Origin of the sequence: Plantibacter lichenum (genome assembly GCF_050587525.1) — a bacterium.
Taxonomy (GTDB): domain Bacteria; phylum Actinomycetota; class Actinomycetes; order Actinomycetales; family Microbacteriaceae; genus Plantibacter.
In genome coordinates, this window is the sequence record NZ_JBOBFT010000006.1 from 1 (window position 1) to 114,923 (window position 114,923).

Annotated in this window: 101 protein-coding genes, 2 tRNA genes and 1 pseudogene; 40 read left to right on the top strand and 64 right to left on the bottom strand. The window is 67.7% G+C overall.

What is annotated here, in order from left to right; genetic code table 11:
* Together ACQ3HB_RS09530 and ACQ3HB_RS09535 are read right to left on the bottom strand one after the other, a co-directional pair.
* On the bottom strand, positions 1 to 260 hold a 260-nt coding region (locus tag ACQ3HB_RS09530), incomplete at its 3' end, for a putative immunity protein (protein WP_430919781.1).
* A 58-nt stretch (positions 261 to 318) separates the two neighbouring features.
* Entirely contained in the window at positions 319 to 936 is a 618-nt protein-coding gene (locus ACQ3HB_RS09535; RefSeq protein ID WP_430919782.1) for a TetR/AcrR family transcriptional regulator C-terminal domain-containing protein, read from the bottom strand.
* A 458-nt stretch (positions 937 to 1,394) separates the two neighbouring features.
* On the opposite strand from ACQ3HB_RS09535, the gene ACQ3HB_RS09540 reads away from it, so the two are divergent.
* Positions 1,395 to 3,200 carry a beta-propeller fold lactonase family protein gene (locus tag ACQ3HB_RS09540; RefSeq protein ID WP_430919783.1) on the top strand — a complete coding sequence of 602 codons (1,806 nt, stop codon included), beginning with the start codon at positions 1,395 to 1,397 and terminating at the stop codon, positions 3,198 to 3,200.
* Between the two features lie 204 nt (positions 3,201 to 3,404).
* Positions 3,405 to 4,298 carry a DUF808 domain-containing protein gene (locus tag ACQ3HB_RS09545; RefSeq protein WP_430919784.1) on the top strand — a complete coding sequence of 298 codons (894 nt, stop codon included), beginning with the start codon at positions 3,405 to 3,407 and terminating at the stop codon, positions 4,296 to 4,298.
* Between the two features lie 66 nt (positions 4,299 to 4,364).
* On the opposite strand, the gene ACQ3HB_RS09550 is transcribed toward ACQ3HB_RS09545, so the two are convergent.
* Positions 4,365 to 4,997: a hypothetical protein gene (locus tag ACQ3HB_RS09550; protein WP_430919785.1), complete on the bottom strand. Its 633-nt coding sequence runs from the start codon at positions 4,995 to 4,997 to the stop codon at positions 4,365 to 4,367.
* Positions 4,998 to 5,135: 138 nt separating this feature from the next.
* Between ACQ3HB_RS09550 and ACQ3HB_RS09555 the strand changes: the two genes are divergently transcribed.
* Both ACQ3HB_RS09555 and ppnP read left to right on the top strand, forming a co-directional pair.
* Positions 5,136 to 5,741, top strand: a complete 606-nt coding sequence (locus tag ACQ3HB_RS09555; RefSeq protein WP_430919786.1) for a dihydrofolate reductase family protein — start codon at positions 5,136 to 5,138, stop codon at positions 5,739 to 5,741.
* 105 nt (positions 5,742 to 5,846) lie between these two features.
* On the top strand, positions 5,847 to 6,143 hold the full coding sequence (gene ppnP / locus ACQ3HB_RS09560; protein ID WP_430919787.1) for a pyrimidine/purine nucleoside phosphorylase: 297 nt from the start codon (positions 5,847 to 5,849) through the stop codon (positions 6,141 to 6,143).
* 34 nt (positions 6,144 to 6,177) lie between these two features.
* Here the strand turns inward: ppnP and ACQ3HB_RS09565 are convergent, their stop codons facing one another.
* A complete protein-coding gene (locus tag ACQ3HB_RS09565; protein ID WP_430919788.1) occupies positions 6,178 to 6,843 on the bottom strand; it encodes a TetR/AcrR family transcriptional regulator in 666 nt (221 codons plus the stop codon).
* 167 nt (positions 6,844 to 7,010) lie between these two features.
* Here ACQ3HB_RS09565 and ACQ3HB_RS09570 point away from each other — a divergent pair, with 167 nt between their 5' ends.
* Both ACQ3HB_RS09570 and ACQ3HB_RS09575 read left to right on the top strand, forming a co-directional pair.
* Positions 7,011 to 8,408 (top strand): DHA2 family efflux MFS transporter permease subunit, encoded by a 1,398-nt coding sequence (locus ACQ3HB_RS09570; protein WP_430919789.1) that lies wholly within the window; start codon positions 7,011 to 7,013, stop codon positions 8,406 to 8,408.
* Between the two features lie 109 nt (positions 8,409 to 8,517).
* Positions 8,518 to 9,831 (top strand): MFS transporter, encoded by a 1,314-nt coding sequence (locus ACQ3HB_RS09575; RefSeq protein WP_430919790.1) that lies wholly within the window; start codon positions 8,518 to 8,520, stop codon positions 9,829 to 9,831.
* Positions 9,832 to 9,896: 65 nt separating this feature from the next.
* Here the strand turns inward: ACQ3HB_RS09575 and ACQ3HB_RS09580 are convergent, their stop codons facing one another.
* The 5 genes from ACQ3HB_RS09580 to ACQ3HB_RS09600 form a co-directional block, all read right to left on the bottom strand.
* On the bottom strand, positions 9,897 to 10,889 hold the full coding sequence (locus ACQ3HB_RS09580; protein WP_430919791.1) for an NADP-dependent oxidoreductase: 993 nt from the start codon (positions 10,887 to 10,889) through the stop codon (positions 9,897 to 9,899).
* Positions 10,890 to 11,028: 139 nt separating this feature from the next.
* Positions 11,029 to 13,974, bottom strand: coding sequence for an MMPL family transporter (locus ACQ3HB_RS09585; protein ID WP_430919792.1), 2,946 nt, complete (start codon positions 13,972 to 13,974; stop codon positions 11,029 to 11,031).
* 110 nt (positions 13,975 to 14,084) lie between these two features.
* Entirely contained in the window at positions 14,085 to 14,732 is a 648-nt protein-coding gene (locus ACQ3HB_RS09590; RefSeq protein ID WP_430919793.1) for a TetR/AcrR family transcriptional regulator, read from the bottom strand.
* A 141-nt stretch (positions 14,733 to 14,873) separates the two neighbouring features.
* Positions 14,874 to 15,614, bottom strand: coding sequence for a hypothetical protein (locus tag ACQ3HB_RS09595; RefSeq protein ID WP_430919794.1), 741 nt, complete (start codon positions 15,612 to 15,614; stop codon positions 14,874 to 14,876).
* 57 nt (positions 15,615 to 15,671) lie between these two features.
* Positions 15,672 to 16,043 (bottom strand): winged helix-turn-helix transcriptional regulator, encoded by a 372-nt coding sequence (locus ACQ3HB_RS09600; protein WP_430919795.1) that lies wholly within the window; start codon positions 16,041 to 16,043, stop codon positions 15,672 to 15,674.
* 112 nt (positions 16,044 to 16,155) lie between these two features.
* Between ACQ3HB_RS09600 and ACQ3HB_RS09605 the strand changes: the two genes are divergently transcribed.
* Positions 16,156 to 17,031: an SDR family oxidoreductase gene (locus ACQ3HB_RS09605; RefSeq protein ID WP_430919796.1), complete on the top strand. Its 876-nt coding sequence runs from the start codon at positions 16,156 to 16,158 to the stop codon at positions 17,029 to 17,031.
* Positions 17,032 to 17,183: 152 nt separating this feature from the next.
* On the opposite strand, the gene ACQ3HB_RS09610 is transcribed toward ACQ3HB_RS09605, so the two are convergent.
* The 3 genes from ACQ3HB_RS09610 to ACQ3HB_RS09620 all read right to left on the bottom strand — a co-directional run bounded on the left by ACQ3HB_RS09610 (position 17,184) and on the right by ACQ3HB_RS09620 (position 18,669).
* Entirely contained in the window at positions 17,184 to 17,804 is a 621-nt protein-coding gene (locus tag ACQ3HB_RS09610) for an MBL fold metallo-hydrolase (protein ID WP_430919797.1), read from the bottom strand.
* A gap of 91 nt (positions 17,805 to 17,895) precedes the next feature.
* On the bottom strand, positions 17,896 to 18,096 hold the full coding sequence (locus ACQ3HB_RS09615) for a hypothetical protein (RefSeq protein WP_430919798.1): 201 nt from the start codon (positions 18,094 to 18,096) through the stop codon (positions 17,896 to 17,898).
* 24 nt (positions 18,097 to 18,120) lie between these two features.
* Complete coding sequence (locus ACQ3HB_RS09620; protein ID WP_430919799.1) at positions 18,121 to 18,669, bottom strand: DUF6790 family protein; 549 nt, start codon at positions 18,667 to 18,669, stop codon at positions 18,121 to 18,123.
* 56 nt (positions 18,670 to 18,725) lie between these two features.
* On the opposite strand from ACQ3HB_RS09620, the gene ACQ3HB_RS09625 reads away from it, so the two are divergent.
* The 3 genes from ACQ3HB_RS09625 (at position 18,726) to ACQ3HB_RS09635 (ending at position 20,391) form a co-directional block, all read left to right on the top strand.
* Positions 18,726 to 19,253: a MarR family winged helix-turn-helix transcriptional regulator gene (locus ACQ3HB_RS09625; RefSeq protein ID WP_430919800.1), complete on the top strand. Its 528-nt coding sequence runs from the start codon at positions 18,726 to 18,728 to the stop codon at positions 19,251 to 19,253.
* Between the two features lie 150 nt (positions 19,254 to 19,403).
* Entirely contained in the window at positions 19,404 to 19,850 is a 447-nt protein-coding gene (locus ACQ3HB_RS09630) for an Hsp20/alpha crystallin family protein (protein WP_430919801.1), read from the top strand.
* Positions 19,851 to 20,076: 226 nt separating this feature from the next.
* The gene (locus tag ACQ3HB_RS09635) at positions 20,077 to 20,391 is read left to right on the top strand and encodes a DUF7882 family protein (protein ID WP_430919802.1); all 315 of its coding nucleotides are present in this window, start codon (positions 20,077 to 20,079) and stop codon (positions 20,389 to 20,391) included.
* 28 nt (positions 20,392 to 20,419) lie between these two features.
* Here ACQ3HB_RS09635 and ACQ3HB_RS09640 read toward each other — a convergent pair whose 3' ends face one another.
* The 4 genes from ACQ3HB_RS09640 to ACQ3HB_RS09655 all read right to left on the bottom strand — a co-directional run bounded on the left by ACQ3HB_RS09640 (position 20,420) and on the right by ACQ3HB_RS09655 (position 23,802).
* The gene (locus ACQ3HB_RS09640) at positions 20,420 to 20,761 is read right to left on the bottom strand and encodes a hypothetical protein (RefSeq protein WP_430919803.1); all 342 of its coding nucleotides are present in this window, start codon (positions 20,759 to 20,761) and stop codon (positions 20,420 to 20,422) included.
* A 284-nt stretch (positions 20,762 to 21,045) separates the two neighbouring features.
* Complete coding sequence (locus ACQ3HB_RS09645) at positions 21,046 to 21,498, bottom strand: hypothetical protein (protein ID WP_430919804.1); 453 nt, start codon at positions 21,496 to 21,498, stop codon at positions 21,046 to 21,048.
* 9 nt (positions 21,499 to 21,507) lie between these two features.
* Positions 21,508 to 22,545 (bottom strand): LacI family DNA-binding transcriptional regulator, encoded by a 1,038-nt coding sequence (locus ACQ3HB_RS09650; protein WP_430919805.1) that lies wholly within the window; start codon positions 22,543 to 22,545, stop codon positions 21,508 to 21,510.
* 60 nt (positions 22,546 to 22,605) lie between these two features.
* Entirely contained in the window at positions 22,606 to 23,802 is a 1,197-nt protein-coding gene (locus ACQ3HB_RS09655; protein ID WP_430919806.1) for a Gfo/Idh/MocA family protein, read from the bottom strand.
* Positions 23,803 to 24,124: 322 nt separating this feature from the next.
* On the opposite strand from ACQ3HB_RS09655, the gene ACQ3HB_RS09660 reads away from it, so the two are divergent.
* The gene (locus ACQ3HB_RS09660) at positions 24,125 to 25,741 is read left to right on the top strand and encodes an MFS transporter (RefSeq protein WP_430919807.1); all 1,617 of its coding nucleotides are present in this window, start codon (positions 24,125 to 24,127) and stop codon (positions 25,739 to 25,741) included.
* Positions 25,742 to 25,838: 97 nt separating this feature from the next.
* Here the strand turns inward: ACQ3HB_RS09660 and ACQ3HB_RS09665 are convergent.
* The 6 genes from ACQ3HB_RS09665 to topA all read right to left on the bottom strand — a co-directional run bounded on the left by ACQ3HB_RS09665 (position 25,839) and on the right by topA (position 33,200).
* Positions 25,839 to 25,914 (bottom strand) — tRNA-Thr (locus tag ACQ3HB_RS09665).
* A gap of 37 nt (positions 25,915 to 25,951) precedes the next feature.
* Positions 25,952 to 26,587, bottom strand: coding sequence for a TetR/AcrR family transcriptional regulator (locus ACQ3HB_RS09670; RefSeq protein ID WP_430919808.1), 636 nt, complete (start codon positions 26,585 to 26,587; stop codon positions 25,952 to 25,954).
* Positions 26,588 to 26,652: 65 nt separating this feature from the next.
* Entirely contained in the window at positions 26,653 to 28,212 is a 1,560-nt protein-coding gene (locus tag ACQ3HB_RS09675; protein WP_430919810.1) for an alpha/beta hydrolase, read from the bottom strand.
* A 9-nt stretch (positions 28,213 to 28,221) separates the two neighbouring features.
* On the bottom strand, positions 28,222 to 29,355 hold the full coding sequence (locus tag ACQ3HB_RS09680; protein ID WP_430919812.1) for a DNA polymerase III subunit delta': 1,134 nt from the start codon (positions 29,353 to 29,355) through the stop codon (positions 28,222 to 28,224).
* A 303-nt stretch (positions 29,356 to 29,658) separates the two neighbouring features.
* The gene (gene tmk, locus ACQ3HB_RS09685) at positions 29,659 to 30,276 is read right to left on the bottom strand and encodes a dTMP kinase (protein WP_430919814.1); all 618 of its coding nucleotides are present in this window, start codon (positions 30,274 to 30,276) and stop codon (positions 29,659 to 29,661) included.
* A complete protein-coding gene (topA, locus tag ACQ3HB_RS09690) occupies positions 30,273 to 33,200 on the bottom strand; it encodes a type I DNA topoisomerase (RefSeq protein ID WP_476742051.1) in 2,928 nt (975 codons plus the stop codon). The genes tmk and topA overlap by 4 nt, the downstream gene beginning before the upstream one ends.
* 118 nt (positions 33,201 to 33,318) lie before the next feature.
* On the opposite strand from topA, the gene ACQ3HB_RS09695 reads away from it, so the two are divergent.
* Positions 33,319 to 33,549, top strand: coding sequence for a hypothetical protein (locus ACQ3HB_RS09695; protein WP_430919816.1), 231 nt, complete (start codon positions 33,319 to 33,321; stop codon positions 33,547 to 33,549).
* Between the two features lie 190 nt (positions 33,550 to 33,739).
* Here the strand turns inward: ACQ3HB_RS09695 and ACQ3HB_RS09700 are convergent, their stop codons facing one another.
* From ACQ3HB_RS09700 to ACQ3HB_RS09720, 5 genes and pseudogenes are all read right to left on the bottom strand, one after another.
* The gene (locus tag ACQ3HB_RS09700; RefSeq protein WP_430919817.1) at positions 33,740 to 34,162 is read right to left on the bottom strand and encodes an Rv3654c family TadE-like protein; all 423 of its coding nucleotides are present in this window, start codon (positions 34,160 to 34,162) and stop codon (positions 33,740 to 33,742) included.
* Entirely contained in the window at positions 34,159 to 34,500 is a 342-nt protein-coding gene (locus ACQ3HB_RS09705) for a TadE family type IV pilus minor pilin (RefSeq protein ID WP_430919818.1), read from the bottom strand. The genes ACQ3HB_RS09700 and ACQ3HB_RS09705 overlap by 4 nt, the downstream gene beginning before the upstream one ends.
* Positions 34,497 to 34,694, bottom strand: a complete 198-nt coding sequence (locus ACQ3HB_RS09710; protein WP_430920028.1) for a DUF4244 domain-containing protein — start codon at positions 34,692 to 34,694, stop codon at positions 34,497 to 34,499. Before ACQ3HB_RS09710 ends, ACQ3HB_RS09705 begins: the two co-directional genes overlap by 4 nt.
* Positions 34,695 to 34,780: 86 nt before the next feature.
* Positions 34,781 to 34,927: pseudogene (locus ACQ3HB_RS09715) on the bottom strand (LEPR-XLL domain-containing protein); the annotation flags it as partial.
* A 17-nt stretch (positions 34,928 to 34,944) separates the two neighbouring features.
* Complete coding sequence (locus ACQ3HB_RS09720) at positions 34,945 to 35,424, bottom strand: MarR family winged helix-turn-helix transcriptional regulator (RefSeq protein WP_430919819.1); 480 nt, start codon at positions 35,422 to 35,424, stop codon at positions 34,945 to 34,947.
* Between the two features lie 62 nt (positions 35,425 to 35,486).
* On the opposite strand from ACQ3HB_RS09720, the gene ACQ3HB_RS09725 reads away from it, so the two are divergent.
* Entirely contained in the window at positions 35,487 to 35,855 is a 369-nt protein-coding gene (locus tag ACQ3HB_RS09725) for a VOC family protein (RefSeq protein WP_430919820.1), read from the top strand.
* A 43-nt stretch (positions 35,856 to 35,898) separates the two neighbouring features.
* Here ACQ3HB_RS09725 and ACQ3HB_RS09730 read toward each other — a convergent pair whose 3' ends face one another.
* The 3 genes from ACQ3HB_RS09730 to ACQ3HB_RS09740 form a co-directional block, all read right to left on the bottom strand.
* Entirely contained in the window at positions 35,899 to 36,879 is a 981-nt protein-coding gene (locus ACQ3HB_RS09730) for a type II secretion system F family protein (protein WP_430919821.1), read from the bottom strand.
* The gene (locus ACQ3HB_RS09735) at positions 36,876 to 37,970 is read right to left on the bottom strand and encodes a TadA family conjugal transfer-associated ATPase (protein ID WP_430919822.1); all 1,095 of its coding nucleotides are present in this window, start codon (positions 37,968 to 37,970) and stop codon (positions 36,876 to 36,878) included. Before ACQ3HB_RS09735 ends, ACQ3HB_RS09730 begins: the two co-directional genes overlap by 4 nt.
* A gap of 130 nt (positions 37,971 to 38,100) precedes the next feature.
* Positions 38,101 to 39,369 carry a CehA/McbA family metallohydrolase gene (locus tag ACQ3HB_RS09740; RefSeq protein ID WP_430919823.1) on the bottom strand — a complete coding sequence of 423 codons (1,269 nt, stop codon included), beginning with the start codon at positions 39,367 to 39,369 and terminating at the stop codon, positions 38,101 to 38,103.
* A gap of 529 nt (positions 39,370 to 39,898) precedes the next feature.
* On the opposite strand from ACQ3HB_RS09740, the gene acs reads away from it, so the two are divergent.
* Entirely contained in the window at positions 39,899 to 41,884 is a 1,986-nt protein-coding gene (gene acs, locus ACQ3HB_RS09745) for an acetate--CoA ligase (RefSeq protein ID WP_430919825.1), read from the top strand.
* A gap of 181 nt (positions 41,885 to 42,065) precedes the next feature.
* Positions 42,066 to 42,899: an endonuclease domain-containing protein gene (locus ACQ3HB_RS09750; protein WP_430919828.1), complete on the top strand. Its 834-nt coding sequence runs from the start codon at positions 42,066 to 42,068 to the stop codon at positions 42,897 to 42,899.
* A 98-nt stretch (positions 42,900 to 42,997) separates the two neighbouring features.
* Here ACQ3HB_RS09750 and ACQ3HB_RS09755 read toward each other — a convergent pair whose 3' ends face one another.
* A complete protein-coding gene (locus ACQ3HB_RS09755; RefSeq protein ID WP_430919829.1) occupies positions 42,998 to 43,468 on the bottom strand; it encodes a RidA family protein in 471 nt (156 codons plus the stop codon).
* A 179-nt stretch (positions 43,469 to 43,647) separates the two neighbouring features.
* Complete coding sequence (locus tag ACQ3HB_RS09760; protein WP_430919830.1) at positions 43,648 to 43,806, bottom strand: Sp36 family protein; 159 nt, start codon at positions 43,804 to 43,806, stop codon at positions 43,648 to 43,650.
* A gap of 162 nt (positions 43,807 to 43,968) precedes the next feature.
* Here ACQ3HB_RS09760 and ACQ3HB_RS09765 point away from each other — a divergent pair, with 162 nt between their 5' ends.
* The 3 genes from ACQ3HB_RS09765 to ACQ3HB_RS09775 all read left to right on the top strand — a co-directional run bounded on the left by ACQ3HB_RS09765 (position 43,969) and on the right by ACQ3HB_RS09775 (position 50,199).
* Positions 43,969 to 46,323 (top strand): transglycosylase domain-containing protein, encoded by a 2,355-nt coding sequence (locus ACQ3HB_RS09765; RefSeq protein WP_430919831.1) that lies wholly within the window; start codon positions 43,969 to 43,971, stop codon positions 46,321 to 46,323.
* 119 nt (positions 46,324 to 46,442) lie between these two features.
* On the top strand, positions 46,443 to 48,998 hold the full coding sequence (locus ACQ3HB_RS09770) for a transglycosylase domain-containing protein (protein ID WP_430919832.1): 2,556 nt from the start codon (positions 46,443 to 46,445) through the stop codon (positions 48,996 to 48,998).
* A gap of 232 nt (positions 48,999 to 49,230) precedes the next feature.
* Entirely contained in the window at positions 49,231 to 50,199 is a 969-nt protein-coding gene (locus tag ACQ3HB_RS09775; RefSeq protein ID WP_430919833.1) for a metallophosphoesterase, read from the top strand.
* A gap of 34 nt (positions 50,200 to 50,233) precedes the next feature.
* Here the strand turns inward: ACQ3HB_RS09775 and ACQ3HB_RS09780 are convergent, their stop codons facing one another.
* The 6 genes from ACQ3HB_RS09780 to ACQ3HB_RS09805 all read right to left on the bottom strand — a co-directional run bounded on the left by ACQ3HB_RS09780 (position 50,234) and on the right by ACQ3HB_RS09805 (position 54,537).
* A complete protein-coding gene (locus ACQ3HB_RS09780) occupies positions 50,234 to 50,491 on the bottom strand; it encodes a hypothetical protein (RefSeq protein ID WP_430919834.1) in 258 nt (85 codons plus the stop codon).
* 13 nt (positions 50,492 to 50,504) lie between these two features.
* On the bottom strand, positions 50,505 to 50,741 hold the full coding sequence (locus ACQ3HB_RS09785; RefSeq protein WP_430919835.1) for a hypothetical protein: 237 nt from the start codon (positions 50,739 to 50,741) through the stop codon (positions 50,505 to 50,507).
* A gap of 272 nt (positions 50,742 to 51,013) precedes the next feature.
* Positions 51,014 to 51,087, bottom strand: a tRNA-Pro gene (locus ACQ3HB_RS09790).
* Between the two features lie 128 nt (positions 51,088 to 51,215).
* Positions 51,216 to 51,770, bottom strand: a complete 555-nt coding sequence (locus tag ACQ3HB_RS09795; protein ID WP_430919836.1) for a hypothetical protein — start codon at positions 51,768 to 51,770, stop codon at positions 51,216 to 51,218.
* Positions 51,771 to 52,017: 247 nt separating this feature from the next.
* The gene (locus ACQ3HB_RS09800; RefSeq protein WP_430919837.1) at positions 52,018 to 52,608 is read right to left on the bottom strand and encodes a hypothetical protein; all 591 of its coding nucleotides are present in this window, start codon (positions 52,606 to 52,608) and stop codon (positions 52,018 to 52,020) included.
* Positions 52,609 to 52,731: 123 nt separating this feature from the next.
* Positions 52,732 to 54,537 carry a DUF4012 domain-containing protein gene (locus ACQ3HB_RS09805; RefSeq protein WP_430919838.1) on the bottom strand — a complete coding sequence of 602 codons (1,806 nt, stop codon included), beginning with the start codon at positions 54,535 to 54,537 and terminating at the stop codon, positions 52,732 to 52,734.
* Between the two features lie 181 nt (positions 54,538 to 54,718).
* Between ACQ3HB_RS09805 and ACQ3HB_RS09810 the strand changes: the two genes are divergently transcribed.
* The gene (locus ACQ3HB_RS09810; RefSeq protein ID WP_430919840.1) at positions 54,719 to 55,150 is read left to right on the top strand and encodes a VanZ family protein; all 432 of its coding nucleotides are present in this window, start codon (positions 54,719 to 54,721) and stop codon (positions 55,148 to 55,150) included.
* Here ACQ3HB_RS09810 and ACQ3HB_RS09815 read toward each other — a convergent pair.
* From ACQ3HB_RS09815 to ACQ3HB_RS09840, 6 genes are all read right to left on the bottom strand, one after another.
* Positions 55,126 to 56,436, bottom strand: a complete 1,311-nt coding sequence (locus ACQ3HB_RS09815) for a UDP-glucose dehydrogenase family protein (RefSeq protein ID WP_430919842.1) — start codon at positions 56,434 to 56,436, stop codon at positions 55,126 to 55,128. The two genes, ACQ3HB_RS09810 and ACQ3HB_RS09815, sit on opposite strands and share 25 nt — an antisense overlap.
* Positions 56,437 to 56,535: 99 nt before the next feature.
* A complete protein-coding gene (locus ACQ3HB_RS09820; RefSeq protein ID WP_430919844.1) occupies positions 56,536 to 57,147 on the bottom strand; it encodes a thymidine kinase in 612 nt (203 codons plus the stop codon).
* A 97-nt stretch (positions 57,148 to 57,244) separates the two neighbouring features.
* The gene (locus ACQ3HB_RS09825; protein ID WP_430920029.1) at positions 57,245 to 58,717 is read right to left on the bottom strand and encodes a malate:quinone oxidoreductase; all 1,473 of its coding nucleotides are present in this window, start codon (positions 58,715 to 58,717) and stop codon (positions 57,245 to 57,247) included.
* 253 nt (positions 58,718 to 58,970) lie between these two features.
* The gene (locus ACQ3HB_RS09830; protein ID WP_430919845.1) at positions 58,971 to 59,633 is read right to left on the bottom strand and encodes an SGNH/GDSL hydrolase family protein; all 663 of its coding nucleotides are present in this window, start codon (positions 59,631 to 59,633) and stop codon (positions 58,971 to 58,973) included.
* Between the two features lie 86 nt (positions 59,634 to 59,719).
* Complete coding sequence (locus ACQ3HB_RS09835; protein ID WP_430919847.1) at positions 59,720 to 60,781, bottom strand: aspartate-semialdehyde dehydrogenase; 1,062 nt, start codon at positions 60,779 to 60,781, stop codon at positions 59,720 to 59,722.
* 279 nt (positions 60,782 to 61,060) lie between these two features.
* Positions 61,061 to 62,332 (bottom strand): aspartate kinase, encoded by a 1,272-nt coding sequence (locus tag ACQ3HB_RS09840; protein WP_430919849.1) that lies wholly within the window; start codon positions 62,330 to 62,332, stop codon positions 61,061 to 61,063.
* Positions 62,333 to 62,530: 198 nt separating this feature from the next.
* Between ACQ3HB_RS09840 and ACQ3HB_RS09845 the strand changes: the two genes are divergently transcribed.
* A complete protein-coding gene (locus ACQ3HB_RS09845) occupies positions 62,531 to 63,277 on the top strand; it encodes a GNAT family N-acetyltransferase (protein ID WP_430919851.1) in 747 nt (248 codons plus the stop codon).
* Between the two features lie 268 nt (positions 63,278 to 63,545).
* On the opposite strand, the gene ACQ3HB_RS09850 is transcribed toward ACQ3HB_RS09845, so the two are convergent.
* The 10 genes from ACQ3HB_RS09850 to ACQ3HB_RS09895 form a co-directional block, all read right to left on the bottom strand.
* Positions 63,546 to 64,598 carry an SMP-30/gluconolactonase/LRE family protein gene (locus tag ACQ3HB_RS09850; RefSeq protein WP_430919852.1) on the bottom strand — a complete coding sequence of 351 codons (1,053 nt, stop codon included), beginning with the start codon at positions 64,596 to 64,598 and terminating at the stop codon, positions 63,546 to 63,548.
* Between the two features lie 4 nt (positions 64,599 to 64,602).
* Positions 64,603 to 66,219, bottom strand: coding sequence for an aldehyde dehydrogenase family protein (locus ACQ3HB_RS09855; protein ID WP_430919853.1), 1,617 nt, complete (start codon positions 66,217 to 66,219; stop codon positions 64,603 to 64,605).
* Positions 66,216 to 67,124 (bottom strand): hypothetical protein, encoded by a 909-nt coding sequence (locus ACQ3HB_RS09860; protein ID WP_430919854.1) that lies wholly within the window; start codon positions 67,122 to 67,124, stop codon positions 66,216 to 66,218. The genes ACQ3HB_RS09855 and ACQ3HB_RS09860 overlap by 4 nt, the downstream gene beginning before the upstream one ends.
* Complete coding sequence (locus ACQ3HB_RS09865) at positions 67,121 to 68,083, bottom strand: SDR family NAD(P)-dependent oxidoreductase (RefSeq protein ID WP_430919855.1); 963 nt, start codon at positions 68,081 to 68,083, stop codon at positions 67,121 to 67,123. Before ACQ3HB_RS09865 ends, ACQ3HB_RS09860 begins: the two co-directional genes overlap by 4 nt.
* Positions 68,080 to 68,925, bottom strand: a complete 846-nt coding sequence (locus ACQ3HB_RS09870; RefSeq protein ID WP_430919856.1) for an IclR family transcriptional regulator — start codon at positions 68,923 to 68,925, stop codon at positions 68,080 to 68,082. The genes ACQ3HB_RS09865 and ACQ3HB_RS09870 overlap by 4 nt, the downstream gene beginning before the upstream one ends.
* A gap of 5 nt (positions 68,926 to 68,930) precedes the next feature.
* Positions 68,931 to 69,905, bottom strand: a complete 975-nt coding sequence (locus ACQ3HB_RS09875; RefSeq protein ID WP_430919857.1) for a carbohydrate ABC transporter permease — start codon at positions 69,903 to 69,905, stop codon at positions 68,931 to 68,933.
* A complete protein-coding gene (locus tag ACQ3HB_RS09880) occupies positions 69,895 to 70,875 on the bottom strand; it encodes a carbohydrate ABC transporter permease (RefSeq protein ID WP_430919858.1) in 981 nt (326 codons plus the stop codon). The genes ACQ3HB_RS09875 and ACQ3HB_RS09880 overlap by 11 nt, the downstream gene beginning before the upstream one ends.
* A 10-nt stretch (positions 70,876 to 70,885) precedes the next feature.
* Positions 70,886 to 72,178: an ABC transporter substrate-binding protein gene (locus ACQ3HB_RS09885; RefSeq protein ID WP_430919859.1), complete on the bottom strand. Its 1,293-nt coding sequence runs from the start codon at positions 72,176 to 72,178 to the stop codon at positions 70,886 to 70,888.
* Between the two features lie 318 nt (positions 72,179 to 72,496).
* Positions 72,497 to 73,636 carry a Gfo/Idh/MocA family protein gene (locus ACQ3HB_RS09890; protein ID WP_430919861.1) on the bottom strand — a complete coding sequence of 380 codons (1,140 nt, stop codon included), beginning with the start codon at positions 73,634 to 73,636 and terminating at the stop codon, positions 72,497 to 72,499.
* A gap of 133 nt (positions 73,637 to 73,769) precedes the next feature.
* Positions 73,770 to 74,294: a GNAT family N-acetyltransferase gene (locus tag ACQ3HB_RS09895; protein WP_430919863.1), complete on the bottom strand. Its 525-nt coding sequence runs from the start codon at positions 74,292 to 74,294 to the stop codon at positions 73,770 to 73,772.
* A gap of 246 nt (positions 74,295 to 74,540) precedes the next feature.
* Here ACQ3HB_RS09895 and ACQ3HB_RS09900 point away from each other — a divergent pair, with 246 nt between their 5' ends.
* On the top strand, positions 74,541 to 75,905 hold the full coding sequence (locus ACQ3HB_RS09900) for a hypothetical protein (protein ID WP_430919865.1): 1,365 nt from the start codon (positions 74,541 to 74,543) through the stop codon (positions 75,903 to 75,905).
* Positions 75,902 to 77,710 carry a dihydroxy-acid dehydratase gene (locus ACQ3HB_RS09905; RefSeq protein ID WP_430919867.1) on the top strand — a complete coding sequence of 603 codons (1,809 nt, stop codon included), beginning with the start codon at positions 75,902 to 75,904 and terminating at the stop codon, positions 77,708 to 77,710. Before ACQ3HB_RS09900 ends, ACQ3HB_RS09905 begins: the two co-directional genes overlap by 4 nt.
* Before the next feature lie 170 nt (positions 77,711 to 77,880).
* On the opposite strand, the gene recR is transcribed toward ACQ3HB_RS09905, so the two are convergent.
* Both recR and ACQ3HB_RS09915 read right to left on the bottom strand, forming a co-directional pair.
* On the bottom strand, positions 77,881 to 78,480 hold the full coding sequence (gene recR, locus ACQ3HB_RS09910) for a recombination mediator RecR (protein WP_430919868.1): 600 nt from the start codon (positions 78,478 to 78,480) through the stop codon (positions 77,881 to 77,883).
* Between the two features lie 6 nt (positions 78,481 to 78,486).
* Positions 78,487 to 81,078: a DNA polymerase III subunit gamma and tau gene (locus ACQ3HB_RS09915; RefSeq protein ID WP_430919869.1), complete on the bottom strand. Its 2,592-nt coding sequence runs from the start codon at positions 81,076 to 81,078 to the stop codon at positions 78,487 to 78,489.
* 249 nt (positions 81,079 to 81,327) lie between these two features.
* Between ACQ3HB_RS09915 and ACQ3HB_RS09920 the strand changes: the two genes are divergently transcribed.
* The 4 genes from ACQ3HB_RS09920 to ACQ3HB_RS09935 are packed head-to-tail and all read left to right on the top strand — an operon-like array spanning position 81,328 to position 84,252.
* Positions 81,328 to 81,633 (top strand): hypothetical protein, encoded by a 306-nt coding sequence (locus ACQ3HB_RS09920; RefSeq protein WP_430919870.1) that lies wholly within the window; start codon positions 81,328 to 81,330, stop codon positions 81,631 to 81,633.
* Positions 81,630 to 82,994 (top strand): hypothetical protein, encoded by a 1,365-nt coding sequence (locus ACQ3HB_RS09925; RefSeq protein WP_430919871.1) that lies wholly within the window; start codon positions 81,630 to 81,632, stop codon positions 82,992 to 82,994. Before ACQ3HB_RS09920 ends, ACQ3HB_RS09925 begins: the two co-directional genes overlap by 4 nt.
* Complete coding sequence (locus tag ACQ3HB_RS09930) at positions 82,991 to 83,620, top strand: hypothetical protein (protein ID WP_430919872.1); 630 nt, start codon at positions 82,991 to 82,993, stop codon at positions 83,618 to 83,620. The genes ACQ3HB_RS09925 and ACQ3HB_RS09930 overlap by 4 nt, the downstream gene beginning before the upstream one ends.
* Positions 83,617 to 84,252, top strand: coding sequence for a hypothetical protein (locus ACQ3HB_RS09935; protein ID WP_430919874.1), 636 nt, complete (start codon positions 83,617 to 83,619; stop codon positions 84,250 to 84,252). The genes ACQ3HB_RS09930 and ACQ3HB_RS09935 overlap by 4 nt, the downstream gene beginning before the upstream one ends.
* Positions 84,253 to 84,368: 116 nt before the next feature.
* On the opposite strand, the gene ACQ3HB_RS09940 is transcribed toward ACQ3HB_RS09935, so the two are convergent.
* From ACQ3HB_RS09940 to ACQ3HB_RS09955, 4 genes are all read right to left on the bottom strand, one after another.
* Positions 84,369 to 85,808: a phytoene desaturase family protein gene (locus ACQ3HB_RS09940; RefSeq protein ID WP_430919875.1), complete on the bottom strand. Its 1,440-nt coding sequence runs from the start codon at positions 85,806 to 85,808 to the stop codon at positions 84,369 to 84,371.
* Positions 85,809 to 85,970: 162 nt separating this feature from the next.
* Complete coding sequence (locus ACQ3HB_RS09945; protein WP_430919876.1) at positions 85,971 to 86,531, bottom strand: sortase; 561 nt, start codon at positions 86,529 to 86,531, stop codon at positions 85,971 to 85,973.
* An 84-nt stretch (positions 86,532 to 86,615) separates the two neighbouring features.
* Positions 86,616 to 88,487 (bottom strand): DUF4012 domain-containing protein, encoded by a 1,872-nt coding sequence (locus tag ACQ3HB_RS09950; protein ID WP_430919877.1) that lies wholly within the window; start codon positions 88,485 to 88,487, stop codon positions 86,616 to 86,618.
* A 5-nt stretch (positions 88,488 to 88,492) separates the two neighbouring features.
* Positions 88,493 to 89,287: a CPBP family glutamic-type intramembrane protease gene (locus ACQ3HB_RS09955; RefSeq protein ID WP_430919878.1), complete on the bottom strand. Its 795-nt coding sequence runs from the start codon at positions 89,285 to 89,287 to the stop codon at positions 88,493 to 88,495.
* 130 nt (positions 89,288 to 89,417) lie between these two features.
* Between ACQ3HB_RS09955 and ACQ3HB_RS09960 the strand changes: the two genes are divergently transcribed.
* The 13 genes from ACQ3HB_RS09960 to ACQ3HB_RS10020 all read left to right on the top strand — a co-directional run bounded on the left by ACQ3HB_RS09960 (position 89,418) and on the right by ACQ3HB_RS10020 (position 103,265).
* The gene (locus tag ACQ3HB_RS09960; RefSeq protein ID WP_430919880.1) at positions 89,418 to 90,797 is read left to right on the top strand and encodes a tyrosine-protein kinase domain-containing protein; all 1,380 of its coding nucleotides are present in this window, start codon (positions 89,418 to 89,420) and stop codon (positions 90,795 to 90,797) included.
* 137 nt (positions 90,798 to 90,934) lie between these two features.
* Complete coding sequence (locus ACQ3HB_RS09965) at positions 90,935 to 91,531, top strand: arsenate reductase/protein-tyrosine-phosphatase family protein (RefSeq protein ID WP_430919881.1); 597 nt, start codon at positions 90,935 to 90,937, stop codon at positions 91,529 to 91,531.
* Positions 91,528 to 92,559 carry a hypothetical protein gene (locus ACQ3HB_RS09970; RefSeq protein ID WP_430919882.1) on the top strand — a complete coding sequence of 344 codons (1,032 nt, stop codon included), beginning with the start codon at positions 91,528 to 91,530 and terminating at the stop codon, positions 92,557 to 92,559. The genes ACQ3HB_RS09965 and ACQ3HB_RS09970 overlap by 4 nt, the downstream gene beginning before the upstream one ends.
* A gap of 152 nt (positions 92,560 to 92,711) precedes the next feature.
* The gene (locus ACQ3HB_RS09975) at positions 92,712 to 94,220 is read left to right on the top strand and encodes a sugar transferase (protein WP_430919884.1); all 1,509 of its coding nucleotides are present in this window, start codon (positions 92,712 to 92,714) and stop codon (positions 94,218 to 94,220) included.
* A 74-nt stretch (positions 94,221 to 94,294) separates the two neighbouring features.
* A complete protein-coding gene (locus ACQ3HB_RS09980) occupies positions 94,295 to 95,332 on the top strand; it encodes a glycosyltransferase family 4 protein (RefSeq protein WP_430919886.1) in 1,038 nt (345 codons plus the stop codon).
* Entirely contained in the window at positions 95,310 to 96,476 is a 1,167-nt protein-coding gene (locus ACQ3HB_RS09985) for a polysaccharide pyruvyl transferase family protein (protein ID WP_430919887.1), read from the top strand. The genes ACQ3HB_RS09980 and ACQ3HB_RS09985 overlap by 23 nt, the downstream gene beginning before the upstream one ends.
* Complete coding sequence (locus ACQ3HB_RS09990; RefSeq protein ID WP_430919889.1) at positions 96,473 to 97,585, top strand: glycosyltransferase; 1,113 nt, start codon at positions 96,473 to 96,475, stop codon at positions 97,583 to 97,585. Before ACQ3HB_RS09985 ends, ACQ3HB_RS09990 begins: the two co-directional genes overlap by 4 nt.
* Positions 97,582 to 98,379 carry a glycosyltransferase family 2 protein gene (locus ACQ3HB_RS09995; RefSeq protein WP_430919892.1) on the top strand — a complete coding sequence of 266 codons (798 nt, stop codon included), beginning with the start codon at positions 97,582 to 97,584 and terminating at the stop codon, positions 98,377 to 98,379. Before ACQ3HB_RS09990 ends, ACQ3HB_RS09995 begins: the two co-directional genes overlap by 4 nt.
* Entirely contained in the window at positions 98,376 to 99,254 is an 879-nt protein-coding gene (locus tag ACQ3HB_RS10000; protein ID WP_430919894.1) for a glycosyltransferase family 2 protein, read from the top strand. The genes ACQ3HB_RS09995 and ACQ3HB_RS10000 overlap by 4 nt, the downstream gene beginning before the upstream one ends.
* Entirely contained in the window at positions 99,251 to 100,576 is a 1,326-nt protein-coding gene (locus tag ACQ3HB_RS10005) for a lipopolysaccharide biosynthesis protein (protein WP_430919896.1), read from the top strand. Before ACQ3HB_RS10000 ends, ACQ3HB_RS10005 begins: the two co-directional genes overlap by 4 nt.
* 226 nt (positions 100,577 to 100,802) lie before the next feature.
* Positions 100,803 to 101,201 (top strand): acyltransferase, encoded by a 399-nt coding sequence (locus ACQ3HB_RS10010; RefSeq protein WP_430919897.1) that lies wholly within the window; start codon positions 100,803 to 100,805, stop codon positions 101,199 to 101,201.
* Between the two features lie 59 nt (positions 101,202 to 101,260).
* A complete protein-coding gene (gmd, locus tag ACQ3HB_RS10015) occupies positions 101,261 to 102,289 on the top strand; it encodes a GDP-mannose 4,6-dehydratase (RefSeq protein WP_430919899.1) in 1,029 nt (342 codons plus the stop codon).
* A 1-nt stretch (position 102,290) separates the two neighbouring features.
* Positions 102,291 to 103,265 (top strand): GDP-L-fucose synthase family protein, encoded by a 975-nt coding sequence (locus tag ACQ3HB_RS10020; RefSeq protein ID WP_430919901.1) that lies wholly within the window; start codon positions 102,291 to 102,293, stop codon positions 103,263 to 103,265.
* 22 nt (positions 103,266 to 103,287) lie between these two features.
* On the opposite strand, the gene ACQ3HB_RS10025 is transcribed toward ACQ3HB_RS10020, so the two are convergent.
* Positions 103,288 to 103,839, bottom strand: coding sequence for a DUF4916 domain-containing protein (locus ACQ3HB_RS10025; RefSeq protein WP_430919903.1), 552 nt, complete (start codon positions 103,837 to 103,839; stop codon positions 103,288 to 103,290).
* A gap of 55 nt (positions 103,840 to 103,894) precedes the next feature.
* On the opposite strand from ACQ3HB_RS10025, the gene ACQ3HB_RS10030 reads away from it, so the two are divergent.
* Positions 103,895 to 105,235 carry a hypothetical protein gene (locus ACQ3HB_RS10030; RefSeq protein WP_430919905.1) on the top strand — a complete coding sequence of 447 codons (1,341 nt, stop codon included), beginning with the start codon at positions 103,895 to 103,897 and terminating at the stop codon, positions 105,233 to 105,235.
* A 263-nt stretch (positions 105,236 to 105,498) separates the two neighbouring features.
* Here the strand turns inward: ACQ3HB_RS10030 and ACQ3HB_RS10035 are convergent, their stop codons facing one another.
* The 3 genes from ACQ3HB_RS10035 to ACQ3HB_RS10045 all read right to left on the bottom strand — a co-directional run bounded on the left by ACQ3HB_RS10035 (position 105,499) and on the right by ACQ3HB_RS10045 (position 114,400).
* Positions 105,499 to 106,890 (bottom strand): HTTM domain-containing protein, encoded by a 1,392-nt coding sequence (locus ACQ3HB_RS10035; RefSeq protein ID WP_430919907.1) that lies wholly within the window; start codon positions 106,888 to 106,890, stop codon positions 105,499 to 105,501.
* Positions 106,887 to 107,648 (bottom strand): DUF5819 family protein, encoded by a 762-nt coding sequence (locus tag ACQ3HB_RS10040; protein ID WP_430919908.1) that lies wholly within the window; start codon positions 107,646 to 107,648, stop codon positions 106,887 to 106,889. The genes ACQ3HB_RS10035 and ACQ3HB_RS10040 overlap by 4 nt, the downstream gene beginning before the upstream one ends.
* Before the next feature lie 170 nt (positions 107,649 to 107,818).
* The gene (locus ACQ3HB_RS10045; protein ID WP_430919909.1) at positions 107,819 to 114,400 is read right to left on the bottom strand and encodes a choice-of-anchor G family protein; all 6,582 of its coding nucleotides are present in this window, start codon (positions 114,398 to 114,400) and stop codon (positions 107,819 to 107,821) included.
* Between the last annotated feature and the right edge of the window lie 523 nt (positions 114,401 to 114,923).

Consider the following 114,923-nt stretch of genomic DNA (forward strand, 5'->3'; position numbering starts at 1 on the left):
GCCGCCGCCCGTGCCGCGGCCACCGCCGCCGGTGATCTCACCGCGTTCGCCGCTCGCCCAGCGACGAACCGCTGTGCGATCTCGCCGGCGGCGTCGCGTGCACCCGCGGAGAACTCGCGCGCGCGAGCGATCGCATCGCGGGGCCGGTCATCGTCGGGCGCTTCGGCCTCGAACACCGGCAGAACCCGTTCGGCACAGTCCGCGGCCCAGGCGGCGACGATGCGGCGGTCTGCTTCACTCAACGACTGCGGGGAGACCATACCAGCAGTCTCGCACGACCCCTCTGGTGGACCACCGCCGAACAGATCGTCGGCACGCTCAGGCTCGATCGCGTAGAGCCGCGATCCCCGCGACGACGATGTCGAGCCCCAGCTCGAATCGAGTTCCGTAGTCGTGCACACCGATTCTGGCTGCGACGACCGGATGGCTGTCAGGCCGCCCTTCCACCGAGTCTCCGCGTCCGAGCTTCACCGAGACGTGCCCCACCACGAAGTCGTAGACGACGAAGAACGCGTAGGTCGCGGTCGCCGGATCGAGACCAGCCTCTTCCAGCACGGAGACGACACGATACATGAGCGCGTCCCCGCGGTCTGATCGCAGGGGCGAGTGCCTGGTGTGGAATTCGAGGACAAGCGGTTGCGACTGCAACACGTCCGCCGCGGTGTGCGCGAAGGCCCGGACGGTGCTCTCCCAGTCACCGGGACAGGACAGTCGCGCGGACCCCTCGTCGACGGCGTCGACCATGAGGAGGAAGCGCAGCCGGTCGAGGCTTCCGACCGCCCGCTTGACTGTATCGGGGGCGACCGCGAGCACCTGGCCGAGAGCACGGAAGGAGACGCTCTCCATGCCGGTCGCGTTCGCCATCGAGCGCGCCGCATCGAACACGACCACTTCGCTCAGCGCGCGAGGCCGCCCCCGCTTCCGTGGTTCCGTCATCCGTGCACTCCTCTAGCTCTCGCATCACACGCTCATTTTCATCTAAAATTCTAGCATCCAATCCTCTTAAACTCCTGCGGAATACGCGGCACTTCAAACAGACCGACATCCATACCCGGGCAGGCGATCCCGGATTTGTTTGGCACTTCGTCGTGAAATACCAGAGCCGTTATGGTTCAGGTGCGCCGTTGCAGAATTCAGGAACATCCGCACAATTCAGGACGATCTGAGCCGACGCGCCGCCCGATCGTCCTGAATTGCGCACCCGGTCCTGAATCGTGCAAGGACCCGATCCCGGCCACTTCACACCCGATCGCAGCATGCGGCCTCGCGGATGCACCCGTCCGCGAGCCCGCGCGCGAACACCCCTAGGAGCACGTCACATGCAGTTCAGTCCACCGCGGCAGCACCCGCGCCATTCCCGATCACTCCTCCCGTCGCGGCGCCTCATACGCCGAGTGGCGGGATGGTCCGCGACCGCCGCCGTCGCCACCCTGGCGGTCGGCATCGCACCACTTCCCGCCGCTGCCACCGCAGCCCCGCCGACCCCCAGCAGCATGGAGCCCGCCAACCACGCCGCGTCCGCCAGCGCTGCCGCACCCGCACCCGCACCCGCACCCGCACCCGTCGTCGGCTACTCCGGCGCGACCCCCTACGGCATCGCGGCAACACCCGACGGCAACACCTTCTACGTGACCGACTACGCCTCGAACAGCGTGTCGATCATCGATGCAGCATCGAACGCCGTGACGGGAACGGTGGAGGGGCTCACCGTCACCTCCCCGTACGACGTCGCGGTCTCCCCCGACGGGACGACTGCCTACGTGACGGGCGGCAACTCCGTGTCCGTCATCGACACGTCCACCAACTCCGAGGTGGGATCGGTCCAGTCCTACACGGGGTACGGGACGAACCGGCTCGCGTTCTCCCCCGACGGCGCGAAGGCGTACGTGGCCGACGGCTGGAACAGGACGCTGCACGTCATCGACACCACGACGCACACCGTGACGAGCCGGATCAGCGGGTTCGCCGGGTACATCCTGGGCGGAGTCGCCGTCTCACCGGACGGATCGCGCGTCTACGTCGCGAACCTCGGTTCGAACTCGGTCGTGGTCATCGACACCGCCACGAACCGGATGCTCGGCACGGTCTACTCCTACAACGGTCGCGGACCGCACGCGATCGTCTTCGCCCCTGACGGGCGCACCGCATTCGCGACGAACACGGAATCCGGCACCGTCTCCGTGATCGATGTCGAGACGAGCGCCGAGGTCTCGTCGTTCGCCGTCGGGAACCGGCCCACCGGGATCGCACTCTCGAAGGACGGCGCGTTCGCGTACGTGACGAATCTGATCGGAGGGACCGTGTCGATCATCGACACGGCGGCCCGCAGCGAGATCGGTGCGGTGCCGGGCTACGTCGGTTCCGGGCCGATCGGGATCGCGCTCACCTCCGACGACAGCGCAGCACTCGTCATTGAACGCCAGGGCAACGCGGTCACACGGGTATCGGTGTCCTCTCCCTCGGCGTCTGTCGCATCGATGTCCCCGTCGCGCGGGGCGATCAGCGGTGGGACGGCCGTCACCATCCTCGGCGAGCGCCTCATCGGGACCACCGCGGTGACCTTCGGCGACACCGCTGCCACGAACATCGCCGTCTCCGCCGACGGCACGACCCTGACCGCGACGGCTCCCGCCAACACTCAGGGGCCGGTCGATGTCGTCGTCCGACACTCTTCCGGCGACCTGGCGCTCGACGAACCCTTCCGCTACTTCACCGTTCCGGGGGCTCCGACGCGCGTCGCCGGCACCTCCCACGATGGCACGGTGGACATGACGTGGTCCGCCCCGGAGTCGGATGGCGGCGCGACGCTCACCGGGTACTCCGTGTGGCACGCGGCGGTCGGCGACGACGAGTGGACCCTCGCCGCGGAGACCGAGGCCCGGAGCGCCACGATCACCGGCCTGGACCCCGGCGCCGCCCACCGCTTCCGCGCCATCGCGCACAACGAGGCCGGCCCTGGCGAGCATGCTGAGATCCTGCTGCAGCCCGGTGCCGGCGTCGTGCCCCCGGGCCCGACTCCGACGACGGCCCCGGACACGGGAGCGGCCGCACGGTCTTCCTCCGCAGGCCTCGCTTCTACCGGATTCGATGCGCTCACCGCACTGCTCCTCATCGCGGGCACGCTCGTCCTCGGCGGCGCGGGCATCGCGCTCGGCGGAGGCATCCGTCGCAGACGCGGCACCGATCTCCTCAACAGGTAGTCGGATTCAGCCACGGACTGCTCCGCCGAGTCGGCATCGGCTCGGCGGAGCAGCGAGGAGACGTTCGCGTGCGGCGAGCGCATCGCGTCACATCGCGTCGCCGGTTCCTGGTGCACGATGCCGCCCGCACGGCTCCTCGCCCACTACGGTTGAGGTCGTCCCGCTGCGCGGCGGGGCCTCACCCGTACAGCGAAGGAGCACCACATGTCGGTCGGACTGTTGGCCGTCGTCGACGACATCCTCACGGCGGCGCTCAAGGCGAGCGCCAAGACCGCCGGTGTCGTCATCGACGATGCCGCCGTGACCCCGCAGTACGTCCAGGGCCTCACGCCGGCACGCGAACTGCCCGTCGTCTGGCGGATCTCCCTCGGGAGCCTCTTCAACAAGTTCGTCATCATCATCCCGGTCGCCCTGCTGCTCACGGCGTTCGCGCCCTGGGTGCTGCCGTTCCTCTTGATCATCGGCGGAACCTACCTGTGCTTCGAGGGCGCAGAGAAGGTCACCGAATGTTTCGGTGTGCACCACGCGGCCGATGAGACGGGGTCGCGCGACGAGAAGAAGCTCGTCTTCGGCGCGATCCGCACCGACCTCATCCTCAGCACCGAGATCATGCTCATCGCCCTGGCGAGCCTCGACCCCGACTTCGGGATCTGGCTGACGCTCGGCGCCCTCGCGGTGATCGCGCTCGCCATGACGGCGCTCGTCTACGGCGCCGTCGCCATCCTCGTCAAGATCGACGACATCGGGCTCCGCCTCATGAAGCACCCGACGAGACGCGTGCGACGCACGGGCGCGCGCATCGTGGCGTCCATGCCCGCCGTGTTCCGTGTCATCAGCATCGTGGGCACCGTCGCGATGCTGTGGGTCGGCGGACACCTCGTCATCGCCAACCTCGCGGAGACGTTCTGGACCGGCCCGTATGATCTCCTGCACGTCGTGACCCACGCGATCGAAGCGGCCGGTCCCGTCGTCGTCTGGCTCGCGGACACCGCAGTGTCGGCCGTCTTCGGGCTCGTGCTCGGCCTGCTGATCGTCGTGATCGTGACCGGGGTGAAGCGGCTCACCCACCGCGAACCGACGAGCGCCGACGCGCACTGAGCGACGCTGACCAGCTGACAGACGCTGGCTGACTGATCGACTGGCGGTCGGCCTCCTTGTCCGGGCTCAGTCCACGTACTTGTCGGCGCCGGACGTCGCCGCATCGGCCGCGACCGTCGGGTCGAGCACCTCGATCACGAGCGGTTCGGCGGTGGTTGCGGCAGCAGGAACGCTCCACACCCTCGCGGAAGCACCCACCCCGGGCACCTGCGACTGCAGCAACGGGCGCGTCGTCCGCGGGCGCCAGACACCCGCCACCGTGGCCCCGTCCTCGGTTCGCACCGTCAGCGTGAACTGGGACACCGATCCGTCCTCCGTCGTCCCGACACTCCGCGCGGAGACGACCCCCGAGCGTGCACGGACGGCGCCGAGCGTCTCCGTCCACCGCGCCGCAGCCCGCTCACGGTCGGCGCCGGATCGCACAGCTCCGAAGTAGGCGCCCCAGAGCGCGAGGCACAGTCCCCCGAGCATCACGGTGAAGAGCAGCGAGAACCACCAACCCGGCGTCGGATTCGTCCACAACGCGATGATGCTGGCGAGGCAGAGGATTGCGGCCACGCTCAGCACGAGCACGAGTGCGACCCGTGCGGAGGGTCCGAGTTTCCGCTTCACCCGCAACGAGGCAGGTGGGGCGGCCTCTCCCCAGTGCTGCAACAGGTGAACGACATGCCCTTCAGGGGAGGGCGCTGAACCCGACATACCTCGACCATAGACCGCTTCGGCCGCCGCCCGACAGTCGAATCCTCCGCGATCGATCACGCTCTTCAATTCGTCATCGGCCTCGGGTAGATTGCGGTCAGCGCTCGCACCTCGCGAGCATGCGCGAAAGGCTCGCCGATGTCGGACACCACCTGCCACATGTCGATCTCCTTGGACGGCTTCGTCGCCGGCCCGGCCCAGAGTCTGGAACAGGGGCTCGGGAGACGCGGTCAGGAACTGCATCGATGGCACATGGGCGATGCACGCGCCACCGAAGCGGACGACACCGCGGTCGGCTGGCTCATGCGACCTCGCGGAGCCTATGTGATGGGCCGCAACATGTTCGGTCCGATCCGCGGCGATTGGGACGAGGACTGGCGGGGATGGTGGGGGTCTGAGCCGCCGTACCATGCGCCGGTGTTCGTGCTCACGCATCACGCGCACGAGCCGATCGAGTTGGAGGGCGGCACGACCTTCCACTTCGTCACGGACGGGTTCGACGCCGCCTACGCGCTCGCACAGGAGGCCGCGGGCGATCGGGGCATCGACATCGCGGGCGGCGCCTCCACGGTCCGGCAGGCACTCGCGGCAGGCGTCATCGATGAGCTCACCCTCGACGTCGCTCCGGTGCTCCTCGGCTCCGGCGAGCGGATCTTCGGCGGCTCCGAGTCGTTCGAATTCGAGCCCGTCGAGGTCCTGCACTCACCGCTCGCCACGCACATCCGCTACCGCCGACGCAGCTGACCACTGCCGCCTGCCCCCTCCAGCGTCCCAGACCCACCTTCAGGGACCCCTGGCTCAAGGCGTTCGGTATGGTGGAGACTCCGTGAACAGGCCGAGAGGATGCCAGTGCTGACGAGCAACGAGTACTTCGCAGGTGCAGTGAAATCCATCGGTTTCACCATCGACTCCCCCGATGCCGCTTCGGCGAGCGTCGGCGTGATGGAGCCGGGCGAGTACACCTTCGGCACGGGCAAGGCCGAGGAGATGTCGGTCGTGAGCGGCGAGCTGCACGTGCTCCTGCCGTCAACCGACGTCTGGCAGCGCTTCTCCGCCGGCACGCGCTTCCACGTTCCAGGCGAGAGCAGCTTCCAGCTCCGGGTCGAGGTGCCGACGGCGTACCTCTGCCGCTACCTCGACGCCTGACCGGCTCCCTCGTCAGACGCGAGCTTCGGGTCGCTCAGGCTGGAGCCGAGACCGCGCCCGGATCGCAGCCGTACGCCCGGAGGAACGCGCGCACGCCTTCGACGATGAGCCGCTCCGCGTCCGGCTCGTCGCGCACGGCCGCCGCTGTCCCACCGATGCTCGCAGCGAACGGCGAGAGGGTCAGCGCCACGAAGTGATCGGCTGCCAGCCGCGCATCCGGCGCAACGAGCAGGCCCTGTCCGTCGAGTTCCGCGAACCGTTCCGCAACCGCTTCCTCCGGTTCCTGGAGGTCCCAGTGCTTCGCCCTCAGCTCGGGGACGTGCGTCGATTCAGTGGACACGAGTCGCATGAGCGCCGCGTAGTCGGGTGAGCCGATGGCGGACGTCGTGATGTCTCGGGCGAAGCCGATGAGCGACGCCTCGAGATCGTCGATGTCGGTGAGGTTCTCGGTGATCGCCGTCGAGACCGCCGCGCCGAGCGCGGCCACGGCCTGTTCGACGACGGAGATCAGCAGCGTCCGCTTGTCGCCGAAGTAGTCGTACACGGTGCGCTTCGAGACGCCTGCGGTCGCGGCGATGGCGTCGACGCTCGTGCGCTCGAAGCCGTCGGCGAGGAAGTGCTCACGGCCCGCAGTGAGGATCGCCTCGCGTTTCTGCGTGGATCCTTCGCGCAGGGTCTTGCCCGTCGAGGTGCTCGCCATGGGTCTCCTCCAGAGAGTTCCCCACAATCTTACTCACCGGTGTAGACAACTACACTGCACGGTGTAGTGTTGCAGCCATGACCTCGACATCACGCCAAACGCCGCCCCTTGCGCTCCCACCGACACCGGTCAGCTCACGCAGACTCAACCTCATCAGCCTGGTTCTCATGCTGGGCATGATCACGACGATCCTCGACACCACGATCGTGAACATCGCCCTCGATCACCTCCACACGGCGTTCCACGCCTCGGTCGCCCAGACCCAATGGGTGGCGACCGCCTACCTCCTCGCGTACGTCGCCGTCGTTCCCGTCTCCGGCTGGGCGTCGGAACGGTTCGGCGCGCGACGCGTCTGGATGGGGGCGGTCGCCGTCTTCCTCATCGGCTCGGTCCTCTGCGGGCTCGCCTGGGACCTGCCGTCGCTCATCGGCTTCCGCGTGCTCCAGGGCGTCGGCGGCGGGATGGTACTCCCCGTGACCATCACGATCCTGACGCGCGCGGCGGGCAAGGAGCGGATCGGCCGGGCGATCGCGACCATCGGTTTCGTCGCGCAGCTCGGCCCCATCCTCGGCCCGATCATCGGCGGATCACTCATCAGCTCGGTCGGCTGGCACTGGCTGTTCTTCGTCAACGTCCCGATCTGTCTCGCGGCACTCGTGCTCGCCCCGTTCTTCCTCCCGGTCGGTGAACGCAGCCGCACGCACTCGCTCGACGTGCTCGGCCTCGTGCTCCTGACCCCCGGCGTCGTGGCGGTCGCCTTCGGCGTCAGCCGCGCGGCAGGTACGGACGGATTCGCCGCCCTGGACGCGTGGGGTCCCCTCTCGGTCGGAGCCGCGCTCCTCGTGGCATTCGTCCTCTGGTCCGTGCGGGCGAAGCGTGCACCGCTCATCGATGTGCGGGTATTCACGCGCCGCAGTTTCGGCATCGGCGCCATCGTCACGTTCGTGAGCGGCTTCTCCATCTACGCCCTCATGTTCCTGCTGCCGCTCTTCTACCAACAGATCCGCGGCGAGTCCGTCCTCGCGACCGGCTTCCTCCTCATCCCCCAGGGTCTCGGCACCATGACGTTCGTGCTCATCAATCGCTTCCTCGCCGGACGCGTCGACACCCGCTTCGTGATCGCCGGCGGCGTGGTGCTCGCGATGGTCGGGACGCTGCCGTTCGCTCTCGCGGGGGCGTCGGGCGGCGATGTCCTGCTCCTCGCAGGACAGTTCCTGCAGGGCCTCGGGATGGCCGCGATCTCGCTGCCGATCATGACGCTCGCCTTCGCCAGCTTGAGCCACGCCGAGACGCCGCGCGGCAGTGCGGCGTTCAACCTCGTGAAGCAGGTCGGCGCACCCTTCGGCGTCACGGTCATCGCCGTGGTGCTGCAGAGCCACCTCGCCGGCGTGACGACGGCGGCTCAGGCGCTCGGCGCGTTCAACGCGACGTTCTGGTGGGTCCTCGGGCTGAGCGCGGTGCCGCTGCTGCTCGCCTTCCTCCTGCCGGCAACTCCTCGGCGGAAGGCCGTAGCAGGGCCGAACTCGCCGGCCACGACGGACGCGACGGCGGTCGAGGTCGTGTAGCGATCGCGGCGCAGAGGGTGCGGCGAAACGGCCGCGGATTCGAACGCCAGAGTCCCCGCACGCGGACCGCGCCAAACGATGCCGGATCGACGCCACGTACACTGAGCGCATGCGCGAGGGGGCGGCAGGGGCGGACGCGGGTGCTGCGAGCCCGCCGCTTGAGGTCCTCCGCGTCCCGGCCTTCGCGCTCTTCTGGAGCGCCACGACGATCCGCGCCTTCGGAAGCGCGATCGCCGGCGTCGCCTTCCAGGTCCTGATCGTCACCGTCGTGAACGCGACACCGATCGAGATCAGCGTCCTGAGCGCGCTCGGCGTCGTCCCGTACCTCTTCTTCGGCTTGATCATCGGCGCGCTCATGGACCGGTGGCGGCGCCAACGCGCGCTCGTCGTCACCAGCATCGGACGAGTCGTCGTGCTCGCGGCGATCCCCGTGCTCCTCCTCACGGGGACGCTCACCTTCTGGTCGCTCGCGGCGGTCGTCCTGGCGCTCGGCGTGCTCACGCTCTTCGCCGATTCAGCCGCCCAACCGTTCCTTCCCCACATCGTCCCTCGAGGGTCGCTCGTCATGGCCAATGCGCGGCTCGGTCAGAGCGAGACCGTCGCTGGAACCGCCGGACCTGCGCTCGGCGGAGCCTTGCTGAACCTGATCGGCGCCCCACTGCTCTTCGTCTTCGAAGCGGCCGTGAACGCAGTGGCCGCCGTGCTGCAGTCCCGCATCGTGGTGCAGGAGACGAAGCCGGAACCCCGCGATCCGGGTCGCCACATCGGGCATGACATCGTCGAGGGGATGCGCTACACCTACCGGCACCGGACGCTGCGCCCACTCGCGCTCTCCGTCCACATCTGGTTCCTCGGCAACAGCATCGCGTCGACCGTCTTCGCGGTGTTCGTGCTGCGAGAGCTGGCCGTTCCCGCGTGGGCGTTCGGCGTCACACTCGCCTTCGGAGGCGTCGGGGGCTTCCTCGGAGCGGTGCTTGCTCCCCGGATCGGCGTGAGGCTCGGCGCAGGGCGGGCGATCCTCCTCGGCCGCGCACTCGTCATCGTCCCCTGGCTCATGCTCGCCCTCATGCCGCTCGACGCTTCGAGCAGCCTCGTCGTCCTCATCGCCGTGATCGCTGCCGCCCAGTTCCTCTACGGGCTCTCGATGGGCATCGAGGACGCGAACGACACCGGCTACCGTCAGGCCGTCGCGCCCGACGCGATCCAGGGCCGGATGAACTCGACCATCCGAACGATGAACCGGGTCGTGTTCTTCTTCGGCGCACTCCTCACCGGTGTCCTCGCGACCGTCTTCGGCTATCACGTCACACTGGCAGTCGCGGCGGCGGTCTTCACCGTCGCCGCGCTCGTCGTCGCCTGCTCGCCGCTCCGGAACGCCCGACACGAGGGCGCGGCGGACGAACCCGATCCGCGCTCGGAGTGAACGCGGACGCGCGACCCGTCCGAGAGCTCAACCACGCGTGGACGGTCATGGACGGTCAGAGACGGTCAGGGACGGTCCTCGTAGAGATCGCGCTGCTTGACGATCCGCTCCGGGTTCGCCGGGCGCATGCCGACGATGATCTTGCCCCTCGCGTGCAGCTTCTCGAGGTCCGCGAACGCATCGATGATGAGATCGAACGGGTAGAACGCGGACACGACCACGTGCAGCGCGTGATCCGCCGTGAAATCGGTGATCCGCTGCAACTGCTTCGTCGCGTGCACGGCGAACTCCTCCGTGGGAGCGATCGCCGCCAGCTCGATGGCCTTGCGGTCCTCACTCGACCGGTACTGCTGCGGAGCGACACCCAACTCGAACGCGAGCGGCTGCCCGTCCTGTCCGAAGTTGTCGATGAACGCCGTGACGCCGTTCGGTGCGAGCTTCCGGATCCGCTCCGCCATGCCGTCGCCGTAGACGACCGGTTCGACGCCCTGCTCACGGAGGAAGTCGTGATTGCGTTCGCCGCAGGTGCCGATCACGCGCACGCCGGCGAACTTCGCGAGTTGCGCCTCGATGTTGCCGACACCACCCGCCGCAGCTGAGATGACGAGGGTGTCGCCCGCTCCGAGGCGCAGACCGTCGAGGGTCTCCAGGGCCGTGATCCCAGCCAGGTACAGGCCGCCGGCCTCCTCCCAGTTCACACGCTTCGGCTTCCGCACGAGCGAGCCGGCCGGCACGACCACCTGGGTCGCGTGCGCACTGCGGACCGCGTGCCCGATGACCTCGTCGCCGCGCTTCCAACCGGACACTCCGGTCCCGACCTCGCGGATGAGCCCCGCGAAGTCACTTCCCTGCCCCGTCGGCAGGTTCAGCGGCACGGTCTCGGCCAGCCGGCCCTCGCGGATGAACGCCTCGATGTGGTTGATGCCGCTCGCGAGGACGTCCACGACGACCTCGCCCCAGCGTGGACGTGGGATCTCGGACTCGACGAACTCGAGCACCTCTGGGCCGCCGTAGCTCGCGTAGCGGAGTGACTTCATCGTCTTGCTCGAACCGAACATGGCTTCATAGTGCGCTCATCTGTCTAGCTTGTCAAACAATCAGCTGGCTTTCAGATGCACGACGCCGACGATGCACGGAACCGCCCGGACGCAGGCGAGACGGAGGTCTCGGCACGCTCGGGCGGTTCGGCGAGTGCGACTAGCGCGGGGCGCGCACCACGACGACTCCCCCGGCGGGCGGCTCGATGACCGCCCGGCCGTTGTCGGCGTCGACCGCGATGACGTAGTCGCCGACGGCGACGCGTTGCACACCAGAAGCCGCAGGATGGACGATGACGTCGAGCCCGGGCTCGACGCGCGCGAGCTGGTCCTCTCGCACCGGATCCGTCGTCAGGATGTGCGCCGGCTGCGTGCGTTCCGCTGCGGCCGCACGACGGGTCAGTTCGGTCGACGTCGCGGCGTGTGCAGCGGGTCCGGCGGGTCCGGCGGCGAGTGCCGCGGCGGAGACGTGCTCCGGTGCACCGACGACGCCGTGCGTCGCCGTCGACGGCCCATCGACCACGTGCTGCCCGCCGACGTGCTGGCCGTCGCCGCGCCCGTCGCCGCCGTGCCCGTCGCCGCCGTGCCCGTCTCCCGCGGGCGCCGTGTGGTGCGCCGGGTGGCTGCGCTCGAGTGCAGCGCCCTCGACATCCACGTTCGGCAGGATGCGGTCGAGCCACTTCGGGATCCACCAGGCGCTCTTCCCGAGCAGGTGCATGACCGCGGGGATCAGCAGCATGCGCACGATGAAGGCGTCCACGAGCACACCGAACGCGAGCCCGAAGCCGATGGAGCGGATCATCGCCGAGTGGGAGAAGATGAACCCGCCGAAGACGGAGATCATGATGATCGCGGCCGCCACGACGACCGTGCGACCGGCGTGGAGTCCCCGCTGCACCGCCAGACGTGCGGGGGCATCGTGCGCGAACGCCTCACGCATGCCGGACACGAGGAACAGCTGGTAGTCCATCGCGAGCCCGAAGAGGATGCCGATCAGGATCGTCGGCAGGAAGCTGAGGATGGGCCCGGGGTCGTGCACACCGAACACCGGCCCGAGCCAGCCCCACTGGAAGATCGCCGTGATGCCGCCGAAGGTCGCGGCGAGCGACAGCATGAAGCCGAGGGTCGCCGTGATCGGCACGAGGATCGACCGGAACACCAGGATCATGATGATGAGCGAGAGCCCGACGACGAGCGCCAGGTAGAGCGGCAACGCGTCGGAGAGCTGCTGCGAGACGTCGATGTTGCCGCTCGCGCTGCCCGCCACGCCGAGGTCGACGTCGCCGGACAGCGGCGACAGATCGCGGAGGTCGCGGACGAGCTGCTCCGTCGAGACGCTCGTGGGCCCCTCCTTCGGGATCACCTGGAACGCGAGCACGGTGTTGTCGTCGGACGCACCGATGGGTGCGACGGCGCTGACGTCCTTCTGGTCGGAGATCTTCTGGCCGATCCGAACCTGTTCCGCGAGCACCTGGTCGTCGGTTTCCGCGTGGGGCAGGGTCGCGACGACGAGCAGCGGACCGTTCACGCCCGCACCGAACTTGTCCTCGATGAGCGTGTACGACTTGTACTGCGTCGAATCGACGGCCTCCGAGCTGCCGTCCGGCAGACCGAGGCGCATGTCGAGCGCGGGGAGCGCGACGATGCCGAGCACGACGAGCCCGGCGATGAGGGTGCCGACCGCGCGACCCGTGCCCATGGCCTTCGTCGGTGCGGAGTCCGGGCGAGGGGTGCCGATGGCGGCGCGCGCCTTCTTGCTGAGGATGCGGAATCCGAGCAGCGACAGCATCGCCGGGGTGAGCGTCACGGCGAGGAGGATGGCGACGGCCACGCAGATCGCGCCGACCGTTCCCATCATGCCGAGGAAGCCGATACCCGTGACGTTCAGCGCCAGAAGTGCGACGAGCACCGTGGAGCCCGCGAACACGACGGCGTTGCCGGAGGTGCCGTTGGCGAGGCCGATGGAGTCGTGCAGCTCGACACCGTCGAGCAGTTGCTTCCGGTGCCGGTTCAGGATGAACAGCGAGTAGTCGATGCCGACCGCGAGGCCCAGCATCACACCCAGCACGGGCGTGATCGAGAGCATGTCGACGACGCCGGACAGGGCGAGCGAGGCGGTGACGCCCACGCCGACGCCGACGATCGCGGAGACGAGCGGGAGCGATGCGGCGATGACGGTGCCGAGCATCACGAGGAGGGTGATCGCGGCGATGATGAGGCCGATCGCCTCGCCGACGCCGAAGACCTGCGGGATGCTCTGGGCGAGTTCGTTGGAGAACTCGACCTCGACGCCCTTGGGGACGTCCTTCTCCACGTGGTCGATGACCGACTGCTTGACCTCGGGCGTGACCTCCTGCTGCGGGTCGTCGAACACGACGTTCGCGACTGCGGTGGTGTCATCGGTGGAGACGGTGCGGATACCGGAGGACAGGTCGAGCAGCTGCGAGGAGAGCTTCAGCTTCGTGCTCTGCTCGTTCAGCTTCGTGAGGTTGTCCGTGATCGTCTTCTGCTGCGCGTCGATCTCGGTCTTCTGCGCGTCGATCGTCGCCTGCTGGGCGTCGAACTGCGCCTGCACTGCTGCGGGAAGCGTGCCGCCCGCCTGCTGCTTCGCCTGGGCGAGCGCCGCGTTGAGCTGGGTCTGGCCGTCTGCGAGCTGCTGCTTGCCTGCGTCCAACTGCGTCTGGCCGTCGTTCAGCTGCGTGCGGCCGTCGTCGATCTTCTGCTTGCCGTCGGAGACCTGCTGTGCCTGGTCGGCGATCGTCTTCTGCGTCTCGAACGGGTTGACGGTCGTGTCGACGCCCTTGAGGTCCGCCGTGCTGTCGAGCAACTTGCCGATCGCCGTCTTCTGATCGTCGGTGAACGCGTCGCCGTCGGTCGTGTGGAACACCATCGCGCCCGTGCCGCCACTCGCGCTCGGGAACGACTCGGCGAGCTGATCGGTGACCTTCGAGGTCGGCGTCCCGGGGATCGTGACGGCGCTCGACAGGGTGCCGCCGAACGCGAGGAACGCACCGACCGCGATGCCGAGGATCACGATCCAGGAGATGAGGACGGCCCACGCGCGGCGCGCGGAGAAGCGTCCGAGGCGATACAGCAGTTCAGCCAAGGGGGACTCGATTCGTCAGAAGGGGGATCAGTACGGTCGTGCGTGGGGTTCGTGCGGAGGTTTCGGTGCGGACGGTGTTGCGGATCGGAGCGTCGGAAGCGGTGCGTGGGTCAGTGCTCGGGGCCGTAGCCTGCGCGAACGCTCGCGATGAGCCGGTCGAGCAGGGCGGTCCAGAGGGCACGGGCTTCGTCGTCCGTGGCGGCATCGGTCGCTGCGATCCAGTGGTGCGCGATCACTTCGACGCCGTGCATGAGGGAGGAGACGAGGAGCGCTGCTTCGAGCTCGTCGACATCGGTGTTGCGCGCGGCCAGTTCCAAGGCGAGTTCCTGCGTGGTGCGGGAGAAGGTGGCCTGGAACAGCTGCTGCGGTCGTGAGTCCTCCACCGTGAACCCGCCGAGCGCGTTCCAGAGGAAGGAGATGATGCCGGGGACGTCGGTCGCGCGGATCGCCGCCGCAACGTCCTCGAACATCGACAGCCGGGTGCCGGGCCCCGCCGGACGCTTGTTGACGGCGGATCGGAAGCTCTCGATCACGAGGGCGAGTTCCTCGGTGCACGCGGTGGTGACGATGTCGTCGATCGAGGAGAAGTGGTTGAACACGGTGCGCCTGGAGACGTCGGCGCGTTCGGCGAGGAGGTCGACGTTGATGCCCGCGATGCCCTGCTCGGCGATGATCACCCGTGCCGCGTCGAGGATCGCGCGATGGTGCCGGGCGCGCAGGGCGGCGCGGCGGTCTTCGGTGGGGACTGCGGTGGACACGTGGGTACACTACGTGCACCGATGCACTCAGTGCAACTTGATTCGCAGGGTCTCAGGAAGCTCTCGGGCGGGGGTCGCGATGAGACTTCCACAGCACCCCGTCGCACGCTTCAGCGGGCAATGGCGGAGCGCGGAGAGGCATTAGAACGATCGCGTGACCCGGACCGCCCCGTACCCGCACGAGTATGTGAGGTCGCCCACCTGGTGCTCCCCGATGCCGAGCCGATTGCAGGTCTCGACGGCGTCGACGACGAATGGCCCGATGGTCGCCGCAATGACCACGACCAGGAGGACACCCGCGGCACCGATGAGGATCCCAGCGAGCGCGAAACCGCGCGGCGAACCGGACCGTTTCGCCCGCACGAACGCGATGATGCTGAGCACCAGACCGACGACGTTCATGACCGGCAGGAGCGTCAGGATGAAGCCGACGATCGCCATCGTCCCGTGCCCCGCGCTCGGCGCTGCACCAGCCCAGGCGCCAGCGCCGGCTCCGGGGCCGGCTCCGGGGCCAGGGCCGGGGCCGGGGCCGGGGCCTCCGACCACAGCGGGCACCGCTGCCCCGTACTGCGGCGCGGCGAGGACGGCCAACCGCCCACCAGCAGGATCGGTGACATCGATGCCGTACAGCTTCCCGTACTGATCGACGGTCACGGCCACCGCCAACGGCTGGCCGGCAGGTCCGGCGACGGTCGTCCGGTGCGCCGTCCCCGCGTAGCGGCTGTCGCTACTCGCGGGGTCGACCGCGAAGTTGAGGGCGTCGGCTCGAACCGAGGTGCGGAGTCTGAGCGTGCTCAGATCGGCGGTGACGAGGGACGGTTGGCCGGATGCGCCGAGCACTCGCTGGAGGAGGTACAGCTCGTCGATGGAAACAGATCTCACAGCTGAGCAGTCTGCCAGATCCAGGACCCGGTCCTGAACAGACCGACGCCGCCGCCGTCAGCGGTCCGCGTAGCGCTGGCGAGCCTCGAGCACCTCGCCGGCATGGGCGACGGACCACTCTCGGAGGGCCGCGAGCGTTCCCCGTAGCGTCTGCCCGAGCGGCGTCAAGGTGTACTCGACGCGGGGCGGGACCTCCGGGAAGATCTCCCTCGTCACGAGGCCGTCCTGTTCGAGATGACGCAGGGTCTGGGTGAGCATCTTCTCGCTGACGCCTTCGATTCCGTCCCGAATGCGGGCGTATCGTCGCGGAGCTCCGTCCGACAGCTGGCCGAGCACCAGCACACTCCATTTGTCACCGATGCGGTCCAGGAGATCCCGTGAGGGACAGCCAGAGGTGTAGGGGTCCCAGTCGTCATCCGTCGGTGCCATGGCTCCATCGTACTCGCGTGGTGTGCAGCGCACCCCAAGGTAGGTACTTCCCAATGGTATGTGTCCGTGCTTCAGTACCAGAGCAACATCACCCCCGAGAATGGAGCTGTACATGTCTTTCGTCGTCACCGGTGCCACAGGTCAATTCGGACGACTCGTCGTCGTGGAACTCCTAGCGGCGGGCGTCGCACCGGAGCGGATCATCGCGACCGGACGCGACCGGTCGACACTCGAGGCCCTCGGTTCCGGGCTGGGTGTCCGGACTCGCTTCGCGGATCTCTCCGATCGTTCGACACTCGATGCAGCGTTCGCAGGCGCGTCACGGCTCCTCCTCGTCTCCACGACGGACGTCGACAAGCGTTTCGGCAACCATCGGAATGCGATCGACGCCGCCCGCACTGCAGGCGTCGACCTCATCGCGTACACCAGTCAGGTCAACGCAGGAACGTCCCAAATGCTCCTCGCCGAGGCGCACTCGCTCACAGAGGAGTATCTGCGAGCCAGCCGTGCACCATTCGTCATCCTCCGCAACGGCTGGTACCTCGACAACTACACATCGCAGCTCGCGACGATCCTCGAGCGCGGCTCCGTGGTCGGCGCTGCACACGACGGGCTCGTATCCGCCGCTTCACGACACGACCTCGCCACTGCCGCGGCGACCGTGCTGACCCAGGACGGCCATGCGGGAGCGAGCTACGAGCTCGGCGGAGAGGCCTTCACCCTGAAGCAGTTGGCGGCGACGATCTCGGAGCTGTCGGGTCGGCCCGTGAGCTACCAGGACCTCCCCGTCGCCGACTTCGCCGGAGCGCTCGTGAGCGCCGGACTCCCCGCTGCATTCGCGCATGTGCTGTCGGATGCCGATGCGGGCATCGCGCGCGGGGATCTGCAGACGGACAGCGATGACCTGCAGCGACTGATCGGGCGCAAGCCGACCACCGCGAGCGAACTCCTGCGTCTGACTCTGGAGGCTCAGGGCACTTCTCGGTGACGGACGCTTCGACCCGAGTCTTCGAGTCCCACGAACGGGCTTCCGTGTTCACAACTCAGGAGCGCTGCGGCGTGTCGCCCACGACACGCCGTCCCACCGGCCCGACACGCCCGCACGCTCCTGAGTTGTGAACAGTGGCAGGACGGGGACCACTAGCGATCCGGTCGCCAGGGCTCGTGGGCGTGCGCCAGCCAGACCGCTGCAGGTTCGAGGGAGCGGATGAGCCGCTGCCCGTCGGTCGCGGGCTCGTCGAGCTCGCCGTGCCAGACTGCTGTGTCACCGGCGATGACGACGGGGTGCTCGCCCAGCCCGACCACGACGATCTGTGAGCCGCGCGTGTGCCCGGGAGCGGGAAGCAGTCGGACGCCTGGCAGCAGCTCGAACGCGCCGTCGACCGGGACATAGTGCGCCCCGGGCGGATCGACCCACTCCGCGATCGTGTAGTTGGGCTCGGTCCGGGCGTCGTCGAGTTCCTGCCGCTGCACGTAGATCGGTTTTCCGGTGAAGAGGTGGTTGCCGCCGCAATGATCGAAGTGCAGATGGGTGTTGACGACCATGTCGATGCCGTCGATGTCGAAGCCCTGCTCATTCAGCGGACGGATCCGAGGATCGAGGTCGGCGACAGCCGGATGCAGACTCGTCAGACCGGTGTCGACGAGCACCCGTCCGCCCGGATGATCGATGACGTGGACGAAGATCGGCATCCCGTCGCCCGCCGCACGGAGTTCCCCGACATCGATCGGGGTGATCGTGATCGCGCCCGCTGGGTCCATGATGTTCACCTTTCGACGAACCGCGCGAGGAACCGATCCCGGACCAGGGTCGAATCGCGGCACCACACACTAGGCTCGACGGTTTTCCCTGTCAAGACTCGGTGCGGGCATGCCTCGGTGCCGGCTCGGACTCGGCGCAGCAGCCCCACACCCCGGATCCCGGGAAGACGAGCGCCTGGACCAGAGCGATCACCAGCGGGAGCAGGAGCAACGTGATCGCGATGGCGAGGGTCGCGTCGGAGAAGTTCACGAGCCGGTCCGGGCCCCGCCCGGTTCGCAGCATTCTGCTCACGGGCGCGCACCCTCCAGTCGTTCGTCAGGAAACGGTCGTCGGAACAGTCGAGCCCTCCACACTCGCGGATCGCTCACCCGTTCGGGCGGACAGGCTGCGGCTCCGCATCGCGAGGGCGATCATCACGGCGGGGATCAACACGTCGTAGAGCAGCACGCCACCCGTGTTGCCTGGGTTCCAGTTCCCGTGAGCGAACGACTGGTAGAGGTGGCCGATCGTGGCACCCCACAGGAACATGCCCGCGATCAGGCCGATGGTGATGCGTTCGCGGGGACCAGCGTGGACGGCGCGGAATCCGCCGATGGCGAGGCCCAGGTTGGCGAATGCGATCTCGGTCACGAACGGGGTCTGCTGGAATCCGATCGCGGTCGTCATCACCCCGGGGATGAGTAGGAACGACACCGTCATCCAGGCGCTGCCGCACCCGAGTGCAGCCACGGCCCACCAGCGCTGCCAGATCTCCAAGCGCGGCAGCTTGGTGGATCCCGCGGAGTGGATGCTCGCGCCGATGACGGCGATCAGCAGCCAGATGGCGGGCACGGATGTTTCAAAGAGGAACATTTCGGTTGACATAGCGGCAGTCTTGCACGCGCAATATTGCAAGCGCAAGACTGATGTATGCTGCAGGTATGGATGATGGACTCGCCGACCTGCTCCACCGCGTCGTAGCGACATTGGGGGACCTCGCCCGCAAGCGCATCGCGTCCGGGCCGGCCCACCTGACGTACACGCAGATTCGGATCATCGGGACGATCGAAGAGACGCCGGGGATGACGCAGCGCCAATTGGCCGACTCGGTCGGGCTCTCCGAGGCGGCGATGTCGCGTGCGCTGCAAGCACTTCGGGACGCGGGATGCGTTGAGATCGTCATCGACCCGGCGCACGCACGCCGCCGACTGGTGACCGCCACTTCGGATGGACTGAAGCTCTTCCATGACTCCGGCACGGCGACCTCCGCCGAGTTGCGCGACTGGCTCATCCGCGAAGGATTCCCCTACGAACGGTATCTCGCCGACTCGCAGCGCCTTGCCGAGCTCCTAGGCCCCCTCAGCCGGGCGTCGCCTGCAGACTTCGACGGCTCGACGAATCCGACCGACCCCGAAGCCCCGAATCCGACCGACCCCGAAGCCCCGAAACCGGCGACCTCGGAGGCCTGACCCCGGCCTCGGATCGGTTGCCAGCGGTCGCAAGTGTCGCTCGGCGACCGAGTGCCGGCCGGGCTGGCACTCTCCGACCGAGAGTGCTAATATCGATGCCGAGAAATCGAGTTCCACAGGACTCGACCCAGATGGAAAGGAGCACTTGACATGGCAATGACACTCGATCCGATCAGCCAGCTCGACCGATTCGCGGCGACCGTTCTGGACTCCGTTCGGGCACCGCGTGTGATGCCCGTGGATCTGTTTCGCGATGGCGACCGCTACATCCTCAACGCGGATCTGCCGGGTGTGGACCCGGGCACGATCGACATCGACATCGACGGCGCCCAGCTGAGCATCCGGGCTCAGCGGACCGCCGACTCCCGTGAGGGCGTCCGGTGGTTGGCACGCGAGCGCGGAGGAGCTTCGTTCCTCCGACAGTTCACGCTCGGCGACGGAGTCGACGTCGACGGCATCAGCGCCACCTACGACAGCGGCGTGCTCAGCGTGGTCATTCCGGTGAGCGAACGCGCCAAGCCACGCAAGATCACCGTGGACTCCGGCGCGCCGGAGTCGACCCGGACGCCGGGCCACGCTGGCGCACTCGCTTCCTGAACCAGGAGCGACCACCCGCTCGGCTCACCTGAGAGTCGTCCACTCGGTGCGACCAACCGCACCATGACGTCGGACGAAATCGCAGCCACGGGTTGAGGGGGTCGGGCGGATCAGGCCGCCCGACCCTCTCGCGGCGGCTACAACGCGCATGCGATCATCACGCCGTCGCCGTGCTTCACGCATCCAACGCATCACGCCGACGGCGTGCTCCATCGAAAGGTTTCACGTGGGCTCACTGCAGTACGGCAACGAACGGTTCGAGATGGACGACCGTACGCTCGCGCATGTGCAACTCGTGATCGTCGCGAAGCTGCGCAAGCAGGAATCGTTCCTGCTCTCGTGGACGGTCGATCCCGGCCATGGTTCCGGTCGCGTCTCGGCGTGGATCGATTGCGGCCTGCCGATCGCATTCCGCTTCGACGGCTCCCGTCCGATTCGCATCAACCGCGTATGGCTCGACGCGATGATGGGCCGATCCTTCTCCCTGCAAGGGCTCGAGGTGCCCGCCGAGGCCGACCACCCCGAGCCACCTCAGCCCTGAGTTCCACCACCTGAGATTCCGTCAGCCCCTACAGCTCCCACGGATACCCGTCCGAGGGAGGTGAGGCGGGCCCCGGCGCCGCCGACGAACCGGACACGGTCGAGATCAGCCTGCGTTCCCGCTGGAGAAGGTCGGCCACGAATTCGGGGTCCTCATCGACGTCGTCCCCGTCGATGGGCACGGTGAACAACTGGCTCGCGGGCCCGACCAGCATGTCCGCGAAGCCCACCGCCCCATCGGGGGTGCGGACTTGGAAGCGGATGCGATCGGCCTTCCGGGCGATGGCGAGCGCACTGGCGTATCGCAGGATGGCATCGCATGTCTCGTCGGCGGCGGGCACCGACCCGCCTGCATAGTGCAGCAGTTTCATCCCCACAGCCTGCCTCCGTGCGCCGACGCACTCAAGGGGTTGCATCTCCACCGTCCCGCGAGTCACGCGCAAGGCCGGACGGGACGGCGATCGCCTCCTCCAGGAGGAACTCCGGCGGGATCGATGGATGATCAGCGCGAGCGGACGTCGCCGCCTCGCCACCCCGGACTACCCGCTGTCGGATCTGTCGGTGCTCTCCGGATGCAGCTTCTTGGCGAGCATCCGACTGGCCTGCGGTCCTCCAGCTACCGACAGGATTGGAGCCTGGCCTGAGCCGCCATCCCCTACATCCCCCGCAATCCGAGCAGCCGGCTGACGCGTCCCGCCTTCCGATCTCCTCTCCCGGTCAGCCGATCATTGAGCGCAGGGGTGTGGGGAGGGAAGACGTCGCGTACGTCCTCGATGCCGAGCTTCACCGTCTGGCCTTTCTTCGCCGCACGTCTGGCCGGGACCCATCGCGCGACGTGGAGATACCATCCGGCACTCAGATCCGGCGGCACGTCGTCCGGCAAGGGGATGTCGATCTCCAGCTCGCCGTCGATCACCCGTGCGACGCCCTGTTCGACCCGGGCGATGCGCACGACTCTGGCCGAGGCATCGGCATTCCACGTCGTCGCGTTCCGCCAACGGCGCCCCAATTCCGCCTCGCGACGCTCGCGCACTTCCTGGCGCCACCAGAACACGATCAGGCCGGTGACGAGCAGTCCCGTAGCTCCCCAGAGGACGATCTCGAACATGCCATCATCCTAGGTGGCGGCGTCGACGGGCTGCAGCGGCCTCCAGTCGCCGACGGGGCAACCGCAGGAACCGCCGATGAAGAGATCCGTCGCGAAGGTCGTGAGGCCGGGGGTCAGATCTCCGCTGGCGAGTTGGCGGATCGCCTCCTCCGCCATCGCCGCTATCGGTTGCGCGATGGTCGTCAGCGGGGGCCACGCATAGGCCGCCTCGGTCGTGCCGTCGAACGACACGATCGCCAGGTCGTCCGGCACGGTCAACCCGAGTCGATGGACGGCGGCCATGATGCCGATCGCGATCTGATCCGACGCGGCGAAGATCGCGCGTGGTCGCGAGGCCTCGTCCGCGAACCCCTCGCCGACGGCGAATCCGCCTGCGTACGAGAAGGGCGTGTGGAATCGTGCACCGAGCGGGAGGCCCGCCGCACTCAGCGCGTCCGCCCAGCCCTGCTCGCGTTGATCCGCCCCGAACTCTCCGCCGGCGAAGGCGATGTCGGTGTAGCCGTGGCCGATGAGGTGCTCGACCGCGCTGCGTGCGCCGCCCCGCAGGTCCACACCGATCCCGGGAGTCGTCGGCGAGCCGCCGTACTGGTTCATCAGCACAACGGGGATGTCGAGGAGGTCCACGACCGCCTGCTCAGCGGGGGCGAGCAGGTCCGCGATGATCAACCCGCTGATCTGCCGGGCAGCGAGATCCGCGATCTGATCGGCCAGAGAGACCCGCTGACGGTCCGAGTTGACGATCAGGAGCGAACGTTCCCAGCGCAGCGTCGCCCGATCGAGCGAGTGGCAGAGCTGCGCGAAGAACGGGCTCCGAGAATCCACCACGATCATTCCGAACGTGTCGGTCGACCCCTTCGACAAGGCACGCGCCGCCGCGTTCGGTCGATACCCGAGCACGCGGACCGCTTCGAGGACCCGCGCCCGAGTCTTCTCGGAGACCGCCTTCGGACCGTTGTTGAGCACGTAGCTGACCACCGCGGTGCTCACCGAGCTGTAGCGGGCGACGTCGGCGCGAGTCACCTTCTTCGGTCTCGCCTGCTCGCTCATCGTGTTCCGATGGTAGCGCGAGAGCCGGTGCTCGCCCCGCATCCCGTCACCGCAGCAGCCTCACGCGGCGGGCGACCCCATGTCCGGAATCGTCAGGCGTTCGCCACCGCGTCGCGCGGACTCGTGCGCGATCACTCCGGGCAGCGTGAACCGGGCGGCGGTCCAGGCGTTCACGGGCGGCAGGGTGCCGTCGGCGACGGCACGAACGAAGTCGTCCACGAGGAAGTGGTGACTCCCCTCGTGCCCGTTGTGCAGGCCCTGGAGTTCCACGGGGATGCGCGTGCGGTCGTGGATCGGCGCGTAGCCGGACACGAAGGCGTCGCGCAGGGCCGGCGACACGTGCGCGAGCGACGGGTCGTCCGCATCCAGAGACGCGTGGGTGTCGATCAGCTCGGAGACGTCGTCGACGCTCTCGCGCGTCTGCCAGAAGGACGCCGTCGTCATCTGCTCGAACGTGCCGTCGGTGCCGAACCAGCGGAACCGCGATTCGCGGCGGTGCGAGGGGAAGCCGACGCGCCTGAACTCGTTGATGCGCATCGAACCGCCTGCTGCGAGTTCGAAGAGCGCCGTCGAGTTCGAGAAGTCGTTGTCGAACTGGCTCACCGAACGATCGAAGACCCCGTCACCGCGGTCGTCGACGACACCGATGGCGGACACCGCCGTCGCGTGGGTCGGCCAGGCGCCCAGGACACCGCCGATGGAGTGGGTCGGGTAGAGCAGCGGCGGGTAGCTCGCCGTGGACTTCCAGTTGTCGCCGCCGCTGTAGCGGTACGCGTCGTAGAAGCCGAGGTCCATGTCGTGAACGTAGTCGCCCTCGGCGTAGAAGAGCCGGCCGAACTCACCGGCGGCGAGCTTCTGCCTGGCGAACACGGTTGCGGGGTTGTAGTAGCTGGTCTCCCCCATCATGTAGGTGAGGCCGGTCTCGCGCACCGCGTCGATGATCGCCGCGATCTCCTCGACGGAGATGGCCATCGGCACAGCCGAGTACACGTGCTTGCCCGCGCGCAGCGCCTGGACGACGAGCGGCCCGTGCGTCCATCGCTGGGTGAAGATGGCGATCGCGTCGACGGGCGATGCGAGCATGTCCGCGAAGCTCTCCATCGTCCCGGCGAGTCCGGCCGAGGTCGCGAGCTCCGTCGCCCGATCAGCGATCGTATCGGTGACGTACACCGCGGAGACGTCTGGGTGGTGATTGAACAGGGTTGCGAACTGGCCCGAGAACTGGCCGGCGCCGACAATGCCCACTGAGAACGTCATGCTGAATCGTCTTCCTCTCCACGTCGCCGAGGCGCTGACGTGCAGCGACAGTCTGTCAGCGAGAATCTACGCGTGTCAACAGCATGGAATCCTTTCTCACCAGAGGAAGAAGACCGATCTCACTCTGGGTAATCTACGCGAGTAACTCACGAGGACGTTGACGGCCGGTCGAGCGCACGCTCGATCGGAGCAGGCTCGACGGCGCGACCGGATCGACGTCCAGGCAGCGCCCCGCTCTACTCCCGGTCACTCTGGTCACAGCAGGAATCGGGTGCTACTGTCAATTCATAAGCTAGCTGTCTATCTAGCGGTGAGGTGACGCATGACGTCTCGCAGGCGTTGGGCCGGACTGGTCTTCATCAGCATCGCGGTGTCCTTGATCATCGTCGACTCGACGATCGTGAACGTGGCCATCCCCTCGATCGTGGACGAGCTGAAGATCAGTTCCACGCAGGTGCAGTGGGTCCAGGAGTCCTACACCCTCGTCTTCGCCGCACTCCTGCTCGTCTTCGGAACCCTCGCCGACCGATACGGTCGGCGAAGGATCCTCCTGACCGGCGTCGCCGTCTTCGCCCTCGCCTCGGTCGCTGCGGCGCTCGCCCCCACCGGCGACCTCCTCATCGCGTCCAGACTCGTCCAAGGCGTCGGCGGGGCGATGGTGCTGCCGACGACGCTCTCGATCATCAACGCCACATTCCGCGGCAGAGAGCGAGCGATCGCGTTCGCGGTCTGGGGATCCACGATCGGCGGCATGACGGCGCTCGGACCACTTCTCGGCGGGTGGCTCACGACGTCGTATTCCTGGCGGTGGGCGTTCGGCATCAACATCCCGCTCGGCGTCATCATCGTCATCGGTGTCCTGATCACCGTCTCCGAATCGCGTGATGCCGGCGACTCGCGGCGAGTCGACGTCGTCGGGGCGATCCTGTCGGTCATCGCAAGCGCCTCGCTCGTGTTCGGCCTCATCGAAGGGCGTACCTACGGGTGGTGGACGGTCGAGACCCGCCCGACGATCGGGGACTGGACGTGGCCGCTCGACCTCTCGCCCATCCCGTTCGCCTTCACCGTGGCCGTGCTCGCCGGGGTGGCGTTCGTCGTCTGGGGCCGCGCCCGGATGAGGCGTGGGCGCAGCACCATGCTCGCCTTCGACCTGTTCGCGATCCCGTCGTTCCGGAACGGCAACCTCGCGGCGATGATCGTCTCGCTCGGCGAGTTCGGGATCATTCTCTCCCTGCCGATCTGGCTGCAGAACGTCCTCGGGTTCAGCGCCTTGCAGACGGGCTTCATCCTCCTCGCCCTGGCCATCGGGTCGTTCGTCGCGAGCGGCTTCGCGGGCGCGTTCGGCAACCGCATCCCCCCGGTCACGATCGTGCGCGTCGGTCTCGCGGCCGAGATCGCCGGCGTGGCCGGCCTGGGATTCGTCATCGCGCCAGACACCCTCTGGGGCGTCCTCATCCCGTTCCTCTTCGTGTACGGTTTCGGCGTCGGTCTCGCGACGGCCCAGCTCACCGGGGTCGTCCTCAAGGACGTGCCCATCGAGCAGAGCGGGCAGGGCTCCGGCACGCAGAGCACCGCACGCCAGATCGGCTCCGCCCTCGGCATCGCCATCCTCGGGACCGTTCTCTTCACGAGCGCCGGTGCGTCATTGAGCGGGAGCCTGGACGATCGCGGGGTGCCCGCCGCACAACGCGATTCCGTCGTCTCCGCAGTCGTGGACAGCTCGGGGGCGGCGATCGCGGGACTTGCACGCGATCCCAGCACCGCCGACGTCGCAGCCGACGCGAAGACAGCCTTCTCACTGGGAACCAGGCTCGCCGCGTTCTCGGCAGCAGGCTTCCTCACGATCGGCTTCATCGCCACGCTCTCGCTCGGTGACCGCTCGAGGAGACGGCAGCCGCAGCCCGCGCCGAGCGACGAGCCGCCGACGGACACCCACTGACCCGCGCCCGTGTCATCGCGTCCCGTCAACGAGTGGCCCATGCACATGAAAAAAGCCGCTGACCTGGAATTCCAGGACAACGGCCGGGTGGTGCTGATGGAGCCGCCCAAGGGAATCGAACCCTTGACCTTCTCATTACGAGTGAGATGCTCTGCCGACTGAGCTAGGGCGGCGTGTGGCACGAAGTTCTCGTGCGCACGAGAATCTATCTTAGCGGGTCTTTTGGATGCTCGTGTACAGCTCGTCGAAGGAGAGCCGGATCCGGTCGCCCAGAGCCCCCGGCGTGGGTGCATCCGCCCAGCACCGCCACGCGTGACGGAGCCCCGCGAACGCGATCATCGTGAGCATCCACGCCCGATCGAAGCGACGCTCGGCGTCGTCCTCGAGACTGGGGTCGTCGGCGACGACACGACGATCGACGAGCCGATACAGCGCTTCCTCGAAGCTCCGCATGCTCGCGATGCGGACCCCCAGCAGGTGCGGGTGGTCACGCAGCACATTCTTCCGCAGCTGGTGGATCTCGAGGTCGTCCTCGACCGAACCGGCTGACTCAGCGAGGAGCTCCCCCAGCCCCGACAGGATGTCCTCGTCCGGCCCCGCTGCGACGAACGCATCGGCCGCGTCACCATCGGGAACGAACGGGATGTCGCCGATGAGGGCTTCGTCCTTCGTCCCGAAGTAGTTGAAGAACGTGCGCGGCGAGATGCCCGCGATCCGGCTCGCTTCCTCGACCGTGACACTCTCGAGGCCATTCTCAGCGGCAAGGGTCAACACGGCGTGCTGGATGGCCCGCCTGGTGGCGATGCGCTTGCGTTCCCGCAACCCGAGTGCGGCTGGAGCTGTCATACCTCGATTGTCCCAGGGATCAGCTGAACGGACGCGCGGAAGTCGCTCGTCCAGGACACCCGACGTCACGAGCACATCGGGTCGGTCTTCGGTACCGTGCCGTCCACCAGGTACGAGTCCACGGCGTTGTTCACGCACGTGCTGCCCTTGTTGTAGCCGGTGTGACCCTCGCCCTTGTACGTGACGAGCTGACCCTTGTCGAGCTGCTTGGCGAGGTTCTGCGCCCACACGTACGGGGTGGCCGGGTCATTGGTGGTTCCGACGACGAGGATCGGCGCAGCGCCCTTCGCGTGGATCTCCGCGCGCTCGGTACGCGTCTGGTACGGCCAGTTGGCGCAGAACGTGTCGCCGTAGGCCATGTACTTCCCGATGACGGGCGCCGCCGCCTGCAGTTGAGCCGCCTGGTCGCGCATCGTCGTGAGGTCGTCGTCGTAGCTGTAGTCGAGGCAGTTGATGGCGTTGAACGCCTCGGTCTGGTTGTCCGCGTACTTGCCGTTCTGATCGCGACCGTTGTACTGGTCGGCGAACTGGAACGCGATCGACGTCTTGCCCTGCATGACCTCGTCGAACATCTGGCTGAGGTACGGCCACGCATCCGCCTGATACAGCGGGTAGATGATGGCGGTGAGCAGCGTGTTCGCGCCGAGCTCGCGGCCGTCCGCCGCCGGAATCGGGTTCGCGTCGACATCGGCGAGCATCTGACCGATCTGCGTCATCGCATCGTCCACGGACCCGCTGAACGGGCAGTCCTTGCCGGTCATGCAGTCCGTGAGGTACGCGCGCAGCGCGCTCTCGAAGCCCTTCGACTGCGTCTCGACGACGTCGAAGTTGCTCGTGGACGGATCGATCGCACCGTCGAGGACGAGACGACCGACGTTCTTCGGGAACATCTCCGCGTAGACCGAACCGAGGAACGTGCCGTACGAGTACCCGAGGTAGTAGAGCTCGGTGTCGCCGACGGCGGCGCGGAGCATGTCGAGGTCGTGCGCTGCGCTCTGCGTGTCCACGTACTGGAGCAGCGCGCCCGTCTTGTCCTTGCAGGCATCGCCGAAGGTCTTGGCCGAAGCCTCGTTGGCCTGCACCCACGCGTCGGAGCCGCGCTCCCCCGGAGTGATGTCGTAGAGGTAGGAGTCCATCTGCTTCGCGTCGAAGCAGGTCACCGCGGTCGAGCGGCCGACGCCGCGCGGGTCGAAGCCGATGACGTCGAAGTTCTCCTGCAGCTTGTCGTCGACGGCGAAGTCGAGGCTCTTCGCGATCATGTCGTACCCGGAGCCGCCGGGGCCTCCGGGGTTGACGAAGAGCGAGCCGATGGCAGTGCCCTTCGCGCGGTGACGTACGAGCGCCAGCTCGATCGTGCCCTCATCCGGCTTGTCCCAGTTGACGGGCGCCTTGGCCATCGCGCAGTCCATGCCGGATTCGCAGCTCTTCCAGGTGAGCTTCTGCTCGTAGAAGGGCTTGAGTGCCGCATCGACGTCGCTCGTGACCGGGGTCGACGACGACGAGGACTGGGCCTTCGGCGGGAGGAACGCGGTGACGCATCCACTGAGCGCCATGGCAGTGACCACCAGGCCGGCCAGCAGCGCGATCCGACGTCCGGTTCGCGCAGTGGTGTTGGTCGAGGTCACGGGACTCCCTTACCGGATCGCCGACACCAGCATGGCTTCGAGCGCCAGCGCCGGTGCGACGTTCCCTTCGATTCGTTCGCGGGCGACCGAGATCGCCTCCAAGGTTTCGATAGTAACCGCCGCATCCGCCTGACGAGCAGCCTCGTCGAGTTGTGGACGCAATTCACGGTTGATGACCGAGGTGTCGTGGCCGAGTTGGATGAGCACGATGTCCCGGTACAGCGACAAGAGGTCGACGAGGATGCGGTCGAGGCCGTCGCGGAGGCTTCGTGTCGCCCGTCGTTTCTGGTCCTCCTCCATGGCCCGCACCTGCGATCGGAGCGACGGCGGCACGGACTGCCCCGGTTCGACGCCGAGTGACCTGAGGGTGCTCTCGCGCTCCTGTTCGTCACGCAGGGACGTGTACGCCTTGGCGTCGTCGCCGGCGATCTCAAGAAGTTTCGCGGCGGTCACGACCGCCTGGCCGGCACTGCGGATGCCGAGGACCGCTCGGAGCGTCGACTCGCGCCTGGCCCGAGCTTCCGGATCCGTCGCGAGGCGATGCGCCATGCCGACGTGGCTCTGGGCTTCACGGGCGGCGCGTTCGGCGATGACGTGCTCGACGCCGTCGCGGCGTTCGAGCAGTTCGGCGACGTCGGCGATCGTGGGCACGCCGAGTCGGACGGAGCGGACGCGGGAGCGGATGGTGGGCAGCAGGTCGGCCTCGCTCGGCGCGCAGAGGATCCAGATCGTGGTGCTCGGCGGCTCTTCGAGGGACTTGAGCAGCAGGTTCGAGGTGCGCTCGGTCATCCGGTCGGCGTCCTCCACGACCATGACCCGGAAGCGTCCGACCGATGGCGCGCGGTACGCGTTGCGGACGAGGTCGCGGACTTCGTCGATCGTGATGATGACGCGGTCCGTGCTGAGCGCGGAGAGGTCGGGGTGGGTGCGCGCTTCCACCTGTGTGCGCGTGATGTCATCGCCGCCGGACTGCCTGCTGAGGAGCGCTGCGGCGAACGCGTAGGCGAGCGTGGAGCGTCCGGAGCCGGGCGGACCGGTGATGAGCCACGCGTGCGTGAGGCCCTTGGGGTCAACCGGGTCGGACGCGGCCTGCAGCAGCTCGATCGCGTCTCGCTGACCCGTCAGGTCGGTCCAGGAAGCCATGCCTCAACGATACCGGCGACCGCCGACCCTCCGGTGCGATCCGCCGTAGGCCCCCTTCCGCCAGTGCACAACTCCTTCGATCTCGACGCCGCAAAGTCGGCAGCCCGCGGAAATCCGCGAGTCACGTCCCGGCGAGCCGACGGATTGAAGGAGTTATGACAGTTCGAAGGGGGTGCCGGGTTGCGGCCGGTCGATCGGACGGATGCCCGGCGGAGCAGGATGTCGAAGCCCACCGATGCCGAAGCCAACCGATGCCGGAACCGACGGATGCCGAAGCCGACGGATGCCAGAACCGACGGATGGTCAGAGGAGCGGAGCGATGCGGCCGCGGATCTCGGCCGCGAGGGCTTCCGGCGACTGTCCGGCATCGACCACGAGGAAGCGCTCCGGTTCGGCGGCCGCGAGGTCGAGGAACGCCTGACGGACGCGCCCGTGGAAGTCCTGTGCTTCGGCTTCGAGCCGGTCGAAGCGCTTGTTCGCGTTGTCGAGGCGACCGCGCGCCGTCTCGACGTCGAGATCGAGGAGCACAGTGACATCGGGGAGGAGTCCTTCCGCAGCCCAGAGGGAGATGTCGCGGATCTCGATCGCGTCGAGCACTCGCCCGCTCCCCTGGTAGGCGACGGAGGAGTCGAGGTAGCGGTCCTGCAGCACGACCTCGCCGCGGGCGAGCGCAGGGCGGACGACCGTCGCGATGTGGTGGGCCCGGTCGGCCGCGTACAGGAGCGCTTCCGCGCGCGGGCTGATGTCTCCACGGTGGTGGAGGACGATCTCGCGGATCTCCACCCCGAGTTCGCTGCCGCCCGGCTCCCGGGTGCGGGTGACCGTGCGGCCCTCCGACTCGAGCCACTCGGTCAGCAACCGCGCCTGGGTGGACTTCCCGACGCCGTCGCCGCCCTCGAGTGTGATGAAGAGGCCACTCACTGCTCGGCTGCCTCGGCCTTCGCGGCGGCAGCTTTCGCAGCAGCCGTGGTCTTCGCCGCAGCGGGCTTCTTGGCGGCTGGTTTCGCCGGAGCCTTCGTTGCTGTCGTCGACGCCGCAGACGTCTTCGGCGCGGCCTTGGCGGCAGGCTTCTTCGCCGCAGGCTTCTTCGCGGCGGCGGGCTTCTTGGCGGCAGCCTTCTTCGGGGCGGCTTTCGCCTTGGGCTTCGCAGGTCCCTTGGCACGCTTGTCCGCGAGGATCTGCACGGCGCGTTCGAAGTCGACGTCCTCGACCTGCTCGCCGCGCGGGATGGTCGCATTGGTCACGCCGTCGGTCACGTACGGTCCGAAGCGGCCGTCCTTGATCTTGATCGGCTTGCCGCTCTCCGGGTCGGCTTCGAACTCCTTGAGCGCACTCGACGCACGGCGTCCGCCGTACTTCGGCTGCGCGAAGAGCTCGAGCGCCCCGGGGAGTTCGATCTCGAAGATGTCGTCCTCGGTCGTGAGTGACCGGGAGTCGGTGCCCTTCTTGAGGTACGGACCGAACTTGCCGTTCTGCGCCGTGATTTCGGCGCCCGTCTCCGGGTCCTCACCGACGACGCGCGGGAGGGCGAGCAGTCGGAGTGCGGTGTCGAGGTCGATCGTCGCGAGGTCCATCGACTTGAAGATGGACGCGGTGCGCGGCTTCGCGGCTGCGGCTTTCGCGGTCTTCTTCGCGGCGGGCTTCTTGGCAGGCGCTTTCGCGGCGGGTTCGGTGACTTCGCCGGTCTGCTGGTCGACGACCGTCTCCGCGACGACCTCTGCTTCCGGTTCCGGCTCGAGTTCCGTCACGTACGGTCCGAAACGACCGTCCTTCGCGACGATGCGCTTGCCGTTCTCGGGGTTAAGTCCGATGACCCGGTCGACGACCACTGGGGCGTCGATGAGCTCGTGCGCCTTCTCGGGCGTGAGTTCGTCCGGGGCGAGGTCCTCGGGGAGGTTGACGCGACGGGGCGTCGGCGCAGGTGCCTCAGGATCAGTCGAGACGGGTGCTTCGCCATCGGTGACCTCGAGGTAGGGGCCGTACTTGCCGATGCGGAGGGTGATGCCGTCGTCGATCACGATCGAGTTGATGCTGCGCGCGTCGATGTCGCCGAGGTTGTCGATGACCTGGCGCAGGCCGCGGCGCTCGGGAGTCCCGAAGTAGAACCCCTTGAGCCAGTCGACGCGGTCGATCTCGCCACCCGCGATGCGGTCGAGGTAGTCCTCCATCTCGGCCGTGAAGTCGTACTCCACGAGCTCTTCGAAGTACTGCTCGAGCAGCCGGACGACGCTGAACGCGACCCAGCTGGGGATGAGTGCCTGGCCACGCTGCGTCACGTAGCCGCGGTCGATGATCGTGGAGATGATCGAGGCGAACGTGGATGGACGACCGATGCCGAGCTCTTCGAGCCGCTTGACGAGGCTCGCCTCCGTGTACCGCGGGGGCGGCGAGGTCTCGTGCCCCTTGGCTTCCGGCTCGTCGACGCCGAGGCTCTGGCCTTCGGTCAGCGAGGGCAGCTTGGCGTCGGCCTTGTCGTCGGCGTTGCGCTCCTCGTCCTGACCTTCTTCGTAGGCGGCGAGGAAGCCGCGGAACGTGATGACAGTGCCCGATGCCGTGAATTCGGCACGGCCCACATCGGTCGAGGATTCGAGGGTGACCGTGGCGGTCGAACCCTTCGCGTCGGCCATCTGGCTCGCGACGGTGCGCTTCCAGATGAGGTCGTACAGCTTGAAGTCGTTGCCTCGGAGAGTCGATGCCAGCGAGGACGGCGTGCGGAACGTGTCGCCCGAGGGACGGATCGCCTCGTGGGCTTCCTGCGCGTTCTTGCTCTTGCCGCTGTAGAGCCGCGGCTTGTCCGGCACGGTCTCGGCGCCGTAGAGGTCGGCCGCCTGCTTGCGCGCCGCATCGATCGCCTGCTTGCTGAGCGACGGCGAGTCGGTACGCATATAGGTGATGTACCCGTTCTCGTACAGGGACTGGGCGACGCTCATGGTCTGCCTGGCCGAGAAGCGCAGCTTGCGCGCGGCCTCCTGCTGAAGGGTCGACGTCGTGAACGGCGCCGCCGGACGACGCGAGTACGGCTTCGACTCGACCGAGAGGACCTTGGCCTTGGACTGGGTGAGTGCCGCAGCGAGGGCGGTCGCCTTCTGCTCGTCGAGGATCGTGGACGAGTTCTTGAGCGCACCGGAGTCGTCGAAGTCGCGGCCGGTGGCGATGCGTTCACCGTCGAGACGGACGAGGCGCGCGGCGAAGCCGGCCTGGCCGTCCTCGGGCAGGAAGCGGGCGATGACGTCCCAGTACTGGGCGGCACGGAAGGCGAGTCGTTCGCGTTCGCGGTCGACGACGAGACGGGTCGCGGCGGACTGCACACGGCCGGCGCTCAGGCCGGGGCCGACCTTGCGCCACAGGACGGGCGAGATCTCGTAGCCGTAGAGGCGGTCGAGGATGCGGCGGGTCTCCTGGGCGTCGACGAGGTCGGTATCGAGTTCCCGCGTGTTGTCCTTCGCGGCGAGGATGGCTTCTTTGGTGATCTCGTGGAACACCATGCGGCGCACGGGGACCTTGGGCTGCAGGACCTGCAGGAGGTGCCACGCGATGGCCTCGCCTTCGCGGTCCTCATCAGTTGCGAGGAGGAGTTCGTCGGCGTTCTTGAGCGCTCGTTTGAGGTCGGCGACGGTCTTCTTCTTGGCGTCGGAGACGACGTAGTACGGCTCGAATCCGTTGTCGACGTCGACCGAGAACTTGCCGAGCGAACCCTTCTTGAATTCGACGGGAAGGTTCTTGGGCTCGATGAGGTCGCGGATGTGGCCGACCGAGGACAGCACCTCGTATCCTTCGCCGAGATATCCCGCGATCGACTTCATCTTGGTCGGCGACTCGACGATCACCAGTTTCTTGCCTGCCACGAGGCTCCTTCCATCAGCGACACCATACACACCTGTAGGCCACGCTTGTCCAATCGTAGGAGGTGGAGGATCGGGTCCAGCCCTTGCTTCCTCAGCCGTTCCGAGCACAATGAGACTCATGAGTACTCAGGAAAGCACCTACACTGTGAAGCTGACCGACGGTCCTTTGGAGGGCAAGACCATCGCCGCCCCGCTCTCCGCCGGTGAACCGACGGCCACCGTCGACGTCCCGAGCGGCACCGCCGGCAAGATCTACCGGTACGCGCGCACCGCTGGTCAGGAGTACGACGAGTCCGATGTCCCCAGCGCCGTGAACTACCGCTTCCTCGAAGCGGTGTTCTCGTCCTGATGCCACGCGTCGGGATCCGTACCTCTTAATACACTGCGACTTCGCAGACTCCCGCTCGCCACCCAATCAGCACACTGCGACTTCGCAGACTCCCGCTCGCCACCCAATCAGCACACTGCGACTTCGCAGACTCCCGCTCGCCACCCAATCAGCACACTGCGACTTCGCAGAACATGTAGCGGGAGGCGGGTCACGGCGGTGGAGGCCCGGCTCGGGCCGAGACGATGACATCTCCCCAGGGCGACGGCACGGCCACCGACACCGTGGCGATGAGCGAGTCCACCGTGCACTCGGTGACGCGTGCCTGATTGTGCTCAGCAGTGCGACTCGCCGCGTCGCACGAGATGCCTGGGACGCGTCCGGACGCCGTGTCCGCGGCGGCGAGCGCCGCAGCGTCCGCGGCAGCGGAGGCCATCTGATGGGCCACGAGCAGCGACCCGACGGGCACGACCGCGACGGCGAACGCGACGACGGCGCCGAGCACCCCGATCGCGAGCACCGATCCCGAACCACGTTCGTCGCCGGCCGCCGCGCTCAGGCGGCTGGGCCGGATGCCACCCGCCCCCGTACCTGTCCGAGGAGTCTCCAGCGGGGCGCCTCGACGCCCCATCATCGGCCTCCGTCCAGCGCACACGAGCTCGCCTCGACAGGCAGCCACCCCGCGGCATCGGCGACCGTCACCGTCACGCAGGCGTACTCGCCGTCTGTTCCCCCAGCAGTTGATGCACCAGGCAGCACCCGCCCCACCCTGGCAGCGGCCTCGCCCATCCCTTCACCGCGCGCGAGACTCCGAGCACCGTCAGCGGCGGCGTCCACCGCTCGCACCTGCATCGAGGCTGCCCCGACAGCGCCGAGACACAGTGCCAGTACAACGAGCACCGCTGGAACGAGAACGGCGAACTCCGCGGTGACGGAGCCGTCCTCGCTCCGCACCAGCGATGCGGCGCTCATCCGTTGGCCGTCAGCGCTCGGCGCACGAGATCGGTGAGGATGCCCTTGACCTCGTCACCTTTGAGGATCACGACCAACAGCCCGGCGAAGCCGACGGCCGCCATGGTCGCCACCGCGTACTCGGCGGTGGCGGAGCCTCGATCATCGTGCACGAGGCGATCGGCGACACCTCGCCAACCCTGACCATGACGGATCGGATCGAGCGAAGCCGGGCCGTGAGACGGGTGTTGGGGACGTGCGCGGCTCGCGAGGTTCGTTCGGTTCGGCCGGTGTCGTGTGCTCATGTCGAGTCCTTCCGCATCCAGAGGATGCTTGTCGGTCGGCACGAACAGGTCAATCCTCTCGAAGTCGCGAGCTGCTGGACAGCGAAAGCGGCACTTCTGTGGAAAACCGGCACAGGATCCCCGCTGTGGAGGAGGCGTGGTTCAGCGCGAAGAGGGCGAGCTACGCGCTCCTGCCTCCGGTTCCCGAACCGTCGCCGCGGTCTCGCAGCGAATCGACCATGCTCTGCAGGATCCGGAACGCGCCAGCCTGCTCAGCCTCCGTCATGCCGCCCAGCATCCTGACTTCGATCGACCGAACCGCTGCACTGGCCTGCGCGAGGTTCCGTCGCCCGCGAGGTGTGAGCCGTGCCGGGAGCACCTTCCCGACCGGCGCTTCAGCGGGCCTGATGACGGAGCCGTCCCGCTCCAAGGCCTGGAGCAGCACGTTCATCGACTGCCGTGTCACGAATGCGCCCCGCGCGAGCTCGGAGTTCGAGAGGCCCGACCGCTGGGCCAGCAACTCGAGGCAGGAGTAGTGCGTCACGGTCATCCCAAGTGGGCGCAGCACTTCCTCCATGGCGGCGCGCAGTGCGCTCGACGCTTCTTTCAGCAGGTACCCCAGTGACGTCTGCAGATCAACGCCGACTCCGTCTTGACTCATGTCAATATTCTGACATAGATTGATGCATGTCAGAAAGCTGACACGAAGAGAAAGAGCACAGCATGCCCGCAACCGGCCCCGATTTCATCTCGCTCCAAGTGCGCGACCTCGACGCATCGCAGTCGTTCTATGAGCAGTACCTCGGCCTCGTCCGCTCGGAGGCCGGACCGCCGCACGCTGTCGTCTTCGAGACGAAGCCGATCGCATTCGCCCTCCGCGACATCATTCCGGGCACCGATCTCGCGTCTGTTCAGCAGCCCGGCATCGGCGCTGCGATCTGGCTCCACGCCACAGAGGTGCAGGCCATCCACGACGCGCTCGTCGCTGACGGCCGAACCATCGTGAGCGCACCGATCGACGGCCCCTTCGGCCGGACGTTCACGTTCGCCGATCCAGACGGCTACCAGATCACCCTCCACGACCGCGCCTGATCGGCCGGGCGCTCTCACTCGCGAGGCCTCGGCTCCGCTCCGATCACCACCCGACGGAGGTGGCGGCGAGGACACTGAGGAGCAGCGGCGCGACACCGATGACCATGAACGCGGGCAGGACGCAGACGCCGAGCGGGATCATCAGTCGCGTCGCGAGGACCGCAGCGGCGCGTTGCCCGTCGGTCAGGGCCTGCTCGCGGCATTGGTCGGCCTCGCTCCGCAAGAGTTCTCCGGCAGGAACGCCCGCTCTCGTGGAGAGACGGAGCACCCGATCGACTCCCGCATCGTCGAATGCCAGACCGAACCGTTCACACGCCGTCGCCGCGACGGCTCGCGCTCCCGTCGCGGACCCGCCGCCGGCCATCGCAACCGCGACGAGATCCAGCGAGAGGCCCGGCGACGGATCGCGCAGACAGGCCCTCCGCGCCAGGGCCGCACTCCAGCGCCATCCGGCGAACATGCATGCCGAACCTGCGAACAGGCAGATCAGCCCGGGAATCGTGGCGAACAGCGTCCGGATCGTGTCGAACCCGAGGGCTGCCCCCAGCAGCACGGATACGACGGGCAGCCAGAGCACGAGCTTCGCGGTGGCTGCGGGGCCCGCGAGCGCCGTCCCGACGTCGTGATCGATCTGGTCGAGCGCGCGAAAGGACGCCGACAGGTCCCGCAGGCACACGCCGAGTGGAGCGCCGGTCGTCGTGGCCACCTGCCAGGCTGCCGCCAATCCACTCCACAGCTCCGTGCGATCGCCCTGTCGAGCCCGCCCCGCCCCCGTGCGAACCCGATCACCACCGATCACCGCTGAGACGTCGTCGCCGGAACGTGCCGCCTCTGCGATCGATGCGAGGCGACCAGTATCCGCCGACCCGCCGTCCTCGGCCGGCACGGCCAGCTCGGCAACGTACGCCCAGGCGTTCGCGGGGGCCACTCCGGCGCCGAGCAGCACCGCGAGCTGCGTGGTCGTCCGCGCGACATCGGCGACCGCAGTATCCGGAGTCGCTCCGGGTCTGAAGAGCGACCTCATGAGACCTCCTCGACGGCAAGACGATCTCGCGCGTCCAACACGAATCGCCCGACCGCGACGACGCGACGTCCTTCGGCGAGGCGTGCGAGCTGGATCACGAGGCCGATGGCGCTCGTGACCTGGCGGGCGACCGCGTCGGGAGTCATCCCTGCGAGCGCGCCGAGCGCCTCGATCCGCGCGGGGACGTCGGTGAGGGAGTTCGCGTGGAGTGTGCCGGCACCCCCGTCGTGTCCTGTGTTGAGCGCCGACAGGAGTTCTCTGATCTCCGCTCCGCGACACTCGCCGAGGACGAGACGATCCGGCCGCATCCGCAGCGCTTCCCGCAGCAGTCGCTCCAGATCGATGCCGCCGGCGCCCTCGAGGTTGGCCTGACGCGACTGCATGGCGACGACGTGCGGATGACGGATACGCAGTTCGGCGACGTCTTCGATGAGCACGATGCGTTCGGCCGGGTCGGCGAGCCCGAGCAGCGCTCCGAGGAGCGTGGTCTTGCCGCTCCCGCCTGCGCCTGTGATGAGGAGGTTCGTGCGTCTGCCCACCGCTTCCCGCAGGAGCGTTCCGACCGAGGATGAGAACGTTCCGGCGCGTTCGAGACCATCGAACGACAGTGTGTCGGTGCGCGGCACGCGGATCGACAGGAGTGTGCCGCGCGTGGACACGGGCGGGAGGACGACGTGCACCCGGATGCCGTCGTGCAGGCGGACGTCGACGCACGGCGTCGCCTCGTCCACGTGCCGGCCGCCACGGGCGACGAGCGCGACGGCGAGCGCTCTGATCGAGGTCTCATCCGTCCGCCATCCCGCCTCTCGGATGAGTCCGGCCCCGTGGTCGAGCCACAGTCCGGTCTCGCCATTGACGAAGAGGTCCGTGACCCCGGGATCGGCCACGTACGGCGCGAGCGCACCGAAATCCGTGAGCACGGGATGGAGAGGGCCTTGACCACGCCCATCGCCTGACACATCGTGCGCACTGCCACCGACGTCAGCGTCGACTTCAGCGCCGACGGCGGCGGCGGCGGCGGCGACGTCGGGCAGCGGGCCGTCGCGGGTTCGACCGCGGGCCCGGGGTGCTGCGACGAATCGTTCAGTCATCCAGCGAGCGTAGGCATCGACTCCTCATCCCGGGGCCTGCGAGGCCCGACGGTGGACAACTCCGGCCGACGGTTCCCCTGTGGAGGAGTCTCCCCGCCGCCTCAGGTCCTCCGCTTGCAGGAAGACGCCGTCAGTCCGCGGCCGGCACCCGACCGACGAGCGCGAGGATCTCGCGGGCCGGCGTCTCGAGCCGGTAGACGGTGTCCGAAGCGGCGGCGCGGAACACGTCATCGCCGATGATCCACTGCCGCCCGTCGCCGTCGATCAGGACGCAGCCGGCAGCGCCGTACGCGACCAGCTCATCCCCCACCCGCAGCAGCACGGGACTCGCGACGGGGACGCCGTCGATGCCACCTGCCGGGCCGACGGATCGGCTCATGGCGGTCCGCCCCGCCCGGACGCCGTCGAGCAGCGCGTCGACGCTCACGTCCGTCGCGGCCACCCACGTGGTCACGAGACCCGGCCGCAGCCCGGACTCCGGATAGTGGAAGTCACTGCCGCCGAGCGGGATCGCACCGGTTCCCCACGCGTGCCACCACGACCACGCACCGCGATCGGTCGGCGCGGCGAGCCAGCTGGAGTGGAAGACCTCGGCGTGCGTCGGTCGTTCCGCTAGAGCCCACTGCCACGCGCAGTCGCCGGACACGGGATGGTTGATCGACAGGACTCCCCCGTCCTCTGCGACCTGCGCGACCCACGCGTCCGGGTGCGTCCGGAAGTCGACCCAGCGGATGTCGCCGAACGCGTTGGCATGGCCGCGCCCGGTGGTCACCTCCTGACCGGGAATCATCGTGAGGCCGTACTCTGCACCGATGCCGGGCAGAGACGCGTGATGGCTGATCGTGTTGTGGTCGGTGACGGCGACGAAGTCGAGACCTTCCGCCACCGCTCGTTCCGCGACCTGGCGGATCGAGGTGCTGCCGTCGGAGTGCAGCGTGTGGGCGTGGAAATCGCCCGCGAACCAGGTGAGGCCCTCCGGGGCGGCGAACGCGGGACGCCCGGCCGGCGTGGCTCGCGCAACGGGCGGGGCGACATCGGGATCACGGAACACGATGCCGCCGGGCGTCCGGATGACGACGTCGAGTTCCACCCCGTCGGCGGGAATCACGTGCAGTCCGAGGACCACAACCCACCGACCGGTTTCGATCCGTCCCGGGACGTAACCCCACGTGGCTGCGTTTTCGGCGATCACGAATCGACGTCGCGCGCCGCCCGACCACCCCCGCCAGCCCGCAGGCCCCTCGCATCCGAGGTCGATGCGCGCGCCCGTCGAACCGTCGTAGTCGAGGAGGACCTCGAACGATTCCTCGCCGTCCGCGATCTCGAACGGGACCTCCAGGTAGGGCGATTCCGCCCTCGTCTGCGGCGTGACGGCGATCCGATGGCGTTGTTCAGACATACAGACAAACTACCGACTGCGTGGCCGCAAGAACCGAATCAGGGCGGAGTGACGATCCCGGAGCGGACACGGGACTCAGAAAAAAGTGAGGGCGGCACCCATTGGGGGGAATGGATGCCGCCTCTGCGGCGCTGGATTGGGGGAATCACTGACGCCGCACGCCAGAATATGTATTCGGCCGAATGCAAGTCTACGCTGCACAAGACGGATTGCAAGACGATTCTTGACGCCAAATCGGGGGTAGCACGTATGCGGTCGACCACCTTGTCCTGATAATGAGGCGTCAACGGCTGGTACACGCGTACCTGCGCACCATTCCTGACGGATCGAACAGACTCATGGACGCCTCCTCCCACCCGCAGCGATGACTCCCCGGCCGCTTCATGACAGCCCGTTCGATGGCGTGTAACCGCGCGTTGACGAGCACGACCGATCGAAGCGGTACGCTCGTTGTGCACATCTCGACGCCGTGGTTCGCACCACGCGGGAGAGGTCGCCACGAGGTTCGCAAAGGAGCGAGAGAGACACGATGAACACTCAGATCGACAGCCTGCTGCAGGAGGATCGACGGTTCCCACCGTCGGAGGAATTCACGAAGACAGCGGTCGCGAACGCAGAGCTCTACGAGCGGGCGAGCGAGGACCGGGTCGGATTCTGGGCAGACCAGGCACGCGACCTCCTGCACTGGCACGAGCCGTTCACGAAGACCCTCGACTGGTCCAACCCTCCGTTCGCCACCTGGTTCGAGGACGGCAGCCTCAACGTCGCCTACAACTGCCTCGACCGCCACGTCGAAGCCGGCAACGGCGAGCGCGTCGCGATCCATTGGGAAGGCGAGCCAGGCGACTCCCGCACCATCACCTACGCGGAACTGACCGCAGAAGTGAAGCGCGCCGCCAACCTGTTCACGAGCCTCGGCGTCAACGCCGGCGACCGTGTGGCCATCTATCTGCCGATGATCCCCGAGGCGATCGTCTCGATGCTCGCGGTGGCTCGCATCGGCGCCGTGCACTCCGTCGTGTTCGGCGGGTTCAGCGCCGACAGCCTGCGCTCCCGCATCGACGACGCCGAGGCGAAGCTCGTCATCACGGCCGACGGCGGTTGGCGCAAGGGCAAGGTCTCCGCGCTCAAGCCGGCGGTCGACGCCGCGCTCGACGCTCGAGGAGACCTCCCCGAGCAGTCGACCGTCACGAACGTCCTCGTCGTCCGCCGCGGCGAGAACGACGTGGCGTGGAAGGAAGGCCGCGACCTCTGGTGGCACGAAGCGGTCGCCTCTGCGGAGGCGGAGCACGTGGCAGAGGCCTTCCCCGCGGAGAGCCCGCTCTTCATCCTCTACACGTCCGGCACCACGGGGAAGCCGAAGGGCATCCTCCACACGACCGGCGGGTACCTCACGCAGGTCGCGTTCACCCACAAGAACGTCTTCGACCTGCACCCCGAGACCGACGTCTACTGGTGCACTGCCGACATCGGCTGGATCACCGGGCACAGCTACGTGACGTACGGTCCGCTCGCCAACGGCGCCACGCAGGTGCTGTACGAGGGCACGCCGGATGCACCGCACCCCGGCCGGTGGTGGGAGATCATCGAGAAGTACGGCGTGAGCATCTTCTACACCGCTCCCACCGCGATCCGCTCGTTCATGAAGCTCGGCCGCAAGATCCCGAAGCAGTTCGACCTCTCCTCGCTCCGCCTGCTCGGTTCCGTCGGTGAACCGATCAACCCGGAAGCCTGGATGTGGTACCGGAAGATCATCGGCGGCAAGCTCGCCCCCATCGTGGACACGTGGTGGCAGACGGAGACCGGCGCGATCATGATCTCCGCGCTCCCCGGGGTGACGGCGACGAAGCCCGGCAGCGCCCAGGTGCCGATCCCTGGCGTCTCGATCGACGTGGTCGACGACGACGGCCAGCCGGTCGGCGCCGGCGGTGGCGGCCTGCTCGTGGTGACGGAACCGTGGCCGTCGATGCTGCGCGGCATCTGGGGCGACCCCGAACGCTTCGTCGAGACGTACTGGGACAAGTTCAAGGACGTCGAGGGCGGCCCCTTCTACTTCGCGGGTGACGGCGCTCGTCTCGACGGCGATCGGGACGTCTGGCTGCTGGGCCGCGTCGACGACGTCATGAACGTGTCCGGCCACCGCCTGTCCACGGCGGAGATCGAGTCGGCGCTCGTCGCCAACGAGATGGTGGCGGAGTCCGCCGTCGTCGGTGCGGCCGATGAGACGACCGGCCAGGCCGTCGTGGCGTTCGTGATCATCAAGGAGAGCCACCTCGAGCAGGCGAGCGGCATCGCCGACATCGCACAGACCCTTCGCCTGTGGGTCGGCGAACAGATCGGTCCGATCGCAAGGCCCCGTGAGGTCTACATCGTGAACGAGCTGCCGAAGACGCGTTCGGGCAAGATCATGCGGCGCCTGCTGCGCGATGTGGCGGAGGGCCGGGAGATCGGCGACACCACGACGCTCGCGGACACGACCGTCATGCAGATCATCACGGACAAGATGCTGCCGTAGCCACCGCCGCACGGCAGAAGGAGAACCGCGCGAGAGAAGGTCCGGATACCCGGATCACACCTTCTCTCGCGCGGTTCTCCTTCTCTCGTGCACCTCCTGCACAGCTCGCGTCGCAGCGCGTCCTGTCCACAGATCACCGATCGGCCACGTTCAGGACACGGGGTCGGTCCACGCTCGACGTATGAAGATCATCGACTGGTTGGAACAGCGCCGCGGCATCGCACATCGTGCCGACGCGATCGAGGCCGGATTCACTCGAACGGGGATCGAGCGCGCCGCGGAGGGAGCACGGCTGCAGGTGCTTCGTCGCCACTGGCTCGTCGCGCCTCAGCATGATGCGGACCTGTTGATGGCGGCCTCGCTCGGAGGCGCGCTCACCTGCATCAGCGCGGCGCGAACTCTCGGATTGTGGAACATCCCGGACGGTTTGTTGCATGTCAGCGCGCGGCCGAACGCGACGGTGAAAGCACGCAGCGGCGTTCGCTTGCACTGGGGCAGCGGCCCTGCTCCCCGCAGCTCGAGGGAACTCGTCGAACCCGTCGAGAACGTGCTGATGCACCTCGCGAAGTGTCAGCCGTTCGAGCGGGCCCTCGTCATCTTCGAGTCGGCGATTCGTCGCGATCTGGTCTCGCAGGAACACCTCGCTCGACTCCGCGGCGGCCAGGCCGAGTTGACGACCGTCGTCCGTGCATCTGGCCGCACATCGGACTCCGGCATCGAGACCATCCCCTGGGCCAGACTCGCCCGCTTGGGCATCCTCGTTCGACGGCAGGTGATGATCGACGGCCATCCGGTCGACGGCCTGATCGGAGACCGCCTCATCGTGCAGGCGGACGGGCACGAGCCCCACACCACACGTGCTCAGCGCGATCGAGACGTGCGGCAGGATCGACGACTTGTCCTCCTCGGCTACACCGTGCTCCGGTTCACCTACACACAGATCATGTACCACTGGCCGGATGTCGAGCGCACCGTCGTCGCGGCCATCGCCCAAGGTCTGCATCTCGCGGCATGACGCACCGCCGCACGGCAGAAGGAGAACCGCGCGAGAGAAGGTCCGGATACCCGGATCACACCTTCTCTCGCGCGGTTCTCCTTCTCCCAAACAGGCGACTATGCGAAGGAGACGACGAGCTCCACCTCGACGGGCGAGTCGAGCGGCAGCACCGAGACCCCCACGGCCGAGCGCGCGTGCACGCCGACCTCACCGAAGATCTCGCCGAGCACCTCCGAGGCGCCGTTGATGATGGCCGGCTGCCCCGTGAATGCGGGGTCGGACGATACGAAGCCGACGACCTTGACGATGCGCGTGATGCGGTCGAGCGAACCGATGACGCTCTCGACCGCGGCGAGCGCGTTCAGAGCGGAGGTGCGTGCGTAGGCCTTCGCGTCCTCCGGCGAGACGAGCCCTTCACCGACCCCGACCTTGCCCGTCGCGGGGAGCACCCCGGCCACCATGGGCAGCTGGCCCGAGGTGTAGACGTGGTCGCCGGAGACGACGGCGGGCACATAGGCGGCCACCGGCGGATTCACGGGCGGCAGGGTGATGCCGAGTTCGGCGAGTCGGTCGGCGATGCGGGTCATGCGTGGGTCCTCCGGTACGTGTGGGAACTGACGTGGTCGTGCGCGGCGTCGGCGGCGCGATCGGACGTGCCGTGCGGCTGTCGCGAGCGGCCGACCCGTCGGCGGCGTCAGACCTGAACGATCCGATGCGCCGGTTCGACGGAAGCGGACGCGACGGAGGCCGACGCCACGGAAGCGGATCAGGCGTCGGCGACGGGACGCTTCAGGTAGGCGACGAGCCCGCCTTCGGGCCCTGTGACGATCTGGACGAGCTCCCAGCCCTCGCCGCCCCAGTTGTTGAGGATGGCGGACGTGTTGTGCACGATCAGCGGCGTGGTGAGGTACTCCCAGCGAGTCATGGCTCTCCTAGATGTGGGCCGCCGAGCGGCTGACGAAACAGGAAGCGTGCGGCGGAAGGCCTCCCTCATCGGGGATTCCCTGCCAGCTGAGCGGTTCATGGGAACCGCACAGCGGAGTCCAAGTCAAGCTCGCTCCCAGCTTCCATGCCTACGGTCGATCCTATGCCCGAACCCCGTTCCAGAGCGAAGGTCGCCGTCGCAGGCTTCCTCGGCTTCGTCGGCCTCAGTGTCGCAGCCGGAGTCCTCGCCACCGCCGCGGTCACCCCCGCCATCGCCGTGACCGGCCTCGCCACCAGCACGAGCATCTCCGTCTTCGACGGTCTCCCCGACTACCTGCAGCTCGACGCGCTCGCCCAGAAGTCCAACATCTACGCGAAGGATGCCGCCGGGAACCCGGTGCTCCTCGCCTCCTTCTACGACCAGAACCGCATTGAGGACAGCTGGGACCAGATCTCGCAGTTCGCCAAGGACGCGGCCGTGTCGGCAGAGGACCCCCGGTTCTACGAGCACGGCGGCGTCGACCTCATCGGTACGACTCGAGCCGTCCTCAGCAACTTCGGTGGCGGTGGCGGCCTGCAGGGCGGTTCGTCGATCACCCAGCAGTACGTGAAGAACGTCCTCGTCCAGAAGGCGGAGGCCATCCCGGACAAGAAGAAGAGCGAAGCCGCCTACAAGGAGGCGACCGCGACCACTCCGGAACGCAAGCTCAAGGAGATGCGATACGCGATCGGCCTCGAGAAGACCTACGGCAAGCAGGACATCCTGCGCGGCTACCTCAACATCGCCGGATTCGGTGGACGCGTCTATGGCATCGAAGCCGCGGCGAACTACTACTTCAACACGAGCGCAGCGAACCTCACCCTCGAACAGGCCGCCACCCTCATCGCGATCGTGAACAACCCGGAGAACCTCCGTATCGACCGGCCCGATGACAAGGACAACGGTTCGGCCAACGGTTACGCGCTCACGCTGGACCGTCGTGATTACGTGCTCAAGCAGATGCTCACCGAGAAGAACATCACGAAGGAGCAGTACGACGCCGCGAAGGCGGCGCCGATCACGCCGTCGATCAACGTGCCGGTGACCGGCTGCCAGGCGGCCGGCAGCTCCGCGTACTTCTGCGATTACGTGACGAAGGTCCTGCAGAACAATGAGGTCTTCGGATCGACGCAGGACGAGCGCTGGGCGAACTTCACGCGCGGCGGCTACAGCGTCTACACGACGCTCGACGTCGACCTGCAGAACGTCTCGCAAGAAGCGATCGACGAGTATGTCCCGAAGTCCAGCGACCAGCTCGACATCGGCGCCGTGTCCGTCTCCGTCCAGCCTGGCACCGGTCGCATCCTCGCGATGGCCCAGAACAAGGACTACTCGCAGGACCCGGAGATCTTGAACTCGGGCGCGAACTACAGCGCCATCAACTACAACACGGACTCCGACTACGGCGGATCGGGCGGATTCCAGCCCGGGTCGACGTACAAGATCTTCACGTTGACCGACTGGCTGAAGGAAGGCCACGGCGTCAACGAGACGATCAACGCGAACCGTCGCTCCAACTGGGGCACCTTCACCGATTCCTGCGCGACCGGAGGCACCGTTCAGGCCGATGCCGGCTGGAATCCGCAGAACGATGAGGGCGAGTCCGGCAACTGGACCGTTCGCCGTGGAACCGAGCAGTCGGTGAACACGGTGTTCGTCGGCATGGCCAAACAGCTCGACCTGTGCGGCATCCGCAAGACGGCCGAGTCGATGGGCGTGCACCGCGCCGACGGTACGCCGCTCCTGCAGTCCCCTGCGACGGTCCTCGGCACGAACGAGGTCGCACCGCTGAGTATGGCGGGCGCCTTCGCGACGCTGGCCTCCGGCGGCACCACGTGCGACCCGATCGCGATCGACTCGATCACGAAGCCGGACGGCTCCGCGGTGACGGTCCCCCAGGCGAACTGCCGCCAGTCGGTCGATCCCAAGATCGCCGCCGCTGCCGACGACGTGCTCCAGGGCGTGGTCTCCAACGGAACGGCATCGTCCTCCGGCGCCAGGACGAGCGGTCAGGGCGAGCTCATCGGCAAGACCGGCACCACCGACGACGCCGAGGCGACATGGATGAGCGGCGCGAGCACGACGGTCGCAACAGTCGTCGGCACGTTCAATGTCTCGGGACACGTGAACCTGCGGAACACGTACTTCGACGGCAACCAGGTGGCGAACCTCCGCCACTACATCTGGCCGAAGATCATGAGTGAGGCCCTCGCGAAGTATCCGGGCGGCGATTTCCCGTCGGCGGACCGCGCGACGCTCAACGGCTCGAAGAACTCATCGAGCAACCAGAGCAACGACACGCCCTCCAGCACGCCGACACCGACGCCGTCTTCGACGCCGAGCCCCAGCTCGACGCCGAGCGACGACCCCAGCGGCAACGGCGACGACACGGGCCAGGGAAACTCGGGGAACGGCGGGACGGGGAACACCGGGAACGGCGGGACGGGAAACGGCACGGACCCGGGCCGGAGAGAGTAGGAAAAGGGCCGGTCCAGGGCACTTCCACTGGACCGGCTTGCACGTCGAATTGGCAACAATCGGTGCGATAGCCAACACTTGACGAGCGCTTTTCCAGGTTTGTCGCTTACCATCGACCCATGCCTGAACAACATCGCACGGCTACCGGTGTGCTCGGAGGCCTTCTCGGCTTCCTCGGCCTGAGCGTCGCAGCCGGCGTTCTCGTCGCCGCCACCGTCACGCCTGCCCTCGCCGTCACCGGCATTGCGACCAACAGCACGATCAGCGTCTTCGACAGTCTCCCCGACTATCTGGCGCTCGACGAGCTCGCCCAGAAGTCGAACATCTACGCGGTCAACGCCGACGGCGCACCGGTGCTCATGGCTTCGTTCTACCAGCAGAACCGCATCGAAGTCGGCTGGGACCAGATCTCCGCCTTCGTGAAGGATGCGGCTGTCTCCGCGGAGGACCCCCGCTTCTTCGACCACGGCGGCGTCGACCTCATGGGTACGGCACGCGCTGTCCTCAGCAATGCCAGCGGCGGCGCGACCCAGGGTGGTTCGTCGATCACGCAGCAGTACGTGAAGAACGTCCTCGTGCAGAAGGCCGAAGCGATCACCGACGAGGCCAAGATGAAGGCCGCGTACAAGGAGGCCACCGCGACCACTCCGCAGCGCAAGCTGAAGGAGATGCGGATGGCGATCGGCCTCGAGAAGCGCTACGGCAAGCAGGACATCCTGCGCGGCTACCTCAACATCGCCGGATTCGGCGGACGCGTCTACGGCATCGAAGCCGCAGCGAACTACTACTTCAACACGAGCGCAGCGAACCTCACCCTCGAACAGGCCGCCACCCTCATGGCCATGGTGAACAACCCGGAGACCCTCCGCATCGACCGCCCCGAGAGCGAGACCAACGGCGCGGCGAACGGTTACGCGGAGACCCTCGACCGGCGCAACTACGTCCTCGGCAAGATGCTTTCCGAGAAGAAGATCACCACAGAGCAGTACGACGCGGCGATGGCCGTGCCGATCACACCGGCGATCACGCCCTCCAGCACCGGCTGCCAGACCGCCCCGGCCGGCTCGGGCTTCTTCTGCGACTACGTCACGAGAGTCTTCCAGAACGACGCGATCTTCGGCGAGACGGAAGACGCCCGGTGGGCCAATTTCACACGCGGCGGCTACGACGTCTACACGACGCTCGACCTCGACGTGCAGGCAGCTGCACAGGCCGCGCTGGATGAGTACATCCCTCATGACAGCGACTCCTACGGCGTCGACATCGGGGCCGTCGGCGTGACCGTCCAGCCGGGTACCGGGCGCATCCTCGGCATGGCGCAGAACAAGGACTACTCGAACGATCCAGACGTCTTGAACACCGGACGCAACTACAGCGCCCTGAACTACAACGCCGATGAACCGTACGGAGGTTCCCTGGGCTTCCAGCCGGGCTCGACCTACAAGGCGTTCACGCTGGCGGAATGGCTCAAGGAAGGCCACGGTCTGAACGAGGGCGTCGACGGACGGAAGCGTTCCCCGTGGGGCACGTTCAAGGACAGCTGCGCCGACGGCGGCACGGTGTACGCGGGCAGTGATTGGAACCCGGGGAACGACGAGGGCGGCAACGGCGGGTACTACACCGCAATGCAGAGCACGAAGAACTCCATCAACACAGGATTCATCGCCATGGCGAAGCAGCTCGACCTGTGCGGCATCCGCAAGACGGCAGAAGCGATGGGTGTGCACCGCGCCGATGGCACGCCACTCCTGCAGTCTCCCGCAACGGTACTCGGAACGAACGAGGTGGCGCCGCTCAGCATGGCGACCGCATTCGCGACCTTCGCTTCGGGCGGTATCACCTGCGATCCGATCGCAATCGACAAGATCGTGAAGCCAAATGGCGAGGAAGCGCCCGTGCCCGCCGCGAACTGCCGGCAATCGCTCGAAGGAAACGTCGCGTCGACCGCGAACGCCGCTCTGCAGCAGACCTTCAACGGCGGAACGACGGCCGCTTCGCGAGTTGGCGACGGCATCCCGCTCATCGGTAAGACTGGAACCACCGACAACAACGAAGCGACCTGGATGAGCGGCGCGAGCACGAAGGCGGCGACGGTCGTCGGCGTCTTCAACGCCACCGGCCACGTCAACCTTCGACGCACCTGGTTCGATACGAGCAGCACTCGCGTCGCCGACCTCCGTCACAAGATCTGGCCGCAGATCATGGCGGTGGCGAACAGCAAGTACGGCGGCGAAGACTTCGGCGCCGCCGATCCGAGCCTGCTCAACGGTCAGTCCGTCCAGGTCCCGGACGTCAAGGGCAAGTCCATCGAAGAAGCCCAGAAGCTCATCGAGGACGCGGGCTTCGGCTTCGAGAACGGCGGCGCGGTCGATTCCGAACTGCCTGCCGGACAGGCCACGGGATCGGACCCCTCCGGTTCGGCTCCGAAGGGCTCGATCGTCAAGGTGACGACGTCGAACGCGGCTCTGGCCATCGTCCCCGATGTGAGCGCCGCGACGAGCTTCGAGGATGCGAAGGGCCAGCTCTCGCAAGCGGGCTTCACGACCGTCGGACAGGCCTGTAAGGCCGATCCAGGGGCCGGTGCCGCCAAGATCACCGGCGTCGATCCACCGGCCGGCACAGCGGCGCGCAAGGACGGCAAGGTGACGGTCTCCATCACCAAGCCGGCCTGCTAGCCGACGTCCTCCTCGAAGGCGGGTCCGATCATCTCGATCGGGTCCGCCTTCGTCGTTGCGAGCTCACGCGGGGCGCCTGCGGACGACGACGCGCTGGCTGTGCACACACCCGCGTTCGGCGTGTTCGGAGGGTCCCACCGGGTAGGGTCGAAGGGTCGGAATGGATACCGTTTCGACGAGGCCGGCCCCGCAGGGCAGACCCGGGTCCCGCCCGGAAACGAACGGAGTCCACATGACGTCTCGCACTGGAGTGAGCATCGGCGCAGCCGCCGGGGCGATCGCAGCGGCGGGTGCCCTCACGTTCGCGTACGCCTCGCTCATCGAGCGCAACGCCTTCACGCTGCGCAGGGTCACCGCGCCGGTGCTCGCGCCGGGTTCACAGCCCATCACGGTCCTGCACGTCTCCGACCTCCACATGGCGCCGTGGCAGACCCGCAAGCAGGCCTGGCTTCGGTCGCTCGCAGAGCTGAAGCCCGATGTCGTCGTCAACACGGGCGACAACCTCGGGCACGAGCACGGCATCGACGGCATCCGCGCCGGCCTCAGCGTCTTCGAGGGCGTCCCCGGCATGTTCGTCCACGGGTCGAACGACTACTACGGTCCGTCGTTCCGCAACCCGGCACGGTACTTCATGGGGCCGTCCAAGACGCACGCGAAACCTGCGACCCTCGACACAGCAGCCCTGGAACGCTTCTTCACGGAGAAACTCGGCTGGATCGATCTCAACAACGCTGTCGGTTCGCTCACCATCCGGGACACGCGCCTGGACCTCTTCGGCGTCGATGACCCGCACCGTCACTTCGATCGGCTCGACACGCTCACGGCGCTCATCGACGAACGGCTGGACGATGAGACGCTCACGACCTCGGATCCCTCTCTCGCCCACACGGTCACGGTCGGCGTCACCCACGCGCCGTACCAGCGCGTTCTGGACGCGTTCGTGACGCAGGGCGCCGACATCATCTTCGCTGGCCACACGCACGGCGGACAGGTGTGCGTGCCGGGCTTCGGAGCGCTCGTGACCAACTGCGACATCCCGCGCGACAAGGTGAAGGGGCTGAGCGTCTGGCGCCACGCCCTGCGCTCTGCGTACCTGAACGTGTCGGCAGGCCTCGGCACATCGATCTACGCGCCCGTGCGGTTCGCCTGCCGCCCGGAGGCGACCCTCCTCACGCTGCTCCCCCGCCGCTCCGTCGTCTGACACAGGCGGCCGGTCCACCGCCCGATGTCAGTGCTCAGCGTCCTCGGTCGGGGCGACCGAACCGCTTGTGCGCCGCCTGGCGCGTGGTGCCGAGCACAACGCCGATGGCCGCCCATGAGTCCCCCGCGTCGTGTGCGTTGTGAACCGCCTGGTCGAGTCGGGCTTGCGCCGCTTCGAGTTCCGTCAGTGCCTCGCCGATGGCCCGGAGGTGCGCTCCGTCTCGCGCTTGCTCGGTGCGGTGCGCGAGGCTGTCGAGCCACGCGTCGGTCGACGTGCGTTTCGTCGTCTTCATGTTCGCCGTCCGTTCAGGGAATCAGATGGTACAGGTGAGGGCGGAGCTCGTCCGCGTGGATGATCTTCGTCGGACCGGGTGAAGGCTTGGCGACGATCTCAAGGAATCGGCCATCCTGCGCGGGGCCGATGATGAACACCTGCTGTTCTCCTTGGTAGTCCTCTTCGAGGTACACGATCGGGTGCCGGATCGCATGCCTGATGTCGTCGTGAGCGACACCGTGCTTGGATGCGCTGGTCCTGATCTGCATGTCATCTCCCCAGGGTCTCGCACATGCGCACATCTGTCAACCTTACGTTGACGCAGTGGCCCGAGTGCGATGAGTGCGAAAAGCCTCAGCGTATTCGCCTGCGGATCATGCTGCAGATGTTCTCCACAGGGAGCACGCGCGGGAACGCGACAGTCGCCGTTCAGTTCTCGCGTGGGACGAAGGGGAGCCGACGAGCACGCACTGCGGCACGGAACTGGAGCGGCAGAAACAGAGAAGCCCGGCCAGATGAATCATCTGGCCGGGCTTTGCTGTCGGGGTAGCGGGATTTGAACCCACGACCTCTTCGTCCCGAACGAAGCGCGCTACCAAGCTGCGCCACACCCCGATTGGCCCGAGGGCCGTGTCTAGGATACCCGATTTTTCGGCGACCGAAGTACGCCTCTGCTCAGATTCCCCGACGATGTGTCCGCGCCGCCGTGCGAACGCCAGTGTGGGCACGGCGACACGGCGATCCTAAGCTTCCTTGCGGCGACGGACCAACACCACGGCGAGGGCCGCGAGACCGGCGGCGAGCAGGCCGCCCGCGATCCACGGGAGCACGGTGCCCTGGAATCCGGTGTCGGCCAGCGGCGAGCCGCTGTCCGCCGTCGCGGGGCCGGAGTCGGACGTCGCAGCGGCTGCGGCCGCGCCGGCTTCGACGACCGTGAAGTCGGACGAGTCCGTGATGGCGCCCTGCTTCGCCGTGAGCGTGTACGTGCCGAGTGAGGACTTGCCGGTCGTGATGTCGAGGGCGATGCTGCCGGCGGCATCCGCCTTCACCGTGATCGACTTCGTCGACGTGCCGACGGTCAGCGCGTTCGCCGCGTCTCCGGAGATCGTGATTGCCACGTCCTGCCCGGGCTGCCAGAAGTCGTCACAGCTGTAGGACACGGCGGTCCCCTGTGCAACGCTCGTCGGCGTGATCGAGTTGCAGCTGCCCGGCCCGTAGCCCTCGGCGGCGTTGGCCGCGGTGGGGACGGCGAGGACGGCGAGCACACACAGTGCCGCGGCAGAGAGCGTTCGTTTCATGGCTGGGCCCCAATCGAGAGTGGACGGGTGCGCGGGCGAGCAGCATGCTCGATCGCTCCGATGTCGTCATCATGGTAGGCCCGAAAGCGGGTGCGGATCATCACGAAAAGCGCGGAATTCCGCGGATGTGCCCACCACTGGGGCCACCTGGATTGGCGGTAACGCGCGGCGTCAGGGACCGTCGGGACGGCCTCGGGGAGGCCGGCCCGACGTGCTCGGCGTTCACCGCAGCGAGCGGTGCTCCAGCTCAGACCTGCTGACGGCGGCGCGCTGCGACGATCGTGAACACGGCCGCTCCCATCACGAGGAGTCCCCCGCCGATCCAGGCGAGCGTCCCACCGGTGAAGCCGGTCTCGGCGAAGGCGCGTTCAGTGACGGTGAACGATGCGGTCTCCGTAGTGGTGCCGCCTGCAGTGACCTGCTCGGCCGTGACCGTGCACGTGCCGCTCTGCGTCGGTGACGTCTGCACCTGCACGGCGAAGGCACCGTCGGCTGTCGCTGCGAAGGGAGCCGCTGTTCGAGGCGCGACGGCTGCTGCCGCGGGTGCGGCCTGAGCCTTGGGCGCCGTGGTCGGCTCGGCCGTCGGCGTCGCCGCTGCCGGGAGGTGGCATCCGGGACCCTCGACGACGACATCGACGGGCGTGGTCGGAGCGAACGTGCCGTTGCAGGAGAAGGTGACGGTGTCACCCTCCATGACGCTGACGGGCGTGATGGTGGCGCAGCCACGCGGGCCATAGGTGGAGGTCGAGGTCTCGGCCGAGGTCGCAGCGATTGCGGCGGTCGGGACGGCGAAAACGGAAAGCAGGCACAGCGCTGCTAGGGCAAGGGTGCGTTTCATGATGATGTTCCCCAGAACGTCAAATGTTCCCCGGCCGACACCGATTTCGGGTGGGCGTCAGCAGAAGGCCTCGTTGTGCACGAATTCGGGTGTCGTGGCATCCGGAGGTGCCATCACGATACGTCAGGAAGCGCAGGCAGGGAAGGCTTCGAAGCCGATTTTCCCCGTAATTCCGGGGGTTGTGACCAGCTTTGGGGGTACTTCGGAGGCCTTCGGGGCGCGCACCGTGAACTCGAGCCGCTTCGACTCCCCCGGTTCGAGGGTCACATCCGTCTGGGCGTACAGTCGTCCCGTCGGATCGGTCACGGCTTTCACGGCGAGGTCCTTGCCGTCGTTCGCTCGGAGCAGCGATGCGGCCAACGGGCCGTGCAGGACGACGCGTGTGGCGATGTCGCCTGGAGGGGTTCCGAAGATCCCGTCAGCGGTCACGTACGCGGGGAGCGACGTGGCGGCATCGGCGGGGGCGTTCGACGTCATGGTGACCGCGACCGTGTACTCGGCGCCGTCGGGCGTGCAGCGCGGACTGCTCAGGACCACACGGGTGTCGAGGTAGTAGTCCATCTTCCCGCGGGTCAGGTCCTCGAGGTAGACGCCCGTGTAGACGGCATCGGTGTCCTTCGTCGGTGGGATGCCAGCGAGCGATGTCTCGGCGAGTGCAGCCTGCTCCTGCTCGTGCGCGCTCCACACGTGCAGTCGGTTCTCGGCTCCGGAGGCCGCGAGCGCTTCGATGAGCGTCTTGGGGTCAGGAGTGCTCGCGGTCATCGTCGTGAAGACGCTGCCGGCGACCTCGGCGAAGAATGCGTCCTGAACGAGCCGGTCCGGGTAGCGCGCGTACACCTCGCTCAGCAGCAGCTGCACAGCGTTGTCGTGGTTGAGCACGGTGCCGTCGGTGAGGGTGACGGGGCCGGTCGCCGTGAGCAGGTTCGCGAGCACGGAGGGATCGATCGCGATCACGCCGTCGATCGGTGTCCCGAAGACCTGCTCCGCCATCGCGCCCGCGAGTTCGCCGGTCCGGCTGAAGTCGACCGTGAGGTTGGTGTCCTGGATGTACTCGCCGAGGTTGTCCGTGTAGACGTTCTGCTCGAACGGGGTGAGCGGCAGGATCGGGCTCGGCTGCTTGCGGAACTCGTCGCTCGAGGCGGTGCGCACGAGGCTGATGGCGCCGTTCTCGGCGTGCACGAGGGCGGTCGCTCCTGCGATGCCGCCGGAGGAGCGTACTTCCGCGTTGTTCTGGATCATGACGAGATAGTTCCGTGGACCGTCGCCGCCGAGCATGGCGGGGAGCAGCGCTGTCGCGCGGGCTGCCGCATCGAGCATCTCGGTGGTCGTGCCGATGGTGCCCTGCAGTTTCGTGACGGCGGCTTCGACGATCGGGATCGTGCCGCTCGCATCGATCGCCTGGACGTCGTGGTCGATCCTTGACGCAGCTGCGCTCGCCTCGGCGACGGCGGGCGCGGCTGCCGCGAGCGGCGCAGTCTCGATGGAACCGTTGCCCGGCATGAGCGAGGCGAGGTTGACCTGTCCGGTGACGTCGACGATCTTCGGGACGACGTCGACGGCGATGCGGTCGGTCGCATCCGCGGCTTCCCGTACGGCGCTGAAGTTGCCGCCAAGGAACGGCACGAACTCGGCCGCGCGCCAGACGGGGTCACTCGTCAGACCGACCGCTTTCGCCGTGTCCAAGCGCAGCGCCGCCGACTGCGCCTTCGCGGCATCGGCATCCCCCGCGAGGATCGACCGTTGCACCTTCGCGGCGACCGTCTGCGCGCGTTCGAGGCTGTTCTTGGCCATGACCGCGCGAACGCCGAGCCACGCGCCGGCCGCGACGAGGATGAGGAGGACTGCCGCGACGATCCAGAAGACGCGTCGCCGGCGGTTTCCGCGAGGGCCGGAACGCGCCCTCCCGGACGCTGGACTGGCTGCGGTCACGGTGCCTCTTTCGTCGGAGTAGGCACAGCCTAACCGCCGTCGGGGTGCGTGCGGGGGCGTTTGAGACACCCCGTTCTGGGGTGATCTCCGGGGCCGGCCGCCACGGATCGGGGGCTCCCAGCGACCGTGTCGTACGATGACTCAGGCGCCGGATCCGGCCCTGGAGCGGGAGAGGACGCCGATGCGAAGTACGCGATCATGGCGCATTCTGCTCGGTTCGATGCTCGCCGCGTGCCTCATCGTCATGATGTTCATCGCGTTCTGGCCGACGCCCGTCGACGCGCCTGTCCACGGAGGCCTGATGGCCTGGCTCGATGCCCTGCACCGGGCGGGGGTGCCGACGTGGTTCGGCTACGCGTTCGTCGAGTCGGCGGCGAACGTGCTGCTCTTCGTGCCGCTCGGCGCGCTCATCGCCCTCGAGTTGCCACGCCGGTTCTGGTGGGTCGCCGCCGTCGCCGCAGCGGTACTCTCGATCGTCATCGAGACGGTTCAGCAGTTCATCCCGAACCGGTTCGCGAGTGTCGCGGACGTCATCGCGAACACGGCCGGCGGCCTCATCGGAGCGCTGCTCGTCTGGGCCGTGCGGCGCTACGGGCGGCCGAGACCGCGGTAGGTCCAACCGGCGTCGCGCCAGGCGACGGCGTCGAGGCAGTTGCGACCGTCGACGAGCGTCTTGCCGGCGACCAGCGGAGCGAGCTGCTCGGGCGTGAGCGCCCGGAACTCCTTCCACTCCGTCACGACGACGACGAGATCGGCGTCCTGAACCGCTTCGAGCGCGGAGTCCGCGAAGTGCAGCTGCGGGTGCAGACGACGAGCGTTCGAGACGGCCTCCGGGTCGTACGCGAGCACCTTGGCTCCGAGACCGTTGAGCAGCACGGCGACGTCCAGGGCAGGCGAGTCACGGACGTCATCGCTGTCGGGCTTGAAGGCGAGGCCGAGGACAGCGACGCGCTTCTGATACGCGCTGCCGCCGAGCTCCTCGACGACGATGTCGACGACCCGCTGGCGACGGCGCAGGTTGATCGCGTCGACCTCTTTGAGGAATGCGACCGACTCACCACGACCGAGCTCTTCGGCGCGAGCCGTGAACGCACGGATGTCCTTCGGGAGGCAGCCGCCGCCGAAACCGACACCGGCGTTCAGGAAGCGACGGCCGATGCGCGCGTCGTACCCGATGGCGTCGGCGAGTTCCGTGACATCGGCATCGGTCACCTCGGCGATCTCCGCCATCGCGTTGATGAACGAGATCTTCGTCGCGAGGAACGCGTTCGCCGCGACCTTGACGAGCTCGGCCGTCGCGAAACCGGTTGAGACGAGCGGGGTGTCCGCTTCGAGCGCGGTCGCGTAGACCTCGTCGAGCGCGGCGCGTGCGACATCGGCGTCGTCCGCAGCCGGCGGGAGGCCGTACACGAGACGGTCGGGCGAGATCGTGTCCTGAACGGCGAAGCCTTCACGGAGGAACTCGGGGTTCCACGCGAGGACCGCACCCGTCGGGGCGACGATCTCGGCGAGGCGCGCAGCGGTGCCGACGGGGACGGTGGACTTGCCGACCACGACGTCGCCGGCGGACAGGTGCGGGAGGATGCCGTTCACGGCGGCGTCGACGTACCGGAGGTCCGCGGCGGTCGAGCCGGCCTTCTGGGGCGTCCCGACGGCGATGAAGTGCACCGTGGCATCGGCAGCATCCGCCGTGTCCGTGCTGAACCGCAGACGGCCGGACTCGACGCCCGCGAGCAGGAGTTCGGGCAGACCCGGCTCGAAGAACGGCGCGCGACCGGCGGACAGCGCCTCGATCTTCGCGGGGTCGACGTCGATGCCGACGACGTCGTGTCCCAGGGAGGCCATGGCGGCAGCATGCACGGCACCGAGGTAGCCGCAGCCGATCACAGAAAGCTTCATGGTTGTGATCCTAACGAGTCGAGATGAACAGCTGTGACCACTTCGGGGGTGAACTGGCGCACACGGAGCGGATGTTTCGTGGTGTTGCGCAGGAACGGGCTAGCGGTGACCCAGCGCGCCGCCGGACTCCTGCAGGTAACACACTCCGCACAACGACTCGTAGGTCACGACCGTGCCGTCAATCGCGACCTGGTCGCCGTCGAACACGAATTCGTCGCCGAACCGGCGGCCGTTGAAGATCGCCTTGCGACCGCATCGGCAGATCGTCTTCAGCTCCTCCAGGCTGTGAGCTACTTCCAGGAGGCGTCGACTTCCCGGGAACGCGACCGTCTGGAAATCCGTGCGGATGCCGTATGCCAGAACGGGAATACCTTCGAGGAGGGCGATGCGCAACAGATCGTCCACCTGCTGGTCGTCGAGGAACTGGGCTTCGTCGACGAGGAGGCAGCTCACATCGGAACCGGTTTCAGCCACCGTCCGCATGCGATGCTCGGCGAAGACCTCGTATGCGCTGTCCGACGGCCCGAGCAGGAAGTCCGCGTCCCGCGTGACGCCGAGCCGACTCACGATCGCCGCATCACCCTTGGTGTCCACGGACGGCTTCGCGAGGAGCACCTTGTGCCCGCGCTCCTCGTAGTTGAACGCCGCCTGCAGGAGAGCAGTGCTCTTGCCCGAGTTCATCGCGCCGTATCGGAAGTACAGTTTCGCCACGTCAGCAGTCTATTGCCCGCGCGCCGCCGACCCGTTCGGATGCCGCAACTCGCGACAGCACCGCGACAGCACTGGAACGAAGCCGACCGGAGCGGAGCTACAGCGAGATGTCGAGCGTGGACGCCGTGCGCTCGAGCACCGCGACGGCCTTCGACGGCGTCTCGTTGAGCGTGGACCCGTACGTCGGAATCATCTCGCGGAGCTTCGGTTCCCAGCCGGCGATGCGGTCGGGGAAGCAGGTGCGCAGAATGTTCAGCATGATCGGCACGGCCGTCGAGGCACCCGGCGAAGCACCGAGCAGGCCTGCGATCGACCCGTCTGCGGAGCTGATGACCTCCGTGCCGAACTGCAGCACGCCGCCCTTCTCCTTGTCCTTCTTCATGACCTGCGCACGCTGACCGGCCTCGATGAGGTACCAGTCCTCGGCCTTCGCCGTCGGCATGAACTCACGGAGGCTCTCGAGCTTCTTCGCGCGCGACTGCATGAGCTGCCCGACGAGGTAGCTGATGAGACTGGGATTGTCCTTGGCCACCGAGAGCATGGGGATCAGGTTGCCGGGGCGGACCTGCGCCACGATGTCCTTGATCGAGCCCTTCTTCATGAACTTGGGGCTGAACGTCGCGTACGGGCCGAACAGGAGGCTGGCCTTGCCGTCGACGACACGCGTGTCGAGGTGCGGCACCGACATGGGCGGTGCGCCGACGGAGGCCTGGCTGTACACCTTGGCCTGGTGCTTGGCGACGACCTCCGGGTTGTCGGTGCGGAGGAACTGACCGCCGATGGGGAAGACGCCGTACCCCTTGATCTCGGGGATGCCCGACTTCTGCAGGAGCTTGAGCGCCCAGCCGCCGGCGCCGACGAAGACGAACTTGGCGTTGACCTCGAACGGCGTGCGACCGAGCGTGTGACGCCCGCGGAGACGCCAGGTGCCGTCCTTCTGCTGCTTCAGGTGACGGATCTCGCGGTTGAGGTTGAGCGTCGCCGTGGACGCCGCTTCCTTGAAGAGCTTGTGGGTGAGGGCGCCGAAGTCGACGTCGGTGCCGGCCGTGATGCGCGTGGCCGCGAGCTTCTCGCCGACCGCACGACGGTTGATGAGCAGCGGAGCCCACTCGGCGATGACGGCGGGGTCCTCGGTGAACTCGATGCCGGCGAAGAGCGGCTGGTCCTTGAGCGCCTCGTACCGCTTCCGCAGGTACTCGACGTCCTTCTCGCCGCGCACGAACGTCATGTGCGGGGTGGAGTTGATGAATGTGTCCGGCTCCCCCAGGACGCCCTGCTCCACGAGGTAGGACCAGAACTGGCGGCTCAGCTGGAACTGCTCGTTGATGCCGATCGCCTTCGCGGGATCGACCGAACCGTTCTTGTCCTGCGGCATGTAGTTGAGCTCGCACAGGGCAGCGTGGCCGGTTCCCGCGTTGTTCCACGGGTTGGACGACTCGAGCGCGACATCGCTCAAGCGCTCGTACACCTCGACCGTCCAGTCGGGCTGCACCTGCTTGATCAGGGCGGCGAGCGTGGCGCTCATGATGCCGCCACCGATCAGGGCTACGTCGACAGTTTCACTCACCAGACGAGTCTATCCTTCCCGTCGCGTTCGACGTCCCGGTCCCTGAGGCCCCGGTCCCTGAGGCCCCGGTCCCTGAGGCCCCGGTCCCTGAGGCCCCGGTCCCTGAGGCCCCGGTCCCTGAGCCTGTCGAAGGGGAGAAGACCCAGGGCCCGCACTTCGACAGGCTCAGTGACCGGGTCAGGCGGCTCAGCGACCGGGTCAGCGGGCTCAACGACCAGAGCGGTGGACCCGGCAACGGCTCACGATCACCCAGGGGCTAGGGCAGGGCGGGGCTCAGAGCGTCGAGCTCCTCGAGCATGCGGGTCGCGAGGTGCTCGTACCCGCTGTCGTTCGGGTGCAGACCGTCCGCGGAGATCCATCCGGGGTCCTCGTCCAGCCAGTGCGATGCGCCGGAGATGTAGTCGGCGTCGATCCGCTTCGCCGCCTCGTGCACCCAGTCGATGATGTGCCCGACGGATGCCGGCCGATCAAGCTTGAACCACCACGGTTCGACGACCACGATGCGCGCGTCCGGCAGACCGGCCCGGAGCTTCTCGAACTCCGGCAGGATCGCGTCGTGGATGCGGTCCTCGTTGCCGGCCCAGACGAAGTTGTCGTTGATGCCGAGGGCGACGATCACGATGTCGGGATGCTGCGCGATCACATCGGCGGCGACATCACCCACCTGGTCGCGCTTCCGGACGAAGCCGAGACCGGGGACGCCCGCGTTGTACTCGCGCCACCCCTCCGCCTCGGAGACGAGCGTCGACCAACGCGCTGCGGGCGACGATGCGCCCGAGCCCTTCGTGTACGAATCGCCGTAGAAGGCGACGAGCGGACCCGTCGCCACCTCGTCACCGGACGCCGACGTTACCGTCTGCAGGCCGGACGGCAGTGCTGAGAGACCGAGGACCGCGATGACGAACGCGATGATCGCCACATACCGTTTCCGTACCCGCACCCGCACCCGTGCCATGGCACCGGCCCGCCGACTCGCGCCCGCGCCCGCGCCCGAACGTCAGTCGCTCAGACCCGCGCTGCGGCGAGGTCGGCGGCGACCAGTTCCGCGATCTGCACCGCGTTGAGCGCTGCACCCTTGCGGAGGTTGTCGTTCGAGATGAAGAGGGCGAGGCCCTTGCCCGCCGGTGCGCTCTGGTCGGCGCGGATGCGGCCGACGAACGACGGGTCCTTGCCTGCCGCGTACAGCGGGGTGGGGACTTCGGACAGTTCGACGCCGGGAGCGTCGCTGAGGATCTCCTTGGCGCGTTCCGGCGTGATGTCGCGCGAGAACTCGGCGTTGATCGCGAGCGAGTGGCCCGTGAGGACCGGCACACGGACGCAGGTGCCCGAGACGAGGAGTTCAGGCAGCTCGAGGATCTTGCGGCTCTCGTTGCGGAGCTTCTTCTCCTCGTCGGTCTCGCCGAGGCCGTCCTCGACGATCGACCCGGCGAGCGGGATGACGTCGAACGCGATGGGGGCGACGTACTTCACGGGAGCGGGGAACTCGATGGCTGAGCCGTCGTGGACGAGACGCGTCAGATCGCCCTGGGCGACGGCTGCCTCGACCTGGCCGATGAGCTCTTCCGCACCGGCGAGTCCTGAGCCGGAGACGGCCTGGTAGGTGTTGACGATGAGGCGGCTGAGGCCTGCCTCGGCGTCGAGCACCTTGAGGACGGGCATCGCTGCCATGGTCGTGCAGTTCGGGTTCGCGACGATGCCCTTGACGGCGTCCTTGATGGCGTGCGGGTTCACCTCACTGACCACGAGCGGGACCTCGGGGTCCATGCGCCAGGCGCTGGAGTTGTCGATGACGAGGGCGCCGGCCGCAGCGAAACGCGGGGCCTGCGCACGGGAACCGGTCGCGCCGGCGGAGAACAGGGCGATGTCGAGGCCGGACGGATCGGCCGTCTCGACGTCCTCGACGACGATGTCCTGGCCGCGGAACGGCAGCGTCGTGCCTGCGGAACGTGCCGTCGCGAAGAAGCGGATCTCGCTGATCGGGAACTCGCGTTCCTCGAGCAGCGCTCGCATGACCTTGCCGACCTGACCGGTCGCTCCGACGATACCGACGCGTACACCGTTGCTCATTGGGTTCCTCTGTTCCTGGATGCTACGAACCATCTTGCATCATGACGGGGCCGGGTGACCCCTTGATGACGAACGCCAGCGGACTCTGGCGGTTTTCCGGCGTTCTCTGGCCGTGCGGGCCGAGCTCCGGTCCCCGGTGCGTGATCCCCGGTCCCCGGTCCCCGGTCCTGTCGAAGGGCACTTCGACGGGCTCAGCACCTGGAAGGGCACTTCGACAAGCTCAGTGACCGGGTCAAGCTCAGTGACCGGCCCGCACGGGCTCAGCGACTGGGCCGCCTGCTAGCGGCCGGTGCCGCCGTGGACGACCGCTTCGTCATCGCCGTCGAGACCGAACGCCGTGTGCACGACGTTGGCGGCCTTCGTGAGCGTGTCCGCACGCGTGACGACGGAGATGCGGATCTCACTCGTGGAGATCATCTCGATGTTGATGCCCGCCGCGCTCAGCGCTTCGAAGAGCTTGGCGGACACGCCCGTGTTGGTGCGCATGCCGGCGCCGACGAGCGCCAGCTTGCCGATCTGGTCGTCGTGCTGGATCGCCGCGAACCCGACGCGCTGCTGCTCGGCGGCGAGCGCCCGGAGGACCTGCTGCGCCTCCGACTTCGGCAGGGTGAAGGAGATGTCGGTGACGCCGTCGACCGCGGTCGACACGTTCTGGACGATCATGTCGACGTTGCCGCCGGACTTCGCGACGATCGTGAAGATCTCCGCTGCCTTGCCGGGGACGTCCGGGACGCCGACGACGGTGATCTTGGCTTCGCTGAGGTCGGTTGCGACACCGGCGACGATGGGCTGCTCCATGGGTGCGTCACCCTCTCCTGGGTTGTTGAGAACGAGGGTTCCCTCGTTGTTGTTGAACGATGAACGCACGTGCAGGGTGACTCCGTGGCGGCGTGCGTACTCCACGGCACGGATATAGAGGACCTTCGCGCCGGAAGCGGCGAGTTCGAGCATCTCCTCGCTCGAGATGCGGTCGATCTTCTTCGCCTTGGGCACCTGGCGGGGGTCGCTCGTGAAGATGCCGTCGACGTCGGTGAAGATCTCGCAGACGTCTGCGCCGAGCGCTGCGGCGAGCGCGACGGCGGTCGTGTCGGAGCCGCCGCGGCCGAGGGTCGTGATGTCGCGGGTGTCGCGGTTGAAGCCCTGGAAGCCGGCCACGATGACGATCGCGCCGTCGTCGAGCGCTTCGCGGAGGCGGACGGGCGTGACGTCCACGATGCGTGCCGCGCCGTGCTGGGCGTCAGTGATCATGCCGGCCTGGCTTCCCGTGAACGACCGCGCCACGTAGCCCATGCTGCTGATCGCCATCGCGAGGAGCGCCATCGAGATCCGCTCACCGCTCGACAACAGCATGTCCAGCTCGCGTGGGGCCGGGATCGGGGTGACCTCGTGGGCGAGGTCGAGCAGCTCGTCCGTCGTGTCGCCCATCGCGGAAACGGCGACGACAACTTCGTTGCCGGCCTTCCTCGTCTCCACGATGCGTTTGGCGACCCGCTTGATACTTTCGGCGTCTGCGACGGAGGAACCGCCGAACTTCTGCACGATCAAAGCCATCGTCGTACTCCTGGGGGTGTTGTGCGGGCGCGATCGGCCCGGCTTCACATCCTACCCATCCCGGTATACCAACATCGGCATCCATGCGTTTCCCTCACATCTTCCGCCGAGGGGTCGCAACGTGCGGGTGTCGTCGCGTCGGACCCGCACGTTGCGACCCCTCGGCAGAGAGGGAGGGGAGTGTGGGAGAGTTGCCGGATGCAGGATGACGCCCGAGTGCTCGCGACCGTTCGACGGCTGTGGCAGGGGCTCGCATCACCGACGGCGCGGTTCGCGGCCGGTCGGGTCGCGGTCGTCGTGAACGCGGGATCGATGGCGTGCCCTCCTGGCTGGATCGGCGTCGTCGAGATCGACGGCAGCGCACTCGCGATCGTGCCGGACCAGCGCACGGCAGAACGACTCTCGATCGACGCCGAAGCGCCGCGCACCGTCGGCACCGTCGAGTTCCTGCGATCCCGCATCGAGATCGCCGAGGTCCTCGGCCCCGCCACGCTCGACTACCTGCTACCCGGCCGGTTCACACCCGCGGACGAGATCGACGTCGTCGTCAGCAAGGCGAGCGATCCCGCGATCGAGGCGCTTCTGTCGAAGGTGAGCGATGACGAAGCGAGCGAGAGCGGCATCTTCGGCATCACCTCTCCCCTGTTCTCGGTCCGCGAGGGCGGCCGCGTCCTCGGCGTCGCGGGCTACCGGTCGTGGCCGCTGCACGTCGCGCACATGACGGCGCTCACCGCTCCCGATGCGCGTGGCACTGGCCTCGCGACTGCTCTCGCGTCGACCGCGGTGCAGCATGCGCTCGACGCCGGCCTCCTCCCCCAGTGGCGGGCGGGTGACAACAACCCGGGCTCACGGGCTGTGGCTAGGAAGCTCGGGTTCTCGGCGATCGGGCGTCAGCTGAGTGCCCGGCCCTCGGTCGCCGACTGGCCGGCGCCCTCCGCCGACTGAGCCTGCTCCATCCGACTGAGTCTGCTCCATCCGACTGAGCCTGCTCCATCCGACTGAGCCTGCTCCATCCGACTGAGCCTGCTCCATCCGACTGAGCCTGCTCCATCCGACTGAGTCACCGACCGGGCTGCCGTTCTCTGCCTGCGATTCCTGCCTGCGTTCACAACTCAGGAGCGATGCGGCGTGTCGGCGCCGACACGCCGTCAGGCGGGCGCGACACGCCGGAGCCGTCCTGAGTTGTGAACAGACCCGAGCCGGGGAGTGCGAGCTAGGGGGCGGGGCTCGTCGTGGGTGCTGGCGGGGTCCAGGCGGTCGGGAGGACGCCGCGCTGACCCGGGGTGCAGCGGTAGATGCGGCCGGCCGCCGGGTCCGGAGCTGCCGGAACGGATGCAGGCGCGGACGCAGATGCGGACGCGGACGCAGACGCGGACGCAGACGCAGACGGGGACGCAGGCGCGGACGCGGATGCAGGCGCGGACGCGGATGCAGGCGCGGACGCGGATGCAGGAGCCGCGATGTCGGCCTCCGGCTCGGGGCTCGCGGTCGTGATGTAGAGGGTCGCGAGCTCGTCTCCGCCGAACGCGACCGACGTCACGAGCGGGGTCGGGACCTCGATCGTCGTGAGCACCGCACCGTCGAGCGCGAACCGACGAACGGCCGACCCGTTCCAGAACGCGACCCACAACGCACCCTCCGCGTCGAGCGTCATGCCGTCCGGCACGCCGTCGAAACCGGAGACGTCGATGGAACCGGTCTGTTCGAGCAGGGCGCCGCTCTCCGGATCGATCGTCCAGAGGGCGATGCTGCGCGTCATCGAGTCGATGTACGCCAAGAGGTCGCGCCGCGGCCAGGCGAGGCCGTTCGGACAGCCGAGCCCGTCGAGCACCGGAACGGCGGCGCCCGGGCCGTCGACGAGGTAGAGCACGCCGTCGTGCGGCGGCGAGCCCGCGTCGTCCCAGCGCATCGTCCCGGCGTACACCCGGCCAGACGGGTCGACCGCGGCGTCGTTCATCCGGCGGCTCGCGTCCTCCGCCTCGATCGGCGTGACGACCTGGGCAGCCGTCGTCGACGGGTCGAACAGTTCCAGGCCGGCCTCCGTCGCGAGCAGCAGCCGGCCGTCCGCGGCGAGCATGACCGCGCCCGCGGCCCGGTCGAGCTCGCGTGTGGTCGTCGTGCCGTCGGTGGCGAGTTCGTGCAGTGCTCGGCCGGTGATGTCGACCCACCAGAGCGAGCCGCGGGCATCGTCCCACCGCGGCGACTCCCCGAGGAGGGACACGGACGGCGAAGCGACGGCGAGTGCCGCGGATCCGATCAGCTCCACCGGATCACCGCCACGACAGTGCGCGTTCGCGCAACTGCTCCGGGAGGTCCTGGTAGGTCACCGGACGGAGGAATCGATCGATCGCCTTCACGCCGACTGAGGTCGTCCCCGGTGCACTCGTGGCGGGGAACGGGCCGCCGTGCGTGGTCGCCCGGCCGACGCGGACGCCCGTCGGGAAACCGCCGAAGAGGACCCGGCCGGCGCGCAATCGCAGGCGTCGGAGGAGCGTGAGCGAAGCATCCTCGTCGGACGGGGACGAGGAGGACGAGGGCGCGCCTCCGGACGCAGCGTGGATCGTCGCCGTGAGGCCGGCCGGGATCACACCGCTGAGCGCGACGAGGTCTTCGACGCTCTCGCAGTACACGACGACGAGCGCCGGGCCGAAGAGCTCCTCGGTGATCGACGGGTCGGCGCGGAGCGTGCTGCTCGTGACAGTCGCGAGGAACGCCGGCACCGGGTGATGGGCGGCGGAGTCCTCCGCGGGGCCGTCGAGCAGGACGTCGACCCCGGCGATGCCGCGCAGGCGGTCTGCACCGCTCACGAGCGCGTGCAGGATGCCTGGCGTCAGGAGGGGCGGGCTGTCGACGGCCGCGAGCGATTCGGTGAGACCCGCGACCGTCTGCCGTGCAGCATCGCAGTCGACGACGAGGAGGAGGCCCGGCTTCGTGCAGAACTGTCCGCTGCCGCCCGTGAGCGACTGGGTGAGCCCGGCGACGAAACCGGATCCCGCCGCGGTCTCCGCAGCCTCCGCGGTCGCGCCCGGCAGCAGGTAGAGGGCGTTGATGCCGCCGAGTTCGGCGAAGACGGGGATCGGGACGGGCCTGCCGGCCGCGGCCGCGACGAGCGCGAGCCCGCCGCGTGTCGAGCCGGTGAAGGCGACCGCCGCGATGCCATCGGCGACGACGAGCGCTTGACCGATGTCCGCTCCGCGGCCGTGCAGGAGGGAGAACCAGCCGGCGGGCCAGCCGCCGTCCGCGAGCACCTGCGTCAGGATCTCGGCGAGCAGCTGGCTCGTCTCGGGGTGGGCCGGGTGGCCCTTGGCGACGACCGGGCACCCTGCGGCGAGCGCCGCGGCGGTGTCTCCACCGAGCACGCCGAACGCGAAGGGGAAGTTGCTGGCGCCGAACACGGCGACGGGTCCGAGGGGCACCTGGCCGAGGGCGAGGGCCGGTGCGAAGCCCTCCGACCCGGCCTGGTCCTCCTCGAGCGCGACGCCGGAGTGCGCCTCGGCTTCAGCGCCGAGCAGCGCGAGCTGCCCGGTCGTGCGGCTGAGCTCCGAGTTCAGGCGTGCTTCGGGCAGGCCCGTCTCGATACCGGCGATCGCGACGAGGTCGGCTCGTCGCGCTTCGAGTGCCGCGGCCAGCTCGCGAACGAGGGCGCTCGGGTCGAGGACGGGAGCCGTGGCATCGAGCCCGGCGACATCGGTCTGGAGCGCGAGGAACGCTTCGGCCGCGGCGGTCGCGGCCGCATCGGCCTCGCTCGGAGCGGCATCGGCGAACACCGCGGTCCGGTCGGTCCCGAGGAGGACGTCCCTGCTCTGGAACTCCGTTCCGGGCACGGCGAGCGCGGGTCGGCCCGCGACGATGCCCGCCACCGGCCCGCGCGCAGTCGCACCGGTCACGAGATAGCCCGCAGCGCCAGCTCAGCGGCGTCGGCGTCGGCGCGTTCCAGCATCGCGAGGCCGAGGGCGGCACGACGGACACGCTCGCGCGCCGTAGCATCGAGCACACCGGCGAGGTGTCCGCCGCTCGGGTACAGGCCGGGCGAGTTCCGGACAGCGAACTTGAGGTGCACGGGGGCCGCGACGCGGACGATCTCGGGGATCTCGTAGTAGCGCATGATCCCGCCGAAGTCGTCGGAGGACTCGATGTAGAGGTCGAGCGGGATCGAGACGGCCGCGCGAATCGCCGCGAGCGTGGGGAGGCTGAGGTCGACGGCCACGTTGAGGCTCGACGCGCCGAGCTCTTCGAGGAGCTGGGCGCCGGCCGGGTTCGAGACGGGGAGCGACGCGGAGACCTTGAGCACGAGGTCCGCCGGCAGGTCCCCCTTCGCCTTGAGCTTGCCGAGGACGGCGAGCTGGCCGAGGTCGGAGACGAGCACGGAACGCAGTCCGAGGGCGCAGCCGCGGACGACCTCCTGGATGCCGTATGCGAGCTGGTCGCCGCCGCGCAACGACCCGGAGACGACGGCGCCGCCCGGGCTCGACGCCTGGGCGCCCGTGTCCCATCCGGCCCGCGGTCCCACGAAGAGGCAGACCTCGATGTCATGGATGCGGCCGAGGTCGACCATCCGCACGATCTCCTCATCCGTGAGCATCCAGATGCCGCTGCCCTGGCTCACCCGGTGCACGGGAACGTTCCGCTGCGCGGCTTCATCGATGACCGCTTCCATCGCGGCGGGTCCCTCGACGGAGGGGATCTCGACGTGGAAGGCGCTGCCGTCCGCGAACCGGGACGTGCTCGTGGGGAGCGAGTAGTCGTCCCCGCCGGGGAGTCCCAGGGACTCCAGGTAGTGCTGTGCCTTCATCGGGGTGACTCCTCGTTCGTTGTCGTGCGCTGCGGCACGGGAATGTCGGTGGTGGGTGGGGTGGATCCGGACGATGGGGATGCGTTCAGTCGATCCTGGAACGGCTGCATGAACTGCAACCTGGGAACCTGATTCGCGAGGACCCCGCCGTCGACGACGAGCGACTGGCCCGTCACGTAGGAACCGGCGGCGGAGGCGAGGAACACGACGGGACCGACGAGTTCCTCCGGCTGCGCGAACCGGTTCTGCAAGGGGATGTGCTGCCGGTAGTACGGGACGAACGATTCCCAGTCGAGCGGGAAGTCGCCCGCGAGGCCGGTATCGACCATGCCCGGACAGACCGTGTTGACGGTGATGCCGTGAGCGCCGAGCTCCACGGCGAGACTGCGGGCGAGGAGTTCGAGGCCGCCCTTCGCCGCGTTGTAGTGGGCGAGTCCCGGCTCCGCCTGCAGGCCGTTCTTGGAGGAGATCATGATGATCCGCCCCTGCACCCCGTCGTGGATCATCCGTTCGGCGACGCGCTGGCTGAGGAGGAACGGTGCGTCGAGGTCGATCGCCATCGTGGCCCGCCAGGCGGCGTAGTCGAGGCGGTTGAAGTGGTCCATCGTGGCGTAGCCGGCGTTGTTGACGAGGACGTCGACGGGGCCGTCCGCCCAGATCGTGTCGATGAAGTCGCCGAGCGCTTCCGCATCGGACAGTTCTTGGAAGTACCAGCGGACGTCCCGACCGGTCGCGGCGAGCGCGGCGGCGAGTTCCGCGGACGGTTCGACGCCGGGGCGTTCTGCGAGCGCGAGATCCGCTCCGGCGCGGGCCAGGCCGAGTGCGAGTGCACGGCCGATCCCGCCCGCTGCACCCGTGAGGAGCACCCGCCGGCCGGTGAGGTCGAAGAGCGCCGCGGTCGACGCGTCGCCCCCGATGCTGGTCTCGGCGCTCGTCCCGATGCCTGTCTCGTCGCTCATCGTGGTGCTCCCATCCGGTGCGAGATGGCTTCAGCGGAGGCCATCACGAGTTCGCCGATCCGCAGGACGCGTTCGAGCGGCAGGCTCATCTTGAGTCCGGTGACGCTGATGCCGCCCGCGCACGCCCCCGTGTGGTCAATGAGCGGCGCACCGATGCACAGAACGCCCTCCGCATCCTCCTCGTCGTCCACCGAGAAGCCGCGTTCGCGGACCTTGCGGATGTCCTTGAGGAGCAGCTCGGTCGACGTGATCGTGTACGTCGTGCGGCGCGGGAGCCCCGTCTGTTCAGCGAGGTCGATGACCTCCTCGTCCGTGTAGCGGCCGAGGATCGCTTTGCCGATGCCCGTGCAGTGGAGGCGCTCCCGACCACCCATGTTGAGGTCGAAGCGGATGGAGTTGGGGCCGTCCACCTGCCCGAGCACGACCGCGATGCCCTGCGACATCGTTGCGACTCGCGACGAGAGCTTCGTCAGCTTCGTGAGGCGTTCGAGGTGCGGCATCGCGGCGTCGAGCATCGACACCCGGCTCACCGCTCGGTGCCCGAGTCTCGCGAGCCCGAGGCCGAGCGTGTACCGGCGCTGGAAGCCCTCGCCCGCCGAGCTCACGAGGTTGCGTTCCTCGAGCGTCTGGAGGATCGCGAACGCGGTGCTCTTCGACGCCCCGAGCTCGCGGGCGACATCGCTCACGCCCATCGCGCTCTCCGCCGCCGCGAGCACCTCCAGGGCGTCGATCGCCCGGGAGATGCTGCGGAGCGTGTAGCGGCCGGTCGCGGTGTCCGGCACTGCCGCCTCCGTGTCCCCGGCGGCCGCCGCATCGGCTCCGATGGTCTTCGTCGTGGTCATGTCGCCTACTTTCCCGTCCCCGCGGTGAGACCGACTGCGATCTGCCGCTGGAAGATCAGGTACACGATGATGCAGGGGATCGCGCTCAGCAGAGAGCCGGCCATGACCTGGCTCACGTCGAACACGCGGGTGTCCTGCGCACCGGCCATCACGACGCTGAGGGTACGCGCTCCCGGCGTCGGAAGGAACAGCAGCGCGATGAGCAGATCGTTCCACACGCCGATGAACGCAAGCACCCCGACCGTCACCATGGCGGGACGAGCGAGCGGCAGGAAGATGCTCCAGAACGCCCGCGGGTAGGACGCGCCGTCGATGATCGCCGCCTCGACGAGTTCGTCGGGGATCGCCCGGAAGAAGTTCGTGAGGATGAAGGTCGCGAACGGGATCTGCGTCGCCCCGTAGAGGATGCCGACCGCCGGGATGTTCCCGATGAGACCTAGATTGCTGAAGTTGAAGTACTCGGTGATGATGAACGTCTGGCCGGGCACCAGCATGAGGACGATGATCGTCGCCATGATCGGCTGCGATCCCTTGAACCGCAGCTTCGCGAACCCGAAGGCCGCGAGGGTGCCGACGCCGAGGATCACGACGATCGCGATGACGCTCACCTGCAGGGAGATGAGGCCGGCCTGCGGCAGCTTGCCGTTGAGGACCGCGGCCCACGCGTCGAAGGTGAGCGCGTTCGTCCCGTCCTGCTTCGTGAGCGACTTGAAGATCATGAAGCCGAGCGGCGCGATCGTGCTGGCGGCCAGCGCCACGAGGACGATGCGGACGAGCCCGGTCGACAGCAGCGCTTTCAGGCGATCACCGATACGACGGGTCCCCCTCTGACGGGTGCCTGCCGGTGAACCGGAACCGGCGCCGGCTGCGCCTGGCGAACCCAGCCACGATCCGGTCGTCGACGACGATGCCGCCGAGGTCGATGCCGCCGACGGGTCCGTCGGATCGGTTGCGAGGGTGCTCTGGTGATCAGTCATCATCGGCTTTCACTCCGGCGCGAAGGCGCATTACCGCGAATACGAGGGAGACGAGGAACAGCAGGATGCCGAACGCGGCGCCCTGGGAGAAGTGCCCCAGGCTGAAGGACCTCGTGTAGAGGGCGTACTCGAGCGTCGTCGTCGCCACGCCTGGACCGCCCGACGTCATCGTGTAGATGAGGGCGAAGATCTGCGTGATCGCCGCCGCCATCGTCATGATGAGCGCGAGCTCGATGTAGCGGCGCACCTGCGGGATGACGATGTTGGTGAACATCTTGATCCCGTGCGCGCCGTCCAGCCGTGCCGCTTCCGTGACCGACTGATCGGCCGTCGTCATGCCGGTGAAGAGCAGGACGACGTTGATGCCGAAGTACGACCAGTTGAAGACGAGGATGATGCTGAGCAGCGCGGACGTCTCACCGCCCAACCAGTCCTGGCTGAAGAGGCCGAGGCCGACGGCCGAGAGCAGCGCGTTGATCGGTCCGCGACCGGACAGCAGGTAGGCGAAGGTGATGCCGATGACGACCCACGAGAGCGCGATGGGGAGGAAGTAGATGCCTCTGAACCAGGCGCGACCCCACGTGCTGTTCGCCAGCAGGTTCGCGACGATCACGGAGAGCGCGACCCCGAACGGCACCGAGATCACGACGCACAGGCTGTTGAACGCGACGCGTCCGAAGTCCGGTGAGAGGAAGATCCCGTTGATGTAGTTGTCGAGACCGACCCAGCTCGCGCTGCGGCCGTTCCAGTCGGTGAAGCTGTAGTAGAGCCCCTGGATGCTGGGCAGGACGATGAGCAGCGCGACGAGCACCACGGCGGGGAGGACGAAGAGTCTCCCCCAGTACTGCCGCTGCCGGATCACCGCATGCGGTTTGTGCGTGCCGCGCCTGCCGGCGCCGGCGGACTCGCCGTCCCGCGACCGCCGCCGTGCCACGGAGGGCCCGGCCGTCGCACGGCGGAGGTCGATGGTCATGACCGGTGGCCTACTTTCCGGAGAGGTTGTAGGTGACGCGGTCGCTCTTGCTGACCGCTGCGGTGGCCTGGTCGACCTTCTTCAAGGCCTCCTCGGCGGTGAGCTGGCCGGCCATCACCTGGTTGAGCGATGAGCGGAGCGCGGTCGTGACGGACGCGTCGAGGAAGTTGTCCATCATCGGCACGACCTTCCACTTCTCGGTCACCGAGTTCGCGAGGATCTCCTGGTTGACCGGGCTGTCCGATTCGATGCCGGTGCGGGCGGGGACGCCACCGGCTGCGGCGATGATCTTCTGACCGGCCTCCGAGATGGAGTACGCCGTGAAGGCGGCCGCGGTCGTGGCGTTCTTCGAGTCCTTCGAGACGGACAGGCCGGAGTCCTGCAGACGCACGAGGACGTCCATCGGCTCGTCGCTGAACGGGGTCGGAGCGGCGTGCACCTTGTCGCCGAGGCCGTCGGAGGCCCAGCTGGCGTCCCAGCTGCCGGTCATGTACATGGCCGTCTTGCCGGCGAGGAAGTCCGTGCGGACGTCACGCCAGGTGAGGACGTCGGGGTTCGTGAACCCCTTGGTCTGGAGCTCGCCCCACTTCGTGACCTGGTCGACGAGCTTCGGGGTGTCGTACTTCTTCGTGCCGTCGATGAGGCCGTCCCAGCCGGAGAGGCCGATCGCAGCGCCCGACATGTAGCTGAAGTCCTGGTAGGCGTCGAACCCGCCGGCGCCCGTGTCGCTGCCGTAGCCGATGCAGAGGAAACCGGCCGCCGTGATCTTCTTGCAGGCGTCGTCCACTTCGGCCCAGTCGGTCGGGAACTTCGTCACGCCCGCCTTGTCGAGGACGTCCTGGTTGTACAGCGTGTAGTACATGTTGCTGACGAGCGGGACACCGTAGACGGGGTTGTCGAGGTTCGACTTCTCGGCGAAGAACTGGCCCTGGACCGCTTCGAACTCGGCACGGTCGATGTACTTGCTCAGGTCGAGCGAGTAGTCGGAGAACTGGTGCTGGTATCCGCCGGGGAACATCTGGAAGATGTCGGGTCCCTGGCCGGAGGTGAGTGCTGCGCGGAGGAGGGCGAAATACTGGTCGCCCGGCTCCTCGATGACCTTGACCGTGGCCCCGGCGTTCTCCTTCTCGAAGCCCTCGATGAGCTTCGTCATGCTGGGCTGGACTTTGCCGTAGCTCCAGAGGGTGACTTCTCCGGCGACCTTGCCGGAGTCGGCGGACTGGGGCTCCGAGGAGGAGCAGCCTGCGAGCAGCAGACCGGAAACGGCGACGACTGCGAGTGCAGCACCGATTCTGAACGTCATTGTGGTTCCTCTCGTTGATGTGGCGCCCTTCGACGGGCTCAGGGACCGGGTTCGATCGCTGACCGGGGTACCGATCAATCGGGGTACCGGTCGCTGACCGAAGTTCCGGTCACTGAGCTTGTCGAAGTGGGGTGGCGGGGTGCGGTGGGGTGGTGCGGGTGCCCTTCGACAGGCTCAGGGACCGGGGTCCGATCACTGACCGAGGTTCCGGTCACTGACCGAGGTTCCGGTCACTGACCGAGGTTCCGGTCACTGAGCTTGTCGAAGTGGGGCGGCGGGTGGTGCGGTGTACTGCCGGCTGGAACCGAGGGGTTCGATTCACGCCAGTGGTGCTTCCCGGGAAGGATCGACGCCGATCCCTCCGGTGAAGAATCGGGGGTTGGGGACGTGGATCCAGGCGCCGTTCTGGGCGATCGACAGCTCCGAGAGCATCCCGGGCAGTGTCATGTCGAGCGCGGCGTAGACATCGATCTCCGGTGTGGTGCCGGCGAGGATCGATTCGATGAAGTCACGGACGGGCCACGCGTCGGATCCCCAGTGGGTGTCCTTGGATCCCGGCTGGTTGTAGCGGCTCGGGAGGTAGAGGTCCGCGAACTTCTCGAGCGGCTCCCACACGCCGTTCGGGGACCGGCCGTTGAGGTAGACGACGGCCTCGGAGTTCGGCGTCCGCGCTGCTTCGTAGGCACCCTCGGTGCCCTGCACCGCGTAGTACGCGTACAGTTCCGGACGGTTCGAGAGCAGGTCGAAGCGGAGGCGCAGCAGGCGGCCCTTGAGGGTGCGGGCGAGGAGGATCGTGGTGTCCTGGAGCTCGTGCTCCGGGTCGGTGTGACGGCCGGTGCCGATGCAGCTCACCGAGACGACGCGGTCGTCGAACCACTGCAGCAGCGGGCCGAGGCTGTGCGTCGGGTAGGTGATGCCGTCGCGGCCCACCTGCCAGTAGTAGCGCCACGTCTTCTCACCGGTCGGCGTCGTGTGCCAGGTCTTCATCTCGTGGAGGTACTCGCCCTCGCCGTAGTAGAGGTCGCCGAGCGCGCCTTCGCGGACCATCTCGCGGACGATGAGGTTCTCGCGGATGTAGCCGTAGTTCTCGGACATCATGTACTGCGCCTTCGAGCCGCGGACGGCTGCGACGAGCGCGTTGGCCTGCTCCATGCTGACGGCGGCGGGGACCTCGCTGAGCACGTGGATGTCCCGGGCGAGCGCTGCGACCGCCTGCGGCGTGTGGTGCTGCTGCGGCGATGCGAGGATCACGAGATCGACGCGATCGAGGAGTTCTTCGAAGCTCTCGCAGATGAACTCGACCTCGTTGGTCGCGGCGAACGCTTCGCGTGCGGACGGGATCGGGTCGTACACCGCGACGAGTTCGGCACGGTGTGCTTCCTCACGGAGACCGGCGATGAACCCGCCTCCGCGGACTGCTCCGGCGATGCCGACTCTGAGCTTGGGCTGCTCTGTCACTGTGGTGGTTCCTTTCGGGCTGGCCGGGGCCGGTGGTGCTGTGGGGCAGCGGGGTCGGCGGGCGATGCGATGGTGCTGGGCTGATGCGGCGATGCGGGTCGAGTGGTGCGGTTCAGCGGTCGAGTGGTGCGGTTCAGCGCTTCGGCGCGAAGAGCGTGGGGAAGAGCGCCGACCAGGCGCTCCGCTCCTCGTCCGAGCGATAGGTCGGGACGAAGCCGAGGCGGAGGTAGGTGACGACCGCAGGGGCACGGAAGTCGTCGGTCTCGAGGACGGTGGTCGAGAGACCTCGGTCCGCGAAGCCCTGCATGCAGCGGACCGTGAGCGCGGCGCCGACGCGGCGGCCGCGTGCGCGGTTCAGCACTCCGACGTAGTGCACGTAGCCGGCGTCGGGGTAGGTGTCCGGCATGATGCGCTCGGAGGCGACGCCGAGGATCCCCCGCTCGTCCTCGACGACCCAGGTCACGGGGACGTCGGCGGCGTCGGAGAACTCGGCTCGCACCCGGTCCACGTCCCACTGCTCTTCGAAGCTCTCGGCGAGCACCAGGGCGATAGCCGCTTCATCGGCGGCGGTCGCGGCGCGAAGCACGAGCCCCTCTGCGAGCGGCGCCGGGACCACTGCGGAGAGCGGGCCCGGGTGGGTCATGAACAGCTGGGTCACTGGTGCCTCCTTTGGCTTGACCGGGTATCTGCGGTCGGTTGAGTGTATGGACGGATTCGGAAAAAGAAAACGCCGTTCTGCAGTCACGAACAGTTCCAGTCTTGCGCACGCCAGCGTTCGGCCTGCGCGAACACATTTCGTCGTTTCGAAACTGCTGCTTAGTCTCTGACTGTGCCGACGACGCCTCCCCACACCCCCGCATCCCCGCCTCGCTACTCGCTCCCCGGTTGGACCGGCAGGATCGGCGTGGCCAGAAGCGACATCACCGCGCCCGTCGGCATCCGCATGCGCAACTGGGGCTACGGCGACGCGGACCTCAGCACGGGCGTCCACGACGCGCTCACCCTGACGGTGCTCGCGCTGGACGCGTCTGCTGCGGACGGCTCATCAGCACACGCCGACGTCTCCCTCGTCATCACCGCCGACCTCGGCTGGTGGCGCACGATGGAGGACGAACGCCAGGTGCGCGGGGCCGTCCTCGCAGCGACCGGGCTCGCCGCCGACCACGTGCTCCTGCACCTCACGCACACGCACGCCGGACCTTCGATCTGCCGGGAGGACGCCGACCTCCTCGGCGGCGCCTTCGTGCCCGAGTACCTCGACGCGCTGGCGGATGCCGCTGCGGACGCCGCCGTCCGCGCCATCGCCGACCTGCAGCCGGCCGACCTCGTGTGGAACACCGGTCGGCACACACTGGCGGCCGTCCGCGACCTCCTCCATGACGGGCAGGCCCTGCTCGGCTTCGACCCGGAGCAGGAACCGGACCAGACGCTCGTCGTCGGACGGGCGAGCCGCGCCGATGGAACCGTGCTCGCGACGATCGTGAACTACGCGTGCCACCCGACGACCCTCGGCTACGCGAACAGCCACCTCTCCCCCGATTACGTCGGCCCCATGCGCAGCGTCGTCGAGGACGTCACCGCTGCGCCGTGCCTCTTCCTGCAGGGCGCGAGCGGCGAGCTCGGCCCGCGTCAGCAGTACAGCGGAGAACTCGGGCTCGCCGATCGGCACGGTTTCTCCCTCGGTCATGCGGTCCTCGGAGTGCTCCTCACGATGCCTGAGCCGGGGACCGCGCTCGTCCTCGATGACGTCATCCAGTCCGGCGCACCGCTCGCGATCTGGGATCCGGCCCCCGCTGTCTGGGACGGGTCGAGTGAGCGGATCCACCGCGACGTACCCGTCCAGGTGAAATCGCTCGCGCCCATCGAGGAGCTCGAACACGAATGGGCCGACATCGACCCCCGCAGCCGGGCCGAACGCCTGCGCCGCGCGAAACGCCTCCGGCGCACGTACGCCGACATGGACCGACCGGTGCACCCGCTCTGGGTGTGGCGATTCGGCGACGCCGTGTTCGTCGCCCACCCCGGCGAAGCGTACTCAGCTCTGCAGTCGACGCTCCGTGCGCGTTTCCCGTCCGCCACGATCGTGGTGATGAACCTCACCAACGGACCCGGCTGGGTGTACCTGCCGCCCGAGCACGCCTACCGCGAAGACCGATACCAGGCCTGGCAGACCGTCCTCGAAGCCGGATCGCTCGAACGACTCATCGCCGCTGCCGGCGACGCCATCATCGACCTCGGGTTCGTCCCGGCTGGAGAGGACACCCCGTGACTGGCTCGAACGAAGCGACCGACGCCGCCGACACGACTCGACCCAACGGTTCGAGCGGCCCAGTCGGCGCCGCCACCGGACTGCGCTCGAGCGCCTGGTTCGACGGCGACGACGAAGTGGCGCTCGCGCACCGCGTCGCCGTGCGGATGGGCGGCGGCGAGATCGAACAGGGCCAGCGGCGCCCGATCATCGCCGTCATCGACACGTCGAGCGACGCGAACCCGTGCAACCTGCCGTTGCGCGAACTCGCCGAGCACGTCCGCCGAGGCGTCTCCGAGGCGGGTGGCACAGCGATGGTCATGCCCGCGATGTCCCTCGGCGAAGACCTCATGAAACCGAGCGCGATGCTCTACCGAAACCTGCTCTCGATGGAGGTCGAGGAGCTGCTGCGTGCCAACCCCATCGACGGCGTCGTGCTCCTCACCAACTGCGACAAGACCACGCCCGGAGCACTCATGGGCGCGATCAGCTCCGACCTGCCGACCATCCAGATCGTCGGCGGCAACCGACCGGCCCCGGTCTTCGACGGCCGAGAACTCGGCACCGGGACCGACCTCTGGCGGGAGATGGACCGCTACCGAAGCGGCGAGATCGACAACGCGGAATGGCGTCGGTTCGAGGCCTGCTACGCGTGCGGCACGGGATCGTGCAACACCGCTGGAACCGCGTCGTCGATGGCCATGATCGTCGAGGCACTCGGCTTCACCCTCCCCGGGGCGTCCACCGTCCAGGCCGGCATGGACCCGAGCCGCGAGCTCTCATACGAGACGGGCAAGCGCATCGTCGCGATGGTCGATGAGGGACTCACGCCGTCACGCATCCTCTCAGCCGCCTCCTTCCGGAACGCCGCGCGCATCCTGCAGTCGGTGGGCGGATCGACCAACGCCGTCATCCACCTGGCCGCGATGGCTGGACGCGCAGGCATCGAGTTCGGGCCCACCGACGTCGCCGCCGCTGGCGTCGGCATCCCGGTCATCGCCGACGTGCAGCCGTGCGGCTCGGGTCTCATGCGCGAACTCGACCGCGCCGGAGGGGTGCCGTCACTCGTGTTCGAGCTCGGCGACGCGATCGAACGCGAGCCGCTGACGTGCACGGGGCGTCCACTCGCGGACTCCGCGCGCGCACCCCTCGCCGACAACGAGCGGACGAAGGCCATCCGAGAGCTCGCCGACCCCGTCGTCGCAGGACCCGCCATCCGTGCCGTCTCCGGATCGCTCGCTCCGGGAACCGCCGTCCTGAAAGCCGCCGCATCCGACCCTCGTTTGTGGAAGCATCGCGGCCCGGCCCTGGTGTTCCACGGGTACGAGGAGATGCGCGAGCGCACGCAGGACCTCGATCTCGACGTGACGGCCGACCATGTGCTCGTCCTGAGCGGATGTGGGCCGGTCGGCGTGCCCGGCATGCCGGAGTGGGGCATGATCCCGATCCCCCGGCGCCTCCTCGAACAGGGCGTCACCGACATGGTGCGCGTCAGCGACGCCCGGATGAGCGGCACGAGCTTCGGGACCGTCTTCCTGCACGCGTCGCCGGAGGGCGCCGTGGGCGGGCCGATCGCACTCGTGCGGGACGGCGACATGATCAACGTCGACGTCGAAGCCGGTGTGCTCGACCTCGAGGTCGCGCCGGAGGAGCTGGAACGGCGTCTGGCCGAGTGGACTCCGCCCGTGTCTGCGCACGTCCGCGGCTGGCCGATGCTCTACCAGCGGCACGTCGAGCAGGCGGACCGCGGGGCCGACCTGGACTTCCTCACGGCGCCGACCGCCGCGCACCGTCGTCGCATCGACCCCGTCGTCGGTCGCTCCTGACCTCTGGTGCTGGGCGGTGTGCCCCTGCATCCCGGCCTGTTCACAACTCAGGAGCGCCGCGGCGTGTCGGACCCGACACGCCACAGCGAGGGCGCGACACGCCTGACCCCTCCTGAGTTGTGAACACACAGGTGTTGCAGGAGGCGGATGCGGGACGTGAGGAGCTGCGGTTAGCGGGAGACGACGGTGCGGCCCTCGAAGGCACGACCGAGGGTGACCTCATCGGCGTACTCGAGGTCGCCGCCCACCGGCAGACCGGAGGCGAGTCGCGTGACGCGGATCTCGAGCGTGATGAGGAGGCGGCTGAGGTAGGTCGCCGTCGCCTCGCCCTCGAGGTTCGGGTCGGTCGCGATGATGACCTCCTGCACGGTGCCGTCCGCGAGCCGCTGCATGAGCTGGCGGATGCGGAGGTCGTCGGGGCCGATGCCGTCGATGGGGCTGATGGCACCGCCGAGCACGTGGTACAGCCCACGGAACTCGCGCGTGCGCTCGATCGCGACGACGTCCTTGGGCTCCTCGACGACGCAGATGAGTGCCGGGTTGCGGCGCGGATCGCGGCAGACCACACAGAGGTTCTCCTCGGTGATGTTGCCGCAGATCTCGCAGAAGCGGACGCGTTCGCGCACGACGCTCAACAGCTCCGCGAGCTTCGAGACGTCGAACGTCTCCGTCTGCAGGATGTGGAACGCGATGCGCTGAGCCGACTTCGGTCCGATGCCGGGGAGCCGGCCGAACTCGTCGATCAGGTCTTGGACGATGCCCTCGTACATGGGTGGTTACCGTTCGCTCGGGCGGGTGCGCGGCTGGTGGGCCTGCTCCTCGATGAAGGTGGCGCCGAGCAGTTCGCGGACGACGCTCTCGCCGTACCGGTTGTCTCCGGCTGGGTGCGATGCGGCGGGCGGCGGAGTGTGGCGCGGCGGTTGAGGCGCGCGCTCGGGTGCCGCGTTCGGGGCAGGAGCTGCGACTTCGGCGCCGGAGGGCGCTTCTGCTGCGCGGGGCTCGGGCTCGACCGGTGCGGAGGCCGCCCAGCCGTCTGCCGTGGTCTCACGAGCCACAGGGGCCGTCGGGGCAGGCGGCACCGATGCAGCGGCTGGGGCAGCAGGACCGGGAACGGACGCTGGGGTGGACGGCTGCGCCCACGCATCCGTGTTCGACGCGGCGACCGGCGCGGAGTCGAAGACGGGGTCGGGGTAGGGCGGCTCGTCGTCCGGCGGCGGTGCGTCGTCGTCGGAGGGCTCCGATGCGGGGATGGCGACGACGTCCCACGTGACCGTGCGGGAACCGATCGCGTCGGCGTTGGCCGGACCCCGCGCAGGGGCCGGCGCAGCCGACGGAGCGGATGCCGGAGCCGATGCGCGCGGCGCGGCGCCGGCAGGAGCTCCGGCGACGTTCGGCCGTGCGGGAGCAGGGGTCTGCTGTGCCGACTGCGTCGGCGCCGTTCGCACGGGTGTCGACTGGGCAGGGGCCGCTGCCGAGGTCTGCGCCGGTGCCGATGCGTGTGTCGATGCCGATGGAGCTGACGGAGTCGAAGCACCTCCGGGACCTGCTGTAGGACGAGCTGGCCCACCGGTGCTGCCGCCCGGTCCACTCGCACCACCCGGTCCACCGGCCGGCGGACCGCTCTGGCCGTCATCCGATCCGGCGACCTTGGCGATGTACTTCACCCGCACCCCGAGGACGTCGAGGATCGCCGTCCTAAGGACCTCTGCGACGCCGGTGCCCGGTGCGTGCCGTGCTTTGAAGTCGTTGACGTCGCCGTTGCTCGCGAACGAGAGGGTGAGGACGTCATCGCCCGTGAAGGCGACGGCCTGCGTGTTGATCACGACCATCCACGCCTTGCGATCGGCCTTTTCGACCTTGGCGACGACCTCCGGCCATGCGTCCTTGACGAGCTGGAGCGTGACGGGGCCGACGCGCGGTGCACGTGCTGCGGGAGCGGGAGCGGGAGCGGTGGGAGCGGGAGCGGCCGGAGCGGGACTCGATGGGGTGGGCCCTTCGACAGGCTCAGGGACCGGGGCCGGATCAGGGACCGGGGCAGACTCAGGGACCGGCGAAGACGCAGGGACGGGGGGCGTTTGCGTGCGTGCTTCGACAGGCTCAGCAACCGGAGCGGCCGCGCGCCGTTCGACAGCCTCAGGGACCGGGGTCGACGCCGGGACGGGGGTCGACGCGGGGGCCGAGGCGGACCCACCGACGATCGCGCCGTCGACGCCGATACGCCGTTCCAGGCGCTCGACGCGCGCCAAGGCGCCGCGAGCGGAGTCGTCCGCCGCGGGGACGAGGATGCGCGCCATCATGAGTTCGAGGTGGAGGCGAGGCGACGTGGCGCCGGTCATCTGGGTGAGGGCTGCGTTGACGACATCGGCCGTGCGGGACAGCTCGGCAATGCCGAATGCGCGCGCCTGTCCCATCATCTTGTCGAGTTCGTCCTGAGGGAGGCCTCGCAGCACGGCCGCTGCACCCTCGCCCGTCGCCGCGACCACGATGAGGTCGCGGAGCCGTTCGAGGAGGTCGTCGACGAAGCGTCTGGGGTCCTGGCCGGTCTGGATGACGCGGTCGACGGTGCCGAACGCTGCCGAGGAGTCTCGTGCGGAGAGGGCGTCGATCACTTCATCGAGCAGAGCCGTGTGCGTGTAGCCGAGGAGGGCGACGGCTCGCTCGTAGTCGACGGAGTCCGCTTCCGACCCCGCCATGAGCTGGTCGAGCAGGGACAGCGTGTCTCGCGCAGACCCGCCACCGGCACGCACGACGAGCGGCAGGACGCCGGCCTCGACCGTGACGTTCTCGCTGGTGCACAGCTGCTGGACGTAGTCGAGCATCTGCGCGGGCGGGATGAGCCTGAACGGGTAGTGGTGGGTCCTCGACCGAATGGTGCCGATGACTTTGTCCGGTTCCGTCGTCGCGAAGATGAACTTCACGTGCTCCGGCGGCTCTTCCACGATCTTGAGCAGCGCGTTGAAGCCCTGCGGCGTGACCATGTGGGCTTCGTCGAGGATGAAGATCTTGTAGCGGTCTCGCGCGGGAGCGAAGATGGCGCGCTCGCGCAGGTCCCGGGCGTCATCGACGCCGTTGTGGCTCGCCGCGTCGATCTCGACCACGTCGAGCGAACCGGCACCGTCTCGGGAGAGGTCCACGCAGCTGTCGCACACGCCGCACGGGGTGTCCGTGGGGCCCTGTGCACAGTTGAGGCAGCGAGCCAGGATGCGGGCCGACGTTGTCTTGCCGCAGCCGCGAGGACCGCTGAAGAGATAGGCGTGATTGACGCGGTTGGTGCGGAGCGCCGTCATGAGGGGATCGGTCACCTGAGACTGACCGATCATCTCGGCGAACGTCTCGGGCCGATACCGGCGATACAGAGCTGTGACCACGGAATCAATCGTAGTCGCCACCCCTGACAGTGGGAGCCGGCATCCACAGGGCCGATGACGAGCACGGCGCACGAGCACGACGCACAACGCACGACGCACGAGCACGGCGCACGAGCACGACGCACAACGCACGACGCACAGTGCACGAGCCCGCCGGGCTCCATGGGGACCGATGGGCAGCGGTCCCCATGGAGCCCGGACGGACCGCTCCCTACGATGGACGCAGCGAGACCCACCGAAAGGACTCCCGTGGACCAGATCCTCGTCGACACCCAGCTCATCAGGGACACCACGTCGAACCTGAAGTCGCTCCAGCAGGAGTTCGACGGCGCCGAACAACGCACCGAATCGGCCGCCGATCACATCCCCCACGAGTTGCTCGCCCGCACGATCCGCGAGTTCGCGACCGGTTGGGACACGCGCCGCAGCGAGTTCTCGGAGGCGATCACGACACTCACCGCGATGGGCACCGCCATCGCCGACCACTTCGAGGGATGGGACGCCGACAGCGCGGCGGCCGCGAGCGGCACCGGCACCGACGGAGACGACGGATGAGCCCCATCACCGGCGATCCGACCGCCATCCGGTCCTGGTCTCGCACGTATGGCGGCATCGCGGACACGATCGTCGCGGCATCGGAACAGCTGCAGGCGATCCAACTCGGCGAGCAGACGAGCATCGCGATCATCGAGTATCGCGACAACGCCGAGTATTTGGGCACGAACCTCGGCCTCACCGAACCGCGCTACCGGGCCGTGCAGGACGCGCTCGCCTTCTACGCCGACGAGCTCGAGGGCGCGCAGCAGGACGAGAAGAACGCGATCGCGGCGGCCGAGACCGCGGACACGGAGCACGCCGCCGCGAACAGCGACTACCAGGCCAAAGCGCAGGTGACGTTCGGGGCGCAGGCGAACCCCGCCGACCCGAACGCAGCCCAGGCGAAGAGCGAGTCCGATGCCGCGTGGATCCGTCTCGAACACGCGCGCATCGCCCGGGAGCAATCCCAGGTCGACATCGACAATGCGGCGATCCGCGCGGAGAACGCCGGACGGACCGCGGCCGCGATGATCACGACGGCGGTCGACGGCGACGGCATGAACGACACCTGGTGGGACGACTGGGGCAAAGCGGTCTACGACGTCCTCACCGTCGTCGGCTTCATCGTGATCGGCATCGTCGCCATCGTCGCCATCATCGGCCTCGTCCTCGCGACGATCGGCACGGGCGGCCTCGCGCTGCCTCCCGCGCTTGCAGCCGCCGCAGCAGTCGTCGGCGTCGCCGGACTCGGCATCGGCATCCTGCAGGCGGGGATGAGCGGCATCGCGATGGCTTCCGGGGAGAAAGGCCTCGAGAACCAGCTCACGTGGGACCTCATCGGCCTCATCCCGTTCAGCCGGTTCCTGAAGGGACCGATCGCGAAGATGCTCCGCAACATGGACGTGCCGTCGTCCGGTGTCGGGTCGCTCGCCGGCATCCCGCGGACGAAGAACACGAGCCCCGAAATGGACGCGTACCTCGACGGGATGGGTCGCGCTGGGCCGACCCAGAAGGCGGCGGCCCAGTACTTCCTCGAGAATCAGATCGACATCTTCGCGGCGATCAGCCTCGAGGCGGGCTCCGCGATCACCGAGCGCTCCCCGTCCGCGCTGCCTGACCTCGAACCCAATGCGCAGGCGCCCGCAGCACACCAGGAGCCGATTCCGTTCCTCGGTCTCACGGGCGACACGCAGCAGAAACCTGTCGACGAGTACGCCCTCGTGCCCGAAGTGCCGGCCTTCGAGGGCTCGTACCGGGTCGTCGACGGCGGCAACGGCATCGTGCAGCCAGCTCCGAACGGGCTCATCACACTCCCCGGACCGTTTATATACCCGAACGGGAATACAGATCCGGGCACACCTTCAGGAGACGAGCAATGAGCGCTGCCGATCCCGGCCTCGTGATGATCCACCTCATCGACTACGACACGAACTCCTGGGTCTGGGTGCCGCACATCTGGCCGCACGAGCAGTTCGCGGACCCGTCGTCCTGGGCGGATGCCGCTTCGCGGACGATCGCTAGACGATCCGGCTTCACGTTCATGAAGCGACGAGCGCTCCGTGACGATCTGGTCGAGATGGCGCTCAGTCGCGACGGCGGCGGTACGAACTGGACGCTGGCCTACGCGCCGGATCTCAGCATGGTGCCGCGGATCGCTCGCATCACCGCACACGATCGCGTGCACGGCTCGTACGCGACGCTCGAGCAGTTCCTGCAGCTGGACCAGCCCGGGCTGCACGAGCGCCCGGTCGTCGAACGGTTCAGCTCCCCTCATCTCGGCGATGGCATCACAACGCTCATGCATCGGAAAGCGCCCGACGGCACACTGATCGGCGTGCGCAGCTACGGGTGGGCGCTCGACGGGATGTGGGCGTCGGTGAGCGTCGCCGATTTCGATCTCGGATACCTCTCCCGGATCCGGCCTCACATCGACGGACTCGCCCGAGCGCTCACCTTCACCGAATCGTCCAGCTCGGATGACGACGCATCGGCGGGCCGTGGATGAGCGCGCCGACGGATGTCGCGAGGGCGCGAGCCGCGAAGCAGTTCCAGTTCACGCTCCCGCCCGGCTGGGGTCATCTGCCGGCCGGTGAACCGGTCGAGGTCTCGGTCGCCCGGCTCGCGCCGACGGGTTCCGGAGCGTCGACCAGTGAGCTCGTCGCTCTCCGTGCAGCGCTGCGACGACAGCTCCGTACGCTCCGCAGCCAGACGACCGCTGGCGGAGGCGTCGACGTCCTCCTCCCGGTCACGACGCGTGCGGGCGCCGTCGTGCCGGCGAACATCGTGATCGCACCGGCGAGCGATGCAGCGGTCGCCGCGTACCTCGCTGGCGCACTGCCGAGCCCGTGGGACGTGGCCGAGGAGGGCAATCGCTCCGTGTCGATCACGACCGATGCGCTCGGCGACCTCCCTGTCACGCGAGCACTCCGCATCGACCGCGAGACGCCGGAGGACACGGCCGTGGATCTCATCCGCATCGACTACTTCGTCCCGGTGTCCCAGGTGTTGCCTCGGCAGCTGGCCGTCGTCATCAGCGGGACGGTCCTCGGGCGCGTCGGCGACGAACGCTTGCCTGCTTCCACGGTCGAGGTCCTCGTGAACCTCGTCGATGCGATCGTGCACACCTTCCGCTGGTAGCCCCTGCTCCTGCCCTCCTCCGCCCCGCCCGGCCCCTCCCTGCCCCTCAAACCTCCGTTTTCGTGCAAAAAGTGCCCACGAAAACGGGCGTCTTGCACGAAAACGGAGGTTTGGGGCTACGGCGCGAGCGACGGCACAGGGAGTCGGAACGTGTGCCGCAGGGCAGAGCTCGCCGCCAGATAGCCCGGCATCCCGTGCACGCCCATGCCGGGCGCCGCGGAACTCGAGCACAGGTAGACGCCGTTCGCGGGCGTCCGCCACGGCTCGGCACTGACCACCGGGCGGCGCAGCAGCTGGACCATCGAGGGTTCTCCCCCGGAGATGTCGCCCCCGATGTCGTTCGGGTTCTCCCGCTCGACGACGACGGCGGATCGTCCCGCGGAAGCGATGATCGTGTCGCGGAAGCCGGGCGCGAACCGTTCGATCTGCGCGATGATCGCCTCGGTCATGTCGACGTCGGACCCCTTCGGCACGTGGCAGTACGCCCAGACCGTGTGCTTGCCGTCCGGCGCCCTCGTCGAGTCGAAGAGCGACGGCTGCGACAGGAGCACGTATGGGCGTTCCGCGTGACGCCCGTCGGCGACCTCGTTCTCGGCGGCGGCGACCTCCTGCGCGGTCCCGCCGATGTGCACGGTGGGCGTCGTGAGGAGTTCGCGATTGGTCCACGGGATCGGATCGGACACGGCGAAGTCGATCTTGAAGACGCCGTTGCCGTAACGGAAGCGCCGGAGCGCGGCGATGTACTTGTCCGGGAGGCGGCTGCCGACGGCCTGCACGAGATCGCGCGGCGACGTGTCGAAGAGCACTGCGGCGGCGATCGGCAGATCCGAGACGGACGTGACCCGATGCCCGGTCACGACACGCCCGCCGTGGGCTTCGAGATCGGCGATCATCGCGTTGGCGAGTGACTGTGCTCCCCCGACCGGCAACGGCCAGCCCGCAGCATGGGCCGTGGTCGCGAGGACGAGGCCGGCACCTGCTGCTGGCAGGCCGGGGAGGCGGGTGATCGTGTGCGCCATGACCCCCGCGAGCATCCCTGGTGCAACGGTGCCGCGGAAGCGCGCGAGCCACGCCGGCGAGCCGATCTCGAGCGAGCGCAGCCCGAATGGGATCACCCCGAACAGCCGCTTCGGCATCGGCAGCAACGGGTTGAGCGTGAATTCTGAGACCGCGTCGATGCCGTCCACGATCGGCTGGAACAGTCGACGCCAGGCAGTGCCGTCCACCCCGAGCGTGTCGACGGTGCGCTCGAGGTCGCGGTAGGCGATGCCCGCACGCCCGTGGTCGAGCGGATGCCCGTACGACGCCTCGGGGACCACGTAGTCCACCCGGTCCGTCGCGTGCCATTTCCGGAAGAACTCGGAGGTGAGGACCATCGGATGGATGGCGGAGCACACGTCGTGCAGGAAGCCGGGCTCGGTCAGTTCCAGGGTGCGGATGCCGCCGCCTGGCACATCGGCCGCCTCGTGGACCTCGACCTCGAGGCCGGCGCGCGCGAGCGTGACTGCCGCCGCGAGGCCGTTCGGTCCGCTGCCCACCACAACTGCATTAACCACGACTTCAGCCTAGGCCCTGCCTCGTCCGGAACGCCGGAGTGTCCGGACCGGCGGGACCGTCCGGCTCGACCGGAACGCCGGTCGGACGCTGGGATGAACGACGAGAGCGGCCGTCGACCAAGAGGTCGGCGGCCGCTCTCGAAGCGGATCAGTGTGTGGTGATCAGGCGATCGTCGATGCGCGCTGGCGACGAACCAGGAGCAGGACGGCGATCAGAGCGACACCGAGCGCGACTGCGCCGGCTGCTGCCCAGATGACGACGACGGGCGTTGCGAACCCGGTGTCGGCCAGGCCGTCACCGCTGCCGCTGCCACTTCCGCTGCCGCCCGCGGCGTCTGCCGGGGTGACGGAGAAGGTGGCGGTGCCGACGTTCTGCGAGGTCTGACCGGTGGCGGTCAGCGTGTAGGTGCCGGTCGCGTCGGACGGAAGCGTGACGTTGACCGAGACGGCGCCGGCGCCCGAAGCGGACTTCGAGAGCGAGACCGTTGCCGACTTGAAGACGGCGAGCGTTGCGGTGCCTGAACCGGTGACCGAGAACGAAACCGTCTCGCCCGGAGTGAAGGAGCCGTCGGCGAAGCCGACTGCAGTGGTGCCGCCGGGAACCGGGTTACCGGTCACGGAGACGTTGCCGGCCGGGACGTACCCGGCGGCGTTGGCGGTCAGTGGAGCGATGAACAGGCCGGCGACGACGAGTGCCATCACTGCCAGAACTTTCTTCAGCATGTGTTCCCCTATGGAGGTCGAGGCGATGGGTGATTGGGCAAACCGTGTGCAAGTCGGCTGACTGCGGAGACCGCAAGATCACCCCTACTGTAGGGGCAACTGGCACCCCGTGGCCAACTTTTGTGTTTCGGTCGTGTGAACAGTCGGCGTGGAGACCACCTCGAGCGAACTCGACGATCCTGGCTCGGTGAGCGTCCCCAGATCGATCTCCGTCGACTGTCCTGGAGCGATTTCGACCTCGAAATGCGTGACCGGGAACCCGCCGTCCGAGGCGGTCTGGGGCGAGAGTTCCGCGCCGTCCCTGGTCGCGCCCTGGAAGAGCGACTTCCGCGGGCCGTAGACGCTCACGGTGATCCTGATGTTGCCGGCCGGCACCCCGTAGGTGCCCCCGCCGGTCACGTAATCGCTCAGCGTGGAGGCGGCATCGGCAGGCGCGTTGTTGCGCAATGTGACGCGGAGGCCGACGAAAGCGCGCCCGTCCTGACGGCACTCCTTCTGGCCGATCGCGTAGTCGGCGTCGAGGTAGTAGCCCATCTTGCTGCCGGTCGCGTCGTTCAGGTAGACCCCGAATCGGGTGGCCTGTCGATCGCTCGCCGGCAGTTCTCCGGCGAGGGTCGTGCCGGCGATCTCGGTCTGCTCGTCCTGGTGGGCGCTCCAGATGATCGTGCGACGTTCCTCACCCGATTTCGCGAGCGCGGCGAGGAGCTTGGCCGGGTCGAAGTCGCCTCCTGCCACGCGCTCGAACACCGCTGCTGCCGCGGATGCGAAGAACACGTTCTGGTCCGCTGGATCCGCGTAGCGGGCGTACGCCTGGCTCAGCAGCACGTCGACGACGTTCTCGCTCGTGAGCACGTCGCCGGTCTCGAGGGTCACCGGCCCGGTCGCCGAGAGCAGGTAGCCGAGCGCGACGGGGTCGATCGACAGGACGCCGTCGACCTCGGTTCCGAAGCGCTGCTTCCACATCTCGCGAGCGAGCTCGGCACTCATCGGGAATCGTGGGGTGAGGTTCACGTCCTGCAGGTACCGGCCGGTGATGTCGCCGTAGATGCCGCGCGTTTCGAGCGGCAGCGGGAGCACGGGTTCGGCGGTCGGCGGGAAGTCGGAGGTCGACGCCTGCTGCAGCATCGACACCTTGCCGCCGTTCGTGCCGATGAGCGCGACGGCGCCCGGGTTGCCGCCCGTGGAGCGCGGTTCGGCGTTGTTCTGGAAGAGCACGAGGTAGTTCCGCGGGCCGTCCGCACCGAGCATCGCGGGCAGGAGGTCGACGGCCCGTCGGGCGGCGTCCGCCGTGGACGACGCTTCGGCGAGGACGGGCCTCAGTTCGTCGACCGCGGACGTCACGACGCCGATCGTCTTCGAGGTGTCGATGGATCGCACGCGGTTGTTCGCGGCTTCGAGGACATCGTCTGCCACGCGGACGTCGGCCTGCGCATCGATGAGCGGCTGCACGTCGACGGCGCCGTCGACGGGCTTGAACTGGGCCGGCGTGAGCTTGCCGGCGAGCCGGACGAGCGGTGAGACCGCGCCGGTCGAGATCTGGGACGTCGCGCCCGCCACCTCGCGGACCGCGGCGAGGTTGGGGCCGACGAACGGGATAATCTCGGCGGCTCGCCAGATCGGGTCGCTCGTCAACTGAGCCGCGGCGACGGCGTGCGTGCGGAGGGCGTCCGCCGTCTTCCCGGCGGCCGCCGTGTCACCCGCGACGACCTGCGCTTTCACCGACTTCGCGAGCGGAACCGCCTGTTGCAGTTCGTCTTTCGCCAGCACAGCTCTGACACCGATCCACGCGGTGGCGCCGATGAGCAGCACGAGGACGCCGGCGACGCTCCACCAGATGATGCGCTTGCGGCGCTTGGCGCGGCGGGCGCGGCGCGACGGACGACGGGTGCGGGAGCCTGCAGCGCGATCGGGGGTGTCGGTGGGCGCGGAGGAACCGTCTGGTTCGGGGGCGGACATGGGCGCTATTCAACCACGGGTGCGCTGGAGGTCAACGCGGCGATCCACACGAACACCACGACGGAGCCGTTGAAGACCGCGTGGGCGATGATCGCTCCGCCGAGGCGTCCGCTGGCCGCCGCGACGGCTCCCGCGCCGAGTCCGACGACCAACGTCGAGAGGCCGATCGTGAGCGCTTGCGCGGGCGTCGCGACCCCCACGAGATGCACGAGCGCGAACACGATCGCGGCCACGACGACGGCCACCGCGCTCACTGCGGATGCGCCGATCGAGGCGCCGATCCGCGATCCGCCGAGCGCACGCATCGTTCCTCGGAGGACGAGTCCGCGGAAGAAGAGCTCCTCGACGAACGGGGCGATCGCGACGGTCGCGATCGTTCCCCAGACGAGGAGGGCGATGGTCGATGCGGCGGTGCCGGACGCGCCGTCAGCATCGAGCGTCGGACCGGAGACGGCGAGCGGCCGACCGTTCACGAGCACTTCGACGAGCACGGCGACACACCGGGCGAGCAGACCGACGATGAGCCCCCAGAACAGGTCGAGCGGCCGGAATGCAAGGCCGAAGTCGCGGGCCGGGGAACGGGTTCCGGCGAGGAACGACGCAGCGATGACGGCCGCCAGCAAGGGCACCCAGACGACGAGGTAGCCGACGACCGGAAGCCCCGGAACCGCGCCGCGGACGTCCGCCGTTTCGAGGACCTGCGAGAGCCCGATCGCGACGACCGCACCGGCCGCGGCCACCGCCAGCCACCACTTCGATCCGCGCCTGGACGCGGTGGTTTCTTCCTGCTGCTCGCTCACGGGAGCAAAGCTACGGCATCGGAGTTCCCGACGAGACGAACGCACGAGGTTCGTCCGAGGCTGTGGCACCATGTTCCATGAGTGCCTCATTCGGGGTGCAAACCGCACTCTTCGATGGGATGCAACGACAGTGGAGCTCCGCGACTACCTCCGGGTTCTCAGGAAGTACTGGATCCTGATCGCCGCCCTCACCCTCCTCGGTGTCGGGTCGGCCGCAACCTATTCGCTCCTGCAGACGCCGACGTACAGCTCGTCAGCGAAGGTGTTCGTCTCGATCCAGTCGAGCGACAACGTGCAGGAACTGGCACAGGGCAACACGTTCACGCAGCAGCGGGTGAAGACCTACGCAGACCTCGTGAACACGCCGATCGTGCTCCTCCCGGTCGTCGCCACGCTCGACCTGAACAAGACCGCGGACGAGCTCTCCAAGCAGATCACCGCATCCGCCCCGCTCGACACGACGCTCATCGAGATCATCGCGACCGACACCGATCCGGTGCGCGCCGCCGACATCGCGAACACGGCGGCCGAGAGCCTCACGGGCGTCGTCGCCGACATCGAGACCCCCGACAACGGCGGCGCGAGCCCCGTGAAGCTCACCCGGGTGCAGGAGGCCGGGGTTCCGACGAAGCCGGTCAGCCCGAACGTGCCGCTGAACCTCGCGCTCGGACTGCTCGTCGGTCTCGTACTCGGCGTCGCCTTCGCCGTGCTCCGCGAGACGCTCGACACGCGCATCCGCAACGAGCGGGACATCGAAGTCGTCACCGAGCTGCCGATCATGGGCGGCATCGCTTTCGATCCGAAGGCGAAGCAGCGTCCGCTCATCGTCCAGGCCGACCCCAAGAGCCCCCGTTCCGAGTCGTTCCGCAGCCTGCGCACGAACCTGCAGTTCCTCGATGTGAGCGATCAGCCGCGCAGCTACGTCGTGACGTCTTCGATCCAGAGCGAGGGCAAGAGCACGACGGCCGCCAACCTGGCCATCGCGCTCACCGACGCCGGTCACAGCGTGCTCCTCATCGACGCGGACCTCCGCCGTCCGAAGCTCGCGGACTACTTCGACATCGAGGGCGCCGTGGGACTCAGCGACGTGCTCATCCGGCGCGCGACGCTCGACGACACCATCCAGTCGTGGGGGCGCGGCAAGCTCTCGCTCCTGCCCGCCGGCGCGATCCCGCCGAACCCGAGCGAGCTGCTCGGCTCGGCCATCATGCAGAAGCTCATCACGGGACTCGAGCAGCAGTTCGACTACGTGCTCATCGATGCACCGCCGCTCCTGCCGGTGACCGATGCCGCGCTCCTCGCCCGGCACACGGGCGGCGCACTGCTCGTGGTCGCGGCCGGCCGCACGCACAAGAACCAGCTCAAGGGCGCGATCGAATCGCTCGCGCACGTGAACGCGTCAGTCGCCGGCCTCGTCATGACGATGGTGCCGACGAAGGGTCCTGACGCCTACGGCTATGCTCGCTACGGCTACGGCGCGGGCTACGGCTACGGCCCGGAGAAGGCCTGACCGATCCACCTGCGCGAGCCTGATCCACAGTTCTGAGGCGGTGACCGACCCGGTCGTCCGTCCAGCGGCCGGGGACCGCTGCCGCACTGCCCGGACGTCGACCGACGTCCGTTCCAGAGTTCCGGAGGAGAAGCCCCGTGGCGGATCGATCGCCGTTCACCGTCGTCATCGTCTGCACCGGCAACGTGTGCCGTTCGCCGTTGACGGAGCAGCTGTTGCGCAGCCGATTCCAGGCCGCCGGAGTGCCCGCACTCGTGTCGAGCGCCGGAACCGACATCGTCCAGGGCCTCGTCATGCCGGAGGAGGTCGTGGCGCAGTCCCGTCGTTTCGGCGGTGACCCGACCGGGCACGCACCCCGTGCTCTCGATGCGGCGGTCCTCCGCGAAGCCGATCTCGTGCTCGCGGCCACGCGAGAACACCGCAGCGCCATCGCTCGTGCGCTCCCCCGGGCCGCCCGATACACGTTCACGATCGCCCAGTTCGCACGGCTCGTCGAGTCGCTCCCGCCGATCGCGGACCCGTGGGACCTCGTCGCGGAGGCCGCCGCCGAGCGCGGCGCCACTGCCCCGCCGGAGAACCCCGATGACGACGACATCGAGGACCCGTACCGCCGTGGCGACGAGGTCTACGGGCGGGTCGGCGACCGGATCGCCGCACTCGTCGACACGATCGCGAGTCGGTTGATCGCGCCCGCCACTGGCTCCGGTTCCGCACCGTTCGGAGACCAGCCGTGAGCACTCGTCGGGGCCGGTCCACGTACAAGCCGAAGCAGCGTCGCACCTGGAAGGACCGCTTCGGGTCGTCGCATCTGCGCATCCTCGCGATCGTCGGCATCGTGGTCTTCCTCGTCGTCGACGTGATCCTCATCGGCCTCGCCCTCAACTCGACGAAGGCCGTGGACGACCACGCGACGCCTCGCCCCGTCCCGTCGTTCACCTCCGAGCCGAGGTCGACCGAGTCGCCGGCCCCGACGGCGACGCCCACCGCGGCTGCCGACGCGTCCACGGGATCGGTGCCCGCCAGCTCCGCGCGCTTCCTCACGGCGGGCGACGCCACGACGCTCTGGCGCGCGACCGCCGGAAGTTGCACGGGAACCCCGGCAGTCATCGAGCGCAGCTCGGATGCCGGTTCGACGTGGCAACCGCTGTCGACCGGAAGTTTCGGCATCCGCGGGGTCCTCTCGCTGGAAGCGGACAACTCGACCGACGTGCGCATCATCGGTGGTTCCGGAACGGCCTGCACCGTCGGGGCGTTCGTGTCGTACACCTCCGGTGATTTCTGGGCCGTCGACACTGGTGCGCTCGACGCTGCGACGTATTCGCAACCCGCCGGGGCGAACGGAACCGCTGACGCTTCAGCCGCGACGATCATCGACGGCAAGCCTGCGACGGCCGCCTGCGACGACGTGCGTCAAATTGTTACAACCGATTCCGGCGTCGTCGCCGTGTGCCCCGACGGCCTGCACCTGCAGCAGCCGGGGGTGGCGGCATGGATATCACTTCCAGCGTCCGGTGTCCTCAGTGTGCGTGATTCGAACGAGGGCTTGTGGATCGCATCCGGCGGGGTCCCGGGGTGCTCGGGTGTGTCCGTCCAGTCGCTCGGCGGGTCACTCAGCGGATCTTCGACGGCGACCGTTCACGGATGTGCGACGGAAGCATCGACGTCAGGGGCGCAAGCGGTCGCCGTATCGGGATCGACCGTCTGGTTATGGTCGGGCGATCGTGTCCTCCGTTCGGGTGACACGGGCGCCACTTGGGCGTAATCCCACAGATGTAGGGTTACCCCTACATTCGTCGAATACTGGGAAACTACCGCTTTTTGGGGGACACCCTTGACAGCGGGCGGACGCTATATTTGCCAAACGCCCCCCATTCGTAGGTCAACACGCACCTACGTTTATCCCACGGAGACCGCATGATGCAGCCATCCGTGCCGCCGTCAACGATGTCTGCGAGCACTCCTCTTCCGCAGTCGAACACTGCGTCCAAGCGCGACTGGCGCGACGTCTACGCGACGCGCCTCGTGATCACCGACGTCCTCGTCCTCGTGTGGGTCGTCTTCGGCGTGCAGCTCGTCTGGTTCGACTTCGAAACCGAATCGGCGACGTTCACGAACGCCGACTTCCCCCTGGCCATCAACTACACGGCGATCACCGTCGTCATCATCGCGGCGTGGCTCCTGCTGCTCAGCGTCTTCGGCACCCGCGAGTACCGCGTGATCGGCAGCGGCAACACCGAGTACCGACTCATCGCAGATGCGAGCATCCGCCTCTTCGGACTCATCGCCATCGTGGCGTTCCTCTTCAAGCTCGACCTCGCCCGCGGCTACATCCTCGTGGCGTTCCCGCTCGGCATCGCGGTGCTCCTGTTCTCGCGCTGGTTGTGGCGCCAGTGGTTGAGCGTGCAGCGTTCGCACGGAGAATTCTCGTCCACGGTCATGCTCGTCGGCTCGGAAGCGTCCGCGTCGCACATCGCCCACGAGCTGTCCCGCGTTCCGTACGCCGGGTACCGCGTCGTCGGAGCCTGCATCCCGGCCGGTCAGCCGGGCGACTTCCTCGCCGGCACGACCGTCCCGATCTCCGGAACCGTCGACACCGTGCTCGCCGCCCTCGAAGCGACCGGCGCCGACACCGTCGTCATCACGAGCTCGGACGAACTGCCACCCAACCGCGTGCGCGAACTCAGCTGGAGCCTCGAACAGGGCCGCCAACACCTCGTGGTCGCGCCCAGCCTCACCGACATCGGTGGCCCGCGAATTCACACCCGACCGGTCGCCGGCCTCCCGCTCATCCACGTGGAAACGCCTCGCTACGAGGGACGCGCCCGCTTCACGAAGCGCGCGTTCGACGTCATCGGCTCGGGGCTGCTGCTGATCATCTCGTCGCCGCTGATGCTCGTCGTCTCGATCCTCGTCAAGGCGACGAGCCCGGGCCCGATCTTCTACCGCCAGGAGCGGGTGGGCCTGAACGGCACTCCGTTCCACATGCTCAAGTTCCGGTCGATGATCGTGAACGCCGATGCGCAGCTCGCTTCGCTGCTCGCGGAGCAGGGCACGCAGGACCAGCCGTTGTTCAAGGTCAAGCACGACCCTCGTCTGACCCGTGTCGGTGCGATGCTGCGCAAGCACTCGCTCGACGAGTTCCCACAGCTCGTCAACGTGTTCCGCGGCGAGATGAGCCTCGTGGGTCCGCGCCCCCAGCGCGAAGGCGAAGTCGCCCTCTACGACAACGCCGCTCGTCGTCGCCTCATCGTGCAGCCCGGCATGACCGGCCTCTGGCAGGTGAGCGGACGATCCGCCCTCAGCTGGGAGGACGCCATCCGCCTCGACCTGTACTACGTCGAGAACTGGAGCCTCACGAGCGACATCCACATCCTGTGGCGCACGTTCCGAGCCGTTGTGAATCCAGGGAAAGACGCGTACTGATGCCGAGGCAATCCGAGTCATTCTCGCCGACGCCCCCGACATCCCCTGCCCTCCCTCCATCGCCCATCCTCGTGGTGGTTCCCTGGTCGCAGGGCGGCGGCGCCCAGGGCGCTCTCGTCCAGATCCTCCGCCAGCTCCCGCGCGAACGCGTGATCGTGGTGATCCTCTTCGGCGGCAATCGCAACCACGACGCCATCCAGCAGAACGCCGGACGGGTGATCGAGTTCGACGAGCCGCGGACCCCCGCCGGGATCTGGCGCGCACGGCGCCGCCTGCGCCCACTCGTCGAATCGGCCCACGTCGTCTACTCCCTCATGCGCGGCAGCCATCTCGTCCTCGGGATGCTGCCTGCGCGGACGCTGCGATCGATCGACCTCGTGACGACGTTCCACCAGCTGCCGAGCCAGGACGCATCCGGCACGCAGGGACGGGTCGAGGACGCGTTCGTGCGTCGCGCCGTCGGCCACTCCGCCCTCGTCACGGCTCCGGCGGCGAGCGCCGTCACCGAACTCAAGGTCGGCAAGTACGCACCCACGGAGCGCATCGTTCTGGAACCGAACGGCATCGCGGTCGGCTCGCACGATGCGCCCGAAGCGCGAGCGGGCGAACTGGACGAACTGCGGCTCGTCTTCGCGGGGCGGCTCTCGGAGCAGAAGGGCCTCGACCGCACCCCGGAACTGCTCAACGCATCCGACATCCCGATCCGCCTCCGCATCATCGGCGATGGTGAGGAGCGTGAGCTCGTCGACGGGTTGGCAGCGCAGATCTCGGACCTGCACCACGTCGAGGTCATCGGCCATACCGACGCCATCGTCGAACACCTGGACTGGTCGGACGCAGTGTTCCTCCCCAGCCGGTGGGAGCTGAACCCGCTCATCATCTGGGAAGCGCGTGCACGAGGACGCGGCACCATCGCCTCCGACATCCGACCGCTCCTCGACCTCGCTTCCAGCGGGCCGATGTGGTTCTTCGATTCACCGGACGGCTTTGCCTCCATCGTGCAGCGTCTCGTCTCCCACGAGGCGGTCCGCGCAACTGCACACACCGACGCGATCGCGTCCGCCTCACTCCTCGAAGGGACCAGCCGCATTGTCGAACATCTCACCCGGTGATCGCACCCGCGTGGTGATCCTGCACGCGTACAGCCCCCGCAACTCCGGCGACGGACTGCTCGTCGAGCTCGCCAGATCGATCGTCGCCGAAGCCTTCGGCGAGGCTGACGTCGTCGTCATCGCGTCCGATGCCGAGGCGTTCGCCAGTGACGAAGTCATCCAGTGGACCAGTCCGATCAGCTTGGGCGGCAGCGAACTCGGTCGCCGCCTCAGCATGCTGCTGACCGGCCTGACCGGACCGTCTCGTGAAACACGCGACGCAGTCGCGAAGGCCGACGTGATCATCGCGGTCGGCGGCGGCTACCTCCGCGGCGGGCACTTCGCCGAGTCCGTGAAGAGCTGGGGCGCCCACTACGGGCAGGTCAAGCTGGCCGCGAGACACGGTGACCGCTCCGTCTATCTGCCGCAGAGCATCGGGCCGTTCCGCGGCCTCTACCTCTCGATGATGCGCCGTCAGCTCGGGTCCGTCTCCGCGGTATTCGTCCGCGACGATCGTTCCGTGCGCGAACTGGCCGGCGTCGCCGGTGTCCGCCGAGCACCCGACATGGCCGTCCTCGAACTCGGCGGCGCGTTCGCCGAACCCGGCGAACTCGTCGCCGCGGCACGACCGATCGTGATCGCACGGGATCTCAACCGTCCTCGCCACTACTACGAGCTGCTCGACCAGATGGCGGCGTCCGGCGAATACGACTGGGCCGTCCAGTCGCGAGGCGGCGGGAACAACGACACTCCTCTGACCACGCGCCTCGCGGGGTTCGACGCACCGGACCTCCGCGACGTCCTCGCCGAGAACGCCCCTCGGGTCGTCATCAGCACGCGGCTCCACGGTGCGCTGTCCTCGCTCATCGCCGGATACCCGACGATCCACCTCAGCTACGAACGCAAGGGCTGGGGCGCGTTCGAGGATCTGGGCCTCGAGGACTACGTCCTCTCGGCGCGGGACGCCACGTTGCCCGAGATCGAAGCGCTCCGTGCGCGCATCGAAGGCGACCCTGCGTCCTACTGGTCGGCGATCCGTGATCGCAGCGGCCACATCGCGGACGGGCATGCGTCGATCATCGACAGTCTCCGCTCCGCGTTGGCTTCCGGACGCGGGCCCACGGCATCCACGGGCGTCGCCTCCGCTGGGAGCTCACACCTGTGACGAACCAGGACAACACCCCACTTCGCATCGTCCATGCGACGGAAGCGATGGGCGGAGGCGTGCAGAGCGCCATCGCAGCGTACGCCCGACTCCTCGGCGACTCGCAGCAGTTCGTACTCGGCCGACCGCGATCGCAGGAGGCGACCTACACGCTCCCAGAGCACGCCGAACTGCGCACGTTCGAGGGCTCGCTTCCCGCGTACCTGCTGTGGGTCAGGCGAATGGTGATCGAGATCCGCCCGGATGTCGTCCATCTGCACTCGAGCCTCGCCGGACTCGCCCGCACGGTCCTGCCGCGAGGGACCCGCATCGTGTACTCGCCACACTGCTTCGCCTTCGAACGCACCGACGTCTCAGCTTTGCAGCGCTCGGCGTACCGTCTCGCCGAGCGCGCACTCGCCGTCCGGAAGCAGACCTTCGTCGCAGTCAGCCCGCACGAAGCTGAACTGTGCCTCGCGCTGGCCCCGCGTGGTCGAGGCCGCGTGGAGTACGTGCCGAACGTCGCTTCGGAAGGATCGATTCGCGAACCATTCGGCAACCCTGCCGCCACCGCACCCGCTGCGGATGCAAACACTGGCGCTCGCGCCGGGACGGTCGTCATGACGGGACGGATCGGACCGCAGAAGCTTCCCCGCTTGTACGCGGACGCCGCCGAACTGTCGTCATCCGACGCCGAGTTCGTCTGGATCGGCGACGGCGACACCGAGGATCGTGCCTATCTCGAATCCCGCGGTGTGCGAGTGACCGGTTGGCTCACGCCGTCCGACGTCGTCGACACGGTGTCCTCCGCAGAGCTGTACCTCCACACGGGTGCGTGGGAAGCCGCGCCCATCTCCATCGTGGAGGCGGCAACCGCTGGCACACCTGTCCTCACACGATCGCTTCCCACCCTGCAGTCCCTCGGCTACGCCGACGCCGGAATCGATGCGGCCTCCGTCGCGGCATCGGTCGACCGGTATTTCGCCGACGAACCGTTCCGAGCCGGTGTCGCCGCCCAGACCCACGCAGCGATCAGCCGCGCATCGGTCGACGACGCGCGTGAGAGCCTGCTCCGCGCATACGGCTCCCCCATCAGCGCCACCAACGAGAGAGCACGAGCCCAACGATGAGAATCAGCGTTGTCACGATCGCGTGGAACGACCGCGCCGGCGTCCAGAAGACGGTTGAGAGCGTTCGCTCGCAGACATGGGCGGACATCGAGCACATCGTCGTCGACGGCGGCTCGTCCGATGGCACCCGCGAGTACTTGGAGACGCTCGACGAGCGGACGCAGTGGACCTCCGATCGGGACAAGGGGCGCTACGACGCCATGAACAAGGGCGCCCTCGCGGCGACCGGCGACATCGTGTGGTTCATGAACTCCGCCGACGTGTTCCGCTCCCCCACCTCGGCCGAGTTCGTCGCGACCCACGCCGACATCCCGTCATTCCGATGGGGCTACGGACTGTCCCGCATCGTTTCCGACGGTACTCCGATCGGTGTCGGCGGACGCGTGCCGTTCGACCACCAGCGCTTCCTGCTCGGGGGCCGCCCGCTCCCTCACCAGGCGACGGTCTTCACCCGCGACTTCTTCTGGGAACTCGGCGGCTACGACATCGACTTCGGTCTGACGAGCGACCAGCTGTTCATGATGAAGGCGAGCATGGCGGAACGCCCCACTGTGTGGGCGGAGTTCCTCTGCGACTTCGATGCGAGCGGCGCGGGTTCAACCCGTGGCGCCTGGGCCCACTACTCGGACATGCGCCGGGCGCGGAAGACCGCGGGCGTCGTGGTCCTCGGGAACCGGTTCGTTGACACGGTCGCGTCGAGCCTGCTCGCCGTCGGCACGATCGGGGACCGTGTCCAGCGCCGTCTGGTGCAGCGGGCCACCCCGTCCACCCGTCCTGTGGTGCAGGGCCGATGACCGCTCCGCTCCTCTCCGTCGTCATCCCCTCGTACAACGCGGCGAGCACCATCGACGCTGCCATTGCGAGCGCTGCGATCAACGATGCGACCGAGATCATCGTGGTCGACGACGGTTCGACCGACGACTCGGCTGAACGCGCGGCCTCGGCCGGTGCCTCCGTCATCCGTCAGGCTAATTCCGGCGCGTCGGCTGCGCGCACCAACGGCCTCGCATCGGCTCGCGGACAGTTCGTGGTGTTCCTCGATTCGGACGACGAGGTCATCGGGGACGGCATCCGACGGTCCCTCGACGTGCTCCGCGCCGACCCCACCCTCGCGGTCTCGGCCGGACGGGTCATCGGTTTGATGCCCGACGGCTCGGAACGGCTGCTTCCAACCTCCTATAAAGAGGTATCGACGGAAGCGCTCCTCACGCAGGGGTTCGGCCCGTGGCCGCCGGCCGCCGCGGTCATCCGCCGGTCCGCGCTCGATGCCGCGCAGTCGCTCGAGCCCGCGGAGCTCCGTCCGCGTTTCGCGGAGGACTACGAGTTGATGATCCGCCTCTCGATGGTCGGTCGTCTCGAACAACACGATGTGCCGTCCGCGCGCTACCGGCTCTTCGCTGGCAAGTCCTCGACGAGCACCCTCGCGGCGCTCACCGACAAGGAACGGCTCCGCACGCACTACGCGATCGCTCTCGGCATCGCGATCGAACCGATGTCGGAGGCGGCGATACTCGCGGCCAGCCGGATGCGTTCCTCCCGTGTCGCCGCCGCCCACGGCAATCGGGTGCAGGCAGCGCTGCTGGTGTTGAGCGCGTTCACGGCTTCGCCTTCGTCCATGCTCGCCAAGCTGCGTGGCCGGAGAACCCAGAGCCGGGTGTCCAACGCATGAAGCGTTTGTGGCGTCAGGCGCAGGAGATCGACCTCGGCAGCACCGCGTTCTTCCGAACGCTCGGGCTGGTCGCCGGTCTCCTCGCCAACCTGAGCGCGATCGCAGCGTTGACGCGCGGCTTCGGTGCGCACGAGTACGCCGCATACGCGCTCATCGCCTCGCTCGTGAACCTCCTGCCGTTCGCGGACCTCGGGCTCGGCGCAAGCGTCGTCAACTCGACCTCCGATGCGCGCGCGAAAACCATTACGGAGGAGCAGTACCGCCGTCACCTCAGCCGGGTGCGCGACCTGCTCGTCCTCGTGGCGGCGTTCATCATCGTCGTCGACGTCGTCCTCGTGGCCACCGGCGGTCTGCGAACGATCCTCGGTGTCATCGCTGACGTCCCCGGAGCGGTCGAGGCCTCGGCGTTCACGCTCGCCTGCATCGCGCTCAGCCTGCCGCTCGGTCTCGGCAACCGGATCCTGCAGGGCCGTGGACGGATGATCGATGTCGTCCGTTCCGGACTCGTCGGTCCGGCGTTCACGATCGTGGTCGTCGGCGCGTGCGTCGTGTTCCACGCTCCGGCGTTCGTCTACTTCCTCGCGCCGGGTGTCGCGTACCTCTCTATTGCCGTGGTCAGCTACATCGTCGCAATGCGTCAGACCGATGTGCGGATGATGCGCATCGGCACCGGCCTCCGGAGTCCTGTGGCGAACGACGTGAAGACCGCTTCGACGGCGATCCCGTTCCTCATCATCTCGATCGGGCTCGCGGCCGGCTTCCAGAGCCACCGGCTCATCCTCGCGAACATCGGTACCGCCGACGACGTCGCCCAGTACTCGGTCGTCGCGCAGTTCGCGGGCCCGGCGCTCGCTCTCATCACAGTGATTGGTCAGAACCTGTGGACCAAGTACCGCACGGGAGTCTCGACGGGAACCCTGAAGAGCGGCGATTTCAATGCTCACGTCCTCTTGTTCTCGGTCATCGGACTCATGGCTGGCGTCGCGATCGTCCTCGTGGTGCCGTTCGCGGCCGGCATCCTCACCAACGGCGGCGTCATGCCGTCGATCTGGTTGTGCGCTGCAGCTGCCGGCTACATCCTGGTGACCGCGGCGCACCAACCGAGCGCCATGTTCCTCAACGACCCGCGAGGATTGCAGATCCAAGCGAGCTTGGTCATCCTCGTGGCCGCGACGTCGATCTCGTTCATGTTGGTCACGACGCCTTCGATTGGCGCTGTCGCACCGTACCTCGGCACGTCCGTCGCGATGCTGCTTCTCCAGGTCGTCCCAAGCATTCTGCTCGTACAGGCCAGACTCCGACGAAATGTGGCGATGACATGACCATCCTGAAACCGCACCGCCAACAGGAAGCAGAGAACCGATGAGGCTTCGACTGGTTGCCGTACTCTCCTTCTTCTTCCGACTGCGGATGAAACGCAAGGGCATCACCGGCCTCGACAATGCGAGGATGGCGGGCATGCCCATCGTTCGGCTCGTAGCCGGTTCGACCATCAGCATCGCGCGCGGATTCGTCGGAACGTCGTGGGCCTCGTTCCAGGTGATCGGCGTGCCTCACCCCGTCATTCTGCGCACACTGACGCCATCCGCGTCGATCTCGATCGGGGAGAACTGCGGAATCAGCGGCGCCGCTATCGTTTCCGCGAAGGAGATCACCATCGGAACCGGTTGCCTCATCGGTTCCGGTGCGTTGATCGTGGACACTGATTTTCACCCGGTGCATTCAGCGAACCGCAGATTCGCGCCGCTACCGGAACCCACCGATCGTCACCGTGTCACGATTGGCGACAACGTCTTCATCGGCGCTCGAGCGATCGTCTTGAAAGGGACGACCATTGGAGACAACGCCGTCATCGGTGCGGGGTCAGTCGTCTCCGGCTTCGTTCCCGCCAACAGCGTCTTCGCCGGCAATCCCGCGGTATCGATCAAACAAGTCGACATCGTCTGAGCATCACCCTCACACCCTGCCCCATCCATTCACCACTCGCATAGCCCTAGGGATCTCGATTGACTAAGCGCGCACTCATCACAGGAATCACCGGCCAGGACGGCTCCTATCTCGCCGAACTCTTGCTCAGCAAGGGATACGAGGTTCACGGCCTCATCCGTCGTTCGTCGACGTTCAACACGGCTCGAATCGATCACATTTACGTCGACCCGCACACGAGCGGCGCCCAGCTGTTCCTCCACTACGGCGACCTGAGCGACGGATCGCGTCTCGTCACCCTCCTGGCGGAGATCCGTCCGGACGAGGTTTACAACCTCGCGGCCCAGTCCCACGTCCGCGTCTCGTTCGACGAGCCGGAGCACACAGCCGACACGACCGGCACCGGAACGATCCGCCTCCTCGAAGCCGTCCGCTTGGCCGGCATCGAGACGCGTTTCTACCAGGCGTCCTCGTCCGAGCTCTACGGCGCGACTCCTCCGCCCCAGAACGAGGAGACGCCCTTCTACCCTCGCTCCCCCTACGCTGCGGCGAAGCTGTACAGCTACTGGATCACGAAGAACTATCGCGAGGCGTACAACCTGTTCGCCGTCAACGGCATCCTCTTCAACCACGAATCGCCTCGTCGTGGCGAAACCTTCGTGACGCGCAAGATCACTCGGGCCGTCGCAGCGATCGCGGCCGGATCGACCGACTCCCTCTACCTCGGCAACCTCGACGCCGTTCGCGACTGGGGCTACGCCGCGGAGTACGTTGAAGGCATGTGGCGGATGCTCCAGGCGGACACTCCGGACGACTACGTGCTCGCCACGGGTACCGGCATCACCGTTCGCGACTTCCTGGAGACCGCGTTCTCGCACGCCGGCCTCAACTGGCAGGACCACGTGAAGTTCGACGAGCGTTACCTTCGACCCACCGAAGTCGATGCCCTCATCGGCGACCCGAGCAAGGCGAAGAACGAACTCGGATGGGTTCCGACCATCGACGGCCGAGGGCTCGCCAAGCTCATGGTGGACGCCGACCGCGCAGCGCTCGAACACGAGAGCAAGCGATGGATCGACACCGTCGACCTTGCGTCGTGGAAGGCCTGACATGACCGACGCCGTGGAATTCACTCCCGGCCCGCTCGACCGTGAGGGCACCTTCTACGTCGCAGGCCACCGCGGTCTCGCAGGCTCCGCCGTCTGGCGGAAGCTCGAGAGCGAGGGGTTCACGAACCTCGTCGGGCGGACGCACGCGGAGCTCGACCTGCTGCAGCGAGAAGCGGTGTTCGCGTTCTTCGCCGAGACGAAGCCGAAGTACGTCGTCCTCGCTGCGGCGAAGGTCGGCGGGATCCTCGCGAACAGCACCTACCCGGTCGACTTCTTGAGCGACAACCTCCGGATGCAACTCAACGTGATCGATGCGGCACTCGAGAACGGTGTGGAGCGGCTCCTCTTCCTGGGGTCGTCGTGCATCTATCCGAAGTTCGCCGAACAGCCGATCCGCGAGGATTCGTTGCTGACCGGTCACCTGGAGGAGACCAACGATGCGTATGCGATCGCCAAGATCGCCGGCATCCTCCACATCCAGGCGATCCGGCGGCAATACGGCCTGCCGTGGATCTCGGCGATGCCGACGAACCTCTACGGCCCGAACGACAACTTCTCGCCGAAGGGGTCGCACGTCCTGCCGGCACTCATCCGCCGCTACGACGAAGCCGCGAGTTCAGGCGCGGAGACGGTCACGAACTGGGGTACCGGTACTCCGCGTCGTGAGTTCCTGCACGTCGACGACCTCGCGGATGCCGCACTCCATCTGCTGGAACACTACGACGGCCCCGCCCAAGTGAACGTGGGCACCGGCACCGACGTGACGATCCGCGAGATCGCGGAGACCATCGGTCGCGTGACCGGCTTCTCCGGGACCACCGAGTGGGACACCACCAAACCCGACGGCACCCCGCAGAAGCTGCTCGACGTGTCGAAGCTCGCCGACGCGGGCTGGGTCTCGAAGATCTCCCTCGAAGACGGGCTGCGTTCCACGGTCGAGTGGTATCGCGCCAACGTGGACTCGATCCGCGAGTAGCGCCTCATGACCGGAAACGTGGTCAGGCGACGTGCGACTGCTCGATGAGCCCCAAGCGCTCGAAGAGTTGCACGCAGCCCGGCCATGTTTCCGGCAGCGCATCAACAGGCCAGTAGGCGAAGTCGAGCGCTTCGCTCTCGGGCACGGCCGCCGGCTCCCCCTCGATCTCAACGATGAATGAGAGCCCGACCGAGTGCTTGCGCGGGTCGCGCCCGAACAGCAGCCCGTTGTCCGGCGCCACCCGTTCCGGGAACCACTGATAGACGTATTCCGGCTGTGGGTCGACCCCGAGGCCGAGCGAGACATCGCCGATCGACTCCGTCAGGTGGCGATCGATCGCATGCGCGACGGTCTCGCCGAAACGGACCCGACCGCCGAGGTGGCACCAAACTTCACCGTAGGGCGAATGCCGCCGGATCAGCCCGAGTCGGTCGATCTCGCCGTCCGCGTTCCTCATCACCGGGACGAAGTCCACACAGACGATCGGAACGCTCTGTTCGATCTGCTCGTACAACTCAGGAGGCAAAAATGGCATACGACTATTCTGGGCACTCTCAGCGGCCGCGACTTCCAACCGAGCGGGTTGATCGTGTGACCGGCCGCCCCGCAGGGCTGGTATCGTCCACACCATGAGCGAAGGCACGCCACAGAAGCTGACTGACAACCGCGCCTTCCGACGCATCCTCGGGCTCGTCAGCACCTTCCCGATTCCGCTCATCGGGTACGCCTTCTCATGGGCATCGGTCCTTGCCCTGCTTCTGATTCCAATGCGGACGGTGCGAGGCTGGCCGCTTCGCGTCAAAGTCATCCTGTGGCTCGCGTTGCTTTCAATGGCTATGCTCGCCATCAGCGCGCTGATCTTCAAAGCAGACATAGCAACGTTCAATGTCTACTCGACGGCCGCGTTTTGTCTCATGATGATCGCCGCTGTAAAGCTGACCGATGGTGTTCAGGCGGCGAGTCACTTCCTCGCTTGGTCGTCCATTGGCACCGTACTCTTCTACATCTTCATCGGCGCTGAGAATTCGCGGGACACCTTCGAGCATCTGTGGAAGTACGGGATCGCTGTACCGATCACATTCCTGGTCATCTTCCTTGCGCTGGCGAGAACACAGCACCGGGCGATACCGATCATCCTGCTCGTCGCCATCGGATCTATGAGCATCTTCCTCGGATTCCGTTCGCATGGCCTCGTCTGTATGGCAGTCGTCCTGCTCCTATTCGTGAAAGGCAAATCTCGCAGCAGCGGACGGGGATTGTTCAAGGCTTTCCTCGCAGCCGCAGCGTTCGTGGCCCTCGCGACGATCATGCCTATCGCGATCAACTCCGGACTGTTTGGCGAGGCTGTAAAAGCTCGCACAGAGGAGCAGATCTCGAGCGGCGCTTCGCTTCTTCTGGCGGGCCGAGTGGAACCCCCTCTCTCCGTTGCCGCAGTGCTCGCGCGACCCTTCTTGGGCTGGGGTGATCTTAATAACATCGATCAGGCCACGATGGCTCAGGGCCGTGACTTCGCCCGCGCACTCGGAATGGATGATCCCGCGGCGTACATGGGCCTCTGGATCAGGTCTGACGGTCGCGTTTCCGTACACTCCGTCTTCTTCGAGGCGTGGGTGCAAGGCGGCATACTTGCGGCGCTCTTCCCAATTGCGCTCCTTGCGCTCTTCGTGGCGGGAATCACGCGAACGTCAGGCAAATGGAGCCCGATGGTCGTGCTCGTCAGCGTGCAAGGCATCTGGGACGTGCTGTTCTCCACTTGGGGAATCGGCCGACCTGCGACGCTCGCGCTCAGTGCCATCGTCGTCGCCTGGGCGGTCACCGACGCACACCAGAAGCAACAAGAAAGCGCGGCAGAGGAGATCATGCGCAACGGCGCCGCTGTCTCCCGTCGATCATCGCGTCTGCGGACCCCGTCTCGACCGTCTTCGCTGGCTGCCTCTCGACGAGATGCAACGCAGACCTCAGATTTGTGAGCGTTATTGAACTGTATTCAGAGCGCGTAGAGCCACCGGCAGTTACGTGGTCACCCAGCCTCGAGGTACCTCCCGTACAGCCAAGACGGAAAAAGAAGTAGTCGAGCTCTTCAGGGCGCAGGTCTTGTGGGTCCGAAGCGCTCTTACCCCCGAGAAGCGCGCACTGAGTCGGCTGCAGCCCGCACCCAAAAGGGCGGCGGTCGGCGCACCCGAGGCACCGACCGCCTGACCATCCCTCACCCGAACGTGAAGGATGGAACTGGTCACACGGGCGGGTCGTCCAACGACTGCGCCCGGTGAACGAACCTGCGACGCTCGGCCCCACTGGCCCCGACCGGATGGCGCTCACGGGACGGGTCCGGCTCCGCGCCATCGCTCGAAACGACATCGGTGTCATCGCGATGTTCGCCGACCGTCTCCTCGACGGCCGAACCACCGCCGACCGTGACACCGGCCGACGCACCAACCGGTTGGTCTGCTGTCGGCACAGCCCCGGACTCAGCCCCGGACTCAGCCCCGGCTTCGGCCTCTGCCCCAGCCTCTGACTCAGAACCAGAACCAGAACCAGAACCCGCCCCAGAACCATCGCCCGGCACACGGAACGCCTTGAGCACCCCGAGCGTCCGCCTGCCCCAACCGAACGCGGCCACCCACGTGCTGTCGCGAACGAAGAGGAAGTCGAGGGCGATCATCGCAAGCGAGAACGGCCACAGACCCAGGAGGATCGCGATGCCGAGGTGCATGCCGGAGATCGCGATGAGCGCGAAGATCCTCGACGGCCGCCAGAGCAGCAGCACCGGGAAGAGGAGCTGCGTGTAGAGAGCGACGAACGTGGCGACGTAGACCGCGAAGCTCAGCTGGAAGGTGAGGTCACTCAGCATCGGGAACGGACGGAAGTTGTCGAGGATCACCGAATAGTAGGAGGCGGTCCCGTTCACCCACTCCGGCCCCTGCAGCTTGAGCGTCGCCGAACGGACGTAGACGAGCGCGATCTGGTACCCGCACAGCACGAGTGCCGTGTTGTGCAGCAGCGTCCCCGCCCACGACGGCCACCACGGCACCCGGATCGACCGGGCGGGAGCGAGACCACGTTCAGCACGCCGCTTCCGCAACCAGTCATCGACCGAGAACCGCTGCGACAGATCCGCGAACACCGCGAACAGGAGCGTGATCCGCATGACCGTGTCGCCACCATTGTTCACGAGGTTGCTGTTCGTCGACAAACTGACCCAGAACAGCAGGAGGAACGGCGTGACGAACCGCGTCCGCCAACCCACCGTGAACAGGATCGCGAGGACCGCGAGCACCCCGTAGGAGAGGTCGAAGAGGAACTGGTTGTCCTTCGGGAACAGGAAACCGAAGATCGCCGGATACGGATTCACACCCAGCTCCAGATCGAGCCACTGCGAACCGACACCCCAGATGTAGTGACGGTCGGCAGCGTTGGTCACGAGGACCATCAGCACCACGAGACCGTAGATGATGCGGAACACCGCGAAACTGTACGTCGCATGCTTGGCGCGCAGGCCCCAGTCCGCGAGTCGCGGCAACCACGTCCGCGGGTCCCAGCGCGAAGCCGGTGCAAGCGGCTTCGACCCGTTCGCCGCGGACGTGGATTCGTTGGCACGCGCCTGGCGCGCAGTCCGAGCACTCATCGCGCACTGTACCTTTCCACGACCTCACGGAACGCGGACAGCGTCTCCGGGTCGACCGTCGCATCCGCCTGCCGCCACCCGAACGTCGTCGTCTGCGGTGTGAACTGCGGCTTCGCATCCAGACGGTGCAGAAAATCGTTCGGCCTCGACTGGTACAGACGCCACCGCATCCGTTCGATGTCGTGACCGTAGTACGCGGTCGTGAAGTACGTGAGGAACTCCTTCACGATGCGATCCGACCGCAGCACACGGTTCACATCGAGAACGCTGTCGCCCTTCGTGAGCAGCTTGTCCGCCAACTCCTGCTGCGGAATCGCGCCGAACCCGCCGCCGACCCGCTCGATGAACGTGTCCTTCACCATCAGCCTCTGCTCCGGCGTCAACTGCAGGTACCGCGTGTAGTACGTCTTGATGAGGTTCCAGGAGACCTTGCTCACCCTCGACGGCAACGGATTGCCGGGGATGCTGTGCTCCTCGAGGCCCGTCACGCTCAACCAGGTGCTCTTCACCGGCTTGCCCGCGCCGTCACGCCACTGCACCTGCACCTGCAACTGCTGGTTGTTCTTCAGAATGGTGGGAGCGAAGACGTCCCACTTCTGGGCGAAGTACGGACTGGCCGCCTGCAGCACAGGACTCACCGCCGACTTCGCGGCACTCGCCGGCAACACCATGAACACGCTCAGCGCGACATAGAGCACCACGAGTGCTGCTGCGATGCCGGCGCCCACCTTCGCGCCGACGGGATATGTTCTCGTCATTTCCAGTTCTCCGATCTCGGGGTCGGTTCACAACATCCGATGCATCAACCGCGATGGCTTCCGGTGTTCGGACCGGGCCAGGCTGGTGAATCGGTTCGACCCCGGTGTTCGGACCGGGGTCTGGAGCGATGCGGCCGCCCTTCTGGATGAAGGACGGCCGCATCGAGGTGTTACGCCTTGTCGGTGCGGTGACGACGGGTCAGGAAGACCGCAGCACCTCCCAGCAGGATTACGATGACGCCGGCGAGACCCAGTGGCCCGCCTTCGAACCCGGTGTTCGAGAGGCGTCCACCGGAGGAACCGGAGGAACCGCTCGTTGTGCCGTTGCCCGGGCTGGTGGCATCCGTCACGACGAAGTTCGTCAGCTGACGGGGACCGGTGACCGCACCGGACGTTGCCCCGACGACGGCGACCGAGTGGGCTCCGAGCTCGAAGTCGGCACCGACCGGGAAGCTGAACGTCACCGTCCCGGTGGCACTTGCCGTCTGGGCGGGCAGGGCGATCGGCGTGGAGTTGACGGTCGCGTTGACCGTCTCACCTGCACGGAACCCGGATGCGTAGACCACCTGGGTCACGCCGGTTCCGCGGACGATGGTCGCGTACTTCACGGAGGAGTCGAGACCTGTTTCCGGGCCGTCGGTGCCGTCGGTCGCCTCGGTCGCTTCCGTTGCCTCCGTAGCTTCCGTGGCCTCAGTGGCCTCCGTCGCCTCCGTTGCTTCCGTTGCTTCCGTCGCCTCGGTCGCTTCCGTTGCCTCGGTCGCTTCCGTGGCCTCGGTCGCTTCCGTGGCCTCCGTCGCTTCCGTGGCCTCCGTCGCTTCGGTTGCCTCGGTTGCCTCAGTTGCTTCCGTTGCCTCGGTTGCCTCCGTCGCCTCCGTCGCCTCCGTTGCCTCAGTAGCTTCCGTTGCCTCGGTCGCTTCAGTGGCCTCCGTCGCTTCGGTTGCCTCAGTAGCCTCGGTTGCTTCCGTAGCTTCGGTAGCTTCCGTCGCCTCCGTCGCCTCGGTTGCTTCCGTTGCCTCCGTGGCTTCCGTGGCTTCCGTTGCCTCCGTAGCTTCGGTTGCTTCGGTTGCTTCGGTTGCCTCAGTTGCTTCCGTTGCCTCCGTTGCTTCGGTTGCCTCGGTTGCTTCCGTGGCTTCCGTGGCCTCAGTAGCTTCCGTGGCCTCGGTGGCTTCCGTAGCCTCCGTGGCCTCAGTAGCCTCGGTTGCTTCCGTAGCCTCCGTGGCCTCAGTAGCCTCCGTGGCCTCGGTTGCTTCCGTTGCCTCCGTGGCCTCAGTAGCCTCCGTGGCTTCCGTGGCCTCAGTAGCCTCGGTTGCTTCCGTAGCCTCAGTAGCCTCCGTGGCTTCCGTGGCCTCGGTCGCCTCCGTTGCTTCGGTTGCCTCGGTTGCCTCAGTTGCCTCAGTAGCCTCCGTGGCTTCCGTTGCCTCCGTGGCTTCCGTTGCCTCGGTTGCCTCAGTTGCCTCAGTTGCCTCAGTAGCCTCCGTGGCTTCCGTTGCCTCGGTTGCCTCAGTTGCCTCAGTTGCCTCAGTTGCCTCAGTGGCTTCCGTCGCCTCGGTTGCCTCGGTTGCTTCCGTCGCTTCTGTGGCCTCCGTAGCTTCAGTCGCCCCCGTCTCGACCGTCAGCGCGGTCGTGGCCGGAGTTGCGGAGACCGCACCGGTCGCCGTGATCGTGACGTTCCCGTCGGCGTATCCGACCGGGATCGGCAGGTTGACCGAGATGGTCCCCGTACCCGATGCGGTCGTGGGGACCGAAGGTGCGCCGGGGATCGCGACCGTGACGGCCTCGTTCGGGGCGAAGCCCGTGCCGGTCACCGTTGTGGACCCGCCTGGCTCGACGGTCGTCGGGTTTGCCGTGATCGCCGTGACGTACACGATCGGCTCAACCGCGAGGGAGGCCGTCGCCGGGGCCGCCGAAACGGGACCGCTCGCAGTCACCGTGACCGTCCCGATCGGGTAGTCCGACGGGATCGGGAGCGGAACCGTGAAGATGCCCAGGGCACCCACGACGGCGGTCACTGCGGGCAGGTCAGGAATCGAAACGGAAACCGTCTCCCCCGGAGCGAAGCCCGCGCCGCTGATCTGCGTCGTCCCACCGGGGTTCACCGAGGAGGGCGTCGCGACGATCGCGGTCGTGTACGCGACCGTGATGTCGGTCTCTGCCGGAGTGTTCGACACCGCACCGACCGCCGTCACCGTCACGGGTCCCGGAACGTGATCCGCGGGGATCGGAAGAGCCACGGTGAATCCACCGGTCTCGTTCGTCTGGACCGTGACCGGAGAAGCACCCGGGATCGAGACCGTGACGGTCTCGTTCGGGGCGTAGCCCGTTCCGGTCACAACCGTGGACGTTCCCGGAACGACCGTGGTCGGGTCGACCGTGATCGCCGTCGTGTAGACGATGTTGACGGTCAAGTTGGTCGTCGCAGGCGTGTTCGACACAGCACCGGTCGCCGTAACGACGGCCGTCGTGGACGCGTAATCGGCGGGGACCGGGAGCGCAACCGAGATCGTGCCCTCAGCCGTCGACGTCGTGGTCACGGGGTCGGCGCCAGGGATCGAGACCGTGACGGTCTCGCTCGGTGCGAACCCGGTACCCGTGATCGTCGTCGACGATCCCGCATCGACCGTCGCAGGCGTCGCCGTGATCGCGGTGACATAGGTCGTCGCCTCGACGGTGACGCTCGTCGTGGCCGGAGTGTTCGACACAGCACCGGTCGCCGTCACTGTGACGGGTCCCACTGCCTGACCCGCGGGGATCGGCAAGGCGACGGTGATGCTGCCGTCACTGCCTGCCGTGGTGGTCACAGGGTCCGCGCCGGGGATGGAGACCGAGACGGTCTCACCCGCCGCGAAGCCGGTGCCGGAGACCGTCGTGGATCCTCCCGGAGCGACCGTCGTCGGGTTGGCCGTGATCGCCGTCGTGTAGACCTTCGCCTCGACGGTGACCGCCGTGGTCGCCGGCGTCTGCGACACGGCACCGTTCGCGGAGACCGTGAGCGAACCGATCGCCGCACCCGCGGGAATGCTGATCGGCGCCGAGATCGTACCGGTCGCCGACGACTGCGTCGTCACCGACGTGACACCTGGCGCGCTGATCGTGACCGCCTCATTCGGAGCGAAGCCGGTACCGGTGATCGTCGTGGTGCCGCCGGGGTTGACCGTTCCCGGCGTCGCCGTGATCGCGGTCGTGTAGACGACCGTGATGTCGGTCTCTGCCGGAGTGTCTGATACGGCGCCGACCGCCGTCACCGTGACGGGGCCGGGAACGTAGTCCGCGGGGATCGGGAGGGACACGGTGAATCCACCGGTCTCATTCGTCTGGACCGTGACCGGAGGTGCGCCCGGGATGGAGACCGTGACAGTCTCGTTGGGTGCGTAGCCGGTTCCGGTGACGACCGTGGAGGTTCCGGGGGTGACCGTGGTGGGGTCGACCGTGATCGCCGTCGTGTAGACGATGTTGACGGCCAGGTTGGTCGTCGCGGGCGTGTTCGACACTGCTCCGGTCGCCGTGACGACGGCCGTGGTCGACGCGTAATCGGCCGGGATCGGGAGCGCGACCGAGATCGTGCCCTCAGCCGTGGACGTCGTGGTCACGGGGTCGGCGTCCGGGATCGAGACCGTGACGGTCTCGCTCGGTGCGAAGCCCGTGCCGGTGATCGTCGTGGACGTACCGGCATCGACCGTCGCGGGCGTCGCAGTGATCGCCGTGACGTAGACGATGGACTGAATCGCGAGTCCGGCCGTCGCGGGGGCCGCCGAAACGGGACCGCTCGCGGTCACCGTGACCGTACCGTCCGGGTAGTCCGACGGGATCGGGAGCGGGACCGTGAAGGTGCCATCCGCACCGACGACTGCCGTCACTGCGGGCAGGTCGGGGATCGACACGGAAACCGTCTCCCCCGGAGCAAAGCCCGCGCCACTGATCTGCGTGGTCTCTCCCGGGTTCACCGAAGCGGGTGTCGCAACGATCGCCGTCGTGTAGACGACCGTCGCGTTCCCCTCGGCGGGCGTGTTCGAGATCGAACCCGTCGCCGTGACGGTGACCGGGCCGGCCGGCTGGTTGGATGCCAGCGGCAGGTCGACGACGAAGCCGCCGGTCTCGTTCGCCGTCGCCGTTACCGGAGTGCCGTCCGGGACCGAGACGGTGACCGTCTCACCCGGTGCGAAGCCGGAGCCGCTCACCTGGAGCGTCGTGCCGGGGCCCGTGGTCGTCGGTGTGACGGTGATCGCGGTCGTGTAAACGACGGTGATGTCGGTCTCTGCCGGAGTGTCGGACACGTCGCCGACCGCCGTCACCGTGACGGGGCCTGGGACGTAGTCCGCGGGGATCGGGAGGGAGACGGTGAATCCACCGGTCTCGTTCGTCTGGACCGTGACCGGAGGAGCACCAGGGATGGAGACCGTGACGGTCTCATTCGGCGCGTAACCGGTTCCGGTGACGACCGTGGACGCTCCCGGTGCGACCGTGGTGGGGTCGACCGTGATCGCCGTGTTGTAGACGATGTTGACGGCCAGGTTGGTCGTCGCCGGAGTATCCGGCACCGCACCGGTCGCCGTGACGACTGCCGTCGTGGACGCGTAGTCGGCGGGGACCGGGAGCGCGACCGAGATCGTGCCCTCAGCCGTCGACGTCGTGGTCACGGGGTCGGCGCCAGGGATCGAGACCGTGACGGTCTCGCTCGGTGCGAACCCGGTACCCGTGATCGTCGTCGACGATCCCGCATCGACCGTCGCAGGCGTCGCCGTGATCGCGGTGACATAGGTCGTCGCCTCGACGGTGACGCTCGTCGTGGCCGGAGTGTTCGACACAGCACCGGTCGCCGTCACTGTGACGGGTCCCACTGCCTGACCCGCGGGGATCGGCAAGGCGACGGTGATGCTGCCGTCACTGCCTGCCGTGGTGGTCACAGGGTCCGCGCCGGGGATGGAGACCGAGACGGTCTCACCCGCCGCGAAGCCGGTGCCGGAGACCGTCGTGGATCCTCCCGGAGCGACCGTCGTCGGGTTGGCCGTGATCGCCGTCGTGTAGACCTTCGCCTCGACGGTGACCGCCGTGGTCGCCGGCGTCTGCGACACCGCACCGTTCGCCGAGACCGTGAGCGAACCGATCGCCGCACCCGCCGGAATGCTGATCGGCGCCGAGATCGTGCCGGTCGCCGACGACTGCGTCGTCACCGACGTGACACCTGGCGCACTGATCGTGACCGCCTCATTCGGAGCGAAGCCGGTACCGGTGATCGTCGTGGTGCCGCCGGGGTTGACCGTTCCCGGGGTCGCCGTGATCGCCGTCTCGTAATCGACGACGAGCGTGCCGCGAACCGTCGCCGACCCGAGGCCGATGCTCGCGAGCGACAGCGCCGGAACCAGGCTCACCTGGACTGCCCGGACGGTCGTCGAGCCCGCACCGAGATCACCGACCGCGGGCTGAGCGTTCGCGGTGAGATCCACCGCGAGTCTCACGATGTTGAGCACCGGACCCACCACATTCACGGCGAGGCCGGTCGTGATATTGGTGACGGTCGTAGTGAGCGTCGTGAGCGCCGTGAAGACGCCGCCGACCGTCTGGAGCACGGCGTTGAGCAGGAGTGTCGTGATCTGGTTGAGGCTGAGTCCGAGAACGCTGAGCACGGTGTTGAGCAGATTCGCGACCGCGCCTGTGGCGACGAACGTGGCGCTGCCGTCCTGGATAGCCGAGAGCGGCGCATCCAGCGTCAGCGTCACAGCGTTGGCTCCAAGCACCTTGACCTGGACGACGGCCTTGACCTGGGTGGCCTGAACGGCAGCTTGCACGTTGCTCACGACCGAGGTCAGCTGAGCGGTGATCGCTGCGGTGATGCCTGCGGCGATCGCTGCACCGATGGGGCCGGAGAGCAGCGATGTGTTGGGGCCGAGGTCGTTCAGGTCGGGCAACGTCGGGTCGGAGGCGAGCAGCAGAGCGAGGTCGACGGTGACCGCTCCGGTCGTGAGATCGACCGTTACACCGGTTCCCGATCCGACTGCGCCGGTCGGCAACAGCAGACTCAGGTTCGGAACGGTGACGTTGACGGTCGGCGCGGCGCTGACGACGCCCAGGTTGAGCGCGGGCAGGTTGAGCGCGGTGTTCAACGTGGCCTGTAGACCGTTGAGGACCGTCTGCACGCTGTTCACCGAGCTCTGCAGCTGCGTGTACACGTTCTTGACGAGCGGGCTCTGCAACTTGAGCGTCGCGCCGGCGATCTGGTAGTCGGTCACGGGAGTCGCGCCGCCCGTCTGCGAGACCTGACCGGAGAGCGCGCCGAGCTCGACCGAAGCCGTGTCCAGGATGCCGGCGGTGGGGACGCCGACCCTGGTGAGCAGATTGGTGAGGTTGATGTTCGCGTTGGCGGGAGCCGTGGGGCTGCCTCCCACCGAGATCGCGCCCTGATCGTTGACCGCGCCGGATGCGGCGAGCGCGTCACCGTTGTCCTGGGCCGATGCGTATTGGGCGACGGCGCCGAGGTTGATGACGCCGTTCGGCCGGAAGAGCTGCAGCGAGTCGCCGAGGTTGATGCTGATGGCGTTGAGGACGCTGGCTGAGAGCGGGTCCTGGGCCGTCGGGTGGACGCCGCTGGGGTTCTGGGCGAGAGCGCCCTGCACCGCTGCAACCGAGTCCAAGTTGATGCCGGCTGCTTGTCCTTGGAGGAACCGTCCGAGCGCCTCCGAAGCGTCGGTCGGCGCCGCTGTCGCCGTCGTCGTCGATCCCACGGCGATGAGTGCTCCGACGACCGCTGTCGCGGCCACCTTCCACACTCTGCCTCGTCTGAGTACTTGCTGTCGTTCCCCCACGATGGAACCTTCCCTTCGGTGCACGGGCATCAGACCCGCGCTCGCGGGCTTCAGTCCCGGCCACACTATGGGCGGGCACGCCGTCCCCCACCCGGGGGACGTTGATTCGAGTAGTCGTCGGACCGAAAATCAGTACTGGGTAACGCCACCGAATAGTTCCGCGCCGTTCCGCCCCCGTTCAGGGGGTAGCGGGTGTCACACGGGGTCACGGCACCCGAATGGGGTACGTAGTTTCTACTGAGAACACACAGGCGGGGCGCAGCAAGCACTCGGTCACTACTGATAATGGATCAAGCGAACGCCGGTCACTGGGAGTCCGACGTAGCGAAGAGCACCGCACTGGGGGCGACGCACAATGAACACACAGGGAACTTTGCAGCAACCGGTACCGCAGTCCATGAGATGTTCAGCAAAGCAGCTGGACACCATTCGGACCGGAACTGCCGATGACCACCGACCGGCAGTTTCGGCTGCGTGA

Excerpts from the sequence above, each read along its gene's own strand:
- ACQ3HB_RS10030 (WP_430919905.1), top strand. The coding sequence starts at position 103,895 with ATGAGCGAAGGCACGCCACAGAAGCTGACTGACAACCGCGCCTTCCGA.
- ACQ3HB_RS09740 (WP_430919823.1), bottom strand. The coding sequence starts at position 39,369 with ATGTCTGAACAACGCCATCGGATCGCCGTCACGCCGCAGACGAGGGCG.
- ACQ3HB_RS09760 (WP_430919830.1), bottom strand. The coding sequence starts at position 43,806 with ATGACTCGCTGGGAGTACCTCACCACGCCGCTGATCGTGCACAACACG.
- ACQ3HB_RS10000 (WP_430919894.1), top strand. The coding sequence starts at position 98,376 with ATGACCGCTCCGCTCCTCTCCGTCGTCATCCCCTCGTACAACGCGGCG.
- ACQ3HB_RS09770 (WP_430919832.1), top strand. The coding sequence starts at position 46,443 with ATGCCTGAACAACATCGCACGGCTACCGGTGTGCTCGGAGGCCTTCTC.
- ACQ3HB_RS09640 (WP_430919803.1), bottom strand. The coding sequence starts at position 20,761 with ATGAAACTGCTGCACTATGCAGGCGGGTCGGTGCCCGCCGCCGACGAG.
- ACQ3HB_RS10035 (WP_430919907.1), bottom strand. The coding sequence starts at position 106,890 with ATGAGTGCTCGGACTGCGCGCCAGGCGCGTGCCAACGAATCCACGTCC.
- ACQ3HB_RS09625 (WP_430919800.1), top strand. The coding sequence starts at position 18,726 with ATGGATGATGGACTCGCCGACCTGCTCCACCGCGTCGTAGCGACATTG.
- ACQ3HB_RS09605 (WP_430919796.1), top strand. The coding sequence starts at position 16,156 with ATGTCTTTCGTCGTCACCGGTGCCACAGGTCAATTCGGACGACTCGTC.
- ACQ3HB_RS10020 (WP_430919901.1), top strand. The coding sequence starts at position 102,291 with ATGACCGACGCCGTGGAATTCACTCCCGGCCCGCTCGACCGTGAGGGC.
- ACQ3HB_RS10005 (WP_430919896.1), top strand. The coding sequence starts at position 99,251 with ATGAAGCGTTTGTGGCGTCAGGCGCAGGAGATCGACCTCGGCAGCACC.
- ACQ3HB_RS09875 (WP_430919857.1), bottom strand. The coding sequence starts at position 69,905 with ATGATGACTGATCACCAGAGCACCCTCGCAACCGATCCGACGGACCCG.
- ACQ3HB_RS09730 (WP_430919821.1), bottom strand. The coding sequence starts at position 36,879 with ATGAGGTCGCTCTTCAGACCCGGAGCGACTCCGGATACTGCGGTCGCC.
- ACQ3HB_RS09930 (WP_430919872.1), top strand. The coding sequence starts at position 82,991 with ATGAGCGCTGCCGATCCCGGCCTCGTGATGATCCACCTCATCGACTAC.
- ACQ3HB_RS09580 (WP_430919791.1), bottom strand. The coding sequence starts at position 10,889 with ATGTTCGGTTCGAGCAAGACGATGAAGTCACTCCGCTACGCGAGCTAC.
- ACQ3HB_RS09995 (WP_430919892.1), top strand. The coding sequence starts at position 97,582 with ATGAGAATCAGCGTTGTCACGATCGCGTGGAACGACCGCGCCGGCGTC.
- ACQ3HB_RS09720 (WP_430919819.1), bottom strand. The coding sequence starts at position 35,424 with ATGAGTCAAGACGGAGTCGGCGTTGATCTGCAGACGTCACTGGGGTAC.
- ACQ3HB_RS09570 (WP_430919789.1), top strand. The coding sequence starts at position 7,011 with ATGCTGGGCATGATCACGACGATCCTCGACACCACGATCGTGAACATC.
- ACQ3HB_RS09610 (WP_430919797.1), bottom strand. The coding sequence starts at position 17,804 with ATGGACCCAGCGGGCGCGATCACGATCACCCCGATCGATGTCGGGGAA.
- ACQ3HB_RS09565 (WP_430919788.1), bottom strand. The coding sequence starts at position 6,843 with ATGGCGAGCACCTCGACGGGCAAGACCCTGCGCGAAGGATCCACGCAG.
- ACQ3HB_RS09705 (WP_430919818.1), bottom strand. The coding sequence starts at position 34,500 with ATGAGCGCCGCATCGCTGGTGCGGAGCGAGGACGGCTCCGTCACCGCG.
- ACQ3HB_RS09810 (WP_430919840.1), top strand. The coding sequence starts at position 54,719 with ATGCGAAGTACGCGATCATGGCGCATTCTGCTCGGTTCGATGCTCGCC.
- ACQ3HB_RS09845 (WP_430919851.1), top strand. The coding sequence starts at position 62,531 with ATGCAGGATGACGCCCGAGTGCTCGCGACCGTTCGACGGCTGTGGCAG.
- ACQ3HB_RS09645 (WP_430919804.1), bottom strand. The coding sequence starts at position 21,498 with ATGTTCGAGATCGTCCTCTGGGGAGCTACGGGACTGCTCGTCACCGGC.
- ACQ3HB_RS09620 (WP_430919799.1), bottom strand. The coding sequence starts at position 18,669 with ATGTCAACCGAAATGTTCCTCTTTGAAACATCCGTGCCCGCCATCTGG.
- ACQ3HB_RS09950 (WP_430919877.1), bottom strand. The coding sequence starts at position 88,487 with ATGTCCGCCCCCGAACCAGACGGTTCCTCCGCGCCCACCGACACCCCC.
- ACQ3HB_RS09870 (WP_430919856.1), bottom strand. The coding sequence starts at position 68,925 with ATGACCACGACGAAGACCATCGGAGCCGATGCGGCGGCCGCCGGGGAC.
- ACQ3HB_RS09935 (WP_430919874.1), top strand. The coding sequence starts at position 83,617 with ATGAGCGCGCCGACGGATGTCGCGAGGGCGCGAGCCGCGAAGCAGTTC.
- ACQ3HB_RS09695 (WP_430919816.1), top strand. The coding sequence starts at position 33,319 with ATGAGTACTCAGGAAAGCACCTACACTGTGAAGCTGACCGACGGTCCT.
- ACQ3HB_RS09775 (WP_430919833.1), top strand. The coding sequence starts at position 49,231 with ATGACGTCTCGCACTGGAGTGAGCATCGGCGCAGCCGCCGGGGCGATC.
- ACQ3HB_RS09785 (WP_430919835.1), bottom strand. The coding sequence starts at position 50,741 with ATGCAGATCAGGACCAGCGCATCCAAGCACGGTGTCGCTCACGACGAC.
- ACQ3HB_RS09680 (WP_430919812.1), bottom strand. The coding sequence starts at position 29,355 with ATGGCTTCCTGGACCGACCTGACGGGTCAGCGAGACGCGATCGAGCTG.
- ACQ3HB_RS09550 (WP_430919785.1), bottom strand. The coding sequence starts at position 4,997 with ATGTCGGGTTCAGCGCCCTCCCCTGAAGGGCATGTCGTTCACCTGTTG.
- ACQ3HB_RS10040 (WP_430919908.1), bottom strand. The coding sequence starts at position 107,648 with ATGACGAGAACATATCCCGTCGGCGCGAAGGTGGGCGCCGGCATCGCA.
- recR (WP_430919868.1), bottom strand. The coding sequence starts at position 78,480 with ATGTACGAGGGCATCGTCCAAGACCTGATCGACGAGTTCGGCCGGCTC.
- ACQ3HB_RS09835 (WP_430919847.1), bottom strand. The coding sequence starts at position 60,781 with ATGAGCAACGGTGTACGCGTCGGTATCGTCGGAGCGACCGGTCAGGTC.
- ACQ3HB_RS09865 (WP_430919855.1), bottom strand. The coding sequence starts at position 68,083 with ATGAGCGACGAGACAGGCATCGGGACGAGCGCCGAGACCAGCATCGGG.
- acs (WP_430919825.1), top strand. The coding sequence starts at position 39,899 with ATGAACACTCAGATCGACAGCCTGCTGCAGGAGGATCGACGGTTCCCA.
- ACQ3HB_RS09840 (WP_430919849.1), bottom strand. The coding sequence starts at position 62,332 with ATGGCTTTGATCGTGCAGAAGTTCGGCGGTTCCTCCGTCGCAGACGCC.
- ACQ3HB_RS09880 (WP_430919858.1), bottom strand. The coding sequence starts at position 70,875 with ATGACCATCGACCTCCGCCGTGCGACGGCCGGGCCCTCCGTGGCACGG.
- ACQ3HB_RS09650 (WP_430919805.1), bottom strand. The coding sequence starts at position 22,545 with ATGAGCGAGCAGGCGAGACCGAAGAAGGTGACTCGCGCCGACGTCGCC.
- ACQ3HB_RS09655 (WP_430919806.1), bottom strand. The coding sequence starts at position 23,802 with ATGACGTTCTCAGTGGGCATTGTCGGCGCCGGCCAGTTCTCGGGCCAG.
- ACQ3HB_RS09600 (WP_430919795.1), bottom strand. The coding sequence starts at position 16,043 with ATGGCACCGACGGATGACGACTGGGACCCCTACACCTCTGGCTGTCCC.
- ACQ3HB_RS09660 (WP_430919807.1), top strand. The coding sequence starts at position 24,125 with ATGACGTCTCGCAGGCGTTGGGCCGGACTGGTCTTCATCAGCATCGCG.
- ACQ3HB_RS09545 (WP_430919784.1), top strand. The coding sequence starts at position 3,405 with ATGTCGGTCGGACTGTTGGCCGTCGTCGACGACATCCTCACGGCGGCG.
- ACQ3HB_RS09765 (WP_430919831.1), top strand. The coding sequence starts at position 43,969 with ATGCCCGAACCCCGTTCCAGAGCGAAGGTCGCCGTCGCAGGCTTCCTC.
- ACQ3HB_RS09555 (WP_430919786.1), top strand. The coding sequence starts at position 5,136 with ATGTCGGACACCACCTGCCACATGTCGATCTCCTTGGACGGCTTCGTC.
- ACQ3HB_RS09735 (WP_430919822.1), bottom strand. The coding sequence starts at position 37,970 with ATGACTGAACGATTCGTCGCAGCACCCCGGGCCCGCGGTCGAACCCGC.
- ACQ3HB_RS09670 (WP_430919808.1), bottom strand. The coding sequence starts at position 26,587 with ATGACAGCTCCAGCCGCACTCGGGTTGCGGGAACGCAAGCGCATCGCC.
- ACQ3HB_RS09945 (WP_430919876.1), bottom strand. The coding sequence starts at position 86,531 with ATGCTGAAGAAAGTTCTGGCAGTGATGGCACTCGTCGTCGCCGGCCTG.
- ACQ3HB_RS09575 (WP_430919790.1), top strand. The coding sequence starts at position 8,518 with ATGCGCGAGGGGGCGGCAGGGGCGGACGCGGGTGCTGCGAGCCCGCCG.
- ACQ3HB_RS09750 (WP_430919828.1), top strand. The coding sequence starts at position 42,066 with ATGAAGATCATCGACTGGTTGGAACAGCGCCGCGGCATCGCACATCGT.
- ACQ3HB_RS09795 (WP_430919836.1), bottom strand. The coding sequence starts at position 51,770 with ATGAAACGAACGCTCTCTGCCGCGGCACTGTGTGTGCTCGCCGTCCTC.
- ACQ3HB_RS09815 (WP_430919842.1), bottom strand. The coding sequence starts at position 56,436 with ATGAAGCTTTCTGTGATCGGCTGCGGCTACCTCGGTGCCGTGCATGCT.
- ACQ3HB_RS09800 (WP_430919837.1), bottom strand. The coding sequence starts at position 52,608 with ATGAAACGCACCCTTGCCCTAGCAGCGCTGTGCCTGCTTTCCGTTTTC.
- ACQ3HB_RS09535 (WP_430919782.1), bottom strand. The coding sequence starts at position 936 with ATGACGGAACCACGGAAGCGGGGGCGGCCTCGCGCGCTGAGCGAAGTG.
- ACQ3HB_RS09630 (WP_430919801.1), top strand. The coding sequence starts at position 19,404 with ATGGCAATGACACTCGATCCGATCAGCCAGCTCGACCGATTCGCGGCG.
- ACQ3HB_RS09975 (WP_430919884.1), top strand. The coding sequence starts at position 92,712 with ATGATGCAGCCATCCGTGCCGCCGTCAACGATGTCTGCGAGCACTCCT.
- ACQ3HB_RS09755 (WP_430919829.1), bottom strand. The coding sequence starts at position 43,468 with ATGACCCGCATCGCCGACCGACTCGCCGAACTCGGCATCACCCTGCCG.
- ACQ3HB_RS09885 (WP_430919859.1), bottom strand. The coding sequence starts at position 72,178 with ATGACGTTCAGAATCGGTGCTGCACTCGCAGTCGTCGCCGTTTCCGGT.
- ACQ3HB_RS09700 (WP_430919817.1), bottom strand. The coding sequence starts at position 34,162 with ATGATGGGGCGTCGAGGCGCCCCGCTGGAGACTCCTCGGACAGGTACG.
- ACQ3HB_RS09780 (WP_430919834.1), bottom strand. The coding sequence starts at position 50,491 with ATGAAGACGACGAAACGCACGTCGACCGACGCGTGGCTCGACAGCCTC.
- ACQ3HB_RS09860 (WP_430919854.1), bottom strand. The coding sequence starts at position 67,124 with ATGAAGGCACAGCACTACCTGGAGTCCCTGGGACTCCCCGGCGGGGAC.
- ACQ3HB_RS09725 (WP_430919820.1), top strand. The coding sequence starts at position 35,487 with ATGCCCGCAACCGGCCCCGATTTCATCTCGCTCCAAGTGCGCGACCTC.
- ACQ3HB_RS09925 (WP_430919871.1), top strand. The coding sequence starts at position 81,630 with ATGAGCCCCATCACCGGCGATCCGACCGCCATCCGGTCCTGGTCTCGC.